Origin of the sequence: Saccharothrix sp. S26, assembly GCF_021390395.1 — a bacterium.
GTDB lineage: Bacteria > Actinomycetota > Actinomycetes > Mycobacteriales > Pseudonocardiaceae > Actinosynnema.
Window position 1 is genome coordinate 1 of the sequence record NZ_JAJUWT010000026.1, and the last position, 111,279, is coordinate 111,279.

Sequence of the window (111,279 nt, forward strand, 5' to 3'; positions counted from 1 at the left end):
AGCGGTTGGGGAACACCCGGTCCCATTCCGAACCCGGTAGTTAAGCCTTCCAGCGCCGATGGTACTGCACTCGTGAGGGTGTGGGAGAGTAGGACGCCGCCGAACATATTTTCGCCTTCAGGGGCACCCGACATATCGGGTGCCCCTGAAGGCTTTTTCGCGTTCGACGCACGTTTCCACCCGACCGCGAACCGTCACTTTCCGACGGCCGCCACGGCTGTTCGGGCGACGTCCACGGCGCGACCGGGTGACGCGCCATAGACGACCTTGATGCGTCCATAGCGTTGCCGGCGTGAGCAGCCGTGGTCGTGCGAGGGAGGCGTCGGTGCCGTGGCGCGTGCGCAGGCAGAACAGACGAAGAGGCAGGCACTCCCGAGCCCGCCCCCCGTCGTCGGAGACACCGATCTGGGCCTCGGTCGTCTTAGCCGTGGTCGTCTTCGTCTCCTTGATCTTGCTGTTGTTGACTTACGTCTAGCGGCTTCAGGTCACCGGTCGGGAAACGGCGCTCGTTGCGCTCGATCTTGGCGAACGCGGCCTCGATGAGGTCCACGTCCAGCTTGTCGGCCAACCGCACGAGGTAGTGCATGACGTCGGCCAGCTCGTCCCGCACGTTCCACGCCAGCTCGGGGTCGTCCATCGCGTGCGCGGCCTGCTCGGGCGTGAGCCACTGGAACAGGTCGGTCAGCTCACCGACCTCCCCGGACAACGCCATCACGAGGTTCTTCGGGGTGTGGTACTCGTCCCAATCCCGTGCCGCGGCGAACCGGCGCAACGCGTCTCGCAGGTGTACCAAGCTTCGTTCCGACGGTGAGTTCATGGCCGCACAGCTACCACATGCCACGTAGACGATCGAACATGCATCCGCGACGGTCAGCCATGTCCCTTCCACCACGATCTTGATTGCCTGGTGGCATGACGATCCTGGTTCTCGGAGCCACCGGCAAGACCGGTCGCCGCGTCACCTCCGCCCTCGACGCCCTCGATGTCGACCACCGTCCCGCGTCCCGCCGCACGGACCTCCGCTTCGACTGGCACGACCAGTCCACCTGGGCTCCCGCCCTGAACGGTGCCACCGCCGTCTACCTCGTCCCGCCCGCGATGAACCTCGACGACGCCGAGGTGGCCGCGTTCGTGCCGCGTGCCGTCGAGGCGGGTGTGCGGCGGTTCGTCCTGCTGTCGGCGCGCGGCATCGCGTCCGACGACGGCCGTGAGCGCGCGGTGCGGGAGTCGGATGTGGACTGGACGATCCTGCGCCCGACGTGGTTCTCGCAGAACTTCAGCGAGGACTACTTCCTGCCGGAGATCCTGTCCGGCGAGGTCACCCTCCCGATCGACGGCGCCAGTGCCGGCGCTGACGGCGCACACCCGTTCATCGACGCGCAGGACATCGCCGACGTGGCGGTGGCGGCGCTGACCCAGGACGGCCACGCGGGCGTCGTGTACGAGCTCTCCGGCCCGGAAGCGGTGACGTTCGGCGAGGCGCTGGCACGCATCGGCGACGTGTCGGGCCGCCCGATCCGCATCAACGACGTGCCCGCCGCCGACTACACCACGATGCTCGTGCGGGCCGGCATCGCGGAGCCCTACGCGCACGTGCTCACCATGTCGTTGACCGCGATCCGCGCCGGCCACGACGCCGCGCTCTCCGACGGTGTGCCGACCGTGCTCGGCCACGACGGCCGGCTGTTCGACGACTACACCAAGCAAGCCGCCCGCGCCTGGGCCTGAACCCCTATGCCTGCGCCAGCACGAGCAGGTGCTCCTCGTCGGGCTGGCCCTCCCGGTCGGGGGAGAAGGCGGTGCTGCGGGTGTCCAGCACCGTCAGGCCGGCCTGTTCGACCCGGTTGATCAGGTCGGGCGTGGCGAAGCTGGTCAGCCGCACGGTGTGGCCGAGGAACGGCACGACCAGGTCCTCCACGTCCATCGGCACGGTGACCAGCGCCAGCACCCCGCCCGGCGTCAACCAACGGGCGATCTTGGCCAGCACGGCGACGACCTCGTCCCGGGTCATCTGCAGGAACGGGAAGAACGCGCACACCGCGTCCCAACTCGCGTCCTGCGACTCCCACTCGCGGATGTCGGCGTGCACGAACCGGGCCCGCGGCACCTGCCCGCGGGCGATCTCGACCATGGCGGCCGACACGTCGACCCCGAGCACGTCGTGCCCGGCCGCCGCGAGGTCCTCCGCCACCGGCCTGCCCGTGCCGCTGCCGATGTCGAGGATCTTGGCGTGCGGCGGCACGCGGTCGAGCACCAGCCGCACGCCCTCGTCCACGGCCGGTGGCCGGCCGAACGCCTCCTCGTAGTCCTGCCCGACGGCGTCGAACAGCTCAGCGGCGGTGACGGGCTGGTGGTCCACGGTTACCTCCGGACGAGGGTCAGGTTCGGTCGGGCGGGCGGCCCGGGATCACCGCCACCAGGCGGGCCGGGCTCACCGCCGGGCACGGCGGTGAGCACCAACCCGAACACCAGCCCGTTCAGCTCCTCCACGTCCAGCAGGAGCTCCCGGGCGATGTCGTGCGGCGTGGTGCCCTGCGCACGCAGGGCGCGGAAGACCTTGGTGAGCAACTGGGACGTCTCCCGGCGGGCCAAGCCGTCCTCACCCGCGGCACGACGGGCCAACTGGGCGCACACGGTCGCGTGCTGCGTGCGGCTGAGCAGCCCCAGGTCGCGCAAGCGGTGCGCCAACCGCGCCGGCGAGACGTGCCACGTGGCGCTGTGCGCGACCACGTGCTCGGTGAGCGGACCTCGCGGCACACCGGCCAGCAGTCCCGCGCGCGGCAGCAGGAACGCCGTCGCGAACGCGTGCGGGTCGGCCACGCCGGTCAGCCGCCCCAGCTCGCGGGCCGCGTCGAAGCGGGCCTGGTCGGGTGACGCGGTCGGGTCGAGGAAGACGTACGGCGTGCCGGCGTGGCGGCACGAGAACGGGCCCGCGCCCGCGCAGTCCGGCGGCAGCGAGAAGACCCGGACGCCGTGCGCCTCCAGCAGGTGGACCAGGTTCGGCGCGGGCCGGTGCGGGATGCCCCAGCGGGCGCGCACCACCTCCGCCGCGGTCTCCGGGTCGTCGTGCTCCCACGTCGGCACGTCCGGCTCCGGGAAGGTGAACGCGCTGGTCAGCCAGCCGTCGAAACCGATGGCCAACCGGGCCGCCCCGACCGCGGCGTCACGCTGCCGGCGGGCCGCCTGCCGGGTGAACGCCACCTCGACCTCGGGGACGTCGTCGGCTTCGAGGAAGCCCGGCGGGAAGCCCAGGGCCTCGGTGAGCCTGGCGGTGGTGGCCGGACCCGGTCGGCGGCGGCCGTGCTCGTAGTCGCCGATGCTCGCCGGGCTCGTGCCCGCCTTGCGCGCCAGCTCCACCGCGGTGAGGCCGCGACGGGTCCGGGCGAGGACGAGGCGGGAAGGCGTGAGCATGATCGCGCCATTCTCGCACCCGCCTACCGGCGTGGCGTGACGGTGACGTCGACGTCCTCCGGGCCGTGCTCGCGCGGGGCCGGCAGAGGTCCGAACACCAGCGGCGGCAGCGTGATCCGGTGCGCCCACCGGTCCACCACCTGGCCCTGCGGTGTGGGCTCCGGCTGCGCGACCTCACGCAGCACGACCAGCCGTTCGCCTTCTTGTCGCGGGTAGGTGACCAGGAACCACAGCTTCCACTCGTGCGCGTGCAGCGAGTCGAAGAGGGTGAACTGGTCGCGGTCGTTGCCTCGCATCATCGCCGCGATGGCCGGGCCCTTGGCGTAGTCGCTGCGCAGCGGAGCGCCAGGCGTGCCGGTGTGGCGGTTGCCCTGCAACGTGCCCAGCACGACGGGTCTGGTGGGGTGCTGGACGAGGCCCGCGTTCCACTTGTCGACCCGGGTCCAGCCCTCGGCGACGAGGACCTCGCGGAGCCTGCCGACCCGGTGGATCCAGTCCAGCAGCCCGGCCCCGTTGGTCGGCCCGAGCGGCGGCGCGGAGGCCCGCGCGTCCACCCCGGCCCAGATCGCCTCGTCCAGGTGGTCGACGCGCAGGCCCAGCTCGGCCAGCTGCGCGTGGTGCTCGGCGGTCAGCTCGGTGGCGTTCGACATCCTCATGCCCGGCACGGTAGCCGTGACCACCGACAATCCCGCTCATCCGACGAGGCCGGGCAGAAGTGACACGATGGTGGACGTGGATGTGCGGACCAGGAACAACGTGGTCGTGACCGGGAACCCCGACGGGCCGGTCGTGATGCTCGCGCACGGCTTCGGGTGCGACCAGGCGATGTGGCGGCTGGTCGTGCCGGTGCTCGAGCCGACGTGCCGGGTCGTGCTGTTCGACTACGTGGGCGCGGGCCGGTCCGACCTGTCCGCGTGGACCGAGCAGCGTTATTCGACGCTCGACGGGTACACGCGGGACGTGCTGGAGATCTGCGACGAGCTGGACCTGCGCGACGTGGTGTTCGTGGGCCACTCCGTCTCGGCCATGGTCGGGGTGCTGGCCGTCGCCGCGCGTCCGGCCGTGTTCGCCAAATTGGTGCTGGTCACGCCGTCGCCGCGCTACCTCGACGACGGCGACTACCGGGGTGGGTTCAGCGCCGCCGACATCGACGAGCTGCTGGACTCGCTGGAGAGCAACTACCTGGGCTGGTCGGCGCAGATGGCGCCGGTGATCATGGGCAACCCCGACCGGCCGGAGCTGGGCGCGGAGCTGACCAACAGCTTCTGCCGCACGGACCCCGAGGTGGCGCGCGTGTTCGCTCGCACGACGTTCCTGTCCGACAACCGGGCGGACCTGGAGAAGGTGTCCGTGCCGGCGCTGGTGCTGGAGTGCCGGCACGACGCGATCGCGCCGCCCGAGGTCGGCGCGTACGTCCACGCCCGCATCCCCGGCAGCACGCGCGTCACGCTCGACGCCACGGGCCACTGCCCGCAGCTCAGCGCGCCGGACCAGACCGCCGCCGCGATTGCCCGGTTCGTGACGGGCGCACCGTGAAGGTTCACCGCGAGGAGTTCTCGTCGTTGCTCGAGGACAGCGCCGAGGACCTCTACGAGAACGCGCCGTGCGGCTACCTGTCCACCACGCTGGACGGGCGGATCGCCAAGGTGAACGCGACGCTGCTGCGGTGGCTGGGGTACGAGCGCGAGCAGGTGGTGGGCCGGCTGCGGTTCGCGGACCTGCTCAGCGTCGGCGGCAAGCTGTACCACGAGACGCACTTCGCGCCGTTGCTGCGGATGCAGGGCGAGATTGGCGGGGTGGCGCTGGAGATGGTCGCGGTCGACGGCCGGCGCCTGCCGGTGCTGGTGAACTCCGCGGTGAAGACCAACGGTGACGGCGAGCCGCTGCTGATCCGCACCACCGTGTTCGACGCGCACGACCGCCGTGCCTACGAGCAGGAGCTGTTGCGCTCCCGGCGGGAGGCGGAACGGGAGCGCGACGAGATCCGGCGGCTCGCCACCACGTTGCAGCGCACCCTGCTGCCGCCCGTGCTGCCCGCCGTGCCGGGCCTGGAGACCGCGACGCACTACCACCACGCCTCGCCGTTCGAGGTGGGCGGCGACTTCTACGACCTGTTCCCGCTCGCGGACGGCCGGTGGGGGTTGTTCCTCGGCGACGTGTGCGGCAAGGGCCCGGGTGCGGCGGCCGTGACGTCCCTGACCCGGTACACGCTGCGTTCGGCGGCCGTGTACGACCCCGACCCGGTCGCCGTGCTGACCAACCTCAACACCGTGCTCAACCAGGAGCCGGACACGGGGTTCTGCACGGTCGTGTTCGGGGTGCTGACCGTCGAACCGGGCCACTGCACGCTCGCCCTGGCCGCCGGCGGCCACCCGCCCGGCCTGCTGCTGCGCGCGGACGGCGACACGTCGTACGTGACGATCCCCGGCGGCCAGCTGATCGGGATCCTGCCGGACGCCCGCGTGACCACGACGACCGTCCACCTCGGTCCCGGCGACACGTTCGCGCTCTACACCGACGGCCTGATCGAGGCCCGGACCGGCGGCGACACCCGGTACAGCGAGGAGGACCTGCTGGACTTCGCCGCCACCCTGCCCCCGACCTCCGCCGCGGGCGTCGTGGAGGCGTTCGTCGGCCTGCTGGAACGCCTGGGCGACGGCGTCGAGGACGACACGGCGGTGCTGGCGATCGGCGTCCCGGCTCGTTAGGACCGCTCGTCGGGACCGCTCGTCAGGACCGCTCGTCAGGATCGCGGGCGGTCCGGCAGGGCGAGCAGCCGTCGGCCCGTGACCAGGGCGATGCTGGTCAGCACGAACGGGGTGGCCATCAGCAGCATGAGCGTCCACACGCCGGGCCAGGAGATGGTGCGGGCGTTCGAGCCGAGCGGCGCCAACGACGCCCCGAGCGAGAGGCCGCTGAAGGCCAACACGGTCAGCAGCAGCGAGGCCGCCCACGCCACGACGATCCCCGAGCGCAGCTTGCCGACCTCGTGGAGGTCGAGGTGCTCGGCGGACACGTGGCGCCGGGCGGCGAGGAGGAAGGCGCCGGTCAGGACCGCCATGACCACGCTCGTGCCGGTCAGCGCCCAGCTGAAGAAGCCGAGCGCCGGGTACACGGGCGGCAGGTGGCCGCCGAACAGGACGAGCAGCGGGACCAGCACCGGGCAGGCGGTGAGCAGCAGCACGGCGACCCGCCCGCAGCTCGTGCGGATCCGGTGCGCGTGCGGCGCCGGCACCCACACGTACCGGGGCGGCAGCGGTGGTGGCGGGTAGCTCACGGTTGTACTCCTCGCAACGGGCCCCAGGTTCTCGCGGAGCGTAGTCAACCAGGCTCTCCGCGTAGTGGCCGGTGAGGCGCGCCGCTAGGGCTCCCAGACCTGGATCGCGCGAACCACGAACGGGGCGTCCGGGACGTACGTGCCCTTGCCCGGGTAGGTGGTGAACTCCGACTCGGTCGAGCAGGTCTCCCGCTGGTACACCGACGTGTCCCTGGTCAGGTTGTTCACGAAGGACCGGGCCACGAAGCCGTTCGGCAGCGGGATGCACTCGCGCGGGTTCGCGGACTCCAGGTCCAGCCGATGGGAGTCACCGGTGTACTTGGTCCCCGACCACACGCAGAACTCGCCGCGGTCGCAGGACGGGTCGGGTTGGTGCGCCACCGCCGTGCCGCTCGACGCCAGGGCGCCGGCGGTGAGGGCCAGCGCGGTCACGAGGCCGCTGGTCGTCACTCGGATCACCTCCACCGCCCCAGGGTGCTGCGGTCGGCGGCGGTGCGGGGTCGTGGCGGCCGCCGTTCACCTGATTGTGTGGGCGGTTCGGGGTTTCGGCGCGGCGAGGCGGGCGGCGAGGCGGAGGGCGTCGTGCGGCGCGACCGCGTCGGTGTCGTTGTCGAAGTAGACGTACACGTCGTGGTCGGCGGACCACGCGCGGATCTTGGCCGACCACTCGTCCAGCTCGTCGTCGGTGTAGCTGCCGACGTAGAGGGCCTGGTTGCCGTGCAGCCGCACGTAGGCGAAGTCCGCCGTGACGTCTTCGAGGTACGGGAACCGGCCGGCGGAGTGGGAGACGACCAGCGCGATGCCGTGCGCCCGGAGCAGGTCGTGGAACTCCGGGACCAGGAACGTCGGGTGCCGGACCTCCAGCGCGTGCCGCAGGGGGCGGTCGGCGTCGGTGGTGGTCCAGGCGCGATCGGGCGACAGCCGCTCGTCGTGCCGTTCGGCGAGCTCGGCCGCGGCGGTCGTGGAGCGGGGGAGCAGGTCGAAGAACGTGGTCAGGCGCTCGGGGTCGAAGGCCGTCGTCGGGGGCAGCTGCCACAGCACCGGCCCGAGCTTGGGGCCGAGGGCGAGCACGCCGGAGGCGAAGAAGTTGGCCAACGGGATCTCGACGTCCCGCAACTGCTTGAGGTGCGTGATGAACCGGCCGCCCTTGACCGCGAACAGGAAGTCCTCCGGCGTCTGCTCGGCCCACGTCCGGTAGCTGGACGGGCGTTGCAGGGAGTAGAACGAGCCGTTCAGCTCCACCGAGGTGAGCAGCCCGGAGATGTGCTCCAGCTCCCGCCGCTGCACCAGGCCCTTCGGGTAGAACGCCCCGCGCCACGTCGGGTACACCCACCCCGACGTCCCGATCCGCACATCACCCGTCACCTCCCAGTGGTACCCGGATGATCGCCGACGTACCCCGTGCACCGGTGGGACCATGTCCACATGAGGTTCGCCGACCGCGTCCTCCGGGTGCTCGCCGAGCACCCGGAAGGGCTGTCCGATGGCGAGATCGCGGCAGCGCTGCACGTCAATCACGCGCAGGCGAACCTCTACTGCCGTCATCTGGCCCGGGAGGGGCGCATCGAGCGGGACGACCTTGCACGGCCGATCCGCAACCGCTTGCTCGAGCCTGACCGGCCCGTGCCCGCCGAACAGCACACGGGCACGTCCACGGAAGTCGATCGCCGGGAGAGGACGGTCCAGGACCGGGTCGTGGCGTGGTTGGTGGCGCAACGGTGGCGCATCGTGCGGGTCGCCGACACGGACTCGCGTGAGCGCGGGACCGACATCCGCGCCGAACGTGACGGCGTACTGCTGCACGTCGAGGTGAAGGGCTACCCGTCGACGTCCTACGCCGACCCTCGGCGGGCGGACGAGATCAAACCCACTCGACCGGCCACGCAGGCGCGGCAGTGGTTCGGGGGTGCGGTGGTGAAGGTGCTCCAGCTCAGGCAGGAGCACCCCGACGACGAGGTGGCGTTCGCGTTCCCGGACGTGCCGACCTACCGCGCGCTGATCAGCACGATCGAGACGACCGTGGCGACGATGCGCCTTGCGGTGTTCTTCGTGCGTGATGACGGCTTGGTCGACGCGCGGTGGGCCGGACCCGCTTGACCTCCACCGCACTCGAAGGTGCACCGTGGTGGGCATGGACGACCGCACACTCGACGCCTACCTGGCCCGCATCGGGGCGACGCGCGAGAGCACCCTGGTGGAGCTGCACGAGCTGCACGTCGCCTCGGTGCCGTTCGAGAACCTCAGCATCCACCTCGGCGAGGAGATCGTGCTCGACGAGGACCGGCTCGTGGACAAGATCGTCAACCGGGGGCGCGGCGGGTTCTGCTACGAGCTCAACGGCGCGTTCGCGGCGCTGCTGAAGGCGCTGGGGCACGACGTGCGGATGCTGTCCGCCAAGGTGTTCAACGACGGCGCGTACGGGCCGCCGTTCGACCACCTGGCGTTGCGCGTGGGCGAGGTGTTGGTCGACGTCGGCTTCGGGCGGTTCAGCCTGCGGCCGCTGGTCCTCGTCAGCCGGGAGGACCAGCACGACCCGGCCGGTGTGTTCCGGATGGTCGACACGCCCGAAGGGGACGTCGACGTGCTCTTCAACGGCGAGCCGCAGTACCGCGTCGAGCTGCGACCCCGTGCGCTGGACGAGTTCCGCGCCACGTGCTGGTACCAGCAGACGTGGCCGGGGTCGCCGTTCCGGCGCGGTGCGACGTGCTCGCTGCCCACACCGACCGGCCGGATCACCATCGCCGGGAACAAGCTGATCACCACCACCGGGGACGACAAGGTGGTCGAGGAGCTGGATGACGACGAGCTGCTCGATGCCTACGCCAAGCACTTCGGCGTCGTGCTGGACCGCGTGCCGCGGCTCGGGTGAGCCCGGTACCCGCTCAGTCCAGCCGGTCGGCGAGGGCGAGGGCGTCGAACGGCGCGGCCCCGCGCATCGTGTTGTCGAAGTAGACGTACACGTCCCGCTCGGCCGACCACTCCCGCACCCGGCCGGCCCAGCGGTCCAGGGCCGCGTCGGAGTACCCGCTGACGTACAGCTCCTGGTCGCCGTGCAGCCGGACGTAGGCGAAGTCCGCGGTCAGCTCGCGCGGTTCCGGGAAGCGGCCCGCCGACTCGGCGACGACGAGCGCGACGTTGTGCCGTGCCAACAGCTCCGCCAGTTCGGGCGTGTCCCAGCTCGGGTGCCGGACCTCGAGCGCGTGCCGGACCGGCGGGCCGGGTAACAGCTCCAGGAACGCGGCGACCCGCTCGGGGCGCCACGGCAGCGTCGGCGGCAGCTGCCACAGGACGGGCCCGAGCTTCAGCCCGAGGTCGAGCACGCCGGAGTCGAAGAACTCCGCCACGTCCCTGCCGACGTCACGCAACCGCTTCATATGGGTGATCTCGCGATGTCCCTTCACCGCGAACACGAAGTCCTCGGGTGTGCGCTCGAACCACGACTTGTAGTCGGTCGGCTTGCGCAGCCCGTAGAACGAGCCGTTGATCTCGACCGTGTCGAACCGCCGTGACAGGAACTGCAACTCCAACCGCTGCTGCAACCCGCGCGGGTAGAACTCACCACGCCACTCGGGATAGTGCCAGCCGGACGTCCCGATCCGTATTTCACCCACGGTGACGATGTTGCCCATGTCGGTGACCACCCAAACGTGCCGATCTAGAAGCCGGCCCCGTCCAGTGCCCCGCTGACCACGCGGTCCACCCTGGCCTGCTGCGGATCGCGGGCCAACGCCTCCGTGCACGGGCAGCCGGCCAAGTCGTTGCCGCACAGGTACACGCCGAGCACGCGCAGGCTGCGCGCCGTCTGCCGCAACCGCGCCGCACCCCGCAGCCGCACCTGCCCGTACACCGCCTTGGCCAACTGGTACGGCACACCGGGCCCGAGGTCGACGCACGCCTGGCTGTCCAACTCCTCCGCCACGTGCGCGATGGGCCGACACCCGTACGTCCGCGCCGACCGCACGAGCCTCTGGTCCAACCGCGCCACGAGCCGCTTCGCCACCTCGTCCCGCCAAGCCCGATCGGCGCGCAGGTAAGCGACCAACTCCTCCACCCGGACGGGATCGGGCCTCGGGCGGCGAGCGCGGGCTCTCCGTCGTTGCGACGTCATGACACTCAAGATCGTGCGTCCCCAACCGCCGTGAGCCCCCCTCACCCACCTGCGCGACCAGTGCACTCTCACGCACTAATACCTCGGCCACCGAGAGGTACGACCGCGCCGCGTCAGCGCGACATCTTCTCCAGGTACTCCTGGGTCTCCGGATCCGTCGAGCAGACGCACACCCCGCGCATCCCGCGGGTGAGCAGCACCCGGTACGTGTTCCTGATCAACTCGTGGAAGTTCGTGCCCTCGGCCTTCTTCACCGCCGGGTCACGCGAGTGCTCGGGACGCGCCACCCACCGGCCGTCCTGCCGGACGAAGTCGGGCCCGAAGACCACACCCGCCCAGTCGTACTCGAATCGACGGCCTGCTTCCACTGCGCCGGCAGCGTCACGGACAGCACGTCGGCGGAGTCGTCGACCGTCACGGTCACGACGCCGCCGGAAACCTGCCTCCCACCCGGCTGGTGGTCCTCTTCGTCCCCCTCTTCGAAGCCGAACCTGAATGTCTCGCTAACGTCGGCCTATTGCGATTCGTACTCAATCGGCTCCTGACTGTAGCGACGTGGCCAGTCCGCTGTCCGGTGACCGCACTACCTCGGTTCGACGGAGCCTCAGGTCGCGGCTCGGCGTTTGAACCCCCTGGGTCGTCGCTCAGCGGCCTTGCCAGGTCGGCTGCATGTACCGACGGCGCTCGTGCGGTGCTTCTTCTGCGGTGAAAACGTTGTCGGCGGAGCGGTATGCACAGTCGATGCCCAATCGGTGCATCAACTGGATGCCGTCCGTGTCGGGCGCTCCGGGAAAAGAGCCATCAATCGGGTGGCTGGCTCAGGGGTGCTCGCCGCGTAGTCGAGCAGTTGGGCTACCGCTTCACGAACCTTGCCGTGTGTGGTCAGGCTTTTCGCTTCCACCACAACGACATCGGAGTCGGTCGTGTAGTAGAGATCAGCCCGCTTGCCGCTTGCCGTCACGAAACTCGTCATGGCGATGTGCGGCTGAGATCTGCGGAACTGGGCTACCAGTTGGGCTTCCACCCGTTACTGTGCGTACTTGCGCGCGGCGATTTCTTGCCAAACGACGTCCACGTGGGCCCGCTCGACGGGGACGACGCGGGAAGGAGCGCCGACCAGTTCGGCAGTCGCGATCAACTTCGCGTCGAGTTCCGCTTCCACCGTGCTGGGGTTGAGTCGGAAGGCGCGTATGAGACGGTCGGCATTCTCAGGGTCGACCACGCGCTGGCCACAGACGTAGTCACCTTCTGTGAAGCCATCGATGCTCCACAGGTCGGTGATCGGATATTGGGTGATCTGCACGTTCAGCACGCTGTAGACGTTAACGAAGCTGTCGCTGTTGGCGTGCTGTCGCCACATCAGGTCGGCGAGTTCCTTGTTGCGGAACAGATGTCCGATCTCGCCGGTGGCTTTGATCTTCTTGTTTCCGGCGGAGATCACAACGGCGCCATCGCGAAGGCGCTCCATTGACTTGTCATGACGCGAGATGGGCCCCCAGAAGTGGGCCTTGCCGGATGGGTGGAGTGACATGAGCCGGTCGAAGTCGGCCGGTCGCAGAAGACTCCGGTGCCTGCTCTCGGTGAAGTCGACCGATCCTTCGATCGTGTGGTGGAAGCGCGCACGCGTCTCACGGTTGCCGTAGCAGGGCGCGAGCAGTGCAAGCGTCATTGGCCATGGATCGTGTCGGTGTTGACCATATGTCCTTGGGTAGTGTTGCGTCATCCTCCCGGGTAAGGGTGAGTGAGCGACCCAGGGGGCGTGCTGGGTGCTTTTCCAGGCGTCTCCACTGCTAGGGGTTTCTGAGGCGCAGGGTGATGGGTGTTCAGCCTGGTGCTGCCGGGTGGTGTTTGCGAGTCACCGGAGTGCGCGTCGCGCAGCGATCTCCGGCTTGCCCTGATGCCCCGAGGACATGACGGTGGCGGAACTCCTGACCACCAGGTCGATCAGGAGTCCGTCGAGTCCGATCAGCCGGTCAGGTGCAGCAACTCTGACACGGCGTGTACGAGCCGCTGGGGGTCGGCCGGGCTCAGTGTCGACCACTCCCGCCCGTCGGCGGACGGTCGGCGGGTGAACTGCCACCGCCCTTCCGGCGTGTCGTAGAAGGACACCGCGTACGGTCCGCGCTTCCTCGGCCCCGGCCGGCCGTGCGGGGTCGGGCGGACCGCCGCGCCGAACTGGCCCATCCGCTGCACGTTGCCGAGCACCGAGCCGATCTTCTGCGCGTCGGGCCGGGGCAGGCCCGTGTCCCGCAGCGCGGTCTCCAAGCGCGTGGCGGATTCACCGGCGGCCGCCGCCGCACGTTCCAGGTCAGCCGCGAGGAGGCTGATGGACCGTGACCGGGGCGTCGGGTGCGGGGGCAGGAGTGACACCATCGACGCGGCGAGCGAGTTCTCGTCGATCCGGCTCAGCGCCAGTACGTCCGCGGTCAGGACGGCCGACACCGCGTGCCCGCGCCGGGCCGCCGCGACCGCACGGACCCGTGGGCCGGAGTCCAGTCGCAGCCGGGCGTCCACCTCGCGTTCCGGGCGTGCCAGCAACTCCAACGAAGCGGCCAAGCGGGAGTCCAACTCGCCGCGGTCGGCCAGCCCGTTTGCCTCCAGCGAGCGCCACGCGTCGTTGAACAACGCGCGGCGCTCGTCCAGAGTCGCGCCGTGGGAGGGGATCGACAGGATCGTGGGGTACTCGCCCAGCTTCAAGTGATCCCAGCACAGCTCGAACTCAAGCCGGGACAGGGTGAACCTCACGGGCCGTCGTCCCCGATCACCGGTGGCGCGACCCGGGGCATGGAGTCCTCGCCCCACACGTCGTCCAGCTCTTCCAGGTAGGGCGCGGCCTTGTGCTCGATGTCGTCCTCACCCCGACCGCCCTGTGGCCCGCCGGCCATACCACCCACCATCGGGCTGCCCGCCGCGCCCCGCGCGCCCGCCGCACCGCTGCTGGCGCCTGCTCGGTTGGTGTGCTGGTCCCCGGCGATGCCGGAGGCCCGGCCGGGGCCGAAGGGCTGTCCGCCATGACCGGGCTGGCCCGGAACGCCGGGCAGGCTGCCGCCGAGCCTCGGCGTGCCACCCGGCGGGTTACCGCCGAATCCCTTGGGAATGCCCGGACCGGTGCCCTTGCCGGGAGGGGTGCCACCGGACGGGTTCCGCCGGTCGTAGAAGCCCAGGGCAGGGTTCGGCCTGATCATGCCTGGCGGGGGTACCGCCACAGGCGGTTGCGGCGGTCCCGGCGTGTAGGGCGGGGGAGTGATCGGCGTGGGTCCGGGGCGCGGCGTGACGTCCGGTGTGGTCCCGACCGCCGAGGTGTTGGTGTCGCCGCCGATTGGTGCGACGGACGGGGGAGTGCTCACCGGTTGCTGCGGCTGAGTGGTGGTGGTCCGGCTCGGGTCGGTGGAAGTGGGCGTGCTCCACCGACCGTCCGAGAACTGCTGGGAGTACCGGCTCTGCGCCTCGGACTGCTCGAACGTCGGCTCGACGACCTGCGTCGTCACCTGGGGTGGCGGCGTGAACGTGCCCAGGAGGCCCACCACCGAGGAAGCACCGTCGCGGTAGCCGTTCATCACGCGGACCGCCTCGCGCTTGGCTTCGTTCGCCTGCTGTTCCTGGACGTCCTGGTCGGTCTGGCCGCCGACCAGGTGCGTGAAACCGGCGGGGATGCCGAGGAAGTCGTCGTTCGCCGTGGAGGTGACCTCGACCGGCTCCGGCATTCGTGTCTTGGCACCGCTGTAGAAGGAGGTCTGGGCGGAGAATGCGTTGTGCGTCTCGACACCGGCGACGCGGGCGTCCTCGGCCCACTGCACCAGCGGAGCCGCGCTGCCGGTGAACCGCTCGCCCGCCGCACCGACCCAGATCGCCCCCGCGTCCCGGATCGCCGACTCCAGCTCGCTCTTGGCGTTGCCCATCACCGCGCGGAAGCTGTTCCAAGCGTCGTCCACGGTCTGGGCGGCGGAGTGACCCGGCCCGCCGTGGATCTTCTCGTAGAGCTGCTTGTGCGACTGCGCGTCGAAGTTGTGGTTGCCAATCCCGCCCATCGAGTGCTCCCCCTCACTTCAGCAAGTTCTGCATGGCCGCTTCCGCGAGTTGCCGCGCCCCGTCACACGGCTCAGGAAAGCGATCTTGAAAACCGAGGTCGACCGAAAAGGCCACCGCGAGGTACTGGTCGTCCGCAGTGTCGATCATCAGGTCACAGCGGTCGGGGCTGTTCGGGATCGGAACCGTAATGGCAGGGAAGCCAGCTACCGGATCGACTTCCCGAGGTTGTCCGGTGCGCTTGCCGTCGGTCCACGTTTCAATTCCCTCGTGGAGCACTGGGACCAATATGTTGGACGCGCCTGTCACGGTCCAAGTGCATCCGGTGGCCTTGAGCGCGCTGACTTCCAAAGGGCGGCCGACGCGGTCGATCTTCAAGGCTCCAAGCTGCTCTGGCGTGAGCAGACTGCACGGCTCTTTGTCGTCCAACGTGACAGGCTTGGGACGTGTGACGGCTGCCGCCGTCGTGGTGACCGGCGGACTGACCGTGGTCGTCGTCTGCGGGGTCGCGGTGCCTCCGGTGCTGCACGCGCCGGTCACGAGAAGTACGCAGGCCACCGCCAGCAGGGTTGTGCGCATTGCTTCAGATGCCCCCGGTCTGCTGGATATTGGTCTTGTTCGTGTCTTCCGCCAAACCGTAGGTGCGTGCGGCCTGGTCGAGTTGTTCGATGCTCCGATTCAGTTCACTGATAAAATGCCTGGCTACTTCGATAGCAGTGTCCGCGTTCTCGCGGAAGACCGAGGCAGCGTCCTTGGACACGTCGTCCTCGGCCAGCGGATTTCCGATGAGGTTGTACCCCTCCAGGTCCACGAAGTCCCGGATGGTGTCGCGGACGGCCTCGTAGCGGGCCTTGAGAGCCAGGATCTGGCCCGGCTCGACCTGCATGGTGACCGGCCCCGCCGGCGCCGGAGCACCGACTCCGCCACCACTCGCCATGAACGGCATGAGTCTCCCCTCCTCCTGCCTTGACCACTGTGCGCACGTGAGACGTCGCTGTGCGTGTCCAGGCTCCCACATGGCAAAGCTGCCGAGTGGTGGAACCGGACGACTCAACCCACGAGCGAGTGAAGTATCCCGGCCGGCGGCCACGGAGACCCGGCGATGATTAATTCTCCCGGCGTGTTCACCCTTATGAAGTAATCGTTTATGCGAGGAACCGTCGTCTCAGCACCGGTTGAGCGCCGCCCGAACACCCGGTTGTGTCAGTCGACGCTGATTACCGGAAAGATCAGGTGTTCGCCCTCCCACCGCTCGACCTCCGGCTGCGCGAGAGCCGCGATCGGACGGCTGTCGCCGCGCTCCCGGTCGAGCACCTTGCGCCACTCCGGCAGGGTGCCGGTGACCACGAACGGCCCGATCGGCACTTCGAGCAACTCGTCCTGGACCCGGACCGGGGTGCTCTCGCCGGCGATGACCAGGTCGCCGTCCACCCCGGCCTCGGCGGCGGCCACCATGTCCTCCAAGTCGACGGCGGACATCGTCCCCGACCACGTGCCGCTGTTCGTGCGTGCCCGTGCGAGCAGGACGTCGTCACCTGTCGCGTTGTCGAACCACTCGAATTCGAGGACAGCGCCGGACAGCGGGTCGGCGGACTCGGACGCCGGGGAGAGCCACGCCGGCCGGAACCTCTCCAGCAGGCCGGTCATCGCGTCGGCCAGCAGGCGCCGCCGCGCGCTCAGGAACAAGCGGTAGCGGTCCGCGTCCCGCAGGTCTTCGTCCACGGGGATGAGGTGGGCGGTCAGCTCCTGGTCGCCCAGCGTCGGGAAGTAGTCCCGGGGCGACCTGTGGCTGATCTTTCGGTTGGCCTTGCCGGAGATGAAGGCGAGGTTGGCCAGGTCGTTGATCTCGCCCTTGCTGTACTTCTCGGGGTGGTTCTTCAGTGTGGCCTGCGGGTGGATGTGGTGGTACTCCAGCGCCTGGCTGCCCTCGGCCGCCGCCGAGATGCCGATGCTGCCCCACCAGTCCTTGGCCCCCGCTTCCTTGGCGACCAGGAAGCTCAGGAAGAAGTACGGGCTGCCGACGGTCCGGCCCGCGAGGTCGTCCGGTCCGATCGACACGCCGCCGGTGACGCCCAGGTTGTCCAGCAGTCGACGCACCGGGTCCTCCGTGCGGGCCGCCGGGATGTCCTGCCCGAGCCGGGTGTCGGTCGACCCGCTGTACCGGTTGCGGATAGTGGCCGCCAGGAACCAGAAGAGGATGGCGTCGGCCGTGCCGCCGTCCAGTTGTTCGTCCTCCCGCTCACCGAGCAGGACGATCAACGGCAGCAGGACGACCATCGACGGCAGCAGCTTGCTGTGCGAGACACCGAGGTTGTTCTGCAGCAAGGGCACGAGGTGCTGGAGCCCGCGCCGCACCGTGGCCCAGCCGCGGTCGAGTTCGTCGTCGGTCGCCGCCACCAGGCGTGCGTGCGACCAGGCGGACAGTCCGCGTCCCAGCACCGCGCCGGTGAGGGCCCGGGTGAGGAACGTGACGTCGATGTCGCCGTAGCCGCGGTCGGCCCAGTGCTTGGCCTCCGCCTCCAACTTCTGGAGCACACCCGGCCACCGCGCCGACAGGGTGGCGAGTGCCAGGTCCGAGGTCTTCAGCGAGCGGCCCCCGCTGTTCACGCGCACGAAGATCTGCGTGACCTCGTCGTAGGGGAAGTCGCGCAGCACCTCCATGTGGAACTTGTGGCCGGGGATGGCGGCGAGCTTCTGCAGCCGCTTGCTGATCTCGTTCGGGGCAATTCCCGGATTGCGCTCGTGCAGTTCACCGACGAGCCGCCACTGGTCGGCCTCGGGCTTGAGGACGTCGTAGACCTTGATCCACCGGGGGTCCTTGGCCGTGGCCGCGCTCTGGTTCTGGAACTTCTCGCTCTCGACGTTGAAGACGATGGCCGCCTGCGGGTGATCGGTGAAGACCCGGTGCAGCGACGTGACGCGCTGTTGGCCGTCCAGGAGGTAGAGCGGCACGACAGCGGCCTTGCCCGCCGGACCGCTGATCGCGGCTTCCCTGGTTTGCGGCGCCTCGTCGGTCTGCCAGAAGAGCAGGGACCCGGACGGGTAACCGCGGTAGAGCGACTCGACCAGCTTGGCCACCTGGGTCGGCTTCCACACGTAGCCGCGTTGGATCTCCGGCAGCCTGATCTCACCTTGTTCGATCTGGCTGACGAGAGTCCTGACCTCGCGTTCGGTCTTGTCAACAGGCATCCAAGCGGCTCCCGCCGTACGCGTTCGAAGATGGACAGCTCATCGTTGGGCGCTGCCGCGCCGTTATCCGGGTGTAGGCAACAGCGCTCGTCCGACGTAAGTGAGAACGCCCGCCAGCGCCGCCGGTGCGGCCAACAGCAGCAGGTACGCCCATGTCCCACCGGTGAGCCCGACCGGCTTCTCGCCGCTTCGAGCGGTCATCACCAGCAGGAACCAGGACAGGGGGACGAACAGGCTCGAACTCACCCAGCTGCCCGTCAACGCGCGCCGGGCCTGCCACATCCGGAAGACGTCGAACTGCTCACCCCACGCGTACGAGCGGGCCATGCCGAGGCTGATCGAGGACAGGAACGGCCCGATCACCGAAGCAGCCCCCGCGCCCCACACCATGGTGTTGATCGGGTGGTAGGCCGTGGGCAGGGCCCGTCCGAACCCCACGATCGCCGCCGCGAGGACGAGGCAGGCGACCAGGCCCACCGACGCGAGGACTGCGCACCTGCCCTGGATCCAGCGGACACGGGCGGCGGGTATCCACATGTACCGCGACGGTGGGCCTGGTCGCGTCACGAGCCGGGCCGCCAGTCCGAGCCGTCGCCGTCGGTGGCGCTCGCATCGGCCATGTCCGCGGTGTTCGGCATCGTCCACGTCGAGCCGAGGTCCCGGAGCTTCTGCCGGATCGCGGCCTGCTCGACCTCGATCGTGTTGATGTGCGATTCGAGTGCCATGATCGCCGCGGCGATGAGGCCGAACGCGGCTGCGGCCGCGGTGAGGATGACACCGATCGCCGCCGGGATGCCCACCACGGTGAACGCGGCGACCACCGCCCCCGCGATGGCGACCGCGAACCCGACGAACGCCAGGCCCATCGCGATCCAGAACATGTCGATCGAGTTCGCGAGGCTGTTGAGCGACGAGCGCATCTGCCCGGCGATGTCCTTGATCGAGTTCAGCCCGGCGGCCTGGGGTGGCACGGTGGCCTGGTAGGCGCGGGCCGCGCGGCCCTCCCACTCGATCGTCGTGCGGAGCTTGTCCAGCCCGATCGTGCCCGCGATGTCGCCCAGCGCGTTGCCCACCTGCGACACCCATTGTTCTCCGACCTGCTTGAGCCGGTCGGAGTCGCCTCGCTGGTCCCACAACTGGTTGACCCGATCCTGGAACTCGCGCAGCCTCCCGTCGAGCAGCGCCAGGTTGCGGACGATCGGGTCCACGAGGTAGTCCAACGGCGCGGGCACCCAACTCATGACGCTGTTGACCTGCTCGAAGAACCTCCGGCTCTCCTCGTCGATCTTCCGGGTCTGCTGGTGCGCTTTCTGCACGAGCGGGTTCATCGACCACCGCCGTCGGTGTGGATGCTGTTCATGGCGTGCCGGTTGGTTTCCTCTTCGGCCTCGTAGGTGTTCGCCGCCGCGTGCAGGCTCTCGCTGAGGCTGCGGAACGCGTGGGTCGCCTGGGCGAGCATGTCCTCCAAGGTTGCCCGGGCGTCGTTGTAGGTGCGGTCCAGACCCCGGTCGGCCGCCCACATGGACACATCGGCGCCGGTCAGTGCCAGCCCGCCGAGCGCGGAGCGCGGGCCGTCGAGATCGTCGGCCGCGGTCGCCCAGGCGGTGGCGTCGGACCGCATGGCTTCGAGGGCGACGGAGACGTCGGTCATGGCAGCAACCCCACTCGGCGTAGCAGCGCGGTCGGATCGCTCACCAAGGCGGTGAGCTCGGTGATGGCGGGGCTCTGCGGGCCTCGGGCCAGATCGGCGGGGACGCCTTGGGCGCGGAGGGCCCGCAGCACTTCGAGGAACTCCTGCTGCATCTCGGTCACGCGGGCCGTGTGCGTCCAGGCGGGATCGGCCTCCAGGTCGAGGACTTGCCCGCGGTGGGCCGTGCCGCGCACGTGGCCGCCCCTGCTCTCGGTGGTCGTCGGTCGATCCGCCACCTCGGTCATGCGCTGCGTGTGCCGGGCGAGGTCGGCAGTGACCGCATCCATCAACCGCAACGCCTGCTCGGGCGTGATGCGCTCGGTCGACGGAGGCGGTGGCGGCGGTGCGGGCACGGGTTCCGCCGGTCGCTCGACCTGCTTCGCCAGCGCTCGCACGGTGGCCGCGTTCGCCGCCTGGGTCACCGCCGAGCCGAGGGCGCGCGGGTCGACCGACCGGCGCCACTGCCCGGCGATGGTGACGAACTGGATCTCCGCCAGGTCGTTCACCGCCACGGTGACCACACCGTCCGGATCGCGTCCGATCAGGACGTCTTGTTGTGGTTCCGCGTCGGGTGACGGCCGAGCGCGCTGGTCCTCCTCGCCACCCTCTTCGAAGCCGAATCGGAATTCGCCGCCCACGTCTCCCCCTGCGGTCGGTAACCAACCGAGTTCGCACCGTATCCGATGGCAGAAGCCACTCGCAGGCAGTTGACGTCCTCGGTGAGCGTCGGCTCAGGTGGACCAGTCGACTGCTCCTGGGTTTCACCCTTCCGCGCAGGCGGCGGAGTCGGGAGGACCGGTGGCTGCGGTCGCGGGGTGGCGAGGTGTCAGGGCAGGCGACGCCCACGCACTCGGTCACCCTGACGTTGTCGGTGACGTGCCCGTACCCCGCTGCCAGTGGCTCATGTTCGCCGGGCTCGCACCCACGTCCCGTGCCGGTTCTCCACCCGGCACCTCAGACTCTCGACTTCGACCCGGTGCAGGCCGCTCGGCGTGGCGACCGGCAGGTCCACCTCGCGGATGTGCCCGTGCGGAGAGGTGGACGTGCAGTCCGACCACGCCTCGTACGAGTGCCGGTCGGGCAGCAGCTCGCGCACCTGCCGCAGTGCCGCCCGCTCGTGCGTGAACGCGGACTGCGTGATCCCGTCGCCCGCTCTACTGCTCGTCCGCCCCGCACTTTCGACTCGACGCCCCTCCATCCCCGATCGTGCGATCCGGGGGGTACGCGTTACCCGCCGGACCGGCACGACCGAGCGAACGTCACGGCTTGATCGGCACCTTGGCCACGCGTGAGAGGTACTCGTTCACCTCGTCGGCGTCGAAGGCTGCCGGGTCGAAGTCGGCGGCGGAGTCCAGTTCCAGCCACTCCAGCCGTTCGGCGTGCTCGGGGTGCTCGGGGTCGGCCAGCACGTCGCACAGGTCCGCGTAGCCCCAGATGCCGCCGCTGTCCTCTGGCGGCGCGGCACGGCGACCGGTGAGGCAGCGGGGGTAGGCAACACCCGGTTCGGCTTGGACGACGTCCTCCACCAGGATGTCGTGGTCCCAGGCGTCCCCGAAGTCGTACAGGTAGCCGATGCGGTCCTTCGGACGCGACGCGACATCGGCCAGCGTCACGGTGGCGGCGTCACCGTGGCCCAGTTCCGGGTCGGGCATCCCGTACTCGCCCAGCGGCGTGTCGAAGACCCACAGGTGGTAGTCCTCCCAGGCGAACAAGTCCTGGATGGCCTGGTGCAGTCGCACCAGCGACGTGGAGGACGGCACCTCCACCCGGCGCCAGATCGGCGGTTTCGACCCGCGCAGGGTGACCTTCAGCCGGTGCACGCTGGTGTCGAGGGCGGTCCTCGGGGCCTCCGGGAGCAGTTCCAGCCGCTGCTCCAGCAGCGCCAGGTTCGTCGTCACGTCCTCCACCTGGTCCGGCTCGACCGGGCACGGCTCGCGTTCCAGCACGTCCGCCACGATCCTGCGCGCCTGTTCGGGCGTGTACTCCCGGAACGGGAAGCCCAGCTCCTCGGCCGCGTGGACGTACCCGGCCCGGATCTCCTTCGGCTGGTCGCTGACGAAGCAGTCCTTGAGGCCGCCGAGGTCGTGGTCGATCAACAGGACGAGGACGTGCGACTTGCGTCCGTACGAGAAGGTCAGCGCCAATCCCTCTTGTGCGCCGCGCGGGTCCGCGTAGCCGAAGCAAGCGCCGACGGTCGGCTTGCCCACCGTCCTCGCCCACTTCGGGTCGTGCAACCCGCTCGCGACGAGGCGGTCGGCGGCCTGGGCCGCGATCGGCCGCACCTCCGGCGGCGCGAGCACCGCGAACGACCTGGCCAGCGCGAGGGCTTCCGGCCTGCCCGTGGCCTCGGCATCGGCGATCAGGGCGGCCACCATGTCCGGGAAGTCCTGAGGGTCGGTGGTCTCGGCCATCGCGCCCAAAAACTCGGAAGCGGCCAATTCGGCGTCCAGTGGTCCGCAACCCGGCTCCAGCAGCGGTGAGAAGCCGTCGAGGAACGCCATCGCGAGCTCGGCCACCGGCTGGACGAAGCCTGCCGCGGTCAGGCGCTCCAACGCGTCGGGCACGTGCCGGGCGGCGTCGACCAGCCGCAACGCCTCTTCGGGGGCTCCTTGATCAGCCAGCATCGCGCGGAGGTCGGCCAGCGTGGGTTGGACATCGTTCAACACCCGCCCGATCGTGCCACCCGCGTCAGTGGCGTCGCACACGGCCTCTGGACCTGAACATTCCTCACCACGAATGGGGCGCGGGTGCCTTGCCGGGTGGTTCAGCCGGACTCGAAGGGACCGCTAGGACATCCGCCGGTCGTGTTCGTCAAGCGGCGGAGCTGGGCGGCCAGGTAGGGGCGGGCACGGCGTTGGCCGCCCCGGTCCGCGATGGCCCGGGACAGGGATTCGAGAAGGTCGGTCACGCGCGCCCGGTCCGGCTGCCAGCCGCGGCGGTCGCACTCGGCCAGCCAGTCGGCCGGGGAAGTGTGGCCGCGTTCGCGGTTGCAACGGCGGCAGGAGGCTACTTCGTTCTCCTGCCACGACGGGCCGCCCTTGAGCTTGGGCACCAGGTGGTCGGTCGTCGGGGTGACCTGACCGGTGAACGGGCGGCGGCACCACGTGCAGTCATCGCCGTCGCGGAGGAGCACGTCGGCCAGACGGGTCGGACGGTCGCGGGCGTCAGGCATCGCATCCAGGAAAGCACTGCGCCCCGGCCGTCGCACGACAGCCGGGGCGCAGGGTCTGGGGGTCTAGGCAGGCACGGAGGCGATGCCGGGTGCCAGGAAGCGCTTGCCCGTCACCTTCTCCGAGATGCCCGAACGGTCCAGGTAGGGGGTGATGCCGCCCAGCCAGAACGGCCAGCCGGCGCCCAGGATCATGCACAGGTCGATGTCCTGGGCCTCCGCGACCACGCCCTCGTCGAGCATGATCCGGATCTCCTCGGCGAGCGCCTCCAGCGCACGCGCGAAGACCTCGTCACCGGTCAGCGGCTGGTCGCCGAACGACCACAGCGCCTGCACCTCGGGGTCGACGCTCTGCTTGCCCGACGAGTCCCACTGGTACACGGCGGTCTTGCCGGCGGCCACGAACTTCTTCATGTTCTCCGACACGCCGAACCGGTCGGGGAAGGCGGCGTGCATGGTCTCCGCCACGTGCAGCGCGACGGCCGGGCCGACGAGCTGCAGCAGGATCAGCGGCGACATCGGCAGGCCCAGCGGTTCGGTGGCCTTGTCCGCCACCTCGAACGGGGTGCCCTCGTCGATCGACTTCACGACCTCGCCCATGAAGCGGGTCAGCAGCCGGTTCACCACGAACGCGGGCGCGTCCTTCACCAGCACGGACGACTTCTTCAACTGCTTGCCCACCGCGAACGCGGTCGCCAGCGTCGCGTCGTCGGTCTGCCCGGCGCGCACGATCTCCAGCAGCGGCATGATCGCGACCGGGTTGAAGAAGTGGAAGCCCACGACCCGCTCGGGGTGCTTGAGGCCCGACGCCATCTCGGTGATCGACAGCGACGACGTGTTCGTCGCCAGCACGGCCTCCGCCGAGACGAACTCCTCGACCTCGGCGAACACCTTCTGCTTCACGCCCAGATCCTCGAACACGGCCTCGATGACGAAGTCCGCGTCCGAGAACGCCGCCTTGTCCAGCGAACCGCTCACCAGCGCCTTGAGCCGGTTCGCCTTGTCCGCCGACACACGGCCCTTGCCGAGCAGCTTGTCGACCTCGGCGTGCACGTACCCGACGCCCTTGTCCACCCGTGCCTGGTCGATGTCGGTGAGCACCACCGGCACCTCCAGCCGCCGCGCGAACAGCAGCGCCATCTGCGACGCCATCAGGCCCGCGCCGACGATGCCGACCTTGGTGACCTTGCGCGCCAACGACTTGTCCGGCGCGCCCGCCGGCCGCTTGGCCCGCTTCTGCACCAGGTTGAACGAGTACAGCCCGGCCCGCAGCTCGTCGCTCATCACGACGTCCGCCAGCGCCTCGGTCTCGGCCGCGTACCCGGCGTCGAGGTCGTTGGCGCGGGCCAGCTCCAGCAGTTCGAGGGCCTTCAGCGCACCCGGCGCGGCACCCTTGGTCTTGCCCTCGACGATCGCGCGGGCCCGTGCCACCGCCGCGTCCCAGCCCGCGCCGCGGTCGATCTCGCGGCGGGCGGGCACGACGTCGCCGCGCACCACGGACGCCAGCCACAGCAGCGACTGCTCCAGGTAGTCCGCCGAGTCGAACAGCACGTCGGCGATGCCCAGGTCCAGCGCCTGCTTCGGGTTGAGCATCTTGTTCTGGTTCAGCGCGTTCTCGAAGATCACGGTGACCGCGTCGTTCGCGCCGATCAGGTTCGGCAGCAGCTGCGTGCCGCCCCAGCCCGGGAACAGGCCGAGGAACACCTCGGGCAGCGCGATGGCCGCCGCGTTGGACGCCAGGGTCCGGTAGTGGCACGACAGCGCCAGCTCCAGGCCGCCGCCCATCACCGCGCCGTTGACGAACGCGAATGTCGGCACGGAGGACTCGGTGAACTTGCGGAACACGTCGTGCCCGAGCTGCCCGATCGTCACGGCCTGCTCGCGCTTCGACGCGCCCTCGACGGCCGTCAGGTCCGCGCCCACGGCGAAGACGAACGGCTTGCCGGTGACCGCGATCGCCACCGGGGACGCCGCCGCGGCCTCGTCGAACGCCTCGCTCAGGCTCACCAGGGACTGCGGGCCGAACGTGGACGGCCGGGTGTGGTCGTGGCCGTTGTCGATGGTGATGAGGGCGACCTGGCCGTCCAGGCCGGGCACCGGGACGAGCTTGGTGCGGGCGCGGGTGACGACCTCGTCGGGGAACAGGGCCTTGGCCTCGTCAGCGGTCAACGTGGTCACTTGTTCTCCCCGTTCCAGTGCGGGTTCTCCCAGATAACGGTGCCGCCCATGCCGATGCCGATGCACATGGTGGTGATGCCGTAGCGCACGTCGGGCCGCTCGGCGAACTGCCGCGACAGCTGGGTCATCAGGCGCACGCCCGAGGACGCCAGCGGGTGGCCGGTGGCGATCGCGCCGCCCCACTGGTTGACCCGCGGGTCGTCGTCGGCGATGCCGAAGTGGTCGAGGAAGGCGAGCACCTGCACGGCGAACGCCTCGTTGATCTCGAACAGGCCGATGTCGTCGATGGTCAGGCCGGCGCGCTTGAGGGCCTTCTCGGTGGCCGGCACCGGGCCGACGCCCATGACCTCGGGCTCGACGCCCATGAACGAGTAGCCCACCAGGCGCATGCCGACCGGCAGGCCCAGCTCGCGGGCGGTCTCCTCCTCGGCCAGGATGCAGCCGGTCGCGCCGTCGTTCAGGCCGGCCGCGTTGCCCGCGGTGACCCGGCCGTGCGGGCGGAACGGCGTCTTGAGCTTGGCCAGGTCCTCGACCGTGGTGCCGGGGCGGGGCGGCTCGTCGACGGTGGCCAGGCCCCAGCCGTTCTCGGCGGACCGGGTCGCGACCGGCACGAGCTCCGGGCCGATCTTGCCGTTCTTCACCGCGTCGGCGTACTTGGCCTGCGACGCCGCCGCGTACGCGTCCGCGCGCTCCTTGGTGATGTGCGGGAACCGGTCGTGCAGGTTCTCCGCCGTCGAACCCATGACGAGCGCGGACGGGTCCACGATCTTGTCGGACAGGAACCGCGGGTTGGGGTCGACGCCCTCGCCCATCGGGTGGCGGCCCATGTGCTCCACGCCGCCCGCGATCACCACGTCGTACGCGCCGAACGCGATGCCGCTGGCCGACGTCGTCACGGCCGTCATGGCGCCCGCGCACATGCGGTCGATGGCGTAGCCGGGCACCGACTTCGGCAGGCCCGCGAGCAGCGCCGCGGTGCGGCCGATGGTCAGGCCCTGGTCGCCGATCTGCGTGGTGGCGGCGATGGCCACCTCGTCGACCCGCTCCGGCGGCAGTTCGGGGTGGCGGCGCAGCAGCTCGCGGATCACCTTGACGACCAGGTCGTCGGCACGGGTCTCCGCGAAGATTCCCTTGGGGCCGGCCTTGCCGAACGGCGTGCGCACGCCGTCCACGAAGACCACGTTACGAACGCGTGCCGGCGCTTCTGGTGCGGCCACGGCGTCTCCTCCGCTTGTGGTGACGATTCGCCCGAGCGGTCGGGCGCGACTCCTACCGATCGGTAACACAACTCTAGCCCCTGTTACTGACCGGTAACCACCGAGGTCGCCCTGTTCGCTCGGTCACAGGACGCCCGGACGGCCACAGGAACAGCCCGAACCCGAACGGGGACAGGACGATCGTGAGCACCAGCAGGGAGCACATGAGCAGCGGGTGCAGCCCCAAGCAGCGCCCCAGGCGGTGGACAGGAACTCCCTGGGCGTGTCCAGGTCCGGACTGCTCATCGTCGCCCACAACCGCAGCAGGTGCGCGGCGACCAGCGGGGAGGATGTGACGCGGGCCGTCACCGGCGAGGTTGGCGCGGAGATCATCAGGCCCCAGCACGGGGCGGCAAGCCGGAACGTGACCTGAACAGCAAGCCGGTCATGCTGGCACCACCTCCTGCACCACCTCCCGAGCTGACCAGCCTCAACCGGGCCAGGTACGCCGACGACCACCTGCACCGGCTGCGGCTCGTGCGGGCGATGGTGGAGCCGGGCGGGTTGTCGATTGCCGACGCCGCCCTGGCCCGCCGCGAACCCTCCGACCGCGCGAGTCCTACGTCCGGAACGCGTGTGTCCTACGTTCAGGACCCCCGAGTTGAACGCTCAGAACAAGATCAAGTGTTCTGAGCGTTCAACTCGGGGTGCGCGAACGTAGGACACACGCGTTCCGAACGTAGGACTCTCGCGTTCTGGAGGTAGGACACACGCGTTCCGGACGTAGGACACGCGCGGGTTTTAGGGGGTTAGGGCGGTGGAGAGGGGGGTGGCGGTCAGGGTGATCTGCCAGTTGCGGGCGCCGCCCTCGCGCAGGGTGGCGGCCACGCCCTCCGGCGAGGTGTCGGCGGGTGGCTGCCAGCACGTGCGCCGCACCAGGTCGGGCAGCAGCAGGTTCTCGACCGGCAGGTTGTTCGCCTCGGCCACGGCCGCCAGGGCGGTCCGCGCGGCGGCCAGGCGGGCCGCGGCGGCGGGGTCCTTGTCGGCCCAGCGGTTGGCGGGCGGCGGGCCGTCGTGCTGCTGCGACGGCTCCGGCAGCTCGGTGCGCGGCAGCGCGGCGGCGCGTTGCAACGCGCCCAGCCACACGCCGACCATGCGTCGTTGCGCCCGACCGCGGAACACCGGCAGCGCCGTCAGCGCGGCCTCGTCCGCCGGGTTGCGCACGGCGGCGTCGACCAGCGCGGAGTCCGGCAGGACCCGGCCCGGCGCGATGTCGCGTTCACGGGCCAGCGCGTCCCGCGCCTCCCACAACGCCCGCACCGCGGCCAACTGCCGCGGGCTGCGGATCCGGTGGATGCCCGACGTGCGGCGCCACGGCTCCGCGCGCGGGCGCGGCAGGGGAGCCGTGCGGGCCGCCTCGAACTCCTCGAGCGCCCACGCCAGCTTCCCCTGCCGCTCAAGCTCCTGTTCGAGCACGTCACGCAGCTCGATCAGCAGTTCGACGTCGAGCGCGGCGTAGTTCAGCCAGTCGGCGGGAAGGGGCCGGCGCGACCAGTCGGCCGCGCCGTGCCCTTTCTCCAACCGATAGCCCAACAACCGCTCGACGAGCGTGCCCAGCGCCACCCGCTCGAACCCGGCCAGCCTGCCCGCCAGCTCGGTGTCGAACAGCGCGCTCGGACGCAGGCCGAGTTCGGCGAGGCACGGCAGGTCTTGCGACGCCGCGTGCAACACCCACTCGGTCCCGTCCAGCGCCTCGACCAGCGGATCGAGCCGACCGCCCAGGGCGATCGGGTCGACCAGCACGGTCCCGGCGCCTGCCCGGCGCAGTTGCACCAGGTAAGCGCGTTGCGAGTAGCGGTATCCCGAGGCTCGCTCGGTGTCCACCGCAACCGGACCCGTCGCTCCGGCGAGCGCGTCAGCGGCACGCCGGAGCGACGGTGCGTCGGCGACGACAGGCGGAACGCCGTCAGCGGGTTCCACCAGCGGCACCGGATCAGCACCGGTTGGTTCGGTTGGCTCGTCGGAGGGTACGTCCACGGCGGAAGACCCTACGACGAACGCACCACTCGCGGGTGTGTTCGGCCGGTTCAGTGTGCCGACCTGCTCAGCGGATCACGCCGGCACGCATGGCCAGCGCCACCATCTGAGCCCGATCCCCGGTGCCCAGCTTGCGCCCGATCCGCGACAGGTGAGACTTCACCGTGAGCGCGGAAAGGCTGAGCGCTTCGCCGATCTCCTTGTTGCTCTGGCCATCGGCGACCAGCTGGAGGACCTCGACCTCACGCGCGGAGAGCTCCCGCGGCGTGTTGTCGGTGCCCGGCACCCTCGTGCCCGCGGCGAGCACGGGCGCGACGCTCGGGTCTGCGTAGACGCCCCCGTCGAGGACCCTGCGCACCCCGTCGGTGACCACCATCGGCGAGGCGGACTTCAGCAGGTACGCCTGAGCGCCTGCCTGGAAGGCCGACCTGACCGCGTAGGGGTCGTCGGAGGACGCGAGGACCACGATGCGGGGCCAGCCCTGGGCACGGAGTTCCGTGACCAGGTCGATGCCGGTGCCATCCGGCAGACCCAGATCGAGGATCGCGAGGTCGCACGGTCCGGTAGCGAGTGCCCGCGCCCGAGCCTCCGCGACCGAAGCCGCCTCATGCACTGTCCCGGCTCCCATCTGGGTGAGCCGAGCCGATATCGCCTCCCTCAGCAGTGGGTGGTCGTCGACCACCAGCACTGAAAAAAGCTCCTCCCGCGGGTGCGGGACCATGTTCGCCGGCAACGTGCCGGCTGGCGTGGTACGAACGGCCTGACCTAAGCCGACGGCAGCCACGTCACTACCTCCCTGGAGTCGGTCGTGCCCCCCGACCGGCACCGGGACTTTCGTCCAATCAGCCGCGCCACTGATCGACCGAAAGTGGTGTCGTCTGGGGCAGCGTAGCCGCCCAAGCGGGTCTACGGGACGATCAATCGGGTATCTATCCCGAATGAGTTGTCACTGATGGCCCCCGCTGTCACACGATCGGCTGACAACTCGATCGGGGGCGTAACGCGAGCGGTTCTCACGACGACATCAAGGAGTTGCGGGTGGCGAGCACCACAGGTCGAGGCCGGGCCGGGGAACTGCTGGCACGCGTGCCCCTCGTCGACGGGCACAACGACCTGCCGTGGGCACTGCGCGACCTCGCCGCCGCGGGGGAATTCGGTGAAAAGTCAACGGCGGGCGACCCGGTCTCGTCCGTCTCAACCGTCGACCTGACCGTGCGCCAGCCCGCCCTCCAGACGGACCTGCTCCGGGCCCGCGAGGGCCGCTTGGGGATGCAGTTCTGGTCCGTCTGGATCCCCTGCCGGCTGGCGGGCGACGCAGCCGTCACCGCCGTGCTGGAGCAGATCGACCTCGTGCACGACCTGGCCGCCCGCTACCCCGACCACCTGCGCATCGCGACCACCGCCGACGAGGCCGAACGGGCCTTCCGGGACGGGCGGATAGCCTCCCTGATCGGCGCGGAGGGCGGGCACAGCATCAACGGCTCGCTGGGCGTGCTGCGGGCGCTGCGGCGGCTGGGCGTGCGGTACATGACGCTCACCCACAACGAGAACACCCCGTGGGCGGACTCGGCGACCGACGAGGCCGTGCACGGCGGGTTGACCGACTTCGGGCGCGACGTGGTGCGCGAGATGAACCGCATCGGGATGCTGGTCGACCTCTCGCACGTGGCGCCGTCCACCATGCGCGACGCGCTGGAGGTCTCGACCAGGCCGGTCGTGTTCAGCCACTCGTCGTGCCGAGCGGTCGCCGACCACCCGCGCAACGTGCCCGACGACGTGCTGACGCGGTTGAGGGACAACGACGGGGTGTGCATGGTGACGTTCGTGCCGCACTTCCTGTCGCAGGCGTACGCGGAGTGGGACGCCCGCCTGAAGGTCGCGATGGACGCGGCGGGGGACAACCACAACGACCTCGACGCCCGCCACCGGTTCGTCGACTCCTGGACCGACGGCGGCCCCCCGCCCCGCGTCACGATGGACGACGTCGTCGCGCACCTGGAGCACGCCCGCGAGGTGGCCGGGATCGACCACATCGGCCTCGGCGGCGACTACGACGGGACGCGCGCCCTGCCGGAGGGCATGGAGGACGTCTCCTGCTACCCGGACCTGGTCGGCACCCTGCTGGACCGCGGGTGGAGCGAGGACGACTGCGCCAAGCTGGCCGGCCTCAACGCCCTGCGCGTGCTGCGCGCCAACGACTGACCGGCGTCAGCGCAGGGTGCTCACGCCCACCGGGGGCAGGCCCACGGCGGTGGCCATGACGTCGAAGAACGCGGTGCCGTGGGTGGCCAGGTCGGCGGTCCGCGCGGTCCACGAGGCGCGCAGTTCCAGGTCGTCGGTGCGGGCGGGGCCGGCGATGTCGCCGAACCTCGCCGACGACGTCTGGGTCACCGTGCCGCCCAGCGCCAGGAACTCGGCACCGGACACCTCCAGCGCCTCCACCAGCCACGACCAGCCGACCTCGGGCAGCAGCGGGTCCGCGGCCAGTTCCGCGTCCAGCTCCACCCGCACGTACGCGACCAGCCGGAACACGCCCGACCACGCCTCGACCCCGTCCGGGTCGTGCAGCAGCACCAGCCGTCCGGTGGACAGCTCGTCGGCGGGCCCGGTCGCCTCCGCGGTCAGCGCGAAGGACCAAGGCGCCAGCCGCTGCGGCGGGCGCACCTCGGTCAACTCCAGTTCGGGCCGGGTGCGCACCGACCGGAGCGTCGCCACCGCCCGCTGGAACAGTTCGGGCTCCGTCACACCACGGACTGTAGGCCCCGCCACGTCGGAACGTGAGCGCGGCACGCCGGGCCCGCGGACGCCGCCCGAAGACGCCCTCCGCCCAGCCCGTGGGACGATGGACGGCGAGATGAACGACATCACCGAAGCCCCGTTGCTCGTCGCCGCACGCGGCGGCACGCCGTCGCGCACCCCGGTCTGGTTCATGCGCCAGGCGGGCCGCTCCCTGCCGGAGTACCGCAAGCTGCGCGAAGGCACCGCGATGCTGGACGCCTGCCTGGACCCGGAGATGGTCTGCGAGATCACCTTGCAGCCCGTGCGCCGCCACGACGTGGACGGCGCGATCCTGTTCTCCGACATCGTCGTGCCGCTCAAGGCCGCGGGCGTCGACCTGGACATCGTGCCCGGCACCGGGCCGGTGGTGGCCAAGCCGATCGCGACCGAGGCCGACGTCAAGGCCATCCCCGAGCTGCACGAGGAGCAGGTGCGGCCGGTGGTCGACGCGATCGGCCTGCTCAACGCCGAGCTGGGGGACGTGCCGCTGATCGGCTTCGCCGGCGCGCCGTTCACGCTGGCCTCGTACCTGGTCGAGGGCGGCCCGAGCAAGCACCACGAGCGCACCAAGGCGCTCATGCACGGCGACCCCGACCTGTGGCACGCCCTGCTGGACCGGCTGGCGGGCATCACCGCAGAGTTCCTCCGCGTGCAGGTGCGCGCGGGCGTGAAGGCGGTCCAGCTGTTCGACTCGTGGGCGGGCGCGCTGTCCGAGCGCGACTACCGCGAGTTCGTGCTCCCGCACTCGACCAGGGTCCTGCAGAGCGTCCGCGGCGTGCCGCGCATCCACTTCGGCGTCGGCACGGGCGAGCTGCTGCCCGCGATGCGCGAGGCGGGCGCGGACGTGGTCGGCGTCGACTGGCGCACCCCGCTGGACGTGGCGGTCAGGCGGCTGGAACAGGCCGCGCCGCACCTGCCCAAGCCGGTGGTCCAGGGCAACCTCGACCCGGCGCTGCTGTTCGCGGGCCTGCCCGCGCTGGAGCGCGAGATCGAGCGGATCAAGCGCGAGGGCCGCGCCGCCGCCGGGCACATCTTCAACCTCGGCCACGGCGTGCTGCCCGACACCGACCCGGACGTGATCACCCGGGCCGTCGAGCTGGTGCACCGGGCCGCATGAGGGCGCCGCGCGTGGCGGTGGTCGGGGGCGGGATCTCCGGCCTCGCCGCCGCGCACCGGCTGCGCCACCTGCTTGGGCCGCGGGCCGAGGTCACCGTGGTCGAGCAGTCGAACCGGCTGGGCGGCAAGCTGCGCACGGTCGAGGTCGGCGGGCGGGCCTACGACGTGGGCGCGGAGGCGTTCCTGCACCGCCGCCCCGAGGCCGCCGAGCTGGTCGCCGAACTCGGCCTGGCCGACCGGGTGGTGCACCCGACGAGGGCCGCGGCGAGCATCCACGCCGCCGGTGGCACCCGGCCGATCCCCGCGCACACCCTGATGGGTGTCCCCGCGTCGGTGGACGCCGTGCGCCAGGTGTTGTCGCCGGAAGGGCTGCGCCGGGTCGCCGCCGAACCCGGGCTGCCGCCGATCCGGCTGGACGGCGCCGACGTGGCCGTGGGCGCGCTGCTGCGCGAGCGGTTCGGCCCCGAGGTGGGCGACCGCCTGGTCGGGCCCCTGCTGGGCGGCGTCTACGCGGGCCGCACGGACCAGCTCGGGCTGCGCGCGACCATGCCGCAGCTCGCCTCGGCGCTGGACGCCGGCCTCGGTTCGCTGCTGGACGCCGCCGCGACCACCGTCCCCGCTCCGCCCCAGCCGGGCGTCACCCGTCCGCCGGTCTTCGGCACGCTGCGCGACGGCCTGTCAACGGTGGTCGACCGGCTGGCGGAGGCGGCCGCGATCCGGCTCGGCCTGCCGGTGCGCGCCCTGCTGCGCCGCGAGCACGGCTGGCGGCTGGAGATCGGCTCCGCCGCCGCGCCCGAGCACCTGGACGTGGACGGCGTGGTGCTCGCCGTGCCCGCTCCCGCCGCGCGCAAGCTGCTCGCCGACGTCGCGCCCGCCGCGTCCCGCCGGTACGCCGAGGTCGAGGTGGCGTCCATGGCGGTGGTGGCGCTGGCCCTGCCGCCGGGCACCGAGCTGCCCGAGCGGTCGGGCGTGCTGCTGGCCGAGGGGGAGCGGGCGGCCGACGGCGTGCCGTTCACCGCGAAGGCGTTCACCTTCTCCAGCCGCAAGTGGGCGCACCTGGCCGGTGAGCCGGTGCTGGTGCGCGGCAGCGTCGGCCGGCACGGCGAGGCGCACCTGTTGCAGCGCGACGACGACGAGCTGGTCGCCGCCGTCCGGCACGACCTGCGGGAGCTGACCGGCGTCACGGCCGAGCCGATCGACACCCTGGTCACCCGCTGGGGCGGCGGCCTGCCGCAGTACGGGGTCGGCCACCTGGACGTGGTGCGGGGCATCGAGGACGCCGTGGGCGAGGTGCCCGGCCTGGCCGTGGCGGGGGCGACGCTGCACGGCGTCGGCATCCCCGCGTGCATCGCCACCGGCCACGCCGCCGCGGCTCGTGTCGCCGCTCACGTCCTCGGCCCCGATCCCTCGGACGAGCGCAGTGAGAGGATGGGGTCATGGCCCGCCTGAACTACAACGAGCTCAACGACACCATCCGCTACACCATGTGGTCGGTCTTCCGGGTGGAGCCCGGTCGCCTGCCCGACGACCGCGGCCCCGCCGCCTCCGAGGCGCAGGAGTACCTGGACGGCCTGGAGGCCAAGGGCGTCGTGGTGCGCGGCGTGTACGACGTGGCGGGCCTGCGCGCGGACGCCGACTACATGATCTGGTGGCACGCCGAGGAGATCGAGCAGGTCCAGCAGGCCTACACCGGGTTCCGCCGCACCGCCGTGGGCCGGGTGTCCACCCCGGTGTGGAGCCAGGTCGCGCTGCACCGGCCCGCCGAGTTCAACCGCAGCCACATCCCGGCGTTCCTGGCGGGCGAGGAAGCGCGCAAGTACGTGTGCGTGTACCCGTTCGTGCGGTCCTACGAGTGGTACCTGCTGCCGGACGAGGACCGCCGCCGCATGCTCGCCGACCACGGCAAGGAGGCGCGGGACTACCCGGACGTGCGGGCGAACACGGTCGCGTCGTTCGCGCTCGGCGACTACGAGTGGATGCTGGCGTTCGAGGCCGACGAGCTGCACCGCATCGTGGACCTCATGCGGCACCTGCGCGGCACGGAGGCGCGTCGCCACGTGCGCGAGGAGGTCCCGTTCTACACCGGCACCCGCGTCCCGGCCGCCGAGCTGGTCGCGAACCTGCCGTGAGCGGACGCGGTGGAGGGACGCCCGACCTCGGACGCCCCTCCCCGCCGGCCGTTACGCGGTGAGCCGGTAGGCCCGGAGCACCGTGTGCTCGAACGTGTTGCCCTTGCTGTCCGCGCCCTTGGCGCGCAACGACGCGAAGCCCGCGTGCGCGGCGTTGCGGACGAGCGCCGCGCCGCCGACGACCGGGACCGCGGACCACGTCTTGCCGTCGTCGAACGACACGTCGACCTCGACCGCGCGGACGCGGCCGTTGTCGGCGCCTTGCTGCTGCTGCACGGTCAACGGGATGCGCAGCAGGCGTCCGGCGGGCGTGCCGCCGGTGGCGTCGAGCCGGGGCGCGAACCGCACCACCGAGATCGGCAGCTTGCGCACCTCGCCCTCGGGCGTGGTGTCGGAGCGGAACGTCCACGCGCCGGTGACCCGCGTGCTCAGCTCCGAGACGCCCGGGGCCCGCACGACGTCGACCTCCGCCCGGTAGCGCGCCGCGCCCGCCGGCACGGTGAACGAGCCGCCCGGGTCCGCGACCTCGCCGATCTTCTGCCCCTCCCGGTACAGCGCGGTGCGCGCGGACTCGTAGGCCGATCCGCCCCAGTTGTTCGCGGCGTCGTTGAGCATCGGCACCTGCACGAACAGCTGGTCGCCGACCCGGCCGAGGGGTTCGAAGCGGGATGCGGGCAGGCCCGGCCCGTGCACGGGGAAGTTGAAGCTCTCCGCGCCGCGCTCACCGGGGCGGTAGGCGCGTCGGGGTGACGCGTACTCCGCGACGATGTCGAACTCTCCCTTGACCTGGATCATGCGCCACGTCCACTGGACGTCGGCGGTGGTCACGTAGTCGACCGCCGAGCCGCCCGGTCGGACCGGGAACAGCACCGCCCAGCCACCGCCGCCCGACGGGCCGCTCGCGTTGCCGCCGTGCGCGAACTCGTCGCCGGCCGGGCCGGGGCCGAACCTCGTGCGCACCTCGGCCAGGTCGCGCTTGGCGGGCGCGCGGACGAAACCGGTGGGCACCCGGCCGCGCTCGATCCACGCGAACCGGTAGCTCACCCGTGCGTCGCCTGCCGGTCGGCCCTCGAACTGCGAACCGATGGTGACCTCGAGGTTGTCGGCGGGCAGCTCGGGACCGGTGTGGCCGAGCGACAGGTGCTCCGGCAGGCCCTCGAAGAACGCCACGCCGAACCCGGCGCGCCGGTCGCCGGTCGAGCGGTCGAGGTTGATGTCGCCGATGTAGGACACCGCCTCCGGGTCCGGCGCCGTCACGCGCACCGGCTTGGCGGTGCGGGCGTCGAACGTGACCGAGGTGTCCCCGGTGATCGACAGCGAGGGCCGCGGCAGCACGGCGACGCGGCCGCCCGCCTCGTCACCGGTGAGGATGGTGGTGTGCACCATGTACTCGCCCTTGGGCAGGCGGATGGTGGGGGTGTTGTCCGCGGACTGGAGGAACGTGAACGTGTTGTTGTCCACGCCCATCACCGCGCTCGCGTAGCTGCTCGGCGCACCGCCCTCGGCATCGAGGAACGTCGCCTTGACGTCGTAGCTCTCGACCTCGCGGTCGATGCCCACCGGGGTGCGCAGCACGTCGCCCGCGACCACCGCGCCGGAGTACGCGCCGTCGACCGCGCCGACCCTGGTGTCGGCGGTGACGGTCACCTTCGCCGCACCGCCGGCGGGCACGGTGACCGTGCCGGGCGTGACGGTGAACATGCCGTCGGGCGCGGGCTTGCCGTCCGGGCCCTTGGCGTCGACCGACACCGGGAACGTGACCGGCTCGGTGCCGCTGTTGCGGTAGGTCAGGTCCCGGGTGACCGGCGTGTCGTCGTTGTGCGGCCATTGCCGGATGCCCATCGACAGGCTCGCGGGGTCGGTGGTGACGGTGGTGGTGATGGCCTTGGCCAGGTCGACCCGGCCCGCGCCCTGGTCGAACGCGGTGAGCGCCGGGTTGGCCTTCGCCGAGGCCATGAGCGCGGCCTTGAGCTGAGCGCCGTTCCAGTCGGGGTGCTGCTGGGCGAGCAACGCCGCCGCGCCCGCGACGTGCGGGGTGGCCATCGACGTGCCGGACAGCGCCACGTGCCGGTCGTCCACGGGCGTGCCGATGGTGCCGGAGGCGGCCTTCGCCGCGACGATGTCCACGCCCGGCGCGGTGATGTCGGGCTTGACCCCGCCGTCGCCGATGCGCGGGCCGCGGCTGGAGAAGTACGCGATGTCGTCGTCCCGGTCGACCGCGCCCACGGTCAGCGCGGCGTCGGCGCTGCCCGGCGAACCGACCGTGCCGGGCCCGCCCGAGTTGCCCGCGGCGATCACGAACAGCGTGCCGCTCTGCGCGGACAACGTGTTCACGGCCTCCTCCAGCGGGTCGACCTCCGGCGAGTCGTTGCCGCCCAGGCTCAGGTTGACCACGTCCGCGCCCTGGTCGACGGCCCACTGCATGCCGCCGAGGATCCACGACTCGGCGCAGCCGTAGCGGGCGCACACCTTGCCGTCGAGGATCCGCGCGTCGGGCGCGACACCTCGGTACTTGGCCCCGGAGCTGGCGATGGTCGAGGCGACGTGCGTGCCGTGGCCGTCGGCGTCGGTGGCGTCGGGCTCGTCGGTGAAGTTGTGCTCCGCGACCTCCTTGCCCTCCAGGTCGGGGTGCGTCTGGTCCACGCCGCCGTCGAGGACGGCGACCTTCACGCCCTTGCCGGTGTACCCGGCCTGCCACGCGGTCGGCGCGCCGATCTGGGCGGTGGAGCGGTCGAGGTCGGGGTGGCGCAGGCCGTCGAGCCAGACCTTCTTCACGCCCGGGTCGCGCACGAGGGCCTGGAACGTCGTAGCGGCCTCGGACTTGGCCGTGGTCGCGGCGACCGAGCCGACGGCGGGCAGCGCCCGGGTGACCTGGACGGCGGCGGAGCGCGGCTGGTCGCCGGTGACGATCAGCGGCAGGCTGTCGCGCCGGCTGTCGTCGTAGCCCGCCTCGACCAGCCCGGTCACGTCGAACAGGCGCAGGTCGAGCTTGCCCGCGGCGACCGCGGCCACGGCGTCGCCGGGCACGACGTGCAGGTTGCCGTCGCGGTGGAACGTGTGGAACGTGACGCGTTCCCGGCCGGGGCCGGGTCGCAGCGAGCCGGACGTGGGCCTGTTGAGCACGACCTTGTCGCCCGTGATGAGGGTGACCGCCGGGCCGGTGTGCCCGGCCGCGGGGTCGGACCGCCGGGGCGTCGCGGCGGCAACCCCCGTTGCCGTGCCTGCCGCGAGGCCGGTCGCGAGGGCGGCGGCCGCCCACCGCGCCCCGCGCCTTCGTGATCTCGACGTCAACACAGATACCTCCCGAATCTGGTTGTCGCGCTGGGAAAAACGCGCAGTCGGAAGGCGCCGCTGACCTGCGGCGGCAGCGGTGTGCCAGAACAGTCGAAGCCCCCCAACGACTTCGACGCTATCCACCCTTAAAGGTGGGGTCAGCGTCTCTTGGTGGGGACTTCGCCACCCGGTCGGCCCAGCGAACGGTTACCTGACGTCGACTTCGTGGGCGAGGGGGCATCCGCCCGAGCGAATGCCCCCTCGCGTCACGTGATCCCGCTCAGCCGACCCGGTAAGCCCGGATCACGGTCTGCTCGAACGTGTTGCCCGCGCTGTCGGAACCCTTGACGCGCAACGAGGCGTGCCCGGCGGCGGCGGGGTTGCGCACGAACGCGGTGCGCCCGAGCACCGGCGCGGGCGACCACGTCCGGCCGTCGTCGAAGGACACCTCGACCGCGAGCCGGTGGACCCGGCCGTTGGCCGCACCCTCCTGCTGCTCGACCACGAGCGGCACCCTCAGCACCCGACCCGCGGGCGCGGCGCCGTGCGCGTCCAACTCGGGCGTGAACCGCACCACGGACAACGGCAGCGGCACGTTCCCGTCACCGGGCGCGGTGCCCGAGCGGAACGTCCACGCGCCGCTGACCCGCGTGGCGAACTCCGAGACGCCCGGCGCGCGCACGCCCTCGGTCTCCAGCCGGAACGCCGCCGCGCCGGGCGGCACGGGGAACTGGCCGCGGCCCGCGTCGCCCGTCTCGCCGACCACGGATCCGTCGCGGCGCAACGTCGTGCGCGCCGACGAGGTCACCGACTGGCCGAGGTTGCCGTCCCCGTCGCCGAACAGCGGCAGGGAGAAGGTGATCACGTCACCGGACCTGGCCAGGTACGGGAACGGGCTCGCGGGCGCGCCCGGCCCGAACACCGGGCGGTTGAACCGCTCCTGGTAGGTGCGCCCCGGTTTGTGCACGCGCAGCGGTGTGTCGAGCTGCGCCTCGATCGCCTCGCCCTGGAACTGCGCGAACGACCACGCCCACCGCACGCCCGGCTCGGTGGTGGCGTAGTCGAGGGACCGACCCGGCGCGGTCACCGCGGTGTCCGCGGCGAAACCGGCCATGCCGTTGGGCAGCACCGGGAAGCCCGCGAAGGCGTGGCGCTTGCCCGCGAGGCCGGGCGTGAAGTGCGACCGCACCTCGGCGAGGTCCCGCTTGGCCGGCGCGCGGACGAGCCCGGTGGGCGCCTTGCCGTGCTCGGCCCACGCGAACCGGTACGTCACCGGGGTCGTGCCGACGGGCGTGCCCGCGGTCTGCGTGCTCACCATGACGGTGAAGTCCTCGGCGGGCAGCTCGGGGCCGAGGTGCCCGATCGACACGGTGCCGAAGCCGCCCGAGTAGAACCCGCCGAGCCCGACCAGCGGCCTGCCGCCACGGCCGCGGCTGAGCAGGATGTCCCCGGCCGGCGGATCGGCCGGGGGTTCGGGGAACGTGATCGAGATCGGCTTCGCCTTCCGGGCGTCCGCCACGACCGGCGGGGTGTCGCGGGCGACGCGCAGGCTCGGTTGCGGCAGCACGGCGGTCTTCGTGCCGTCGGTCAGCACCTCGGTCAGCACCAGGTACTCGCCGACGGGCAGCCGGGCGGTGGCCTTGCCGACGCCACCGCCGGGGAACGCGAACTTGTCGTTGTCCAGGCCGATGACCAGCGCGAAGTAGTCGGCCGCCGGTCGGCCCGCCGCGTCCACGAACTCGAACGCGACGTCGTAGCTCTCGACCTCGCGGCTCACGCCCACCGGCACGCGCAGCTCGACACCGCCGCCGGAGGCGACGACCGTGCCGCTGTACGCGCCGTCCGCGGTCGCGGCCCCGGTGTCGGCGGTGACGGTGGCCTTGGCCTCGCCGCCCGCGGGCACGGTGATCGTGGCGGGGCTGACGGTGAACACGCCGGCCGGCGCGGGCGTGCCACCGGGGCCCTTGGCGTCGACGGCGAGGTCGAGCGTGACCGGCTGCGGGCCGGCGTTGCGGACGGCGAACTCCTTGCTGGTCGGGGTGTCGTCGTCGTGCGGCCACTCCCGCAGGCCCAGCGCGAGCGACGGCGGGTCGGCGGTGACCGCGGTGGTGATGGCCTTGGTCAGGTCGACGCGGCCGGTGCCCTGGTCGAACGCGGTGAGCGCCGGGTTGTGCTTGGCCGAGGCCATGAGCGCGGCCTTGAGCTGAGCGCCGTTCCAGTCGGGGTGCTGCTGGGCGAGCAAGGCCGCCGCGCCCGCGACGTGCGGGGTGGCCATCGACGTGCCGGAGATCGCCACGTGCCGGTCGCCCACGGGCGTGCCGATGCGGCCGGTGCTCGACTTGGCCGCGACGATGTCCACGCCGGGCGCCGTGACGTCCGGCCTGGGCGCGCCGTCGCCGACCCGCGGACCGCGGCTGGAGAAGTCGGCGATGCTGTCGTCGCGGTTCACCGCGCCCACGGCGAGCGCCGCGTCCGCGCTGGCGGGGGAGCTGAGCGTCTCGGGCGCGCCGGAGTTGCCCGCCGCGACCACGAACAGCGTGCCGGTCTGCGCCGACAACGTCTCGATCGCCTGCTCCAGCGGGTCCACGTCCGGGGTGTCCGTGCCGCCGAGGCTCATGTTGATCACGTCCGCGCCCTGCTCGGCGGCCCACCGCATGCCGTCGACGATCCAGGACTCGGCGCACGACAAGGAGCACACCTTGCCGTCGAGGATCTGCGCGTCGGGCGCGACGCCCCGGTACTTCTCGCCGGCGCTGGCGACCGTGGCGGCGACGTGCGTGCCGTGGCCGACGAGGTCGCTGTTGTCCGGGTCCTCGGTGAAGTTGCGCTCGGCGACCTCCCGGCCGGCCAGGTCGGGGTGCGTCTGGTCCACGCCGCTGTCGAGCACGGCGACCTTCACGCCCTTGCCGGTGTACCCGGCCTGCCACGCGGTCGGCGCGCCGATCTGCGCCACGGACCGGTCGAGGACGGGCTCGCGGATGCCGTCCAGCCAGACCTTCTTCACGCCGGGGTCGGCCACGAGCGCTTCGAAAGCGTTTGCGGTGTCGGATTTCGCGGTGCGCGCGGCCACCGAGCCGATCACCGGCAGCGCGCGCGTGACCTCGACGTCGGCCGAACGCGGCTGGTCGCCGGTGATGATGAGCGGCACGGTGTCGCGCTTCGCGTCGTCGTAGCCCGCGTCCACGAGCCCGGTGACGTCGAACAGGCGCGGGTCCAGCTTGCCGTCGGCGAGCGGTTTCGCCGCATCACGTGGGATGACGTGCAGCCGGCCGTCGCGCACGAACCGGTAGAACGCGGTGCCGTCACGGCCCGGACCGGCCGTGACGTTGAGCAGCCGGTCGCCGGAGACGACGACCCGGTCGCCGGTGACCAGGGTGACCGTGTGCCGCTCGGCGTTGGTGTGGCTCGGTGGTGGCGGCGCGGGTGACGCGGTCGCCGTCGCCGTGCCGGCGGCCAACCCCACCGCCAGCACCGCGGCCCCCCAAGCGGTCCCGCGCTTTCGTGATCTCGGAGTCAACGCAGATACCTCCCGAATCTGGTTGAGCGCGCTGTGGAACGCGCTGGCGGGAGGCGAAACAACTGTGGCGTGCACCGAAACGTGAAGTCGCCCCCCGACGGTTCGACGCTATCGACGCGGGGGAACGGATTCAGCGGCCCAACGCGGTACCGGCGGGCGGCCGGGCAGCCCAACGGGCGTTGCTCGCCGAGGGCCGACCAGCGGACCCGAGGGGCAGGTGCCGCGGTCACCTACCGCGCGCTGACCGAGCCGTCGGCACCGACCGAGATGCGTGCCTGCGGTCCACCGGCCGGGCAGTTCGGACCGTTGGGGTGGGCCGGCTCGGGGTTCAGCGCGAGATCGCGGTCCACCAGGGGGGAACCCGCCTGGTCCAGCACGCGCAGGGTCGCCGTGACCGGCTTCGCGGGCAGCCGGGGGAGCGAGGCGAACCCGTGCTTGCCTCCCGTCGGCTCGGACCGCGCGCTGCACGAGTCGTCCGGCGACGTGCCGGTGCAGGTCGTCTCCACGGCCCTGCTCGACGGGTGCAGCTCCAGCGCGGGGGTCGCGCAGGAGCCGTCCCAGCACACCTCGATCGTCGCGGCGACCGCGTCGGGGTGCTCGACGTCCACGCTCACGCCGACGGGCGTGCCGATCGCGGTGCAGGCCATGTCGTCGCCCGCGTCGACCACGCCGCACGCGGTGGCCAGCAACAGCACGCCCAGGGGCCAGGTCCGTCTCCACATGCCCGGGGGACGGAACGCGGCCGTGCTCAGGTTGCCCGCCGCCACCAACGCTTCTTCTTCGGCGGCTGGAGCTCGCCTCGTGCGATCGCCCACTCGGCGAAGCGGGCGGCGTCCTCGCGGAAGCGCGTGCCGACCTCCTTGGGGTGGGCGGCGGCGTAGCCGTCGAACAGCGGGCGGAACCGGTCGCCCAGCTCGGCGGCGACGTCGGGTCGCAGCACCGCCACGATCCCGCGGCGCTTGGCGAGCAGCGCGCGCTTCTCGACGCGCACCCGTTCCGGGTCGAACCCCGGCGGCACGGCCCCGTCGGCCAGCAGCGCGCGCAGCAGCTCGGCCTGGGCGGCGGCCAGGCGCTCGCGCTGCGGCCCGGTCACCCCAGCACCGCCCGGATCGCGGCCAGCTCGGCGGCCAGCTCGGCGTCGGCGGGGTAGTCGTCGTCGCGTTCCAGCAGCACGCCGGGCGGGTCGACGCGGGCACGCAGTTGCGCGAGCACGTCCAGCACCTCGGGGAGCACGGCGTGGGCGTGCGTGTCGTGGTAGACGCCCCGGTTCTCCTCGCCGCCCGCCACGTGCACGTAGGCGAGGCGTTCCAGCGGGATCTCGTCGAGGAAGCGGGCGACGTCGGTGCCGAGGTTGCGGGCGTTGGCGTAGAGGTTCGCCACGTCCACCAGCAGGTGGCAGTCGGTGCGCTCGACCAGCTCGGCGAGGAACTGGCCCTCGGTCAGCTCGCCGTCGGGCCAGTCGAGCAGCGCGGCGACGTTCTCCAGCGCCAGGGGCACGGGGAGGTCCTGCTGGGCCGCCTTGACGTTGGCGACGAGGACGTCCAGCGCGTCGCGGGTGCGCGGCAGCGGCATCAGGTGGCCCGAGTCCAGGCCGCCCGCGCGCACGAAGCAGACGTGGTCGCTGACCAGCGGCGCGTCGAGGGCTTCGGCCAGCGCGCCCAGGTGCGCGACGCGGTGGGCGTCCACGGGTTCGGCGCCGCCCAGCGAGAGGGACACCGCGTGCGGCAGCACGGGCACGCCCCGTTCCCGCAGCAGGAGCACCGACTCGGGCAGGTGCCCGACGTGCAGGTTCTCCGCGACGACCTCCACGAAGTCGACGCCGGGCAGGCGTTCGACGGTCAGGTCGATCTCCGGCCGCCAGCCGATGCCGACACCGAGCTTCTCCACGTGCCACCAACCCTTCCGCTCGCCCTCGGTGGACCTAGTCGCCGCCGCCACCGCCGCACCCGCCACCGCCGCACGACGAACCGCCGCACGACGAGCCACCGCTGTCGGAGCCGCTGCCGCCGCAACTGCTGCTGGAGCAGCTTCCGCACCCGCCGCCGCACGACGCGCCGCCGTTCGACCCGCCGCGGTTCGACCGCCGGCGCAGCGTCGTCGCCGCCGCGGGCCCGATGCCGAGCACCTCCCACACGTGGTGCCGCTCGACCTTGCCCAGCAACCCGTAGTAGGCGACGAGCGCGATCCGGTTCGGCGACACGGCCAGCGGCTTGAGCCGCTTCACCACGTCCCGTCCGCGCGCGGTCAGCGGACGTCCCGCCCGACCGAGCACGATCGCGCCCACGACCCCGACCGGCACCGCGCCCAGGGCGAGCCAGAACGGCAGCTCCAGCACGATCGTCGCGACCACGGTCGCCACCGCGGCGGCGATCAGCAGGCGGCGTGCCGTGCGCATCCCCTGTCGCCGTCCCGGCGGCGTGACCAGGCCGGAGCCCACCAGGTACTGCCGCAGCGACTGCGCCTCGGCGCTCGACGCCGTCGCGATGATCACGTCACCCAGCGACATCGGCAGCCTGCGCAGCACGGCCGATCCCAGCGGGCTCGTGCCGGCACGCGGCCGTCCCACCGCGCTGACCAGGCCCCCGCGCGAGATCCGCGCCGCGCTGGCCTCGACCAGCGAGACCACCGCGACCTCGGCCGCCCGGCCCGGACCACCCACCAGGAAACCCTGCTCCTCCAAGCCGGGCTCAGGCGTCGAACCCGCCGAACCCGCCGAAGTCGGCGTCCACTGAGTCGCCACCGTCATCGCCCTCCAACCACTGCGCGGCCAACCACCCGCCCGCGAACCACCCGCCTGCCACCAGCCAGCCGTTGCGCCGTTGCCACCGCTGCGGTTCGACCACCACGGCACGCCTGCGCCGCGGGAGCGGTGCCTGGGACGTTTCCGCAGGTGCGATCGGTTCCACCCGTTCGCCGTCGAACACCGCCGTCGCCGACCGCACCGACCCCTCACGCGGCACGGGCGGGACGGCGGTGCGTGACGGTGCGCGCACCAGCCCGTAACGGGCGGTCACCTCGGCCGGGTCGACCGGGGCGAGGCCCGCCGTGGCCTCCTCGTACGCCCGCGCGCCCCTCCTGGTCAGGACGGGCGGCGGACCCAGCAGCAGCAGCACACCGAGCAGGCCCGTGAGCGACAGCGCGGTGACCGTCACCCACCCTCCCGGACCGGCGAAGACCGCCACCACCGCGAGCGCCGCCACCGGCAGGACCGCCAGCACCGCCCGCGCCAAGCGCCGCCGCGGTGACACCAGCAGACCGCCCGTGACCAGGCGTTGCCCGATCTGCCGAGCCGGTCCGCTGGTGGCCGCGCCGACCACGAGCTCGTCCAGGTCGCGCGGCTGCGCGAGCCGGGCGAGCACGACCGCCTGCAACGCGGTGGCCGGCTGCTCCTCACCGGGCACCGCCGAGGCCGCCGAACCGGACACCCTGGCCCGGTTCTCGGCCACCAGCCCCGCCAGCGCCACCTCGACCGCCCGCACCGGGCCGCCGCCGAGGTAGCCGATCTCCTCGAACGTCAACGGCCGATCGGGCACGGCGCCGGCGACCCGCTTGCACCGCAGGCCCACCACCACCGCGGCGACGAGCGCCGGGCCGTACCACCACAGGAACGTCATGGCCGCCACCCTAGGAGCCGTCGGGCCGGGCCCGGCCCGACGTCACAGAAGCGAAAGGACTCCGTCAGCCACCGCCGCCACCGCCGCAGCCCCCACCGCCGCCACAACTGCTGCCGCTGCTGCTGGAACAACTGCTCGCGCCGCCGCACGAGCTGACGTTCGTCGCGCCGTAGGAGGTGGCCGCGTACCCGGCCGACGACGTCCGCGCCTTGGGCCGGGAGCGGGGCCGGGAGGGCGGGCGCGCCGCGGCGCGCAGGACGATGTCCGGGTGGCCGTCGAAGCCGTTGAGAGCGACCAGCTCGGCGGCGTTCGCCGAGCCGGTCGTTCCCCACCCCCCGGTGAACTCGCCCGCGCGAGCCTTCGCCACCGCCTCACGCCCCTTCGCGGTGCGCGTGGACGGGGCCGCCTTGAGCAGCAGCCAGATCAGCACGCCGGTCAGCGCCAGCTGCAACGTCAGCCACCCCACGGGCGCACTGATCAGCAGCCCGTTGACCCAGCGCACGACGCCGACGGCGAGCAGCACGGCCATCGGCAGGACACCGGTGCGCAACCGCCGCTTCACCAGGTGCGGGTCGACCAGGTAGTCCATTTCGGACAGCCGGCGGCCGATCGCGCGCGGCGCGTCCTGCTCGGCCACCGAGGTGATGAGCAGGGTCAACGTCCGGTAGCGGTAGCGCTTGGCGTCGGCGAGCACGGCCTGGTCGACCGGGTGGTGCGCCACCGGCGTGCCGACCAGCCGAACGGAGCCGTTGCGGGCGGGCACCAACGCGCCCGAGTCGATGAGGCCGGCGACGGACGCCTCGACCACCCGTCGAGGCCCGCCGGTCAGGTAAGCGATGTCCAGCAAGCCGAGCGCACCCGCGGGGACGCCTCCCCGCGACCCCCGCGGGCGCACTCGGACGAAGATCGCGAAGGCCAGCGACACGGCCAACCCGATCCAGTACAACTCGAGGAACTCCGGGCCCGAAAGCCCCCACGGTCGCTCCACGGTCCACCCCCTGTGGGCCTCGGTGGAACCAGGTCCACCAACCAGGAGGCAATCGTGTGTGCCAGGACACACCCCAGCAAGGGGGCTTTAGCAAGCCTTAGGGTTCCAAGCGGGTGACGTGCCCGCGCCTCTCAGGAGGACGACGCGCCGTCCACGCCGCCGGAGCCCTCACCGTCAGTGCCCTTGAAGATCCGCATGGTTCCTCCCTGGTGTCGATCGGACTGGCGCCCTCAGTCTGCTGGACCGCCGGTGCTCTCGACCAGACGCAAGCTCACCGAGTTGATGCAGTAGCGCTGGTCGGTCGGGGTGTCGTACCCCTCGCCCTCGAACACGTGCCCGAGGTGGCTGTGGCACGTGGCGCACAGCACCTCCGTGCGGACCATGCCGTGCCCGCGGTCCTCGCGCAGGATCACCGCGTCACCGGCCAGCGGGGAGAAGAACGACGGCCAGCCGCAGTGGGAGTCGAACTTGGTCTCGCTGCGGAACAGCTCCGCCCCGCACGCGCGGCACTCGTAGACGCCCTCGGTCTTGGTGTCGGTGTACTCCCCGACCCACGCGGGTTCGGTGCCGGCGTCGCGCAGCACCGCGTACTCCTTGGGGGTCAGGATCTCCCGCCACTCGGACTCGGAGCGGACCACCTTCGGGGTGGCGCCGACGACAGGTTCCATGCCCACCACGTTAGACGAAGCCGCGGCGGCCGTGACGTCCGCGCGGGGCGGGCCCGGGTCAGGAGAAGAACACCCAGACGAGGGTGCCCAGGTAGTACCAGACGCTGACCAGCACGCCCAGCAGGATCAGGCCCACCACCACGACCGCGGTGAGCCGGCGCAGGCCGCCCGCGCGGTTGGCCGAGTCCGCGAACTGCCCGACGCCCGCGACCGTGCCCTCGATGGTGAAGCTGGGCGGCTGCTGCTGCATCCGGCCGAGGTGCTCGGCGAACGCCCTGGTCTCGGGGTCGTCGGGGTCGAGGCCGATCAGCTCGTCCTCGATGCCGCCCTGCGGGCGGTCGTCGGGCGCGTCGGCGGCTCTGGCGCTGGCCATGCGGCCCAGCGTATCGGGCATTTCAAGCCGCTGGGCGGCTCAGCTCACCAGGGCGGGTGACGGCCGGACCGCGCCGACGGGACGGCCGTGGCCGAGCACGGGGACGGTGGCGAGCTCCTCCGGTGCGACCACGCCCAGCTTGCGCAGCGCGGCCACCACGACCACCGCCCGAGCCCGGCTGGAGCCGTCCGCGATCTTGCACGCCACGGCCTCGCCGGTCGGCAGGCCGATCGCGTAGACGCCCTCCGCGCCGTCCTTGGCGACTGCGCCGGGGATCGCCCGCATGAGCTTGGTGACGTCGCGGTCCGTGCCGCCGACCCACTCCGGGTGGCGGCTCATCGCCCGCGCGATCCGCTGCTCCGGCCCGTCCTGCGCGCCGGCCAGCGTGCGGAACGCCCTGGCCAGGCCGGTGAGGCTGATGCCGAACAGCGGCGCGCCGCAGCCGTCCACGCCCTCCGCGCCGATGCGCTCGCCGGCGAGCTCTTCGAGGGTGTCGCGGATGGCGAGCTGGAGCGGGTGCGCGGGGTCGAGGTAGTCGCGGGTCGACCAGCCGTTGACCACGCAGGTCGCGAGCATGGCGGCGTGCTTGCCCGAGCAGTTCATGTACCGGGGCGCCTTGGGGCGGCCGGCGGCGAGGTGGGCCTTGAGGGCGTGCTCACCGATCGGCAGGTCGGGGGTGCACTGGAGGGCGTCCTCGGTCAGGCCGTGCGCCGCGAGGATGCGGTGGACGCCGTCGACGTGGAAGTCCTCGCCGGAGTGGCTGGCGCAGGCCAGCGCGAGCAGCTCGTCGGCCAGGTCGAGGCCGTGGCGCAGCATGGCCAGCGCCTGGATCGGCTTGTTGGACGAGCGCGGGTACGTGGTGTCGTGCGGGCGGCCGACGGCGAGCGCTTCGCGGCCCGCGCGGTCCAGGGCGATCACCGAGCCGTGGTGCACGGACTCCAGGAACTCGCCCCGCCACACCTCGGCGACCAGTTCGTGCGCCATTCGTCCCTCCACCGCTGCTCTGTCGACTGTCGACAGTTAACATCGCGGGTGACTTCTCGCGCTAGGAGACGTTCGTGACACCTCCCCTGCACCTGAGCTTGGCCGGCCAGGCCGTGGACGTGCTCCGCGAACTGGTGCTGACCGGCGACATCCCACCCGGGACGCGGGTCAACGAGGTCGAGCTGGCCCAGCGGCTGGGCATCTCGCGCGGGCCGCTGCGCGAGGCGATCCGGCACCTGGCGTCGGAGGGCCTGCTGGTGCTCGCGCCGCACCGGGGCGCTTCGGTGCCGACGTCGGACGCGGCGGACGTGCAGGCGTTGTTCGAGCTGCGCACGGCGCTGGAGTGCGCGGCGGCGGAGCTGGCCGCGTCCCGGCGCACCGAGGCCGACGTGGTGCGGCTGCGCGCGGTGTGCGAGGAGTCGCGCCGGGCCTACTCGGCGGGCGAGCGCTTCCCGTACCGGCTGGACCTCGCGTTCCACCAGGCGTTGCTGGACGCGGCGCGCAGCCCCCGGATCGCCGAGCAGGTGCGGCTGGTGCAGCAGCGGGTCGTGTTGCTGCGCAGCGGCCTGCGCGACGACCCGCCGCACCAGCACGCCTCGCTGGACGACCACGACGCCCTGGTCACCGCCATCGCCGCCGCCGACCCGACCCGTGCCTCGGACGTGATGCGCAAGCACCTGGCCCGCGTCTGCGCCCAGATGCTCACCGGCCTCGCCTGAGCTGCTCTCCTCACGCGCCGTGCCCGTCGTGGTGCGGCAACGCCGCCAGGGCCCGCCGGGCGGTGGCCGTGGCGGGGTGGTCGGGACCGTGGGCGGCTTCCAGGACGGTGACCGCGCGTTCGAGGAACAACCGCGCCCGGTCGAGGAGGTCGCGGCGGCGGAGGACGTCACCGAGTTCGGCCAGGACGGCGCCGACCACGGGGCTGTCCCGGCCGAGGGCGGCCTCGGCGTGCATCAGCGCCGTGGACCGGGCACGGGTCGCGTCCTCCAGGAGACCCGAGGAGACCAAGGTCGTCCCGAGCGCCCGCCGCAGCAGCGCCGTGCGGATGTCGGGCGGTCGGCCGTCGGTGATCGCCAGGGCGCGCGTGGGCACCGAGCGGGCCTGCTCGTGCGCGCCAAGGTCTTGGAGTGCCCTGCCTTGGAGGGTGAGGACGGCGAGCGACTCGTCGTCGTTCCCCGCTCGCGCGAGCGGGGAACGAGCAGGGGCCGTGTCCCGGCCGGCCGGTGGTCGAGGACGAGGCTTTCGGCGTACAGGATCAGGAGCGGCACGAAGCCCGGCGCGCGCAGCTTGTGGCCGAAGCCGGCCAGCGCCCGCAGCTGGTGGCGCCACTCGATCCCGCACTCCGGCACGCCGTGCGGCCGGTGGCGGGACCGGCCGCACGGCGTCGAACGTGCCCGCCGGCGTCGTGATGCGCCGGCGCGTCAGGTCGGATTCGAAGAGCGCCGGTCGTGATCGCATGCACTCACCGTGCCGGCGGGATCGCGCGCAGTCCCCGGGGCGCGCTCCCGAAGCCCCGGTGGGGCCCTACCGCTGTCGGGTCGCCTGGCGGAGCCGGCCGCACGACCCCGCCAGGGGCCCGGTCAGCCGAGCGTGCCGGTCACCTTCGCGTGGCCCTTGAGCAGGTTGCGGGCGATCGTGCGGCGCTGGATCTCGTCGGTGCCCTCGTAGATGCGCAGCAGCCGCAGCTCCCGGTACCAGCGCTCGATCGGCAGCTCACGGGTGTAGCCCATGCCGCCGTGGATCTGCAGCACCCGGTCCACGATCTCGTTGGCCTTGATGCCGCCGTACAGCTTCGCCATCGACTGCGCCTGCCTCGAGTCCGCGCCCTGGTCGACCAGCCACGCGGCGTGCAGCACGAGCCAGCGCAGCGCCTCGATCTCCACCGCCGAGTCCGCGATCATCCACTGGATGGCCTGGTACTCCGCGATCGGCTGACCGAACGTGACGCGGGTCTTGGCCTGCTCGATGGCCATCTCCACCAGCCGCTCGCACGAGCCCAGCGCCCGCGCCGGCAGCAGGTAGCGGCCCTGGCCGATCCACTGCATGGCCAGGTGGAAGCCCTTGCCCACCTCGCCGAGCACGTTCTCCTCGGGCACGCGGACGTTGTCGAACACCAGCGCGGCCGGACCCCACTGGCCCATGGTCGGGATCGGCTCGGACTTCCAGCCCATGTCCCGGTCGACCAGGAAGCACGTGACGCCGCCGTCCGCGCCCTTCTCCCGGTCGGTCACCGCGAACACCATCACGAAGTCCGCTTCGTTGCCCTGCGTGATGAACGTCTTCTCGCCGTTGATCACCCACTCGTTGCCCTCCTTGCGGGCGGACGTGCGGATGGCCTTGGCGTCCGAGCCCGCGCCCGGCTCGGTGATCGCGAAGCACGACACGCGCTCGCCGGAGATCGTGGGCAGCAGGTAGCGCTGCTTCTGCTCCTCGTTGCCGTGGAACAGGATGTTGTCGGCGTACCCGCCGAACCGGAACGGCACGAACGTGCGGCCCAGCTCCGCCTCCAGCAGCGCCGTCATCAGCGCGCCCAGGCCCATGCCGCCGTACTCCTGCGGCGTGAGCACGCCGAAGAAGCCCGCCGCCTTGGCCTTGTCCTGGAGCTCCTTCAGCTCGTCCCGGGTCAGGCCGGGCTGCCCCAGGCGTTCGCGGCGCAGCACCTCCGGCTCCAGCGGCGCCACCTCCTTGCGCACGAAGGTCCGCACCCAGTCGCGGATCTCCTTCTGCTCCTCGTCAAGCGTGAAGTCCATGCCGTCCTCCCTCTACGCGAACGCGTTGACGCCGGTCAGCGCCCGGCCGATGAGCAATTTCTGGATCTGGCTGGTGCCCTCGTAGAGGGTCGTGACGCGGGTGTCCCGCAAGTACTTGCCGACCGGGTACTCGTCGATGTAGCCGTAGCCGCCGAAGACCTGGATGGCGTTGTTCGCCGCGCGCACGGCGGCCTCGCTGGCGTACAGCTTCGCCATGGACGCCTCCGTGCCGAACGGCTCGCCGCGGTCGGCGAGGTCGGCGCACCGCCACGTGAGCAGGCGTGCCGCGTCGGTCTCCACCGCCATGTCGGCCAGCAGCTCCTGCACGAGCTGGAAGCCGGCGATGGGTTTGCCGAACTGCTCGCGCTCCTTGGCGTACCTGACGGCGGCCTCCAGCGCACCGCGCGCCGCACCCACGCACCCGGCGGCCACGGACATCCGGCCGCGGTCGAGGGCGGCCATCGCCAGCTTGAACCCCGCGCCCTCGTCGCCGAGGCGGTGCTCGTCGGGCACCCGGACGCCGTCGAGGGTCAGCTCGGCGGTGGCCTGGCCGCGCATCCCGAGCTTGCCGCGGATCTCGGTGGCGGTGAAGCCGGGGGAGTCGGTCGGCACGAGGAACGCGGTGATCCCCTTCGGTCCAGGACCACCCGTTCGAGCGAAAATCAAGGCGACGTCGGCCCACGTGCCGTTCGTGATGAACACCTTCCGGCCGGTGATCAGCCAGTCGTCACCGTCGCGGACGGCCCTGGTGGCCAGCGACGCGGCGTCGGATCCCGTGCCCGGTTCGGTCAGGCCGAAGCAGCCCAGCTCCCGGCCCGAGCACAGGCCCGGCAGCCACCGCTGCTTCTGCGCCCGCGTACCGTGCTTGGCCAGCGTCTTGGCGACCAGGCCGAGCGAGACCGAGATGATGCCGCGCACCGCCGAGTCGCCGCGCGCGACCTCCTCCAGGACCAGGCAGTACGCCAGGTGGTCGCCACCGGAGCCGCCGTCGGACTCGTCGACGCCCAGGCCCAGGAACCCCACCTCGCCCAGGGCCGGCACCAGGTCGCGGTCGATGGCCTCGTCCCGGTCCCAGCGCGCGGCGTGCGGGACGATCCGCTCCTCGGTGAACCGGTGGGCCAGCTCCTGGAGCTGCCGGTGTTCGTCGGAGATGCGCAGATCCACCGGGGTGACCTCCTAACCGAACGGTGTTAGGTTATCTAACCTAGGCGCGGAATCCACCACAGGCAAGGGGAGCGCACATGCCGAGGAGCCCGATCCTGAGTGCCTCGCGCATCCGGACCGCCGCACTGCACATCATCGACCGGGACGGGCTCGACGGCCTGTCGATGCGCAAACTCGCCGCTGAGCTGGGCGTTCAGGCCGCGTCGCTGTACGGGCACGTGAGCACGAAGGACGACCTGCTGCACGACGTGGCCGCCTGGGTGCTGGAGCAGGTCGACGTCTCCGGGTTCGAGGGCGGCGACTGGCGGCACGGCCTGCGCAGCTGCGCCCGTTCCTACCGGGCGGCGCTGGCCGCGCACCCCAACATCGTGCCGTTCCTGGCGTACGGGCCGGCGCACCGCGAGGCGTCGTTGCGCCGGCTGGACGTGGTGCACGGCGGGCTCGTCGCGGCCGGCTGGTCGCGGCGGGAGGCGACGATGATCGCGGCGGCGCTGATGTACCTGGTGTTCGGGGCGGCGCTGAGCTCGTTCTCCAGCGGGTTCTCCGAGGACCAGACGTTCTACCGGGACCGGTACCCGAACCTCGACAAGGCCCACCTCCTGCCGTCCGTGGCGCGGGAGCTGGACCACGACAGCTTCGAGCTGGCGCTGGAGGCGCTCGTCACGGGGTTGGCCGCGCGGGCGCGCGACTGAGTCGCGGAGGTTCCGCGGCACGGGGTGCGCGGGCCTCTTCGTTGTTACCCTCACCCGTATGGCCCAGGCTGTGGAACTGACCGTCGGCGAGCGCGTGGTGCGGGTGTCCAACCCGGGCAAGGTCTACTTCCCCGAGCGTGGGATCACCAAGATCCAGGTGGTCGAGTACTACCTGGCCGTCGCCGAGCCGCTGCTGCGCGTGCTGCGGGACCGGCCGACGACGTTGAAGCGGTACGTCGACGGGGTGACGGGCGAGGCGTTCTACCAGAAGCGGCTGCCGAAGGGCGCGCCGGAGTGGGTCGAGACCGCGCGGATCAAGTTCCCGTCCGGCCGGCCCGCCGACGAGGTGTGCCCGACCGAACCCGCGGTCCTGGCGTGGGCGGCCAACCTGGGTACGTTCGACTTCCACCCCTGGCCCGTGCGCCGGTCCGACACCGACCGGCCGGACGAGCTGCGCGTCGACCTCGACCCGCAGCCGGGCACCGACTTCCGTGACGCCGTCGAGGTCGCCCTGGTGCTGCGGGACGTGCTGGCCGAACTGGGGTTCACGGGCTACCCGAAGACCTCCGGCGGCCGCGGCGTCCACGTGGCCGTGCGCATCCGGCCGGAGTGGGACTTCGTGGACGTGCGGCACGCCGTGATCGCGCTGGCGCGTGAAGTGGAACGCCGCGTCCCGGACAAGGCCACCACGTCGTGGTGGAAGGAAGAACGCGGCGAGAAGGTCTTCCTGGACTTCAACCAAGCCGCCCGCGACCGCACCATCGCCTCCGCCTGGTCCGTCCGCGGCACCCCGCGCGCCACCGTCTCGACCCCGGTCACCTGGGACCAACTGTCCACTGTGGACCCTGACGACTTCGACGTCCTCACGGTGCCGGGCCACCTGGCCGAGCACGGCGACCCGCACGCGTCCCTGGACGACGAGGCGTTCGGCATCGAGCAACTGCTGGACTGGTACGCCAACGACGACCGGGGCGACCTGCCCTACCCGCCGGACTACCCGAAGATGCCCGGCGAACCACCGCGTGTCCAGCCGTCGCGGAAGCGTAGCTAGAGCTGGGAAAACAGGCCGTTCTCACGTACTGCGGGCTCTGGCATGGCGTTCACTCGCCGGATAACCCATGGCTCTGCCCGAGCTACTTGCCGATCTTGCTGCGTCGTTCCGGCGCGAGCTGCGTGCCGCTGGGAAGGCGGAGTGGACTATCGTCCTGTATGGACAGTCTATCCGGTTCTTCTCCGATTGGTTCACCGAGCAGGGGCGGCGTCCGGACACCGACGCGCTGACGAGGCATGCGATCGTCGGATGGCTTGAGGCACTGCACGACAAGCAGGACCCTCGGACCGTTCTCACCCGGTTCCAAGGGCTCCACCGCTTCGTCCGGTGGGCGGCGACCGAGGGCGAGATGTGGACCGCCGGCTGGCCGAGGAATGCGAGCAGGACCCGGGGCACACCGCGTCCGTGTGGAGCCGAGAGCTGAGCTAGGTCGTCACCGGAGTCATTTCGAAGGCGTTCGGCAGGTGCAGCCAGGCGGTTGACTCGGCGTCCCAACCGGTCAGTACCGCGGTGCCCTGCGATGTCGTGACCGGGACGTGTTGTGCCGTGAGGAGGCCGGGCACGGTCAGGTGCACGGCGTCGAGGTCGTCGGCGGCGCGGGTCCAGCACACCTGTGCGCGTCCGTTCGACGAGCGCGGGTACCGGTTCACCAGTTGCCCGTAGTCGGAGGGCGAGTCGATGGTGAACAGCCGGATGTCTGCCTGGTCGAACGTGACGGTGAACAGCGGTCGGTCCGGACCGGATTCCGCCAGCTCGCCCCACTGCCACATGCTGGTCCCCTCAGGTAGGAAGGACGAGGTCCACAACGCCCCGACTGGTTTGTCGGGGGCTGTGGCACCTGTGGGTCCATCGGTCACCTGGACCGTGCGTGGTGTCGCGTCCGTGGCGTGTCGCGCCTGGGGCGACCGCAGCGAGGTGTCGCCGAGGGAGCCGGTTGCCAGCCGGTGCAGGACGGCGGCGGCGATGTGGTCGAGTTCCGGCGTGGGCCGGGCGGTGAAGTCGCGGCCGGAGTGCTGGAGGGACGCCGCGAAGGTGATGTGCCGGTAGAGGATGTCGTCGGTCAGGTCGTCGAGTCGGGCACCGAGGTCGAGATCGCCGAGGAAGTCGCGCAGGAGCAGGCACAGTTCGACGAACACGGGGCTCCTGGGCTGGTCGACGGAGCGATCGGCCATGAGTGGACCTCGTATTCGCGCAGGGTGACCGGCCTCCTGGACTGTAGTGCCGTCTGGTCCGAGCACTCTCGGTGCCCGGACCAGACTGGTCTACGAGCAGTTGACCTGGATTTCCGGGGTCTTGTGGGTGCGCTCGTGCCGGGCGTCGTTGCCCTCCACCATCAGGAACTCCGCCTTGGCGTAGTAGCGGGCGGAGACGCAGCCCAGAGCTGCCGCTGCGTTGACGTAGGATCCGTTCCCGGAGTTGTTCACAGCCGAATTCTGGGCCACCAGTTTGAAGTAACCGGGGTTGCTGCTCTCGCGGTACAGGTAGGTCTCCACTCCCAGGTACTTCTTCTTGCTGTTGCAGTTGATCACGCCGTTGCTGGTCACGTTGCCGGCCACGTGGCCTGAGTTGTGCGGCCAGTCGAGGTTGAACTTGCAGTCGGAGACATCCTCCAACGGCTGGATTTCCCCGACGTCGAGCAGTTCGGACTCCGGGATCAGGTCGGATGTAGCAGTCGTCACGGCCGGTCGTGCCGAGTCGACGCTGGCCTGCGCAGTAGCGACCGTGGCTCCGGCGAGCATCAGGGACGCGACTGCGCCCAGGGTCACGGCATAGTTGACAAAACGCATTCTTCTCCTCATTGCAAGGCGTGAAAGCGTGGAAATAAATCCAGCTCAACGATCAAAGCATCGAGTTGATAGTTACTGTTACCGCCGATTGACGGTGATCCGACATGCTTGAATCATTCGGATGCTATGTATCTCACTGTGTGTAAGGGGCGATGCTGGTGTCGCGCTGCGGCTCAACGGCCTCGGTGGGCTCGTCAAGGCCGCGCTGTGGGTGTATGGCCGAGCGTGTGCTGCGTGCGACGGCGGCGGCCGGTCAACACCGACGTGCCCCCCAAGCGGGGCTCGACGCGGCGGCACAGAAGCTGGCGTAGCGCTCCATGTCGTCCGCCCGAGCCTGCCCGGCTGCCCGCCGCAGGGGATCCGCGGTGACCCGCCCCGCATTCCGCGGCCTGCCCCATCGCCCCCGTGGTGCGCGTGCCTGAGCGCTGCGGCGCGTGCAAGCGCATCGTGATAGGCCGGGGATCGAGTGCACGCGGATCGCCGCCGGAAGCCCCGAGGGTTCGGAGGCGTCAGGTGATGGACGGTGACAGGGAGTTCACCGACCGCGAGAAGGCCGACTACGAACCCGGCCCGTGTTAGAAGGGGCACGAGCGTCGAAAGAGGGACGTCGTCTGGACGGAGGGTCCGCCGGACTGCAAGCGGGCACACCGCGCGTGGCTGATCGAGCGAGTGGACTGTCCGGTGTCGCAGTCGGCCACCGGTCGAGGAGGGCGACGAGTGGCGCGACGAGATCGAATGACCCGCTACGTGGATGGCCTGCGACTCCTCGTGCCCTGTGGTGCGCGAGTGATGGGGCGTATGGCGTGCCGTTTAGTGCGCAGGTAACGGGTCTTTCGATCTTCGCGATGTGCGGGGTGCGCCAGCTCGCGATGTGCTGAACGCGAGTTGATCAAGGGGTGTGAGCGCATGAACGCGGCCGCCTCGGTGGCGACCCACAGCAGCACCGGGCCGACCGCGTGCAGCGCCACCCGACACGTCGCCCTTCAGGGCGCTGGGCGCGATGTTCAGGCCCAGGAACACCAGGCCGGTGACGGCACGCAGCGTGACGCCTCACCCGGTGGAGCGGCCGTGCTGGGCCAGCACCCGGTCACCGACCAGCGCCAGCACCAGGGCCGCGTCCACGGCCGGCGGCAGCATCCACGCGGAGAAGGCGGGGATGCCCTGCGAGATCAGCGACGGCGTCACCGTGAACACGCCATAGACCATGACGACGCCCGCGATCACCCACGTGGCCCCGGCGATCGCCTTGCCCGTGCGCTCCAGGCGCGGTGCGTCCGTGTTCACCGGCCACCGCCGATCCGGGCGGCCAGCTCGGCGGCCCTGGTGAGCAGCGCGGCCAGCTCGGCGGCGCGCTGGGAGGACATGAGACCGGGTTCGTGGCCGGTGCCGGGGCCGCCGGGCAGCCGCTCGACCCGGCCCACCTCGGCCACGTGCGCCAGGCGCTCGCCGTCCTTGACCGTGGCCGACGCCCACTCTGGGGTGTCGGGGCGCTTGGCGGGAGGGGTGAGGTGCGCTGCGCGCTTCGGCTCGCTCACCGGGCACCTCCATTGCGGGCCGGCGCGCAGCGCGGGCACGGCGTCGACCGCGTGCGGTCCTTGTCCAGTCACAGCACACGGGCACTGATCGGGTCGCCGGGCCGGGCGTCGCAACCGCCGCGCTCCGCCGGGACCGCCGAGCGCCCCGCCGGGGGCGCGCTCGGCGCGAAACGGTTCTTTGAACGGTTGAAGGACGGTTCGGAGGCAGACACTGCCCCCGTGGCGTCGCTGTATGCCCCCCGCGAGGCTGCGTTTGCCCCTCGTGCTGGTCAGCGGGCGGCAGTGTCTGCCTCTCGCGGCCGGGGTTGTCCACAGCCTCGACCCGCTCTACTGCAAGGTCGTAGCCGTTGGGCCGCCGGTGGGTGCGCTTGATGTACGCGGCGACAATGTCCGGGTCGCTGGGGCGGATCAGTTCCAGCTCCTCCAGCGCCCGCAGCGCGTACTGAACCGACCGCTCCGGCAGCCTCGTGCAGCGGACGAGGGTGGAGACGGCGGGGAAAGCGTTGCGGCCGAACGGATCGGCGTGGTTCCGCCAAGCCCAACAGGACGACGGCCGGCGATGAGGCGTCGCGACGGTCGCGGGGGATCGGGGCGCGGTTCAGCGCCCACGTGGTGGCTTCGAGGCTCATGCGCCCACCGCCGAGCGGTGTGCGTGCCGTGCGTCGAACCTGGTTGACGTGATGGAAAGATCCGTCACGGGTCTCGTCCTCCTGCGCGAGGTCGAGATCAAGGTCCGTCGTGGTGTCCTACCACCTCGGCGGGTCGCCTGATCTCACCGGACAACCTGGCGCAGTACGTTTCGAGACGACCTGGGTTTTCCCTGCTCAGCGCAGCGCTCTCGCGTCGGGCACCCCGAAGATGCCCGGCGAACCACCGCGCGCCCAGCCGTCGCGGAAGCGGACTTGGGGTTCTACTTCGACAGCTCGGCCCACCACGCGGCGACGGTGTGGTGCATGCGATACATCATTTCGGCTTTGCCGCCCGTGGGTGGGGTGGCGCCCTGCCAGTTCTCGATCGGCCAGCGCTTCTCGCCGAACAGGTCGGCGGCGACCCGGCTCATGCGGGCGTGCTCGTTGCGTTGTTGCTGCTCGGGGAGGCCGGAGCGGGCGATCAGGGCGGTGAAGGTCACGGGCTGGTCGGGGTGTTCGCTCGTGATCTCGAACAGGGCGCGCACGCCTTTGAGGTGGCGCACGTTCTCCCACAGGGCCGCCAGCATCTCGGGCGTCCACCGGCCCTGTCTGCCGAGGTGGACCGCGTCGACCGACTGATCCAGGTCGGTCAGCAGGTCGTGCAGGCGGGTGCGGATCCGCTCCACGTCCTCAAGGGCGGCGGTGACGGAGGTGCGCAGGGCTTCGATGTCCATATCCATCCTTCTCGTAGACGAGACACATGTATATCAGTCGTCCACGAGAGCTGTACACCCCAGGTTCACCCGGCGGTGGTCTCGTGTGGCCATTGGCCCACGGGCAGGGTTGGTGGCATGACAGTTCGACGCCTTGAGGTGCTGTTGCCCGCCGACGTGCCGGCTCGTGACTACGCGGCCGTCGCCCACGCCATCTGGGCGGTGCTGGACGCGGCCGGCTTGGACGCGGACGGGGCGGTCCGGACCGACGACGAGGCCGTCGGGGGCGAGGCGGGAGGGCAGGGCCTGCGCGACTGACGACCGCTTCGGCCGACCGGCTGTTTCCGACAGCGGTTCAGCCGCGATCCGACTCGTCCTCTCGTACCATGGAGGCCAACGCCGAAGAGAGGGAGGCAAGCCGATGAACGAGGCGTACGTGGTGCGGTTCGTCGGCGGGCCGTTGGACGGTCGGGTCGACTCGCACGCCAAGCCGCCGGAGTTCCCGAGGCAGACCGTCACCCACGTCCACCTGCACGGTGGCCCCAAGATCGTGCACCACTACGACCTCCAGTACGCCGTGGAATACGGCTGCGAGTACCACCTCCGCGTCGAGGACTAGCACCGGCTCTTGACGGGGTTCAGCAGCGGTCGCCCGTAGACACACGCCTCATCTGCGGTTTACCGTTTGCGTGAGAGCGCTCTCACAGAGTTGTGAGTCCCTGCTGGAGGTCCCTGTGCGTTCAATCCGCCCCCACCTGGCGGCCTTCGCGGCCGCTGTGGCCGCGGCTGCCGCGATCCCGCTCGCCCTGCCCGGGACGGCCGACGCCGTCACGGTCGGCGCGGGCAGCTACGCCACCACCCGCCCGGCCGGCGCGGTCGGCCCGTCCGACGCCAACGGCTCACCCCTGACGCCCAAGGTCACCGCCCGGATGGCGGGTCGGCCCGTCCCGACCAACGACTGGTGGTCGTCGCTGGCCTTCCAGCGCTACCCCGGCAACCCCTACTCCGAGAACATGTACGCCCACCCGCTGACGTTCCACGCGGCGGCGCAGGGCCTGGGCGTCGGCTACCCGACCAGCCCGAACATCACCCCGGACGGCCGGTTCTACGAGTTCATGCACCAGGACGACCTGTTCGTCGGCGTGAGCGGCCTCAACGCGCCGCGCACCCAGGTCGACGGCTGGTCCGACTGGACCGTCTCTCCACTGTGGACCGACGGGACGCGCACCCTGCGCACCACCATCGGCCACGGCTCGCCGTACGTGTACGCCGAGGCCAGCGGCGGCACCGCGCGGGTCGGCTTCAACGGCGCCACCACCATCTGGAGCAACACCGGCACCACCCTCGGCGTCACGATCAACGGCCGCGACTACGCGCTGTTCTCGCCGAGCAACTGGACCGTCGTCGGCACCGCCGAGGCCACCTCGTCGGCCGCGTTCTTCTCCGTGGCGGTGCTGCCGAGCCGCGACGCGCTCTCGCTGTTCGGGCGCTACGCGTTCTCCTTCGTCACCGACACGAAGGTCAACTGGTCGTACAACTCGGCGAACGCCCAGCTCACGGCCACCTACACGGCCACGACCGCAGCACGGCAGGGCACCCAGACCGGCACCTTGCAAGCCCTCTACCGCCACCAGTGGCTCAACTCCACCGACACCGTCACCGCCTACCGCTACACCTCGCCGCGCGGTGAGATGAGGGTGCGCGAGGGCGCGTCGTTCACCACCCGCAGCACGTTCAACGGGGTCCTGCCCGCGCTGCCGCTGTCCTCCGCGGCCGACCAGAACCGCCTGCGCAACGAGATCGACCAGGAGCTCAACGCGGCCGACCCGTGGAAGGGCGCGGGCGACACCTACTGGACCGGCAAGGCGTTGTGGCGCCTGGCGGCGCTGGCCCGCGTGGCCAACCAGATCGGCTACACGGCGGGCCGCGACCGGCTGCTGGGCCTGGTCCGCGACCGGCTCACCGACTGGCTCACCGCGACGCCCGGCGAGACCGGCAACCACTTCGCCTACGACGCCACGTGGGGCACGCTGATCGGCTACAAGGCGTCCTACGGCACCGACGCCGAGCTGAACGACCACCACTTCCACTACGGCTACTACGTGCTGGCCGCCGCGATCCTGGCGCAGCACGACCCGACGTGGGCGTCCGACTCCCGCTACGGCGGCATGGTCAAGCTGCTGGTCAAGGACGCCAACAACTACGACCGCGGCGAGACGCGCTTCCCGTTCCTGCGCAACTTCGACGCCTACGCGGGCCACGGCTGGGCGTCCGGCCACGCCGGTTTCGCGCACGGCAACAACGAGGAGTCCTCGTCCGAGGCGATGATGTTCGCCACCGCCGCGGTGCTGTTCGGCCAGGCCACCGGCGACACCGCGTTGCGCGACGCGGGCATCTACCTGCACACCACGCAGGAGAGCACGATCGCCCAGTACTGGTTCGACAAGGACGACGTGGTGTTCCCGGCGGCGTTCCAGCACGGCACCGTCGGCATGGTGTGGGGCGCGGGCGCGAGCTACAGCACGTGGTGGACGGCGAACCCGGAGGAGATCCACGGCATCAACATGCTGCCGATCACCGGCGGCTCCCTCTACCACGCCGACTACAAGGCCGACATCCTGCAGAACATCGCCGAGCTGCGCGCCAACAACGGCGGCACCGAGGTCGAGTGGAAGGACGTCATCACCCAGTTCCTGGCGATCGCCGACCCGGCGCAGGCGCTGGCCAACTACGGGTCCGGCCTCACCCCCGAGGACGGCGACTCGCGGGCGCACGCCTACCACTGGATCACGTCGCTGAACACCTACGGCACGCCCGACACGTCCGTCACCGCGAACGTGCCGACGCACGCCGTGCTGAGCAAGAACGGCGCGCGCACGTACGTGGCCTACAACCCGGGCACGACGACGGCCACGGTGACGTTCTCCGACGGGCAGACGCTGTCCGTGCCGGCGTCGTCCACCGCGTGGCGCGGGCCGACGGGCAGCGGCGTGGACTCCGGGTCCGGCGGCGTGAACCCGACTACTACGACGACCACCACTACTACTACGACGACTACGACCACCACGACGACGACCGCTCCGCCGGTCAGCCGTGACGCGTTCGCCACGATCGAGGCCGAGTCCTACGACCAGCAGCAAGGCGTGTTCAAGGAGACGACCACCGACACCGGCGGCGGCCAGAACATCGCCGGCATCGCCAACGGCGAGTGGGTCCTCTTCCGCGGCGTCGACTTCGGCTCCCGCACCGGCAGGCAGTTCACCGCCCGGGTCGCGAGCGGCGCGGCGGGCGGTGTCAGCGGCCTGGTAGAGGTCCGCGTCGGCAGCCCCACGGCCACGCCGCTGGGCAGCTTCGCCATCGCCAACACCGGCGGCTGGCAGAGCTGGCGCACCGTGCCCGCCAACATCACCGGCCTGACCGGCAAGCAGGACGTCTACGTCACCTTCACCAGCGGCCAGCCGGCCGACTTCGTCAACGTCAACTGGATCACGTTCGGCTCCTAGACCTGCCGCCGCATCCCGCTCCACACCGAGGGAGATCGGATGAACGCGAGAATGAGAGGTGCCATCGGCGCCGCGTCCGTCGCGCTGGCACTGGCCCTGATCGGGTCGGTGGTCGCCTACCAGCCGGCGGGCGCGGGCCCCGCGAAGACCCACACCGTCGACCACGCCGCCCACCCGGGCGCACCGGACGCAGGCCAAGCCGCCGCCATCGAGCGGCAGGCCGGCATCCAGGCCGCGTCGGAGTTCCGCGCGAACTGCCGCGCGAGCCACCGGTCCGGCAACGACCCGATCCTCTACCCCAACCAGACCGGCGTGTCGCACGTGCACGAGTTCTTCGGCAACCGGTCGACCAACGCGTCGTCCACGTACACGTCGCTCAAGGCGGCGGGCACCACGTGCGACCCGGTGGTCGACCTGTCCGCCTACTGGGTGCCCACCCTGTACAAGAACGGGCAGCCGGTCGCGCCGGAGAGCGTCACCGTGTACTACCAGGGCATCCACGACATGCAACGCGCCGTCCCGTACCCGCCGAACCTGCGGTACGTCGTCGGCAACGCCCGGGCGACCAGCCCCGACCAGAACCCGTCCGCGCGGTGGTCGTGCACCACGCAGTCGCCGTCCAGCCGGGACTTCATGAACTGCCCGGCGGGCACCAAGCTGGAGACCTACCTCGACTTCCCGACCTGCTGGAACGGCCGGGACACCGACAGCGCCAACCACAAGGACCACATCGTGTTCTGGGCGGGCTCGTGCCCGTCCACGCACCCCGTGGTCCTGCCCAGGCTGGAGTTCCTGATCACCTACCCCGTCAACGGCGGCGGGCTGTCGCTGGGTGGCACGGTGAACGGGGTGAACGTGACCAACGCGCCGGGGTACACCTTCCACGGTGACTTCATCAACGCGTGGGACCAGCCGGAACTGGAACGGCGGGTGCGGGACTGCGTGAACGCGGGCCGCATCTGCGGCACCAACGGCAACCCGATCTAGGGCTGCGCGGGCGGCGGGGGATCACTCCCCGCCGCCCGTCCACTTCGGACCGGTGCACGACCGGGTTCCCGGGTGGCAGGATCTGCGGGATGGAGCCCAGGGGCCGCCTGCCGGTCACCCTCGCGGTACTGGTCGTGGTGGCGGTCGCCGTGTCGGCCATCCGGCCCAAGAGCTACGGCACGTGGCTGCTGGAGGTCGCGCCGATCCTGATCGCGCTGCCGCTGCTGGCGTGGACCCGCCGCCGGTTCCCGCTGACCCGGCTCGCGTACTGGCTGATCTTCGGCCACGCCCTGGTGCTCGCGCTCGGCGGCCACTACACCTACGCCGAGGTGCCGTTCGGCGACCTGTGGACCGACCGGAACCACTACGACCGGTTCGCCCACTTCGTGCAGGGCTTCGTGCCCGCGGTGCTGGTGCGGGAAGTCTTGTTGCGGCGGACACCGCTGCGGCCGGGGCGGTGGACGTTCTTCCTCGTGTCGGCCACGTGCCTGGCGATCAGCGCCGGCTACGAGTTCGTGGAGTGGGCGGGCGCGGTGGTCGGCGGCGAGTCGGCGACGGACTTCCTCGGCACGCAAGGCGACGTCTGGGACACGCACTGGGACATGCTGCTCGCGCTGGTGGGTTCGGTGGTCGCGCAGTGGGCGCTCGGGCAGGCGCACGACCGGCAGCTCGCGGAATTGTCGGTGCCGTAGGGCAAGCTGCACCCGACGGATCTTGTGCAAGTCGTGGAGGTAGGTAGGCGATGGCGAAGGCGAAGCAGAGCTCGTTGTCCCCGCAGGACATCGACCACCTGCGCGCGGAGTTGGCCGCGGGCCGCCCGCCCGCGGTCTGGTTCACCTCCGCCGCGGTGGGGGTGGAGGCCGGGCGGTCGGGGAAGGTGATGGCGTTCAGCGAGCCGGCGGAGGGTGACTTCATCCAGGTGCGGCCGACGGGGGAGAAGGACGACCTGTCGTTCTCGCCGGGCGAGCTGACCCTGGAGAAGCCCGCTCCGCGCAAACGGACGCCCGCGGCCGCTCCGGCGGCCAAGCCGGAGGCCCCGGCTCCCGTGGAGCACATCTACACGCCGGCCCCTGCGCCCGCGCCCCCGAAGCCGAAGCCCGCGCCGGCGCCGGCCGCACCCGCGGAACGCCGACCTGCCGCGCGCAAGCAGGCGAAGCCGGCGGAGGTGACCGTGACGCTGACGTCGACCGCGGACGGCGAGTGGACGGTCGACGTGCAGTGGGGGGCGAAGCGGACGCTGAAGGCCGCGCCGGTGCCCGCTTCGGCGGTGTCCCAAGCCGCCAAACTGCTGCCCGCGGAGGTCGACGAGGCGGTCGAGAGCGTCCTCAGCGCCGCCCGCGAACGCCACCTCGCCCGGGTGGAGCAACTGCGCGCGGAGCTGGAGGCGGCGCAGCGGGCGTTGGACGAGCTGACCGGCTGACCTGGCAAGAACACGTATTGCAACGAGTTGATGATTGCCGTTCCGCGATCGGGTGAGGGTACTTCCCCTGGCCGGCGGTAGGGGCGGACCGTGGGGTCGAAATACCTTCGGTCGCACGAAGTCCCTCGACGCCGCGGAGGCACAAGATGGTTGTTGAGATCACGACGGTCGAGCAGGCCCAACTCGGCAGCTGCGGCTGCTGCACCGGCTGCACGGGCCCGGGCTGCGGGTGTTGCTCGAGCTGCTAGCCGACCGCTCCACCTGACAACACCACACCGGCCCCGGCCGCCCCAGCGCGCCGGGGCCCGGAACCCACCACCCGGGCCCCAAAACACCGCCCCGAGCCGGGTTCCCACCCCACCTCACCTTCGCAATCCACCCGTTCGCGACACCGGCCCAGGCCACACAACAACTCGCCGCCCGATGCCGGCACCCACCGAGGGCCGCCAAGTGCACGCACACACGCAGACACGCGCGCGCATGCACACACCCCATCGCCGCTGCGGCCACTCATCCGCACCAATCCCCGCCACCGGACCGGCCCCACACCGTGCGCGTTGGCGCGCAAAGTCTTCGACCCCTGCTGGCACCCTCCGCTCTCTCGCGGCTCGGCCGAGCGCCGTGTCCCGGCCGCCAAGCGGCTTGGCGGCCGGACGATTCGCCGTAGCGGCCGGACGATTCGGCGTAGCGGCTTTGGCTCGCCTCTTCGCTCGGCGTAACGGCTCTGGCCCGCATCCTGGCTCGGCGCGGTGGCTTGGCGCAGCGGCTGGGTGTGGCGGTCGGGCTTGGTGGCTGGGTGCGGCGGTCGGGTGTGGCGTTTCGCTCGGCGGCTGGGTGCGGCGGTCGGGTGTGCCGGTTGGATCGGTGGCTGGATCGGTGGCTGGGCGTGGTGGCTCGGGCCCGCGGCGCAAGCCGGCCGATCTGGTGCCGCGTTCGCCTTGTGCGCCATGGCATTCCAGTGGGCTGGCCCGCATCCCGTTGGTCCGCGATCCCGGCCACCGGCTCACCTGTGGTCGATCGTGGTTGTGGTCGGTTGCGGTTGGCGGTCGGCGGTGGTTGCGGGGGGCTGCTCGTTTTAACCGAGTGGCCGTAACAGTGTTTCCGTACATTGTCGGGGCATGATCACCCGATCGTGTTCGAGGTTCGGCGGGCAGAGGTGGGCTGACCTGCGTGAACGGCGAACAGCGGTCACGGGGGGCAGACGGTGCCGCTGGACGGGACCTTGGCGTTCACCAAGAACTCCTCCGCCGCCTTCGTCGCGCACGCCGACTGGCCGAGAGCGCCGTGACCGCCCCCCTGCCACCCCACCACGACCCCGGCCGGCAGGACCTGGGCGGCACGTTCGCTGCCCTCCCGCGGCGTCACGGGGTCGGTGGCCGTGGTCAGGACGAGGATCGGGGGTGCGCCCACCAGCCTCGGCACCTTGACCTGCTGCGGCACGGGGAAGGGGCCGCAGGACAGCAGCTCGCGGGCGAAGTGGGCGCCGAACAGCGGTTGCTTGGTCCGCCAGTCCGCGGTCAGGCCGGCCACTCGTTCGGGTGGAACGCGGGTCGTCGTGTCGTTGCAGCCCGTGATGATCCTGGCGTCGATGCGCGGCGGGTCGTCGTCCTGCTCCAGCAGCAACGGCCCGACGAACGCGCTCAGCTTGGACCCGTCCCCGCCTTCCGCCGCCACGATCGCCTCCGCCAGCGCACCCCACCGCGACCGGTCCGCCAGGCCGGCCAGCACCGCCTGCGTGGCGGTCCCCGGCGTGAGGTCGAAGTCACCGCCCCGCAACGGCCGGTCGCGCAACGACTCCAGCAACGCCTTGAACCGATCCGTCGCACCGGCACCCAACGGGCACCCGCGGATCACGCAGTCCTTCTGGAACGCCGAGAACGTCTCCTCCGCCGCCACCGCCCGCGTCTGCGCCACCACCGTCGCGTCCAGCGTCGGGTCCGGCGCGCCGTCGAACACCATCCGCCCGATCCGGTCCGGGAACCGCGACGCGTACAGCGTCAGCACCCGCGACCCCTCGCCGTAGCCGATCGCGTTCAGGTGCGGCACGTGCAGCGCCTCGCGCAACTGCTCCAGGTCCGCCGACGCCCGCCACGAGTCCACCGCGGGCAGCCGGTTCTCCATGTCGAGCACGCACTCGCGGCTCGCCAGCGCGTACGCGTCGACCAGATCCTCGTGCGACTCCGCGCCCGGATCGGCCTCCACGATCCCCTGGCGCGCCGCGTCCGGCACGCACTGCACCGGGTCCGACCCACCGGTGCCCCGCCGGTCCACCCCGATCACGGTGAACGCGCTCAGCACCGAGGCGGGCAGGCTCGCCGCCAGCCGCGCCGCCTTCACCGTCCCCGGCTCGCCACCGGCCTCGCCGACCACCACCAGCGGGCTGCCGCCGGTGCCGACGCGCAGCAGCGACATGCCCAGGCTGCCCCGCCCGGGACGGCTCGGCATGTCCAGCCGCACGGTGAGCCGCGCGCACTCGTACTCCCACGTGCCCGCCGGGGCCGAGTCACCCATCCGCGCCCGCGTCGCGTCCGTGCACGGCGACCAGGCCAGCCCCGGGGCCTCGTAGTTCTCCAGCGGCGGGATCTCGCGCGGGCCGGGCGGGACGGCGGCGGTCGAGGGTTCGTCACCGTCACCGTGCACGGCGATCACCGGCCGGGTCGACGGACCCGCGCTGCACGCGGCCAGCGCGCTCAGGGCCACCAGCATCCAAGTGGCGTGACGCCGACGCGGCACAGCGGTCCCCTCGCTCTCTCCCACGGCGTCGGGTTGCCCGTGGGTCCGTGCAGAGCCTCACACAGTCCAGGTGAGACTTCGGTGAGCGGGCTGGGGGAGGATGTCGCCATGGTCACGGTGCACGTCGAAGGCCTCCCGGAGCGCAAGCTGCGCGGCTCCGGTCCGCTCACGCTCGCCGCCAGGGCGTTCGGCGCGATCCCGCCGCCCGCCCTGGTGCTGCTGGGCGTGGTCAGCGTCCAGATCGGCGCGGCGGTGGCCAAGCAGCTGTTCACCCTGGCGGGCGCGACGGGCACGGTCACGCTGCGGCTCGTGCTGGCCGCCGTGATCCTGCTGCTGGTGTGGCGCCCGTCGCTGCGGCTGGACCGGCGCACGTACGCGGTGATCGTCGGCTACGGCCTGGTGCTCGGCGCGATGAACCTGAGCTTCTACCAGGCGATCAAGCACATCCCGCTGGGCGCGGCGGTCACCATCGAGTTCCTGGGGCCGCTGGCGGTGGCCGTGGTGGGGTCGCGGCGCTGGCTGGACGGGGTGTGGGCGCTGCTCGCGGCGGCCGGCGTGCTGCTGCTGACCAGGGTCGACGGGGGCCTGTCGCTGACGGGCGTGCTGTTCGCGGCGGGCGCGGGCGCGTGCTGGGCCGGGTACATCCTGCTGACCGCGGCGCTGGGCAACCGCACGTCCGACGGCAAGGGCCTGGCGCTGGCGATGGCGGTGGGCGCGCTGCTGGCGCTGCCGTTCGGCGTCGCCGAGGCGGGCACGATGCTGCTCGACCCGGTGGTGCTCGTCGCGGGCGCGGCGGTGGCGCTGCTGTCGTCGGTGATCCCGTACTCGCTGGAGCTGGAGGCGTTGCGCAAGATCCCGCCGCGCGTGTTCGGCATCCTGATGAGCCTGGAGCCCGCGGTGGCGGCGCTGGCCGGGCTGGTGGTGCTGCACGAGGCGCTGCACCCGGCGCAGTGGCTGGCGGTGTTCTGCGTGGTGCTCGCGTCGGTCGGGGCGACCCGGACCGCGAGACCGGAGGTGTGAGCGGTCAGCCGCTCGGGTACGTGTCGCTCGCGTCGCAGAAGAACCACACCTCGCTCTACGTGCGGTTCCGGCGGCTCGACGACCTGCCGCTCGACGTGATCGGACGTGAAGTCGCACGTCAGGGCGTGGCCGAGTTCGTGGCGAAGGTCCGCGCCGCTCAGGCTTGAAGCCGGGCGGTCGGCTCGGGTGTCGGTTCCTCGACGCCGAGCCTGCCGTCGACGAGCGCGCCGCCGCGCTCCTCGAAGATCGTCGCGTAGGCCGCCGAGTACTTGCGGTACACGGCCAGCGCGTCGCCGTCCGCCGCGGCCACGTCGGCGCGGAACTCGTCGCGCAGCCGCCGCATGGTGTTGACGTCGCCGCGCCGCTTGATGCTGTGCAGGTAGGGCTTGAACGTCACGTTCAGGCCGCCGACCACGGCCGCGGCGAGCAGCAGCACCTTGCCCAGCGCCGTCTCCGACGAGGTGAAGCCCACCGCCAGCACGGCGGGCACCAGGATCAGCACGACGGTGTAGCACAGCCCGGTCGTCCGGTGCACGACCCGCCACGTCGACAACCGCCGGCAGTCGTGTTGCATCCGGTCGTCCAGTTCCCGGATGAGCGCGTCCACATCAGCCACGGGCCATGACGGTACTCACCCGAGCGGTCACGCGGGGCGCACTTCGCCGCGCAGCACCGATTCCACGTCGTACCGCGCGGGCTGGTCGAGCTGGTCGTAGCGGCACGACGCCGGGTCGCGGTCGGGCCGCCAGCGGCGGAACTGGCCGTTGTGCCGCAGCCGGGCCGGCGCCGCGCCCTCGGTCTGCGAGTACGCGATCTCCAGCACGCGCTCGGGCCGCAACGGCACCCAGTCGGCGTGCTTGCCGCGCCACCGGTTGATCTCGCCGGGCAGGCGGCGGCCGTCCGGCTCCACCAGCCACGGGTGCTCGCCGGTGGTGATCAGGTCCTTGAACTCCTCGGCCAACGCGCGCCGCTCGGCCGCCTTGAACGAGCCGACCACGCCGACGTGGTGCAGCACGCCCGCGTCGTCGTGCAGGCCCAGCAGCAGCGAGCCGACCGCCGTGCCCGGCTCGGTGTCCTTGTGCCAGCGCAGCCCGGCCACCACGCACTCGGCGGTGCGCGCGTGCTTGACCTTGATCATCGTGCGCTTGCCGGGCGTGTACTCACCGCCGGCGGGCTTGCCGATGACCCCGTCCAGGCCCGCGCCCTCGAACAGCTCGAACCACTGCGCGGCCAGGTCGCCGTCGGTGGTCGCGGGCGTGAGGTAGAGGCCGTCGCCGGGCGTGACCAGGCCCTCCAACGTGGACCGGCGTTCGGTGCACGGCCGGTCGAGCAGCAGGTCGTCACCCACGGCGAGCACGTCGAACGCCACGAAGCTGGCGGGCGTCTGCTCCGCCAGCAGCCGCACGCGGCTCTCCGCCGGGTGGATGCGCTCGGACAGCGCGTCGAAGTCCAGCTTGTCGTCCTTGGCCACGACCAGCTCGCCGTCGACCACGACCCGGGGCGGCAGGGTGCGCTTGAGCGCGGACTCGGCCTCCGGGAAGTACCGGTTGAGCGGCTTGCCGCTGCGCGACTGCAGGTACACCTCGTCGCCGTCGCGGAACACCAGGCAGCGGTAGCCGTCCCACTTCGGCTCGAACACCAGGTCCGCGCCGGTCGGGATCCGGTCCACCGAGTTGGCCAGCATCGGCTGCACGGGAGGGGTCAACGGGAGCGCCACCCGGCCATCCTGCCTGGTGAACCGGCCTAGCGCACGCGTTGGCGCTCCCTCTTGGCCAGATCGAGCCGCACGGCGGCGGGCAGCACGTCGACGCCGAGCGCGGCCCGTGCCCGGGACAGCACCCGGTCGTCCAACTGCCGCCACACGCCGGTCACGTCCGCGCCGTGGCGCAGGGTGAGCCGCAGCCGCAGCGCGGGCCTGCCCACCACCGCCACCTTGGCCCCCGCCACGCCGTCGACCTGCTCGGCGTCGGCCCGCACCGCCGCCGCGAGCGCCTTGGCGGTCACCACGACGTCGTCCAGCAGCACGTCCGGGTGCCGTTCGGGGCGGATCGCGCACCAGGCCCACCGCAGCCCGAGGACGACGGCCAGCACACCGAGCGCGATCAGCCCGATCCGGACCGGCAGCAGGTGCGCGCGGGCCCAGCCCAGCGCGACCGGGTCCAGCACCGGTCGGTCCACCTCGAAGCGGTGCAGCGCCACGGCGGCGCCGCCGACCAGCAGGGCGATCGCGCCCAGCACGGCGGCCATCACCCGTTCGGTGCGGTTCGGGCGGTTCACGGGCGGTCCTTGGGCGAGATGACGACGACCGACACCTTCGGCCGCACGGGCATCGGCAGGTCCGCCACCGCCGCCTCGGCCACCTCCAGCAGCCGGGGCCGCAACGTCGCCTCGTCGTGCAAGCGGCTGGTCGCCCGGACCCGCACCCGGCGCCGCGACGCGGTGACCGACGCGTCCAGCACGCCGTCCTCCGCGCGCACCCGGTGCCCAACCACGCGGGCCAGCGACGTCGGCGTGGTGACCACGCGGACGCCGTCGGCCGGGTCGTCCAACGGCACCTGCCGCGCCCCGGCCCGTGACGCCACGACCAGCAGGAACAGCCCGCCGACGGCCAGGCACGCGCCGACGAGGAGCACCGGCCGGTCGACCGAGGACCAGTCCGCCCGCACCGGCCACCCGCGCCCGGACCAGTGGCGGACGACCACGGCGGCCAGCAGCGCGCCGGCGGCGGCCAGCGCCACCCCGAGCACCGGCGACAACACCCGCAGCAGGATCCGCACCTACACCACCCGCGGCCGGGTCTCGGCGTGCAGGGCGGCGACCGTGACGGCGACCGACCGGACCCGGTAGCCGGTGATCCGCTCGACCTCCTCGGTGACGCGTCGCCGCACGTCCGCCGCGGCGGTGCGCACCGGCGACGGCCAGCGCAACGCCAACCTCACCGCGAGCTCCAGGTCACCGCCGTCCTCGCCGACCTTGACCGCCGCGCTCGGCTCCGCGCCGGGCACGAGGCGGACGGCCCGCGCGGCCACCTTCCGCACCACGTTCGGGTGAATCTCCAGCGAGCCCCCGGCATCGCCCGCGCCCGGGCGCGCCGCGACGGCCCCGTCCGCGCGCGTCACTTGTCGCGGCCCCGGCCGAGCAGGTCGCCCAGGTCGAGCTGTCCGTCGAGGACCCGGCCCACGACCAGCCCGATCACGCCGACGGCCAGCGTCACCAGGAACGCGGTGAACCCGCCGGTCGCCGCCAGGCCCAGGACCAGCCCGGCGAGCAGCCCGGTCTGCGTTGCGCTCATGTGCACTCCCACTCCACGTCGGCCACCACGACGTCCACCGGCGCCGGGCCGGCCACCCCGGCCACCCGCGCCCGCAGCTCCGGCACCACCTCGCCGATCGGCCGACCGGGGCGCAGCACCACCGCCACCTCCACCCGGTCGCCGACCCGGACGCCGTCCACGCGCCGCCCCGGCAGGTAGGAGGCGATCGCGCCGTCCAGCCGCGCCACGTCCGGGTGGGCGAGCAACGCCGCCTCGACGGCCTCCGACACGTCCGTCACTCGACCCGGGAGCCCGTGGTCGACTCGTGGTCGTCGTCGTCCTCGGGCAGGTGGATGTCGTTGACCGCGATGTTGACCTCGATGACCTCCAGCCCGGTCATCCGCTCCACCTGCCCGATCACGTTGCGCCGCACGGCCCGCGCCAGGTCGACGATGCTCGCGCCGTACTCGACGATGATGTCCAGGTCGACCGCGGCCTGCTTCTCGCCCACCTCGACGGCCACGCCCGCGGTGCTCGCGGTGCCCGCGCCCGGGATCCGCTCGCGCAGCGCGCCGAACGCCCGCGACACGCCGCCGCCCACGGCGTGCACGCCGGAGATCTCCCGTGCCGCGATGCCCGCGACCTTCTGCACGACCGACGACGCGATCGTGGTCCTGCCCTGCTCGGCGTCGTCGGCCGAACGCGCGGCGCCGGTCTCCGGCTTCACGGCGGTGCTCTGAGCCACGGCTGATCCCCTCCGAATCGGTGCGTGCCCGTTCGGGTGCGGACCGTATCGGGCTCAGGCCGGTGATGTGCCCGATGTCACCGGATCAGGCGTCACCTTCCGGTACCGCAGCAGGAGCGCGCTTTCGTGGTGCAGCACCGATTCCAGCTCCATCGACCGGGGTGACGGCGGCAGCGGCCCGACCGCGATCCGACCGGCGTCGCCGCCCGCCAGCAGCGGCGAGAACGTCACGCACAGCACGTCCACCAGGTCCGCGTCGATCAGCGCGCCGAGCACGTGCGGCCCGCCCTCGCAGTCGACCCGGCGCAGCCCGCGCTCGTCCAGCGCCCGCAGCGCCAGGTCCATGGACACGGTCTCCTCACCGGCCACGACCACGTCCGCGCCGGCGGCCGCCAGGGCGTCCCGCCGCTCCCGGGGCGCGGCCCGCGTGGTGAGGATGATCGGCGGTGCGGACGTGCTGGTCAGCAGCGTGGACGTGGGCAGGATCGAGCACCGCCCGGTCACCACGGCGATCGGCGGCACGGGCGCGAGGCCCAGCCTGGCCCGCCGCGACGCGCGCACCTCGCCCGCCTTGACCCCGTGGTAGCCCTCGACCAGGGCCGTGCCCGCGCCGACGAGCACCACGTCGCAGAGGTCGCGGCCGAGCATGAACACCCGGCGGTCGGCGTCGTTGCCCAGGCCCTCCGACCGCCCGGCCACCGACACCGCACCGTCCACGCTGGACACGAAGTTGACCTGCACCCACGGCCGGTCGAGCCCGTCGGGGTAGTCGTAGAGCCGCTCCAGCTCGTCGTCGGTGATCTCGCCGTCACGTGGTGGCCACAACATCCGCACCGCCACATCCCAGCACGCCGTTACGATCCGGTCATGTCCGCCCCGCCGCGCCTGTCCGACCGAACCCCGCACGTCGCCGCGGACGAGCTGGTGGACGCGATGGTCCCGCCGCCCCGCTTCGACGCCGTGCGGTTCGACACCTACCTGCCCAACCCGGACGAGCCCAGCCAGGCGGCGGCCGTGCGGGCGTGCCGTGAGTTCGCCGAACGCGTGTCCGAGGGCGGCGGCCGCGGCGTGCTGGGCCGGCTGTTCAAGCGCTCGTCCGACGAAGCCAAACCGGGCCTGTACCTCGACGGCGGGTTCGGCGTCGGCAAGACCCACCTGCTGGCCTCGCTGTGGCACGCGGTGCCCGGGCCCAAGTCCTACGGCACGTTCGTGGAGCTGACCAACCTGGTCGGCGCGCTGGGCTTCGGCGAGACGGTGCGCAGGCTGTCGTCGCACAAGCTGCTCGCGATCGACGAGTTCGAGCTGGACGACCCGGGCGACACGATGCTGGTCACCCGCCTGATCAAGGAGCTGACCGCGGCGGGCGTGTCGGTCGCGGCCACGTCGAACACGCTGCCGGACAAGCTGGGGGAGGGCCGGTTCGCCGCCGCCGACTTCCTGCGCGAGATCCAGTCGATGTCGGCGAAGTTCACCGTGGTCCGGGTCGACGGGCCCGACTACCGCCACCGCGGCCTGCCGGACGCGCCGCCGCCGATGACCAACGAGGACCTGGTGGCCAAGGCCCGCAGCACGCCCGGCAGCACGTTGGACGACTTCGCCGACCTGTGCGCCGCGCTGGCCCGGATGCACCCGTCGAGCTACGGCCGGCTCGTGGACGGCGTCACGGCGGTGCACCTGCGCGACGTGCGGCCCGCACCCGACCAGGCGGTGGCGTTGCGGCTGGTGGCGCTGGGCGACCGGCTCTACGACCGGGACATCCCGGTGGCGGTGTCCGGCGAGCCGCTCTCGGAGCTGTTCACCGCCGAGATGCTGCGCGGCGGCTACCGCAAGAAATACCTGCGGGCGGTATCGCGACTGGTGGCCCTCTCGCGCTGATCTTGCCTGCTCAGACCCCCGATCGGGGGTGGTTTTGGGGGTGGGGCGCCGGGTATCCCACGGCCGTGATGAGCGAAGCGGAACGCCGCACCCTCAGTGAGATCGAGAGCAGACTCGCGGACGAGGAGCCGGGCCTGGCCTCGGCGCTCGTCGCCGGGAAACCCCGGCACCCGGTGCTCAGCTACGCCCTCGTGGCCACGTTCGCCGGCCTGGGCGTGCTGCTGCTGTTCCTCGGCGCGTTCGGACCCGCCCTGGCGTCGCTGGGGTTCGGCGCGTTGCTGCTGCTGATGCGCGGCTCCACCTGGCGGTGAGCGGGCAGCGTCACGGCACCAGGCGCACGCTGGCCGTGCAGCTGCCCACGCACGCCATCGCGTCGTAGTTCTCCCACCGCACCACCCCTTCCGCGGGGTCCTGGACCAGCAACCCGGCGAAGCCCGCGCCCATCAGCCGCAACGAGCTCATCCGCGTGCACCCGGTGACGACCCGCGCGTGACCGGGCACGAAGCTGATGGACGGCCGCTCCTCACGCACCTCGGCCAGGTACTCGGTGAACGTCGGCGCGGTCGACACCCGCACGGACAGCGCCTTGCCGGTCAGCTCCCGCACGGCCGGCGCCACGTCGCCCCCCGTGCCGCGCACCGGCGCCTCCTCGGTGCCCAGCCCCAGCTCCGACGCCAGCCGCTCCTGGTCGTAGCGCTAGCGGTAGAAGTCCAGCAGCACCTGCACGCGGCCAGCGTCCACGCGTCGGTCTCCTGCCGCGGCGGCCGCACGCACGGCGGCAGCGTGCGGATGTCCACCCTGGGCCGCAGCACCTCCTCGACCAGCGCAGGTCGACCGAAACCATCGCCGAACCCTCCCCGTGAACCGCCTGTGCACGAGGGAGTCGCGTCACAGTTCGCAGATACGGCCAAATCCGCTGGCCATCCGCGGTGGCCATGGCCGACCATGCGCGGGTGGGATACCTGGACGCGAACGGCCTCGCCTTCCGCCTGCCCGACGGTCGCGAGCTGTTCCGCGACGTGTCGTTCAAGGTGGGCACGAACAGCGTGGTCGCCCTGGTCGGCGCGAACGGCGTCGGCAAGACGACGCTGCTGCGGATCCTGTCCGACGAGCTGACCCCGACCGCGGGCAGCGTCCGCGTGCAGGGCGGCCTGGGCGTGATGCCGCAGTTCGTCGGCTCGGTCCGCGACGAGAGCACCGTGCGCGACCTGCTGCTGGCCGCGTCACCGGCGCCGCTGCGGGCCGCGGCGAAGGCGTTGGACGAGGTCGAGCTCCAGCTCATGGAGAACGACGACGAGCCGACCCAGATGCGCTACGCCGACGCGATCACCGCGTGGGGCGAGGTCGGCGGGTACGACGCCGAGGTGCTGTGGGACACCGTCACGGTCGCCGCGCTGGGCGTGCCGTTCGACCGGGCCCGGTTCCGCGAGGTCCGCACGCTGTCCGGCGGCGAGCAGAAGCGGCTGGTGCTCGAAGCGCTGCTGCGCGGTCCCGAACAGGTGCTGCTGCTCGACGAGCCGGACAACTACCTCGACGTGCCGGGCAAGCGGTGGCTGGAGGAGCGGCTGCGCGAGACCGGCAAGGCCGTGCTGCTGGTCAGCCACGACCGGGAGCTGCTCGACGTGGCCGCGACGCACGTGGTCACGGTGGAGGCGCACTCGGCCTGGACGCACGCCGGCTCGTTCGGCACCTGGCACGCCGCCCGCGCGGCCCGGATCGAACGCCTGGCCGAGCTGCACCGCCGCTGGAACGAGGAGCACGACCACCTCAAGGAGCTGGTCCGCACGCTCCAGATCCAGGCCCGCGTCAGCGAGGTCATGGCCGCGAAGTACCGGGTCATGCGGGCCAAGCTGGAGCGGTTCGAGGAGGCGGGCCCGCCTCCGGAGCTGCCCACCGACGAGAAGGTGGCGCCGAGGCTGCGCGGTGGCCGCACCGGCGTCCGCGCGATCACCTGCGAGGACCTCGAGCTGACCGGGTTGATGAAGCCGTTCAGCGTGGAGGTCTTCTTCTCCGACCGGGTGGCGGTGCTGGGCTCGAACGGGTCCGGCAAGAGCCACTTCCTGCGGCTGCTCGGCGGCGGCGACGTCGCGCACACGGGCGTGTGCCGGCTCGGCGCCCGGGTCGTCCCCGGCCTGTTCGCGCAGACCCACCAGCACCCGGAGTGGATCGGCCGCACGCTGGTCGACGTGCTGTGGCACGGCGAAGGCGGCCGCAAGGGGCTCGACCGGGGCGCGGCGATGTCCGTGCTGAGCCGCTACGGCCTGGGCAAGCAGGGCGACCAGCGGTTCGAGACGCTGTCCGGCGGGCAGCAGGCGCGGTTCCAGGTGCTGCTGCTGGAGCTGTCCGGCGCGACGTTGTTGCTGCTCGACGAGCCGACCGACAACCTCGACCTGAACTCGGCCGAGGCGTTGCAGGACGCGCTGGAGGGGTTCACGGGCACGGTCGTCGCGGTCACGCACGACCGCTGGTTCGCCCGCGGCTTCGACCGGTTCCTGCTGTTCCGCTCCGACGGCGAGGTGGTCGAGGTGGACGAGCCGGTGTGGGACGAGACGCGGGTGAAGCGGGCCCGGTAGCGCGATCTACGCTGCCGGACGTGAACGCTGTGCGGCTCACCGTCCGACAGCCCGCGCACGCGGCGGCCGTCGCGGCGCTCGTGGCCAACGTGCTGATCGTGCTCACCGGCGCGCTCGTGCGCCTGACCGGCTCGGGGCTGGGGTGCCCGACCTGGCCCACGTGCACCGACGACTCGTTCGTCACCACGCCGGAGATGGGCGTGCACGGGGTGGTCGAGTTCGGCAACCGGGTGCTCGGCGTGGTCGTCGGGCTGATCACCCTGGCCTTGCTCGTCGCGGTGGCCCGGCACCGGCGACGCCCGCCGAAGGCGCTGCCGCTGGCCGTCGGCGTCCTGGTCGGCGTGGGCTTGCAGGGCCTGATCGGCGGGCTCAGCGTGCGGCACACGCTCGCGCCCGGGATCGTCGCGGTCCACTTCCTGGTCAGCATGGCGCTGGTGGCGGCGCTCGTCGTGCTGGTCGACCTGCTCGGCCGGCCCGACGCGGTGCGCCGCGCTCCAGCCGACGCCCGGCTCCGGATCGGGGCGGCGGCGATGCCCGTGGCGCTCGCCGCGGTGCTGGTGCTGGGCACGCTGGTCACGGGCAGCGGCCCGCACGCCGGTGACGAGGACGCGCTCCGGTTCGGCCTCGACCCCGCCGCGGTCGCGTCGCTGCACGCGTCGGCCGTCGTGGTGCTGGTCGGGCTCCAGCTCGGCGCGGCGATCGTGCTGCGCACCCCGGCCGCGTTCGCGGCGCTCGCGTTGTCGCTGGCCCAGGGCGTGATCGGCGCGGTGCAGGAGGCGTCGGCGTTGCCGGTGCCGCTGGTGGCGGCGCACGTCGTGACGGCCGCGTTGGTCGTCGCGGCCACCACCCACCTGGTCGTGCGGACGTTGCGCGTCTAGCGCGACCGCAGTTCCACCAGCACGCGCGGCACCTCGTCCAGCAGCTCGCGGGCCAGCATCCCGGTCAGCCCGGTGCGCGGCACCAGGCGCTGTCCGGCCATCGCGTGCACGTGCCCGGCCCAGCAGGTGGCGAGCGCCGGGTCGGACTCGCGGGCCAGCATCCCGCCGACCAGCCCGGCCAGCACGTCGCCGCTGCCCGAGGTGGACAGCCCGACGTGCCCGGTGCCGTCCTGCCAGACCCGGCCGTCGGGTGCGGCCACCACGCCCATCAGGTTCACCACCGTGTCGTACTTCCCGGCTATCGCCACCGCGGCCTCCACGTGGTCCTCGACCTCCGACCCCAGCAGGTACCCGCCCTCCACCACGTTCGGCGTGAGCACCACCCGACCGCGCACCGGGTCGCCCAGCGACGGGTGCAGGCCCAGCGCGCCCAGTGCGAACGCGTCGAGCACCACGGGCCCCCGCGTCGCGGGCAGCAACCGCTCCAGCAGGGCGGCCGTCTCGTCCGGGTCGACCAGGCCGGGTCCGATGACCACCGCCGAGGCGTCCGCCACCAGGTCGCCCAGCTCGTCCGCCGCCGCGCGCGACACCGCGCCCGACTCCGTCTCCGGCAGGCCGACCACCAGGGCTTCGGGCACCGCCAAGCCGAGGCCGGAGGCGTGCCGGTCCGCCACGGCCAGCTGCAGCGTCACCGCGCCGGTGCGCAGCGCCGCGATCCCGCTGAGCAGCACCGCGCCCGGCACGCGCCGTGACCCGCCCACGACCAGCACGGTGCCGCCGTCCTCGCGTCCTCGCGGCCACTCCCGCAACAGGGCCGACGTGATGGGCTCAGGCTGAACGGGTGGTGGCATCTTCGGTCTCCGTGGGCTCGGCGCCGTGCTCGATCAAGTGGTCGCTCTCGAACTCCCGCTCCAACAACCACACGCCGTCCTCGCGCCGCCACGACGTCAGCGAGCCGTTGGGCACGGTCGAGTTGTGCGCGTAGGCCAGCATGTCGCGCTCCGGCAGGCCCTCCAACAGGTAGCGCAGCAGGAACGGCGTGATCTCGTGGGCGAACAGGAGCACCCGCTGCCCGTCGAGGTCGCGCAGCAGCGACCGCAGCCGCAGCAGCACATCGGCCCACGACTCGCCGCCCGGCGGCCGGTAGTAGAACTTGCCGAGCCGGCGCTTGCGGACCAGCTCGTCCGGGTACCGGTTCGCCACGCCGTGCGTGGTCAACAGGTCGAGCACGCCCAGTTCGCGGTCGCGCAGCCGTTCGTCGACCAGCATCCGGGGGTGCCCCCGCAGTGCCAGCGCGGCGGTGTCGAGGGCCCGCCGGTACGGCGAGGCCACGACCAGGTCCGGCCACCGCTCGGGCGGCATCGAGGCGAACCACCGCCCCAGTGCCCGGCCCTGCTGCTCGCCGGCGGGGGACAGCCGCACGTCCGCGTCCCGCTCGGCGATGTCGATGACGTCGTCGCCGGCCGACTCGGCGGCTTCGCGCGCCACGTTGCCGTTGCTCTCGCCGTGCCTGATGACCCCTATCCACTCCACCCCAGCGAACTTAGTGGCACGGGGCCGCGGCGGCATTCCAGGGGACGTCCGCCGAGGTGGAAACTTCCGGTGGCCCGTCGGGTCATTCGCGTTCAGCGGGCAGTCGACCGGACTTGACCGCCGCGACCAGCTCCTCGTGGTCGGCGCACGTGCGGTCGGCGTAGTCCAGCGCGTACCGGGCGATCGCGGCGTCCAGCTCCTCACCGCCCGCGCAGTACCCGGCCAGCAGCCGGGGGTCCACCGAACGGCTGTGCGCGCGGGCCAGCAGCGCGCCCGCGAGCCTGCCGTAGTCGTCCAGGTCGTCCCGCTTCAACGTGGTCGCGTCGATCTCGCCCTTGCGGTTGCGGAACTGCCGGACGATGTAGTCGCGGCCCTCGATCGTGGTCCAGCCGAGCAGGATGTCGGTCTCGGCCTGCACGAGCCGCGCGCCGTGCACGATCCGCTTGCCCTCGTGCTTGACCGGCGGCGCGCCGAGGAACGGCGCGAGCGCCGACGGCCGTGCCTCCTTGGCCTGCAACACCAGGGCCTCGTCACCGTTGCCGTGCAACAGGACCAGGTAGTTGCGCCAGCCCACGCTGCCCGTGCCGACGACGCGGAACGCCACGTCCGACACGCTGTAGCGCATGATCAGGTTGTACCGCGACTCGCGCAAGGTGTCCACATAGGACGGCAGGGCGTCCACGACGGATCGCGCTTCCCCGTCCGGGATCCGGGACAGCACCGGCGGGTCCGGCACGAACCGGATGTGCTCGCCCTCGCGCCGCGTCCACTTCGCCGCCACCCGCGCGCTGGTGTTCTTGCGCGCCTTGGACGCGGCCTTGGTGAAGTCGTCCATCAGGTCGTCGGCCTTGGACTTGGACAACGCCGACTCGTCGCCCAGCGCGTTCCACGACTCCATGAACGGGATCTCGGCCAGGTGCCGTGCCGCGCCCCGGTAGGCGCGCACCGCGTCGGACGCCGCGTCGCGGCAGCCCTTCTCCGACACGCCGCCTTCCCGGCCCGCCAGCACCAGCGAGGTCGCCAGCCGCTTGAGGTCCCACTCCCACGGGCCGGGCAGCGTCTCGTCGAAGTCGTTGATGTCCATCACGATCCGCCCCTCGGGCGTGCCGTAGAGGCCGAAGTTGGCCGCGTGCGCGTCGCCGCACAACTGCGCGTCCAGCCCGCTGCGCGCGCCGACGGCCAGGTCGCCCGCCATCAGCCCGGCGCTGCCCCGGAAGAACGCGAACGGCGACCCGAGCATCCGGCCGACCCGCAGCGGCACGAGGTGCGGCAGGCGGCCCCGGTTCGACGCGTCCATGAACTCGACCACAGTGGGCCGGTCCGGCGCGAGCGACACCGCGCGGTGCGCCTCGTGGCCCACCGCCGCCCGCAGCTCGCGGCCGCGCGCCAGGACCTCTTCCGGCTCCACCCACCGTCCCAGCGCGACGGCCGCTTCAGCCCGCTTGCGTTCACCCATGCGGGTAAGGATGCGGTACCGGCCCACGGGATACGTGGGCCGCGACACGTCTGTGACCTGCGGTAACGGTCCGTGGTCGGCTGGTGTGGACCGGAAGCGGGTCAATCGGACACAGTGGTCAAAACCTGGCCGATCGCGTCGATGCCGAGGTCGAGCTCCTCGCGCGTGACCACGAGCGGCGGCGCGACCCGCAGGGTGGTGTCCTGGGTCTCCTTGCACAGCACGCCGAGCGCGGCCAGCGCCTCCGACGCCGCCCGGCCGCGCGGTCCGCCGGGCGCGATCTCGACGCCGGCCCACAGCCCGCGCCCGCGCACCTCGGCCACGCCGTGCCCGACCAGCTCGCCCAGCCGCGCGTGCAGGTGCGCGCCCAGCTCGCGGGACCGCTGCTGGAACTCCCCGGTCGCCAGCAGCCGCACCACGGCCCGCCCGACCGCGCACGCCAGCGGGTTCCCGCCGAACGTCGACCCGTGCTCGCCGGGCCGCAGCACGCCCAGCACCGCGCGGCTGCCGACCACCGCCGACACCGGCATGATCCCGCCGCCCAACGCCTTGCCCAGCGTGTACAGGTCGGCGCGCACGCCCTCGTGGTCCAGCGCCAGCAGGTCGCCCGTGCGGCCCAGGCCCGACTGGATCTCGTCCGCGATCAGCAGCACGTCGTGCTCGTCGCACAGCGCCCGCACCCCGGCGAGGTAGCCCGCGGGTGGCACGACCACGCCAGCCTCGCCCTGGATCGGCTCCAGCAGGACCGCCGCCGTCCGCTCGGTGATCGCGTCGCGCACCGCGTGCAGCGACCCGTACTCGACGACCTCGAAGCCCGGCGTGAACGGACCGAAGTCGTTGCGCGCGGTGTCGTCGGTGGAGAACGAGACGATCGTGGTGGTGCGGCCGTGGAAGTTGGACCCGGCGACCACGATCTCGGCCGTGCCGTCCGGCACGCCCTTCACCCGGTAGGCCCACTTGCGGGCGACCTTGATCGCGGACTCGACGGCTTCCGCGCCGGAGTTCATCGCGAGCACCATCTCGGTGCCGGTCAGCTCGGCCAGCTCGCGGCAGAACAGGCCGAACTGGTCGTGGTGGAAGGCGCGGCTGGTGAGCGTGACGCGGCCGAGCTGCTCGACCGCGGCGGCCACCAGGTCGGGGTGGCGGTGGCCGAAGTTCAGCGACGAGTAGCCGGACAGGAAGTCCAGGTAGCGGCGACCTTCGACGTCGGTGACCCACGCGCCCTCGCCGTGCGAGATCACGACCGGCAGCGGGTGGTAGTTGTGCGTGCTCCACTCCTCGTCGAGCGCGATGAAGTGCGAGGAGCTCAGGGCTGCGGCCGTGGTGGTCATGTCACCACAGTAAGGGGCCTGCGCCAGCGATTTCATCCGTCAGCCGTTGCGCGTTCATCATGTTCGTTGCGCAATCGAACGGTTTCGCGGTGATTCGTTGCGCAGGCGGTACGGCCAAGATCGGCGGGATACCCTCCGACGATGGCCGACAAGTCCACGCAGGTCCAGTCGATATCCGACACCTTCCGGGTGCGGCCCCAGGACTTCGACCTGGCCGAGGTCGACCCCGCCGCGCTGCCGGTCGGGCCGAAGTCCAAGGCCGCCGCCGCGGCCGACATGGCGGCGATCGGTCGGGAGCTCGACCGACTCCAGGAAGCGCTGTACGCCGAGGGCACGGGCGGCGGCAACCGGCGCGTGCTGCTCGTGCTCCAGGGCATGGACACCTCCGGCAAGGGCGGCACGATCCGGCACGTCGCGGGCCTGGTCAACCCGCAGGGCCTGCGGATCGCGTCGTTCAAGAAGCCCACCCGGGCCGAGCTGCGGCACGACTTCCTGTGGCGCATCCGCCGCCAGGTGCCGCAGCCCGGCTACATCGGCGTGTTCGACCGCTCCCACTACGAGGACGTGCTGGTCGCGCGGGTGGACAACCTCGTGCCGTCGACCGAGTGGCGGCGGCGGTACCGGCAGATCAACGCGTTCGAGGCCGAGCTGGCCGAGCAGGGCGTGACCACGGTCAAGTGCTTCCTGCACATCTCGCCGGAGCGGCAGCGGGAGCGGCTCATCGCCCGGCTGGAGGACCCGCTCAAGCACTGGAAGTACAACCCCGCCGACCTGGAGGTGCGGGCGAAGTTCTCCCGCTACCAGCTCGCGTACTCCGACGCGCTGGTGAAGTGCTCGACGCCGGTCGCGCCGTGGTTCGCCGTGCCGTCGGACCGCAAGTGGTACCGCAACTGGGTCGTGGCGCGGCTGCTGCTGGAGGCGCTGCGGGACCTCGCGCCCTCCTACCCCGAACCCTCGTACGATCCGGCCGTCGAGTTGGCACGGCTCCGGGAGGCCGACCCGTTGCGCTAGATGCAATCTTCGTTGCGCCTCTTGCTCAAGGGCAGTGGTCCAGGCCACTGTGGGATCGCCGCGGGCGGTCGAGCGGAGGTTCGGTGTGGTTGTGGACAGGCGGCGGTTCCTGGGGGCCGTTGGCGTGGGAGCGGGGTTGCTGATGACCGAGGGTGTCGCGCGAGCGGACGAGTCCGCGGTGGGCCACGGCCGGAAGGAGGTCCGCGCCTACCTGGGCACCTACACGTCCTGGGCGGGCGGCGGCACGGGCCTCGGGCTCGGCGCGTACGACCCGGCCACGGGCCGGTTGCGCGTCACGGGCGTGGTCCCGGACGTGCCCAACCCGTCGTTCGTGATCGACGCGGGGCGCTGGGTGTACGCGGTCAACGAGAAGTCCGACGGCGAGGTGACCGCGCTGGCGGTCGGCGCGGACGGCGTGCCCAAGGTGATCGGCAGCCGGAGCACCGGTGGCGCGGATCCGTGCCACCTGGCGCTGCACCAGGGCTTCCTGCTCTCGGCCAACTACAGCTCCGGCAGCGTGGCCGTGCACCCGGTGCTCGACGGCGGCGGGCTGGGCGAGCGCACCGACCTGGTCGTGCACTCCGGCGCGGGGCCGGACCCGGACCGGCAGGAAGGGCCGCACGCGCACCAGGTGCTGCCCGACCCGACCGGCGAGTTCGTGCTGGCGGTCGACCTGGGCACGGACTCCGTCTACAGCTACCGGCTCAGCGACGAGGGCAAGCTGGTCGCGGCCGGCTCGGCGCGCGTGCACCCCGGTGCGGGGCCGCGGCATTTGGCGTTCCACCCGTCGGGCAAGTTCGCCTACATCGCCAACGAGCTGGACTCGACGGTCGTCGTGGCGTCCTACGATCGCGGTGTGCTCACGCCCGGCCCGAAGGTGAGCACCCTGCCCGCCGGCGCGCCCACCACCCCGCGCAACTACCCGGCGGAGATCGTGGTGTCGGCCGACGGCCGGTTCGCCTACCTGTCCAACCGGGGTCACGACAGCGTGGCCGTGTTCGCGGTGGAACGCGGCGGCGCGGCGCTGCGGCTGGTCGAGGCCACCCCGGTGGGCGGGAAGTTCCCCCGGCACATCGTGCTCGACGCGGCGGGCCGGTTCCTGCTGGCGGCCAACCAGAACTCCGACACGATCACCGCGTTCGCGGTGGACCGGGCGACCGGGAAGCTGCGGAGCACGGCCACCACGGCGTCACCCATCCCGGTCTGCGTCGCCCTGACGAGGTAACTCCCGACGGGTTAACTTCGGCCGGCGGCACTGTCCACAGTGGTAGGCCAGGGGCATGAAGATGCTCGTGGTCGCACTGGTGATGGCACTGTCCCCCGCCCCGGTCGCGCCGGAGCTCGTCGCGTTGGGCGATTCCTACGCGGCGGGCCTCGGCGCGGGCGACGAGGCGTCCGACGACTGCCGGCGCAGCCCGCACGCGTACCCGCAGCTGTGGGCGCGGCGCAACAACGCGTCGCTGGTGTTCGCCGCGTGCGCCGGCGCCACGACCGACGAGGTGGTCGGCCAGGCGGAGCGGATCACGCCCAACGCCTCGCTGGTCAGCATCACCGCCGGCGGAAACGACGCCGGGTTCGGCGATGCGATGACGACGTGCACGTTGGGCGACGAGGAAGAGTGCGGGCGGCGGGTGGACGTGGCCGTGGCGTTCATCCGGGACGAGCTGCCGGGCCGGTTGGACGCGCTGTACGACGCGGTGCGCGACCGGACGTCGGCGAAGGTCGTGGTGCTGGGCTACCCGAGGCTGTTCTCCTTCCAGACGTGGTGCCTGATGAGCGGCCGCAAGCGGCAGGCGGTCAACCGGGCGGCCGACGCGCTGGCCGAGGTGACCGGCGACCGGGCGCGGGCGGCCGGCTTCACGTTCGCCGACGTGCGGCAGGCGTTCGAGGACCACGGCGTCTGCGCCACCGACGCCTGGATGAACGGCGTGGTCCTGGTCCCGGTCGACCGCTCCTACCACCCGAACCGGGCCGGCCAGGAGTCCGGCTACCTGCCGGCCCTGACCACCGCCGCGTCCGGTAACCGGTTGGCGGTGCCCGCCACCGATTGACCATGATGCCGGGCGTGAATGCCTCACCAGGGCTGCGCCAGGTCGCGGCCACCCGCTACGTCACGCCCTTCCGGGAGGGCGGCTCCCTGCCCGGGCTCGTCGAGGCCGACGACCTCGGCATGTACGTGCTCAAGTTCCGCGGCGCGGGCCAGGGCGTGAAGGCGCTGATCGCCGAGATCGTGGTCGGCGAGCTGGCCCGGCGCCTCGGCTTCCGGGTGCCCGAGATCGTGCTGGTCGAGCTGGACCCGGAGCTGGGCCGGGCCGAGCCCGACCAGGAGGTGCAGGAGCTGCTGAAGGCCAGCGGCGGGCTCAACCTCGGGCTGGACTACCTGCCCGGCTCGTTCGACTACAACCCCGTGGTGCGTGAGCCGTCGGCCGACACCGCCGCCCGGCTGCTGTGGCTGGACGCGCTCACGCTCAACGTCGACCGCAGCTGGCGCAACCCGAACACCCTGCTGTGGCACCGCGAGCTGTGGCTGATCGACCACGGCGCGTCGCTGTACTTCCACCACTCGTGGCGGCCGGAGAAGTTCCCCGCGGCCACCTACCGGTTCGACGCGGCCGACCACCTGATGCTGCCGTTCGCGGGCGACCTCGCCGGGGTCGACGCCGAGCTGACCGCCCGCGTCACGCCCGACCTCGTGCGCGAGGTGCTCGCGCTCGTGCCCGACGCGTGGCTCGCGCAGGACGAGGCGTTCGGCACGCCGCAGGCCGTGCGCGAGGCGTACGAGTCGTTCTTCACCGCCCGCCTGGCCGCGCCGCGGACCTGGGTCGACGCTCTGGAGGCCGCCCGTGCCGCACGTGTTTGAGTACGCGGTGCTGCGCGCCGTGCCCAGGCAGGAGCGCGGCGAGTTCGTCAACGTCGGCGTGCTGGTCTACTGCAAGGACCTGGACTTCCTGGGCGCGCGCGTGCACGTCGACGAACGCCGGGTGCTGGCGCTGGACCCGTTCCTGGACGTGGAGGTGCTGCGGGCCACGCTGGAGCACCTGGGGCTGTCGTGCGACGGGGTGCCGAAGGCGGGCCCGGTGTCGCGCACGTCGGCCGGTCAGCGGTTCCGCTGGCTGACCGCGCCGCGCAGCACCATCGTGCAGACCTCGCCCGCGCACACCGGCCTCACCGACGACCCGGAGGCCGAGCTGGACCGCCTGCTGGCCGCGCTGGTGCTGCCGCCCGACCACTAGGGTGGCAACCTCTTGCCGCGCACCGCGTCTTTAGGTGCGAGCAGTGACCGACACACGGACGGGGTCGCGTGATGAGCGCCGGATACCAGCAGGGCGGGTATCAGCAAGGCGGGTACCGACAGGGCGGGCAGCCGCACCGGCGCGGGCCCCAAGGCCCGCGGCAGGGCCACGGGCCGGGCGGGTACCCGCGGCAGCCCTCCTACCAGCAGGCCGCACGTCCCGCGCCGCGCCGCCGCAAGCCGAGGATCGGTCGGATCATCGGGGTGGTCCTGGTGCTGCTGCTGGTGCTCGGCGTGGGCATGTGGTTCTACGTCGACGGGTCGTTGCGCCGGATCGACGCGCTGGCCGACTACGAGGGCAGGCCCGCGGACACCCCGGGCACCAACTGGTTGCTGGTCGGGTCGGACGCGCGCGACGACCTGACCGAGGAGCAGAAGCAGGACCTGTCCACCGGTGACGCGGGCGGGCGGCGCACGGACACCATCATGCTGCTGCACATCCCGGAGGGCTCCGGGAAGTCCACTTTGGTCAGTGTGCCGCGCGACTCCTACGTGCCGATCCCCGGCAACGGCCAGAACAAGATCAACGCGGCGTTCGCGTTCGGCGGGCCGTCGTTGCTCGTGCAGACCGTCGAAGGGGCCACGGGCATCCACATCGACCACTACATGGAGGTCGGCTTCGGCGGGTTCGCGGGCATCGTGGACGCGGTCGGCGGCGTGGACATGTGCATCGAGGAGCCGATGAAGGACCCGTTGGCGGGGCTGGACCTCCAGCCGGGCTGCCAGGAGCTCGACGGCGCGCAGGCATTGGGCTTCGTCCGCTCGCGGGCGTTCGCCACGGCCGACCTGCAACGGGTGGAGAACCAGCGCAAGTTCCTCGCCGCGCTGACGGAGAAGGCGACGAGCTTCGGCACGCTGGCCAACCCGTTCCGGGCGTTCCCGCTGCTGTTCGCGGGCACGGACTCGATCTCGGTGAACTCCGACGACCACCTGCACCACCTCGCGGGCATGGCGTTCGCGATGGGCGGGGGAGTGGACACGGTGACCGTGCCGGTGGGCGGCACGCCGACCGTGCCGGGCGCGGGCTCGGTCGTGCAGTGGGACCGGGAGAACGCGCTGCGCCTGTTCGGCGCGCTGGAGAAGGACGAGCCGGTGCCCGCCGACCTCCTGCCGCAGCCGAAGTAGCGCCACCCACCAAACCGACGGGCCGCCGGGGCACACCCGGCGGCCCGTCCGCGTTTCGTCCTACGCCTTGACCGCCGGGATGTCGGGCACGCCGAGCCGCCGCACCGCGCGCGGCACGACCACCGCGCCCGCCAGGATCATCGCGGCGGCCACCACGCACGCCACCCACCAGTGCGCCCCGTCGTACAGCACGCCCGCGACCAGGCTGCCGATCAACGCCCCGACCAGGCACGCCGCCTCGTACACGCCCATCGCGCGGCCCACCCGGCCGTCGGCCGCCTCGGCGATCACGGCCTGCTGCACCGGCATCACCGCCGCCCACGCCAACCCGCTGAGCACCCACAGCCCCGCGATCACGTACGGGTTGGGCGCCCAGGCCAGGCCGATCGCGAACGCGCCGCTGGCCAGCGACGCGCCGGTCAGCACCACCCGCCTGCCGAACCGCAGCACGTACCGGTGCAGGTGCTCGGCGGCGGCGCTCATCGCGATCGCGCCGGGCAGGAACACGTACGCCACCTCCCGCAGCTCCAGGCCGAACCCGCGTTGCAGGTGCAGGAGCAGCAGCAACCCGACGGCCGCCTCCGCCGCCATGGTCATCACGACCGCGAACAGCATCGGCCGCAACCGCCTGCCCACCGCGCCCAGCCCGGCCGCCGCCACCCCTCGGCCGCCGCGTTCGCGCCGGCGCGGTGCGGCGAGCAGGAACACCGCCGCCGCGGCGCACGCCGCCGAGCACGCCCAGAACAGCCCGGCATACCCGAACGCGCCCACCAGCGCCAGCCCGGTCACGAACGCCACCCACGTCCCCGTCTCCTGCGCCGACAGCAGGCGCGGGAACACCGCCGTGTCCTCGTCGAGCCGTTCGCTGACGATCGCCCGCACGGCCACCCACAGCAGCGCGCCACCGGCACCGCCCACCGCCGCCGCGCCGTACGCGAGCGCCGCGCTCTGGGCCACCGCGTACCCCGCGCACGACAGGGCGTAGAGCAGCGCGCCCGCGGCGGCGGTGTGCCGTCGTTCCCACCGGTCGGCCAGCACGCCCGCGAGCGGCCGCACGACCACCGACACCGCCAGCTCCACCGCCATCAGCACGCCCACCTCGGTCGCGCTCAACCCGATGGCCGCGCCCGCCCACAGCGGCAGCACGAAGTCGACCAGCTCGGTCGGGCCGTTGGCCAGCGTCGCCGCCGTCAGCGTCCGCCGTTCCCTTCGCAACCCCCGGTCCACGTCCGTCCCCCAAACTCCGAACACCGTTCGTACAACTCCGAACGGTATACTGAGTTTCACCATGACCGCAAAGGACGACGCCCAGCGGCGCGTGCTCGAACTGCTGTGGAAGGACGCCCGCCGCCCGGCCCGCGGCCCTCGGCGCGGCCTCACGACGGAGCGGATCGTGGCCGCCGCGATCCAGGTCGCGGAGACCGAGGGGCCGGCCGCGCTGTCCATGCGCCGGGTGGCGGAGGAGCTGGGCGTCGGCACGGCGTCGCTCTACACCTACCTGCCGGGCAAGGCGGAGCTGGAAGCCCTGATGGTCGACGCGATCGGGGCCGAGGACACGTTGCCCGACGACCGGCCGGGCGACTGGCGGGCCAAGGTCGAGGCGTGGGCCCGCGCCGACCACCAGCTCTTCCGCGAGCACCCGTGGGTGCTGCACCTGGTGGCGACGGTGGCCGCGCCCGGCCCGAACCTGCTGCGCTGGATGGACTCGGCGCTGCGGGTGCTCGCGGGCACCGGGTTGACCGAGGCGGAGAAGATGGCCGTGGTCGAGTCGGTCGACGCCTACGTGCGCGGTCAGGCTCGGCTGAGCCTCGACACGCGCGAGCCCAGCGCCGAGGAGGTGCGCGAACGCGACGCCCTGCTCGGCGAGCTGGTCGACTTCTCGCCCTACCCGGCGCTGGTCGAGGCCGTGCGGGCGGGCGTGTCGCCGTACACGGGGGACAAGTTCGAGTTCGGGCTGCGGCTGCTGTTGGACGGCGTCGAAGCCCTCATCTCCTCGCGGAGGGCTTCGACGCCCTGAAAGACCTGGTCAGCCCTCGTCCGGGGTCGGCGGCTGGTCGGTCTGCCCACCAGCCTGCTCGTCGGCCTGCTCCGAGGTCGGTGCGGCGGTCTGGACCGCTTCGGCGGCCTCGCTGACGCGGATGATGCCCTCGAACTCGCGCAGCAGGTCGTCGTAGATCGGCGTGAGTGACACTTCGTAACCCCCAAAACCTCGTACGTCCCCCGAACGGGCCAAAGCAGCGTACCTACGGTCGTACCGTCACTTCACCCGGTATTGGGCAATCCGATCAGTACCCGGCTAACTGTCGGCTAAACACATGGGTCGACCACACGTTGTGGGGCTTGGTCACATGGGCGACCAACCGCAGGTCACCTAGCGTTTCGGGCCATGACGAGTGTCCCCGGTCACAGCGACGACCTGTCCGGTCGCACCGCCCTGGTCACCGGCGCCGGCAGCGGCATCGGGCGGGCGTGCGCCCTCGCCCTCGCCCGCGCCGGCGCGAAGGTGCACCTGGTCGACCGCGACCGCGACTCGGTCACCGAGGCGGCCCGCGAGACCGGCGGCGCGGAGCACGTGGTCGACCTCGCCGCCGACGACCCCGTCCGGGACCTGCCGACCGAGGTCGACATCCTGGTCAACAACGCGGGCCTGCAACACGTCGCCCCGGTCCACGAGTTCCCGCCCGAGCGGTTCGAGCTGCTCCAGCGGGTCATGGTCACCGCGCCGTTCCTGCTCGCCCGGCACGTCCTGCCGCACATGTACCAGCGCGGCTGGGGCCGGGTGGTGAACATCTCCAGCGTGCACGGCACGCGCGCCAGCGCGTTCAAGGCCGCCTACGTCGCCGCCAAGCACGGCCTGGAAGGGCTGAGCAAGGTCGTCGCGCTGGAAGGCGCGCCGCACGGCGTGACCAGCAACTGCGTCAGCCCCGGTTACGTGCGCACCCCGCTGGTGGAGAACCAGGTCGCCGACCAGGCCCGCGCGCACGGCATCGGGCCCGAGCAGGTGCTGGCCGACGTGATGCTCACCCGGCACGCCATCAAGCAGCTCATCGAACCGGCCGAGGTGGCCTCCGTCGTGCTGTGGCTGTGCGGCGCGCACTCCGGTCACGTCACCGGCTCGTCGTTCACGATCGACGGCGGCTGGACCGCCCAGTAACCCCCTCGTTCCCCCAACCCCAACGAAGTGGTGACCGACATGACCAACGCCGCCCCACCGCAGCCGAAGAAATCCTTCACCAAGGTCGTCATAGCCAGCCTGATCGGAACCACGATCGAGTGGTACGACTTCTTCCTGTACGGATCCGCCGCCGCCCTGGTGTTCAACAAGCTGTTCTTCCCCACCGCGGACCCGCTCAACGGCACCCTGCTCGCGTTCACCACCTACGCGATCGGCTTCCTGGCCCGCCCGCTGGGCGGCCTGGTGTTCGGCCACTTCGGCGACAAGCTCGGCCGCAAGAAGCTGCTCGTGCTGAGCCTGGTGCTGATGGGCGGCGCGACGTTCGCCATGGGCCTGCTGCCCACCTACGCGGCGATCGGCGTGGCCGCGCCGTTGCTGCTGACGCTGCTGCGGTTGATCCAGGGCTTCGCGCTGGGCGGCGAGTGGGGCGGCGCGGTCCTCATCGTGTCCGAGCACGGCAGCGCGGAGCGGCGCGGGTTCTGGGCGTCGTGGCCGCAGGCGGGCGTACCGATGGGCAACCTGCTCGCCACCGCCGTGCTCGCGGTGCTGGCAGCCGTGCAGAGCGACGAGGCGTTCCTGTCGTGGGGTTGGCGGGTGCCGTTCCTGCTGTCCGGCGTGCTCGTCCTCATCGGACTGTGGATCCGGCTCAGCGTCTCGGAGTCGCCGGTCTTCCTGGAGGCCCAGTCCAAGATCGAGGCGGGCAAGCTCAAGGAGAAGCCGCCGATCGTGGCGGTCGTGCGCGACCACTGGCGCGAGGTGCTGATCGCGATGGGCGCCCGCATGGCCGAGAACGTGTCGTACTACGTGATCACCGCGTTCATCCTGGTCTACATCACCTCGGAGCTGGGGATGCCGCGGTCGGCGGGGTTGAACGCGGTGCTGATCGCCTCGTTCGTGCACCTGGTCACGATCCCGTTGTGGGGCGCGCTGTCGGACCGCATCGGCCGCCGCACCACGTACCTGATCGGCACGGTCGGCATCGGGGTGTGGATGTTCGCGTTCTTCGCGCTGCTGGACACGAAGTCGTTCGTCCCGATGACGCTCGCGGTCACCATCGGCCTGTTCCTGCACGGCGCGATGTACGGCCCGCAGGCCGCGTTCTTCTCCGAGCTGTTCGGCACGAAGGTGCGCTACTCGGGTGCGTCGATCGGCTACCAGTTGGCGTCGATCGCGGCGGGCGCGGTGGCGCCGCTCATCGCCACGGCGCTGCTGGCGAGCTACGACAGCTCGTTCCCGATCGTGCTGTACGTGCTCGGGATGTGCGTGCTGACCGTGATCGCCGTGGTGGTGGCGAAGGAGACGAAGGGCACTTCCCTGAACCGGGCCGACGCCGACCAGGCCGCGGTGCGAGCATGAGGGCATGAGCGAGGCGGACGCGGTGGAGCACCTGTTGGAGCTGCTCGACCTGCTCGCGGCGGACGCGGGCAGTGAGCGGCTGGCGGCGGTGCTCCCCGCGGCCCGCGCGGCGGGCGTGCCGGACCACGAGCTGGACCGCATCGCCCGCGCCACGGAGTGGGCGTTGCGCATCCGCCGCACGCTCACCGCGCACCGCCGCCGTGAAGCCGAGCTGGAGGCGTTGTTCGACACCGCGAACGACCTGGCGGGCGTGCGCGACCCGGACGCCGTGCTGCGGTCCATCGTGCGGCGCGCCCGGCTGCTGCTCGGCGCGGACATCGCCTACCTGAGCATGAACGAGCCCGGCGAGCGCGGCACGTACATGAGGGTCACCGACGGCTCGATCTCCGCGCTGTTCCAACAGGTCCGGCTCGGCATGGGCGAGGGCCTGGGCGGCCTGGTGGCGCAGACCGCCCAGCCGTACGTGACCGCCGACTACTTCGCCGACGACCGGTTCAACCACACCGGCCCGATCGACGCGGCCGTGCGCGACGAGGGGCTGGTCGCGATCCTGGGCGTGCCGCTCAAGCTCGACCGCCGGGTCATCGGCGTGCTCTACGCGGCCAACCGCTCGCCGCGCCAGTTCCCGCCCGACGAGGTGGCGCTGCTGTCGTCGCTGGCCGACCACGCCGCGATCGCGCTGGACACCGCGCACCTGCTGGAGGAGACCCGCGCGGCCGGCGAGACGATCCGCGCGCACAACGAGGCCATGCGCCGCGCCGAGGACGCCCACGACCGGCTCACCGACCTGGTGCTGCGCGGCGCGGACGTGCCGGAGGTGGCCGCCGCCGTGGCCAAGGTGCTCGACGGCGGGATAGTGGTGCACGACAGCGACGGCGCGGAGCTGGCCCGCATCGGCACGACCCGCGCGCTCGCACCACGGGCCGCGGTCAACGCCTCCCGCGCCAGCGGCCGCGCCATCCCGCAGGACGGCACGTGGGTGTGCGCCGTGCTGGCGGGCCGCGAGCTGCTGGGCAGCATCACGCTCACCGACCGCCCGGACCTCGGCGACGCCGACCGCAGGCTGTTCGAGCGCGCGGGCGTCGTCACGGCCCTGCTGCTCCTGCTGCGCCGCACGGTCGCCGAAGCCGAGAACAAGGTGCGCGGCGAGCTGATCACCGACCTGCTGACCGCCGCGGTGGACTCGGTGGCCCTGCGCGCCCGCGCCCGCCGGGTCGGCGTCGAACTGGCGGCCGACCACGTGGTGCTGGTCGCGGACGGCCCGCGGGACCGGCTGCCGGCCGCCGCCGCGCACCACGCGTCGGCGTGCCGGGGCCTCGCGGGCGTCCACGGCGAGCACGTGGTGCTGGTGCTGCCCGGCGCGGACCTGGCGTGCGCGGCGCGGGACGCGGCCCGGGTGCTGGGCAAGGCGGTGGGCCTGCCGGTGACCGTCGGCTCGGGCGGCCCGGCACACGGCCCGGAAGGCGTCGCCGCCGCGCACGCCGAGGCCGTGCGCTGCCTGAAGGCGTTGCTGCAACTGGGGCGCAAAGGCACTGGGGGCACGCTCGCGGACCTCGGGTTCGTCGGCGTCCTGCTGGGCGACCGGGCGGACGTCGCCGGGTACGTCCGGTCCACCCTGGGCCCCCTGCTGGACTACGACGCCAGCCGCGGCACCGAACTGGTCCGCACGGTCACGGCGTACTTCGCGTGCGGCGCCAACCTCAGCCGCGCCAAGGACGAGCTGCACGTCCACGTGAACACGGTGGTGCAGCGCCTGGACCGGGTGGCGAGCCTGCTGGGCGAGGACTGGCAGTCGCCGGAACGGGTGCTCGAAGTCCAGCTCGCGCTCAAGCTGATGAAGGTGCTGGGCGACTGACGGCACCCACTACCGGGCACCCGGATCGGACTCCCGCAGGGGGAACGCTCCGTCGTCGCCCGGCGCACCGACCTCCGCCTCGAAGCCGCGACCGTCGCCCAACCGGACCTCGCAGGGCCCGCCCAGCTCGAAGAGCGTCCGGTCGTCGTCGGTCGCCGGGGCGACGTGCCCCGACCAACCGTGCCCGGTGACCGAGGACGTGCCGTGCCCGGTCGCCGTCAGGTCGAGCGCCGAGTTCATCGTCCAGACCAGCTCGACCCTGCCTCGATAGGACTCCACGACCGCCACCGTGCCTCATGCCGGCTGCTCATCACACGGTCGGCTGGGACAGACCGGTGAGCACGACGTCGATGGCGCGGTCGAGGGTGTCGGGGCTCGTCGGGGTGGTGGCGGAGGCCTGGGCCAGGCCGCGGATGAGCAGGTAGACCTCCTCGACCGTGACGGGTGCGCGTACCGCGCCGACGTCCTGCGCCCGGCGGAGCACGTCGCTCACGGCGGCCTTCAACCGGGTCGCCGCGGCGGCGGCGCTGTCCGGGAAGCCCCTGCCGTCGGTCAGGACCGAGATCAGGGCGAGTTTCGTGGCCCCGCTCTCGATCATGGCGCGGACGAGGACGCGCCACGCCACGGCGGGGTCGGCCTCGGCGGCGAGCGCGTGGGCCCGTGCGGTGAGGTGGTCGAAGTGCCGCAGCAGCGCGGCCTCGATCAACCCGCCCTTGGTCGGGAAGTGGCGGAAGACCGTGCCGATCCCGACGCCGGCCCGCCGCGCCACCTCCTCGGTCGACCCGGTGACGCCGTGCGCGCCGAAGACCTCCTCCGCCGCGGCCAGGATCCGTTCCCGGTTCTCCCGCGCGTCCTGCCGCATCCAGACCTCCTGCCGAGCCGGCCGTGGGAGGACTTTATCCGGAGTTGCGACTCCGGTACATTAACCGGAGTCGGGACTCCGATTCTGTGGGGGAAGTCATGCCGTCACCAGCCGAGGTCGTCCGCGCCGTCGCCGTCGGCGTCAGCCGCCTGATCGCGGGCGACCCCACCGGGTCCGAGCGCGAGGCGCTGCTCGACCACCTGGCCGGCCTGTACGCCGAGCGCACCGACGTCCGGCACCCGTTCTCGCCGCTGGGCGACCCACCGCTGCGCACCCGCGCCGAGCTGCGCCGGCACTTCGCCGAGGGACCGGGCCGGGCCCGCGGAGCCGACCGGTTCGAGGCCGTGGGCGTCGTCCGCGAGACCGGGGACCCCGAGCTCGTGGTGTTCGAGTTCGACTACGTCGGCTCGGTGAACGGCTCGCCCTTCGCGGTGCCGTGCGTCTTCGTGACCAGGGTGCGCGACGGCGTCATCGTCGAATCGCGGGACTACGTCGATCACCTGGGCATGGCCCGCGCCTTCGGCCGCTTGGGCGACCTGGCCGCCGCACTCACCACCGCGGCACGCTGAGGCCCGCCGCTCGGCCGCCTCGCAAGCAGCCGAGCGGCGGGAGGTCACGCCAGCGCGCACTCCGTCGCGTTCACGACCGCGGGACGCGGCACGGTCGCCGAGGCGGGCGGTTGCGTGCCGGTCAGCCAGCCCTCCAGGGCCGCGAACGCGGTGCGGTGGCACGGGGTCAGTGGCCGCAGCCGGTCCGGGAACGCGTCGAACAGCGAGTCCACGTGCGTGCCGCCCTCGATCCGGTAGTAGCGGAACAGCGCGCCGCGACCGGCCTGGCGGACCATGTCCGCGTAGACGTCGGAGTCGCGGGAGATGGGCAGCAGCACGTCCAGCGTGCCGTGCAGGGTGAGCAGCGGTTTGCCGATCCGGCCGGTGAGCGCGATGCGCTCGACCGCCCGCTGCGCCCCAGGCCGTGAGGCGTAGTCGTAGTCCGCGTCGCACCGCGGCGTGCCGGGAGCGCAGAACGGCGTGCCCGCCTCGACGTCACCGTCCCACGCCGGGTCCAGCTCCTCGCGGTAGATGCGCTGGGTCAGGTCCCAGTAGTACTGGTGGTGGAACGGCCACAGGAACTCCGACTCGGCCGGGAACCCGGCCGCCACGACCGCCGCCTTGTCCCCGGTGGCGTAGCCCTTCAGCGCGGGCGGCAGGAACGTCAGCAGGTTCGGGCCCTGGGCGGTCCACAAGGTGCCCTCCCAGTCCACGCCGCCGTCGTACAGCTCGGGGTGGTTCTCCAACTGCCAGCGCACGAGGTAGCCGCCGTTCGAGATGCCGGTGGCCAGGGTCCGCGACGGCGGTCGGCAGTACCGCTGCGCCACCACGGCCCGCGCGGCCCGGGTCAGCTGCGTGACCCGGTGGTTCCACTCGGCGATCGCGTCACCCGGCCGCCTGCCGTCGCGGTGGAACGCCACGCCGGTGTTGCCCTTGTCGGTCGACGCGAACGCGTAGCCGCGGGCCAGCGCGAAGTCGCTGATCGCGCGGTCGTTGGCGTACTGCTCGCGCACGCCGGGCGAGCCGGTCACGACCAGGCCGCCGTTCCAGCGCTGCGGCAGCCGGATCACGAACTGCGAGTCGTGCGCCCAGCCGTGGTTGGTGTTGCCGGTGGAGGAGTCGGGGAAGTAGCCGTCCACCTGGGTGCCCGCCACCGGCGTCGGAGCGGGCAGGCCGGCCGGGGTCAGCCCGGCCCAGTCGGCGGGATCGGTGCGGCCCCCGGCGGTGGACAGGTCGGCGAGGTGGGTCAGTTCCTGGTGCTCGGCACCCGGAACGCGCAGGGGCCCGCATCCGTGGGCGGACGCGGGAACGGCCTGCGCCGTCGTCGCGAGGAGCGCTGCGATCAGCGGAACGGCGATGTTCACCCGAGGCACGGTAAAACCGCCCGCGGCGCGGCGGAATGGGGCCGGACGCCATGGCCGGCGGGGCGGATGTGGTGCGCGAAACCACCGGCATAACGCCTCCGAGTGACCCTCACACCCGTGGTCGTATCGACGGACCGTCACGAACGGCCCGGACCGCGGAGTTCACTGCCACAGGTGACGTCGATCGGTGCATGACCGAGCCGTGATCGGGCGCCACGACCGCTCGAACGGCCCTGTTCTGCCGGTCCCCGCGTGCACGGCGTTGCCTCTAGCTCGGCGGTGGAACCTTGAGTACCACGATCGGTGCGTTTTCGGCGCCTGGGCAGGGGTAGCTGAGTTGACCCAGCGAAGTTCGCACTGCCAGGTGATTTACGTTCACCCGGCGTGAGGTGTCTGCTTCCGGGGTGACTGAGCAACGGCGCTCTACGCGCACTGACCAGGAGTGGGACCTGATCCGGCGCATCCAGAACCTGGCCCACCGGGCCGAACGCACCGCGTTCGACCACTCGAACCTCGTCGGTCCGCCACCGTCCCAGCAGCACCTGGACATCCTGGCGGAGATCCGTGCGCTCACCGAGCAGGCGGTGGCGCAGCGGATGCCGAGACCGGCCGCGCTGCCGCGGCAGGCGCAGCCCGTCGCCGACGAGAAGGTCTCCGCGCCCGTCCGGTGACCTCCGCGCGCGGGGCCGGGCCTGACTCCCGGCCCGCGCGCGGGACGCCTCAGCGGCGTCGGACCAGCTTCACCAGACCCTTGAACGTCTCCTCGAGACCGGAGGAGAACGGGTTGTCGTTGACCAGGTAGGTCCAGGTGGTGTTCGGGCGCTGCACGCCCGCCTCGGCCAGGTGCGCGCCGTCGGCGTCGATCACCACCTTGGCGAAGGTCTCCTCCGCCTCGTCCCACGCGTCCGGGATGATCTTGTGGTAGGCCGGGATGGCCTCGCGGTGGAACTCGTCGAGCGGGTTCTGCCGCGCCAGCGCCCGCAGGTGGATGCCCTCCCGCAGGTCGGTCAGGAACGTCAGGTGGTCGCTCCACCGCTGGTCGAGGTGGTGCAGCGCGATCAGCCGGGCCGCGGAGACCTTGACGTCGGAGTCCAGGTCCTTGATCTCGTGGGCCTTGTCCGGCTTGCGCTCCGACAGCTCCTCCCACGCCAGGTCCGTGCGCAGCAGCTTGTCGCGGTACTCCAGCAGCAGTTGGCGCTGGTGCTCGATCAGCTTGTTGTACCGCCAGGTGTTGCGGTGGATCTCCAGGTGCACGCCCTCGGCCACGCGCTGCGCGTGCTCCACGGTGTGCAGCGTGCCCGCGTCGGTGATCCGGCCCTCGTCGTCCACCTCGGCCGGCTCGTCGTGGTCGGGCACGTACTGCGTGACCAGGTCGTCCTGCAAGGAGGAGAAGAACACCGACCCGCCGGGGTCGCCCTGCCGGCCCGCGCGGCCGCGCAGCTGGTCGTCCAGCCGGCTGCTGGAGTGGCGGCCGGTGCCGATCACGTACAGGCCGCCCAGCTCGGCGATGCGCTCCCGGTCGGTCGAGTCGTGCCCGCCGAGCCGGATGTCCGTGCCGCGGCCCGCCATCTGGGTCGACACGGTGACCCGCTCGAACGAGCCCGCGTCGGCGATGATCGCGGCTTCCTCGGCGTCGTTCTTGGCGTTGAGGACCACGCACTCCAGGCCCGCGTCGGCGAGCTTGCGCGACAGGCGCTCGGACTCGGCCACGTCCAGCGTGCCGACCAGGATCGGTCGGCCGGTCTCGTGCACCTTCTTGATCTCGGCGACGATCGCGGCTTCCTTCTGCTCCAGCGTCGCGTACAGCCGGGGCGCCTCGTCCTCGCGGATCGTCTCCACGTTCGGCGGGATGACCAGCACTTCCAGCTGGTAGAAGTCGCGCAGCTGCTCGGCGACCGCCACCGCGGTGCCGGTCATGCCGCACACCGTCGGGTAGCGGCTGAGCAACGCCTGGACCGTGATGGAGTCCAGCACCTCGCCCGCGTCCGTGGTGGCCACGTTCTCCTTGGCCTCGACCGCGGCCTGCAGGCCGTCGGGCCAGCGCTGGAGCTTCGCGATCCGGCCGCGCGTGTCGTTGATCAGGTGCACCTTGCCGTCGCGGACGATGTAGTCCACGTCCCGGTGCAGCAGCACCTGCGCGTGCAGGGCCACGTTGACCTTGCTCAGCGTGGTCGACACGTGCTCGTCGGAGTACAGGTCGATGCCGCCGAGCGCGCGTTCGACCAGCTCGCTGCCCGCGCCGGTGAGGTAGACGTTGCGCTCTTCGTCGTCGATCTCGAAGTGCAGGTCGCGGCGCAGCCGCTTGACCAGGTCGGCCAGCGCCGGGTCGACCGCCGGGCCCGCCGTGGAGCCCGCCAGGACCAGCGGCACGCGAGCCTCGTCCACCAGCACCGAGTCCGCCTCGTCCACCAGGGCGACGCGCGGCTTGGGCACGATGAGGTCGTCCACGTCGGTGGCCAGCCGGTCGCGCAGCACGTCGAAGCCGATCTCCGAGACCGAGGCGTACATGACCTCGGCCTGGTAGGCGGCGCGACGCTCCTCGGGCTTGGAGCTCTGGTTGATCCAGCCGACGCTGACGCCCATCAGCTCGTAGAGCGGGCCCATCCACTCGGCGTCGCGTTGGGCCAGGTAGTCGTTGACCGAGACCACGTGCACCTGGTCGCCGCGCAGCGCGAAGCCCGCCGCGGCGATGGCGCCGGAGAGCGTCTTGCCCTCACCGGTGGCCATCTCGACCACGTGGCCCTCCAGGAGGCCGAGCGCACCGAGGATCTGCACGTCGAACGGGCGCAGGCCGAGCGCGCGGTCGGCGGCCTCGCGGCCGAGCGCGCAGACCTCCACCAGCTCGGGGCGGCCGAAGTCCGTTTTGTCGCGCAGTGCGGCCGCCGCGGCGGTCAGTTCCTCGTCGCTGAGCTTCTTCACGCGCTCGGCCTGCTCGTTGACCTCTTCGAGCAGCTTCCGGTAGGGCGTGAGGTCGGCGGAGCCGGGCTTCTGCGCGAACCGACGCAGCCGCTGCTTGAACCGTCCCAGGAGAGTGGTCACGGCACGGCAACGTACGGCAAGTCCACAACGTTCCGCACGTCACCCGGTTGACAGTTCACTCGTCGGGTGCGTCGACGGCAGTCGACCCAGCGCCCGTCACGGTCCGTAGAAGTGCGGGCGTGCCCGCCTCCGAGCGGGCTAACTCGTCCGATTCCGGGCAGCGGGGTCGTTCGAGTGCTCCCGATCGTGACTACTCGCCGCTAACGTCCGATTCCCAGGCGTGACCGCCTCTTGTTGGGGGGCGACGTGCTGAAGCGATTCGTCGAGTGGCTGGACGAGCTCTTGGCCGACGAGGGCTCGGCGGCGGTCGTGAGGGCAGTGGTCGGCCTCATGTCGTTCGCCGTGCTCTTGGGCGCGGTTCTCGGGAACACGGTGGCCAAGGCGGGTGCGCTGGTGGCCGCCATTTTCTCGGTGCTCTCGTCCGGGTTGCTGCTGCTGGCCGACCGGTGCAATCTCGTGCGGCAGGTCGAGATGCACAAAGAGCTGGTTCCGCGCTACTCCAAGATCGTCGCCGACGACCGCCACCCCTCCTACGCCGTCATGACGTGGGAGGAGTACGCCGCCATCGAGCCGAACGGCGATGCGCGCAAACAGGTCACCATCCGGGCGAAGGTCCTCAACGACCTGCGCGTGCTGCGCCTGGTGCAGGGCTGCGGCTGGGCGCAACCGGCCAGGTACCGCCGCAAGGTGCGCGTCCAGGTGCGCAAGCTGCTGGTGGGCGACCTGCCCGGGGCGAGCCTAACCACGACGGTGGCATGGCTCAGGAACGGGCAACTGGTCCTGATGGTGCATCTGCCCGAACCGCCGAAGGTCGGCAGCGAGCTGACCATCGCGGTGGAGTTCACGTGGCCGGGCATGTGCGCCCCGCTGATGCGCGACCGGCGTCCCGACAGATTCCAGTTGAGATTCGCCACGCCGGTCACCTACGCGCGATACAGCGTGGTGCTGCCGCGTGGTTATAACGCCTGCGTCGAACCGGTGGGTTTCAAGGAGCACCAGAATGGCTACTCATGCGGACCGGTGAGCAATGAGGACGGTCGGCCCATGTTCCTCTTCGAGGGGTTCGACCTGCCGGTGCACGAGCCGGTGGGAATGCGGCTTGACGCACAACCCGGAAGCGGAGTCGGGAGCATCGCTCAGCGCGCGTCGGCTGTGTTGAGGCTGGTGATCTGCCGAATGGAGTACGGCCTGACCGCTCTTCGCTTGCTGTTCGCCCGCCGGCCGGCGTGAGCAGAGGGGCCCGCGGGTGCGGGTCCCTCTCCCTCGACCGCCGACGTCAGACTTTGTGGGTTTCCCGCAGCCCGAGCACCGATGCCAGCGTCACCACGCCCATGACCAGCAGGAACGCCGACACCGACAGCGACGTGCCGGTCGCCACCAGCAATGCCGTCATGATGAACGGGGTGCCGCCGCTGACCAGGATCGACGCCAACTGGTAGGCCAGCGACGCGCCCGAGTACCGCACCTGCGGTTCGAACAGTTCCGCCAGGTAGGCCGCCACCGGGCCGTAGACGAGGCTCGACCCGACCCCCGACACGGCCAGCGCGACGAAGATCAGGCCCAAAGACGCGGTGTCGATCAGCCAGAAGTACGGGAACGCCCACACGATCATCGCCACCGCGCCCGCCACGATCAGCGGACGCCTGCCGTGCCGGTCCGACCAACGGCCAGCCAGCAGGATGACCGGCACGCTGACCAGCGACGACAGCAGCGTCACCACCAGCACCGAGTTGCGCGCCAACCCCAGCTCACGGGTCGCGTAGTCGAGCACGCCGGCGATGCTGACGTAGAACACGGCGTTCGACGCGAACATCAGCCCCGCGCCCAGCAGCACCGGCCGCCGGTGCGTCCGCAGCACCTCCTTCAACGGCGCGGGTGGCGGCCCGGACGGGCGCCGGTCCTTGATCTCCCGGAACACCGGGCTGTCCTCCACCTTCAGCTGGATGAACAGCACCACCGGGAACAGCAGCGCGCTCGCCAGGAACGGCACCCGCCACCCCCACGTGGCGAACGACGCGGCCGGCACCGCCGCGCCCACCACCAGGAACGCCACGTTGCCCAGGATCACCCCGAGCGGCACGCCCGCCTGCCCGAACGTGCCCGCGAACCCGCGCCGCCCCGGCCCGGCGGTCTCGGTCAGCAGCAGCACGACACCACCCCACTGCCCGCCCACCGCGATGCCCTGGAGGAACCGCAGCAGCACCAGCAGCACGGGAGCCATCACGCCCAGCGTGGCGCTGGTCGGCAGCAACCCGATCAGGAACGTCGCCGCGGCCATCAGCGCCAGGCACGTCACCAGCGCGGGCTTGCGGCCGAACTTGTCGCCCACGTGCCCGAACACCAGCCCACCGACCGGCCGGGCGATGAACCCGGCCCAGAACGTGCTGAACGACAGCAGCAGCCCGATCAGCGGCGACGCCTCGGGGAAGAACAACTTCGGGAACACCAGCGCCGCGGCGGTCGCGTAGATGAAGAAGTCGTACCACTCGAGCGACGAGCCGACGAGCCCGGCCGCCATGAGTTTGCGCAACGTGCGCCGCTCGGGGGGAGCGGTCGTGACCATGTGCTGTTCCCTTTCACCAGGTGTCCACGAACGGGCGTTTCTTGCCGGTCCTGACCTGGACGGGGTCGGGGCCGGTGAGCAGGGTGGTGATCCAGCGGCGCGTGTCGGCCGGGTCGATCACGTCGTCGATCTCGTAGGCGGAGGCCACGTTGAGCGCCTTGCCGTGCTCGTAGGCGGCGGAGACCATCGCCTCGAACATCTCCTCGCGCTGCGCGGGGTCGTCGATCGCGTCCAGCTCGCGCCGGTACCCCAGCCGCACCGCGCCTTCCAGCCCCATCGGGCCGAACTCGCCGCTGGGCCACGACACCGCGAACAGCGGCACCTTCAAGCTGCCCGCCGCCATGGCCTGCGCGCCGAGCCCGTAGGCCTTGCGCAGCGCCACGAACCCGAACGGCACGTCGAGGTTCGCGCCGGCCACGAGCATCCGGGTCAGGTGCCGCACGGTCGCGGTGCGCTCGGCGTCCGGTCCGACCATGAACCCCGGCGTGTCGCACAGCGACACCACGGGCAGGTCGAACGCGTCGCACAGCCGCAGGAACCGCGCGGCCTTGTCGGCGGAGTCGGCGTCGATCGCGCCGCCGAGGTGGCCGGGGTCGTTGGCGATCAGCCCGAGCGGCTTGCCCTCGACCCGGATCAGCGCGGTGACGATGCCGCGCCCGAACTCGGGTCGCAGCTCCAGCACCGAGCCGGTGTCGGCGACGGTCCCCACCACCGACCGCACGTCGTAGGCGCGGACCCGGTTCTCCGGCACGAGGTGGCGCAGCAGCCGCTGGTCGGCGCACTCCCAGGTGTCCACCGGGCCCTGGAAGTACGACAAGTACTTCTTGGCCACCGCGACGGCCTCGGCCTCGTCGGCCACGAGCACGTCGATCACGCCGTTGGGCACCTGCACGTCGACCGGCCCGACCTCCTCCGGCCGGAACACGCCGAGCCCGCCGCCCTCGATCATGGCCGGGCCGCCCATGCCGATGGTGGCGTCACGGGTCGCGATCACCACGTCGCACGTGCCCAGCAGCACGGCGTTGCCCGCGAAGCACCGGCCGGACGCGATGCCGACCAGCGGCACCAGCCCGGACAGCTTGGCGAACAGGTGGAACGCCATGCAGTCCAGCCAGCTCACGCCACCGTGGTCGGTGTCGCCGGGCCGTCCGCCGCCCCCCTCGGCGAACAGCACCACGGGCAGCCGCTTCTGCTCGGCCAGCGTGAACATCCGGTCCTTCTTGGCGTGGTTGCGGATGCCCTGGGTGCCGGCCAGCACCGTGTAGTCGTAGGACATCGCGACGACCTGGCCGCCGTTGACCCGGCCGACGCCCGCCACCAGCCCGTCGGCGGGCGTGCGCTCGACCAGCTCGTCCAACGACCGGCGGCGGCGTTGCGCGGCGATGGCCAGCCCGCCGTACTCGACGAAGTCCTCGCACAGGTCGGCGATGTTCTCCCGGACCGTGCGCCGGCCGGCCGCGTGCCGCTTCGCCTCCGCCTCGGGCCGGGAGAAGTCGTGCCGCGCCAGCGTTTCCGCGAGGTCGGGACGCACGTCGTCCAGGTCGACCTCGACGGCCTTCTCCTCGACGGCGACGTCCACCCCCTCGGCGAGCAGCGCGCCTTCCGCGACCGTGTCGCCGACCTCGACCAGCACCCGCGCGTCGCCGATCGGCACGACGTGCTGCATCTTCATCGCTTCCACGACGACCGTGCCGTCCTCGATCGCGACGACGGTCCCCTGCACGGGAGTACGCGCTCCGGTGTCCTCGCGGGGCAACGAGTCGACCAGGCCCGTGTGGGCCTTCAGGACGTCCGGGTGGTCCAGGAGCCCGCGCAGGAAGCCGATGTTGGTCCGCGCGCCGTCCACGGTGAACTCGTCCAGGGCGCGGCGGGCGCGGCGCAGGGCGGTGTCCAGGTCGTCGGCGTGCACCACGACCTTGGCCAGCAGCGGGTCGAAGCCGAGGCCCGCCCGGTAGCCGACGGACGCGTGCGTGTCGACGCGCACGCCCGGCCCGGTCGGGGGAACGAACGCCGACAACCGTCCCGTGGACGTCAGGCTCACGCGCAGTTGCAGCGCGCTGCCGCGGGGCGTGTGGGTCAGGTCCGGCTCGACCTCGGTCGCGAGCAGCAGTTGGGCCCGCACCAGGTCCAGCCCGGTGACCTGCTCGGTGACGGTGTGCTCGACCTGGAGCCTCGGGTTGGCCTCCAGGAACGCGAACCGGCCGTCCGGCGCGACCAGGAACTCGACCGTGCCCAGCCCGGTGTAGCGGACGGCGCGCGCGATCGTGGCCGCCGCCTCGTGCAGCGCGGACCGCAGGCCGGGGGAGAGGTCCGGTGCGGGCGCGATCTCGACCAGCTTCTGGTGCCGGGCCTGCAACGAGCAGTCCCGGTCGCCGAGCACCGTCGTGCCGACGAGCTGCACCTCCACGTGCCGCGCGGGTTCCAGCAGCTCCTCCACGAACACGGTGCCGTCGCCGAACGCGGCCAGCGCCTCGGCCCGGCACCGCTCGACCGCGGCGGCGAGGTCGGCCAGTCGCCGCACCACCCGCACGCCCTTGCCGCCACCGCCCGCGACGGCCTTCACGACCACCGCGCCGTGCGCGCGGAAGAAGTCCTCGAACCCGTGGTCGGCACCCGCGAGCACGGGTACGCCCACCTCGGCGGCCAGCGCGCGGGCCCGGCCCTTGTCGCCGAGCAGCTCCAGCACCTCCGGCGGTGGTCCGACGAACGTCAGCCCGGCCTCGGCGCAGCGGCGGGCGAACCCGGCGTTCTCGGCCAGGAACCCGTAGCCGGGGTGCACCAGGTCGCACCCCTCGGCGGCGGCGAGCACGGCGTCCACGTCGAGGTAGGAGCCGCGCAGCCGGACCGCGCGGTCGGCGTACCGACCGTGCGCGTCATCGGAGTCGGTGACCAGGGCGACGGTCCGCCAGCCGAGGTCGGCGGCGGCGCGCAGCACCCGGACGGCGATCTCTCCCCGGTTGGCGACGAGCAGCGTGGGCACTGGAACCTCCTGAGCGACCGCTTAGTATGTGACCGCGGTCGCATAGTGGCACCCGCGCTTAGCGTTCGTCCAGAGGGAACCGATGCACCCATCAAGGCGTCCTTGGAGAAACCCGAGGTCAAGGGCGTGACACACAGCAGGCCAGGAGGCACTCACCGTGGTTTTCAAGAGGATGTTGCGCGCGTTCGGAGTCGGCGGTCCCTCGGTGGACACGGTCCTGGCCAACCCCAACGCGCGACCCGGTGAGCTGCTCACCGGCGAGGTGCGCATCGCGGGCGGCGACCACGCCGCCGACATCGACCACGTCAAGCTGTCGCTGGTCACCCGGGTCGAGGTGGAGAGCGGCGACAACGAGTACAACCGCGACGTCGAGTTCGCCCAGGTGGTGGTCGGGCAGCGGATCACCGTCGCGCCGGGGCAGCACCTGGTGCTGCCGTTCCAGTTCCCCGTGCCGCTGGAGACGCCGCTGACCGTCGTGCACGGCCGGCACCTGCACGGCATGACGATGGGCCTGCGCACCGAGCTGGAGGTGCGCGGCGCGATCGACCCCGGCGACCTCGACCCGGTGGCCGTGCACCCGACCCGGTCGCAGGAGCACGTGCTCAACGCGTTCGGGGCCCTCGGCTTCCGCTTCCAGCGTGCCGACAACGAGTCCGGGCGCATCCACGGCGTGCCGCAGCGGCTGCCGTTCTACCAGGAGATCGAGTTCCTGCCGCCGGGGCAGTTCCTGGCCAAGATCAGCCAGTTGGAGCTGACCTTCGTGACCGACCAGCACCACCTGTACGTGGTGCTGGAGGCCGACCGGCGCGGCGGGCTGTTCCGGGCGGGCGGCGACACGTTCGGGCACTTCGCCATGTCGCACGATGAGGTGATCCGCACGGACTGGGCGGCGCTGCTGCACCAGTGGATGGACCAGGTGGCCGGGCGGCGATCTTCCCACGGTTTCGGCCACTAGGGCGGCCGTCGCGCGGGCCGTCGCGGCGGGGGACCGCGGCCGCCAGGCGTGTGGTTGGGGCTGCGGACGGCGTCCCGGGTGGGGATGATGAGCGGTGAGGCCCTCGGCGAGGTCGGGGACTTCTTCGAAGGCGACTAACCCGCAGGAGGCATCGTGGGCATCGGCGGTGTGATCAGCGCTCTGATCGTGGGTCTCATCCTCGGTTTGCTGGGCAAGCTCGTGGCGCCGGGCAAGCAGGCCATCCCCATCTGGCTGACGATCATCGTCGGCATCGTGGCGGCGTTCATCGGCACGTTCATCGCCCGGGCGCTCGGCGTCGAGGACACGCCCGGCATCGACTGGATCGAGGTCATCGTGCAGGTGATCATCGCCGCCATCGGCGTCAGCCTCGTGGCGGGGTTCTACGGCAAGAAATCCGTTCGCTAGACCACGCACGCCGGACCGCCGACCGACCGACAGCCCTGCCCGGAGGGGTTTGCGCAGGGGTCCTCGCCACGAGGACCCCTGCCGTTCGTTCACCCGGTGGTCAGTGCACGTGACGCATGATCGTCCCCCTTCCCGTCGCCGCCGGGCGTGATCGCCGGCGGCATTGTCATCCCGTCGCCACGACGAGCCGTTCGAGGCCGCGCAACGTGGCGTTGCGGCGGAACACCGGCTCCGCCACGAGCCGCAGCCCCGGGTGGTCGCGGGCCGCGGCGGTCAGCACCGCCCGCGCCAGCACCAGGGCGAGCGTCGAGCCGGGGCAGGCGTGCGGCCCCCGGCCGAAACCCAGGTGCGGGTTGGGCACGCGGTCGAAGCGCACCGCGCCCGGCTCGGCGAACACGTCCGGATCGCGGTTGGCCGCGCCGAGCAGCACGGTGACGGTCTCGCCCGCGCGGATCGGCCGCCCGGCCAGCTCCGCGTCCGCCACGCAGCCGCGGGCCTCCGCCTGCACCGGCCCCGCGAGCCGCACGAGCTCCTGGAGCGCCGCGTCGGGCACGCCGTCCGCGAACCGCTCCAGCGTCCCCGGTTCGTCCAGGCACGCGAGCAGCGCGTTGCCGAGCAGGCGGCTCGCCGACTCGTAGCCGGAGTGCAGGACGACCCGCAGCGAGTTGCGCAGCACGCCCTCGTCGACCGAGTCGTCGCGGTGCGCGGCCAGGAAGGCGATCATCCCGTCGCGGGTCGGGTGCGCGAGCCAGCCGCCGGTCAGTTCCGCCAGCTCGGCCCGCGCCCGCCGGCCCGGCGTCGCGGTCTCGGGGCGCAGCGCGTAGTCCATGGAGTCCACGATCGCCGAGGACAGCCCGGCGAACGACGCGGTGTCGGGCGGGTCCGCGCCGAGCACGTCGGTGACCGCCTCCAGCGCGAGCGGCACCGCGAAGTCGGCCATGAAGTCGAACGACGGCCGACGCGCCAGCGCGTCGAGCCGGGCGCGGACGCGGTCGTCCACCCGGCGGGCGAAGCCCTCCCAGTCCCGCGCCCGGAACGCGGCCACGAGCAGCTTCCGCGCCGCCGTGTGCTCCGGCGGGTCGAGGGTCTGCACCGACAGCGCCGAGGGCGGCACGTCGTCGCCGATGCGGCGCCAGTCCGAGCAGAAGCGCCCAACGTCCAGCAGCACGGCGGCGCACGTCGCGTGGTCGGCCACCACCCAGGAATCCAGGACCTCGCTGCGCCAGACCCGGTCGCGGCGGCGCACCGCCGACCACACCGATTCCGGATCCCGCAGGCCGCGCGGCGTGAGCAGGTCGGGCAGGGGGTCGTTCCCCACCGGCGTGCCGATGACCACGACGACCTCCCAGCGCCCGGAAGCGGCGACGATGCGGCTCTCCCCTCCCAGGGTGCACGCCCGCCCGTCGCGAACGGGTGACGGACGACCGCCATCACCCGATCCAACGACACCCGATCCAGTGACACCGGGACGTGCCCGGTCCCCGGGTCAGGCCGCGCCCACCATCCGCAGCACCAGGTCGGCGTAGAGGTCGCCGATCTCGGCCGGCGTGCGGTGGCCCGTCGGCCGGTACCAGCGGGCCACGTCGATGCACAGCGACAGCACCGCGAGGGTCGCGCCACGCACGTCCGGCACGTCGAACGCGCCCGCCGCGACGCCGTCGGAGATCATGTCCCGCACCGCGGCCTCGATCCGCCGCCGCAGCTCCACCACCTCGGTCAGGTGCTCCGGCGTCAACGCGCTCAGCTCGTACTGCACGACCCGCGCCGTCGTGTGGTACTCCGCGTGCCACGACGCGAACGCCCGCACCGCCGCCGCCAACCGTCCCGCCGGGTCCACCTCGGACACACCGGTCAGCACCGCCAACGACGTCGCGTGCCCGATCCGCGAGATCTGGAACAGCAGTTCCTCTTTGGACCGGTAGTGGATGTAGACCGCCGCGGGTGACATGCCGGCCTGCGCCGCGATGTCACGGGTCGTCGTCGCGTGGTACCCGCGCACCGAGAACGCGGCGGCGGCGGCGATCAGCATCCGCCGGGCCGCCGGCGGCGTCACCGAGGACCACGTCTCGTCCAGGAGTGCGAACTCACCACTGGTCGTCGTCACAGCCGGCCCTCCTTGACACGAACCCGAACGATACCGCACGCTAAGCACACGCTTAGACCTAAGCAACCGCTTAGTATGGAGGATCCGAGAGTGCGCCGCACGTTGTTCGAACCCGACCACGAAGCGTTCCGCGAGACCGCGCAGGCGTTCTGCGACCGCACCCTCAGGCCGAACTACGAGCGGTTCGTCGAGCAGCGCGCCATCGACCGCGACGTGTGGCTGGAGGCGGGCAAGCAGGGCCTGCTCGGCCTGGAGGTCCCCGAGCAGTACGGCGGCAGCGGCGCGAACGACTACCGGTTCAACGCCGTGCTGGGCGAGGAGCTGTCCAAGGTCAGCGCCGGCATGTCGTCCTGCCTGGGCATCCACGGCGACGTCGTCGCGCCCTACCTGGTCGACCTGTGCACCGAGGAGCAGAAGCAGCGCTGGCTGCCGAGGTTCTGCTCGGGCGAGATGACGACCGCCATCGGCATGACCGAGCCCTCCGGCGGCTCCGACCTGGCCGCGCTCAAGAGCGCCGCCGTCCGCGACGGCGACGACTGGATCCTCAACGGCTCCAAGACCTTCATCACCAACGGCTTCTCCGCCGACCTGGTCGTCGTCGCCGCGCGCACCAGCCCGGAGAAGAAGGCCAAGGGCATCACGCTGTTCGCGGTCGAGACCGGCATGAAGGGCTTCGAGCGCGGGCGCAAGCTCGACAAGGTCGGCCAGCCCGAGTCCGACACCGCCGAGCTGTTCTTCGAGGACGTCCGCGTGCCGGCCGAGAACGTGATCGGCGAGGTGGACCGGGGCTTCATCTACATGATGGAACGCCTGCCGCAGGAACGCCTCGGCGGTGCGATCTCCAACCTGGCCCACGCCAAGCAGATCCTGCTGGAGACGATCGGGTACGCCAAGGAGCGCAAGGCGTTCGGCCAGGCCATCGGCTCGTTCCAGCACAACAAGTTCACCCTCGCCGAGCTGGTCACCAAGATCGACGTGACGCAGGCGTTCCTGGACCAGTGCACCGACGCGCACACCCGGCGCGAGCTGACCGCGGTGGACGCGGCCAAGGCCAAGTGGTGGAGCGCCGACGTGCAGAACGCCGTCATCGACGCGTGCGTGCAGCTGCACGGCGGCTACGGCTACATGACCGAGTACCGCGTGGCCCGCGCCTGGATGGACGCCCGCGTGACCCGGATCTGGGCCGGCTCCAACGAGATCATGAAGGAACTCATCGGCCGCGACCTCGGCCTCTAGCCACCAGGAGCACCGCCATGCCCGAGGCTGTCATCGTCGCCACCTCGCGTTCGCCGATCGGCCGGGCGCGCAAGGGGTCGCTGGTCGACCTGCGCCCGGACGACCTGGCCGCGCAGGTCGTCGCCGCCGCGCTGGACCAAGTGCCGGAACTGGACCGCGCCGAGATCACCGACCTGCACCTGGGGTGCGCCGAGCCGCAGGACGAGCACGGCCAGAACGTGGCCCGCCGCATCGCCGTCCAGCTCGGCCTGGACACCCTGCCCGGCACCACGGTCAACCGGTTCTGCGCGTCGTCGGTGCAGACCGCGCGGATGGCCTTCCACGCCATCAAGGCGGGCGAGGGCCACGCGTTCATCAGCGCCGGCGTGGAGTGCGTCTCGCGCTACCGGCACGGCGACCCGCACTTCAACCCGCTGTTCGACGCCGCACGCGACCGCACGCAGCGCACCGCCGAGACCAACGAGCCGTGGCACGACCCGCGCGAGGACGGTGAGCTGCCCGACTACTACATCGCGATGGGCCAGACCGCCGAGAACGTCGCGACCCTGCTCGGCATCGGCCGCCGCGACCAGGACGAGTTCGGCGTCCGCTCGCACAACCTCGCCGAGAAGGCCATCGCGGACGGCTTCTTCGCCCGCGAGATCACCCCGGTCACCCTCCCGGACGGCACGGTGGTCTCCACCGACGACGGACCGCGCCAGGGCGTCACCTACGAGGCCGTGTCGGCGCTCAACCCGTCGTTCCGCCCGCAGGGCACCGTCACGCCCGGCAACTGCTGCCCGCTCAACGACGGCGCGGCGGCCGTGGTCGTCATGAGCGACGTGAGGGCCAAGGAACTGGGGCTGACGCCGTTGGCGCGCATCGTGTCCACCGGCGTGTCCGGCCTCTCCCCGGAGATCATGGGCCTCGGCCCGGTCGACGCCACCAAGCAGGCCCTCGCGCACGCGAACCTGACCATCGACGACATCGACCTGGTCGAGATCAACGAGGCGTTCGCGGTGCAGGTGCTGGGCAGCCAGCGCGCGCTCGGCATCGACATGGACAAGCTGAACGTGCACGGCGGCGCGATCGCGCTGGGCCACCCGTTCGGCTCCACCGGCGCCCGCATCATGACCACCCTGATCAACGGGATGCGCGCGCGTGACGCCCAGTTCGGGCTGGAGACGATGTGCGTCGGCGGCGGTCAGGGCATGGCGATCATCCTGGAGAGGTTGAGCTGAATGGGAATCCTGGACAAGTTCCGGCTGGACGGCCAGGTCGCGATCGTCACCGGCGCGTCCTCCGGCCTGGGCGTGGCGTTCGCCAAGGGCCTCGCGGAGGCGGGCGCGGACGTGGTGCTCGCCGCGCGGCGGGTGGACCGGCTCAAGGACACCGCGAAGCTGGTCGAGGACGCGGGCCGGCGCGCGCTGATCGTGCAGGCGGACGTGGCCCAGCCCGACGACTGCCGCGAGGTGGCCCGTGCCGCGGCGGAGTTCGGCCCCGTGCGGGTGCTGGTGAACAACGCCGGTGTGGCGTCGGCCGTGCCCGCGTCCCGGGAGACGCCCGAGCAGTTCCTCGGCGTCATGGACGTCAACCTCAACGGCGCGTACTGGATGGCGCAGGCGGCGGCGGCCGTGATGACCGAGGGCGGCTCGATCGTCAACGTCTCCAGCGTGCTCGGCCTGGTCTCCGGCGGCCTGCCGCAGGCCGCTTACTCGGCGTCGAAGGCGGGTCTGCTCGGCCTGACCCGCGACCTGGCGCAGCAGTGGACCGGGCGCAAGGGCATCCGGGTCAACGCGCTCGCGCCGGGTTACTTCGCCTCCGAGATGACCGACCAGTACCCCGAGGGCTACCTCGAATCGCACATCTCGCGCCTGCCGATGGGCCGGGTGGGCGACCCGGAGGAACTGGCCGCGGCCGTCGTGTTCCTGGCCTCGCCGGCCAGCGGCTACACCACCGGCGCGACCTTCGTAGTGGACGGCGGCGTCACGCTCGGCGGCTGACTTGTAACCCATCCCGGCGGCACGGCGATCTAGCCTGGTAGGCAGGGGAGATCGCCG

General features: G+C 71.9%; 117 protein-coding genes and 1 rRNA gene. 45 read left to right on the forward strand and 73 right to left on the reverse strand.

Features of this window, described 5'->3' with window-relative positions; translation table 11 throughout:
- Positions 1-105 (forward strand): 5S ribosomal RNA (gene rrf, locus LZG04_RS34135); the annotation flags it as partial.
- Positions 106-421: 316 nt separating this feature from the next.
- Here rrf and LZG04_RS34140 read toward each other — a convergent pair.
- The gene (locus LZG04_RS34140; RefSeq protein ID WP_233824983.1) at positions 422-817 is read right to left on the reverse strand and encodes a nucleotide pyrophosphohydrolase; all 396 of its coding nucleotides are present in this window, start codon (positions 815-817) and stop codon (positions 422-424) included.
- A 95-nt stretch (positions 818-912) separates the two neighbouring features.
- Between LZG04_RS34140 and LZG04_RS34145 the strand changes: the two genes are divergently transcribed.
- Positions 913-1,728, forward strand: coding sequence for an NAD(P)H-binding protein (locus LZG04_RS34145; RefSeq protein WP_233824985.1), 816 nt, complete (start codon positions 913-915; stop codon positions 1,726-1,728).
- 4 nt (positions 1,729-1,732) lie between these two features.
- Here the strand turns inward: LZG04_RS34145 and LZG04_RS34150 are convergent, their stop codons facing one another.
- From LZG04_RS34150 to LZG04_RS34160, 3 genes are read right to left on the reverse strand one after another with little or no spacing between them, the layout of a single operon-like run.
- Positions 1,733-2,359, reverse strand: a complete 627-nt coding sequence (locus LZG04_RS34150) for a class I SAM-dependent methyltransferase (RefSeq protein WP_233824987.1) — start codon at positions 2,357-2,359, stop codon at positions 1,733-1,735.
- Between the two features lie 2 nt (positions 2,360-2,361).
- Positions 2,362-3,411, reverse strand: a complete 1,050-nt coding sequence (locus tag LZG04_RS34155; protein ID WP_233824989.1) for a helix-turn-helix domain-containing protein — start codon at positions 3,409-3,411, stop codon at positions 2,362-2,364.
- A 23-nt stretch (positions 3,412-3,434) separates the two neighbouring features.
- On the reverse strand, positions 3,435-4,067 hold the full coding sequence (locus tag LZG04_RS34160) for a hypothetical protein (RefSeq protein WP_233824991.1): 633 nt from the start codon (positions 4,065-4,067) through the stop codon (positions 3,435-3,437).
- Between the two features lie 67 nt (positions 4,068-4,134).
- Between LZG04_RS34160 and LZG04_RS34165 the strand changes: the two genes are divergently transcribed.
- Both LZG04_RS34165 and LZG04_RS34170 read left to right on the forward strand, forming a co-directional pair.
- Positions 4,135-4,947 carry an alpha/beta fold hydrolase gene (locus tag LZG04_RS34165; protein ID WP_233824993.1) on the forward strand — a complete coding sequence of 271 codons (813 nt, stop codon included), beginning with the start codon at positions 4,135-4,137 and terminating at the stop codon, positions 4,945-4,947.
- Positions 4,944-6,119, forward strand: a complete 1,176-nt coding sequence (locus tag LZG04_RS34170; protein ID WP_233824995.1) for a SpoIIE family protein phosphatase — start codon at positions 4,944-4,946, stop codon at positions 6,117-6,119. Before LZG04_RS34165 ends, LZG04_RS34170 begins: the two co-directional genes overlap by 4 nt.
- Positions 6,120-6,154: 35 nt before the next feature.
- On the opposite strand, the gene LZG04_RS34175 is transcribed toward LZG04_RS34170, so the two are convergent.
- From LZG04_RS34175 to LZG04_RS34185, 3 genes are all read right to left on the reverse strand, one after another.
- A complete protein-coding gene (locus tag LZG04_RS34175; protein ID WP_233824997.1) occupies positions 6,155-6,688 on the reverse strand; it encodes a hypothetical protein in 534 nt (177 codons plus the stop codon).
- An 84-nt stretch (positions 6,689-6,772) separates the two neighbouring features.
- The gene (locus LZG04_RS34180) at positions 6,773-7,153 is read right to left on the reverse strand and encodes a peptidase inhibitor family I36 protein (protein WP_233825000.1); all 381 of its coding nucleotides are present in this window, start codon (positions 7,151-7,153) and stop codon (positions 6,773-6,775) included.
- Positions 7,154-7,204: 51 nt separating this feature from the next.
- Complete coding sequence (locus LZG04_RS34185) at positions 7,205-8,053, reverse strand: DUF72 domain-containing protein (protein ID WP_233825002.1); 849 nt, start codon at positions 8,051-8,053, stop codon at positions 7,205-7,207.
- Positions 8,054-8,113: 60 nt separating this feature from the next.
- On the opposite strand from LZG04_RS34185, the gene LZG04_RS34190 reads away from it, so the two are divergent.
- Both LZG04_RS34190 and LZG04_RS34195 read left to right on the forward strand, forming a co-directional pair.
- Positions 8,114-8,785: a helix-turn-helix domain-containing protein gene (locus LZG04_RS34190; protein ID WP_233825004.1), complete on the forward strand. Its 672-nt coding sequence runs from the start codon at positions 8,114-8,116 to the stop codon at positions 8,783-8,785.
- 34 nt (positions 8,786-8,819) lie between these two features.
- Positions 8,820-9,557, forward strand: coding sequence for an arylamine N-acetyltransferase (locus tag LZG04_RS34195; protein WP_233825006.1), 738 nt, complete (start codon positions 8,820-8,822; stop codon positions 9,555-9,557).
- Between the two features lie 13 nt (positions 9,558-9,570).
- On the opposite strand, the gene LZG04_RS34200 is transcribed toward LZG04_RS34195, so the two are convergent.
- From LZG04_RS34200 to LZG04_RS34290, 19 genes are all read right to left on the reverse strand, one after another.
- On the reverse strand, positions 9,571-10,317 hold the full coding sequence (locus LZG04_RS34200) for a DUF72 domain-containing protein (protein ID WP_267938639.1): 747 nt from the start codon (positions 10,315-10,317) through the stop codon (positions 9,571-9,573).
- 26 nt (positions 10,318-10,343) lie between these two features.
- Positions 10,344-10,739, reverse strand: coding sequence for a hypothetical protein (locus tag LZG04_RS34205; protein ID WP_233825008.1), 396 nt, complete (start codon positions 10,737-10,739; stop codon positions 10,344-10,346).
- A gap of 170 nt (positions 10,740-10,909) precedes the next feature.
- Positions 10,910-11,164 carry a DNA/RNA helicase domain-containing protein gene (locus LZG04_RS34210; RefSeq protein WP_308199626.1) on the reverse strand — a complete coding sequence of 85 codons (255 nt, stop codon included), beginning with the start codon at positions 11,162-11,164 and terminating at the stop codon, positions 10,910-10,912.
- A 389-nt stretch (positions 11,165-11,553) separates the two neighbouring features.
- The gene (locus LZG04_RS34215) at positions 11,554-11,820 is read right to left on the reverse strand and encodes a hypothetical protein (RefSeq protein WP_233825010.1); all 267 of its coding nucleotides are present in this window, start codon (positions 11,818-11,820) and stop codon (positions 11,554-11,556) included.
- 3 nt (positions 11,821-11,823) lie between these two features.
- Positions 11,824-12,465, reverse strand: a complete 642-nt coding sequence (locus LZG04_RS34220; protein WP_233825012.1) for a hypothetical protein — start codon at positions 12,463-12,465, stop codon at positions 11,824-11,826.
- A gap of 296 nt (positions 12,466-12,761) precedes the next feature.
- The gene (locus tag LZG04_RS34225) at positions 12,762-13,541 is read right to left on the reverse strand and encodes an ESX secretion-associated protein EspG (protein WP_233825015.1); all 780 of its coding nucleotides are present in this window, start codon (positions 13,539-13,541) and stop codon (positions 12,762-12,764) included.
- Positions 13,538-14,824, reverse strand: a complete 1,287-nt coding sequence (locus LZG04_RS34230) for a PPE family protein (protein WP_233825017.1) — start codon at positions 14,822-14,824, stop codon at positions 13,538-13,540. The genes LZG04_RS34225 and LZG04_RS34230 overlap by 4 nt, the downstream gene beginning before the upstream one ends.
- A 13-nt stretch (positions 14,825-14,837) precedes the next feature.
- Complete coding sequence (locus LZG04_RS34235; protein WP_233825019.1) at positions 14,838-15,401, reverse strand: DUF3558 domain-containing protein; 564 nt, start codon at positions 15,399-15,401, stop codon at positions 14,838-14,840.
- A gap of 4 nt (positions 15,402-15,405) precedes the next feature.
- On the reverse strand, positions 15,406-15,768 hold the full coding sequence (locus tag LZG04_RS34240) for a PE domain-containing protein (RefSeq protein ID WP_233825021.1): 363 nt from the start codon (positions 15,766-15,768) through the stop codon (positions 15,406-15,408).
- A gap of 257 nt (positions 15,769-16,025) precedes the next feature.
- The gene (locus LZG04_RS34245; protein ID WP_233825023.1) at positions 16,026-18,011 is read right to left on the reverse strand and encodes a DUF262 domain-containing protein; all 1,986 of its coding nucleotides are present in this window, start codon (positions 18,009-18,011) and stop codon (positions 16,026-16,028) included.
- Positions 18,012-18,074: 63 nt separating this feature from the next.
- On the reverse strand, positions 18,075-18,548 hold the full coding sequence (locus tag LZG04_RS34250; protein WP_233825025.1) for a hypothetical protein: 474 nt from the start codon (positions 18,546-18,548) through the stop codon (positions 18,075-18,077).
- Between the two features lie 26 nt (positions 18,549-18,574).
- Positions 18,575-19,339: a hypothetical protein gene (locus LZG04_RS34255; protein ID WP_233825027.1), complete on the reverse strand. Its 765-nt coding sequence runs from the start codon at positions 19,337-19,339 to the stop codon at positions 18,575-18,577.
- Positions 19,336-19,662, reverse strand: a complete 327-nt coding sequence (locus LZG04_RS34260) for a hypothetical protein (RefSeq protein ID WP_233825029.1) — start codon at positions 19,660-19,662, stop codon at positions 19,336-19,338. Before LZG04_RS34260 ends, LZG04_RS34255 begins: the two co-directional genes overlap by 4 nt.
- Positions 19,659-20,213, reverse strand: a complete 555-nt coding sequence (locus LZG04_RS34265; RefSeq protein ID WP_233825031.1) for a hypothetical protein — start codon at positions 20,211-20,213, stop codon at positions 19,659-19,661. Before LZG04_RS34265 ends, LZG04_RS34260 begins: the two co-directional genes overlap by 4 nt.
- A gap of 389 nt (positions 20,214-20,602) precedes the next feature.
- Complete coding sequence (locus LZG04_RS34270; protein ID WP_233825033.1) at positions 20,603-20,899, reverse strand: NERD domain-containing protein; 297 nt, start codon at positions 20,897-20,899, stop codon at positions 20,603-20,605.
- 61 nt (positions 20,900-20,960) lie between these two features.
- Positions 20,961-22,367 (reverse strand): plasmid pRiA4b ORF-3 family protein, encoded by a 1,407-nt coding sequence (locus tag LZG04_RS34275; protein ID WP_233825035.1) that lies wholly within the window; start codon positions 22,365-22,367, stop codon positions 20,961-20,963.
- Positions 22,368-22,465: 98 nt separating this feature from the next.
- On the reverse strand, positions 22,466-22,873 hold the full coding sequence (locus tag LZG04_RS34280) for an HNH endonuclease (RefSeq protein ID WP_233825037.1): 408 nt from the start codon (positions 22,871-22,873) through the stop codon (positions 22,466-22,468).
- Positions 22,874-22,936: 63 nt separating this feature from the next.
- Entirely contained in the window at positions 22,937-25,048 is a 2,112-nt protein-coding gene (locus tag LZG04_RS34285; RefSeq protein ID WP_233825039.1) for a 3-hydroxyacyl-CoA dehydrogenase NAD-binding domain-containing protein, read from the reverse strand.
- Positions 25,045-26,265, reverse strand: a complete 1,221-nt coding sequence (locus tag LZG04_RS34290) for an acetyl-CoA C-acyltransferase (protein ID WP_233825041.1) — start codon at positions 26,263-26,265, stop codon at positions 25,045-25,047. The genes LZG04_RS34285 and LZG04_RS34290 overlap by 4 nt, the downstream gene beginning before the upstream one ends.
- Positions 26,266-26,691: 426 nt before the next feature.
- Here LZG04_RS34290 and LZG04_RS42770 point away from each other — a divergent pair, with 426 nt between their 5' ends.
- Entirely contained in the window at positions 26,692-26,937 is a 246-nt protein-coding gene (locus LZG04_RS42770) for a MerR family transcriptional regulator (RefSeq protein ID WP_308199627.1), read from the forward strand.
- 108 nt (positions 26,938-27,045) lie between these two features.
- Here the strand turns inward: LZG04_RS42770 and LZG04_RS34300 are convergent, their stop codons facing one another.
- Positions 27,046-28,281, reverse strand: a complete 1,236-nt coding sequence (locus tag LZG04_RS34300; RefSeq protein ID WP_233825043.1) for a ribonuclease D — start codon at positions 28,279-28,281, stop codon at positions 27,046-27,048.
- A gap of 67 nt (positions 28,282-28,348) precedes the next feature.
- Positions 28,349-29,002: a response regulator transcription factor gene (locus LZG04_RS34305; protein WP_181320591.1), complete on the reverse strand. Its 654-nt coding sequence runs from the start codon at positions 29,000-29,002 to the stop codon at positions 28,349-28,351.
- Positions 29,003-29,319: 317 nt separating this feature from the next.
- Here LZG04_RS34305 and LZG04_RS34310 point away from each other — a divergent pair, with 317 nt between their 5' ends.
- On the forward strand, positions 29,320-30,483 hold the full coding sequence (locus LZG04_RS34310) for a dipeptidase (RefSeq protein ID WP_233825045.1): 1,164 nt from the start codon (positions 29,320-29,322) through the stop codon (positions 30,481-30,483).
- 6 nt (positions 30,484-30,489) lie between these two features.
- Here the strand turns inward: LZG04_RS34310 and LZG04_RS34315 are convergent, their stop codons facing one another.
- Complete coding sequence (locus tag LZG04_RS34315; RefSeq protein WP_233825047.1) at positions 30,490-31,026, reverse strand: DUF3000 domain-containing protein; 537 nt, start codon at positions 31,024-31,026, stop codon at positions 30,490-30,492.
- A 97-nt stretch (positions 31,027-31,123) separates the two neighbouring features.
- On the opposite strand from LZG04_RS34315, the gene hemE reads away from it, so the two are divergent.
- The 3 genes from hemE to hemQ are packed head-to-tail and all read left to right on the forward strand — an operon-like array spanning position 31,124 to position 34,304.
- Complete coding sequence (hemE, locus tag LZG04_RS34320) at positions 31,124-32,176, forward strand: uroporphyrinogen decarboxylase (RefSeq protein WP_233825049.1); 1,053 nt, start codon at positions 31,124-31,126, stop codon at positions 32,174-32,176.
- Positions 32,173-33,624 (forward strand): protoporphyrinogen oxidase, encoded by a 1,452-nt coding sequence (gene hemG / locus LZG04_RS34325; RefSeq protein WP_233825051.1) that lies wholly within the window; start codon positions 32,173-32,175, stop codon positions 33,622-33,624. Before hemE ends, hemG begins: the two co-directional genes overlap by 4 nt.
- Positions 33,612-34,304, forward strand: a complete 693-nt coding sequence (gene hemQ / locus LZG04_RS34330) for a hydrogen peroxide-dependent heme synthase (protein WP_233825053.1) — start codon at positions 33,612-33,614, stop codon at positions 34,302-34,304. Before hemG ends, hemQ begins: the two co-directional genes overlap by 13 nt.
- 51 nt (positions 34,305-34,355) lie before the next feature.
- On the opposite strand, the gene LZG04_RS34335 is transcribed toward hemQ, so the two are convergent.
- From LZG04_RS34335 to LZG04_RS34385, 11 genes are all read right to left on the reverse strand, one after another.
- Positions 34,356-37,595 carry a S8 family serine peptidase gene (locus LZG04_RS34335; protein ID WP_233825055.1) on the reverse strand — a complete coding sequence of 1,080 codons (3,240 nt, stop codon included), beginning with the start codon at positions 37,593-37,595 and terminating at the stop codon, positions 34,356-34,358.
- A 262-nt stretch (positions 37,596-37,857) separates the two neighbouring features.
- Positions 37,858-41,040, reverse strand: a complete 3,183-nt coding sequence (locus LZG04_RS34340; protein ID WP_233825057.1) for a S8 family serine peptidase — start codon at positions 41,038-41,040, stop codon at positions 37,858-37,860.
- Positions 41,041-41,324: 284 nt separating this feature from the next.
- Positions 41,325-41,816 (reverse strand): hypothetical protein, encoded by a 492-nt coding sequence (locus LZG04_RS34345; protein WP_233825059.1) that lies wholly within the window; start codon positions 41,814-41,816, stop codon positions 41,325-41,327.
- A 26-nt stretch (positions 41,817-41,842) separates the two neighbouring features.
- On the reverse strand, positions 41,843-42,187 hold the full coding sequence (locus LZG04_RS34350; RefSeq protein WP_233825061.1) for a hypothetical protein: 345 nt from the start codon (positions 42,185-42,187) through the stop codon (positions 41,843-41,845).
- Positions 42,184-42,981 carry a DUF692 domain-containing protein gene (locus LZG04_RS34355; protein ID WP_233825063.1) on the reverse strand — a complete coding sequence of 266 codons (798 nt, stop codon included), beginning with the start codon at positions 42,979-42,981 and terminating at the stop codon, positions 42,184-42,186. Before LZG04_RS34355 ends, LZG04_RS34350 begins: the two co-directional genes overlap by 4 nt.
- A 34-nt stretch (positions 42,982-43,015) precedes the next feature.
- Positions 43,016-43,840, reverse strand: a complete 825-nt coding sequence (locus LZG04_RS34360; protein WP_233825065.1) for a TIGR04222 domain-containing membrane protein — start codon at positions 43,838-43,840, stop codon at positions 43,016-43,018.
- On the reverse strand, positions 43,782-44,708 hold the full coding sequence (locus LZG04_RS34365) for a TIGR04222 domain-containing membrane protein (RefSeq protein WP_233825067.1): 927 nt from the start codon (positions 44,706-44,708) through the stop codon (positions 43,782-43,784). Before LZG04_RS34365 ends, LZG04_RS34360 begins: the two co-directional genes overlap by 59 nt.
- A gap of 64 nt (positions 44,709-44,772) precedes the next feature.
- Positions 44,773-45,696 (reverse strand): TIGR04222 domain-containing membrane protein, encoded by a 924-nt coding sequence (locus LZG04_RS34370; protein ID WP_233825069.1) that lies wholly within the window; start codon positions 45,694-45,696, stop codon positions 44,773-44,775.
- Between the two features lie 230 nt (positions 45,697-45,926).
- Complete coding sequence (gene msrB, locus LZG04_RS34375; RefSeq protein WP_233825071.1) at positions 45,927-46,364, reverse strand: peptide-methionine (R)-S-oxide reductase MsrB; 438 nt, start codon at positions 46,362-46,364, stop codon at positions 45,927-45,929.
- Positions 46,365-46,422: 58 nt separating this feature from the next.
- A complete protein-coding gene (locus tag LZG04_RS34380; RefSeq protein ID WP_233825073.1) occupies positions 46,423-46,737 on the reverse strand; it encodes a hypothetical protein in 315 nt (104 codons plus the stop codon).
- 39 nt (positions 46,738-46,776) lie between these two features.
- A complete protein-coding gene (locus LZG04_RS34385; protein ID WP_233825075.1) occupies positions 46,777-47,721 on the reverse strand; it encodes an asparaginase in 945 nt (314 codons plus the stop codon).
- A 74-nt stretch (positions 47,722-47,795) separates the two neighbouring features.
- Here LZG04_RS34385 and LZG04_RS34390 point away from each other — a divergent pair, with 74 nt between their 5' ends.
- Positions 47,796-48,440 carry a GntR family transcriptional regulator gene (locus tag LZG04_RS34390; RefSeq protein ID WP_233825077.1) on the forward strand — a complete coding sequence of 215 codons (645 nt, stop codon included), beginning with the start codon at positions 47,796-47,798 and terminating at the stop codon, positions 48,438-48,440.
- 10 nt (positions 48,441-48,450) lie between these two features.
- Here the strand turns inward: LZG04_RS34390 and LZG04_RS34395 are convergent, their stop codons facing one another.
- The 3 genes from LZG04_RS34395 to LZG04_RS34405 form a co-directional block, all read right to left on the reverse strand.
- The gene (locus LZG04_RS34395; protein WP_233825079.1) at positions 48,451-49,179 is read right to left on the reverse strand and encodes a tetratricopeptide repeat protein; all 729 of its coding nucleotides are present in this window, start codon (positions 49,177-49,179) and stop codon (positions 48,451-48,453) included.
- 122 nt (positions 49,180-49,301) lie between these two features.
- Positions 49,302-50,471: an acyl-CoA dehydrogenase family protein gene (locus LZG04_RS34400; RefSeq protein ID WP_233825081.1), complete on the reverse strand. Its 1,170-nt coding sequence runs from the start codon at positions 50,469-50,471 to the stop codon at positions 49,302-49,304.
- A 12-nt stretch (positions 50,472-50,483) separates the two neighbouring features.
- Entirely contained in the window at positions 50,484-51,635 is a 1,152-nt protein-coding gene (locus LZG04_RS34405) for an acyl-CoA dehydrogenase family protein (protein WP_233825083.1), read from the reverse strand.
- Between the two features lie 77 nt (positions 51,636-51,712).
- On the opposite strand from LZG04_RS34405, the gene LZG04_RS34410 reads away from it, so the two are divergent.
- From LZG04_RS34410 to LZG04_RS43185, 3 genes are all read left to right on the forward strand, one after another.
- Positions 51,713-52,327 (forward strand): TetR/AcrR family transcriptional regulator, encoded by a 615-nt coding sequence (locus tag LZG04_RS34410; protein WP_233825085.1) that lies wholly within the window; start codon positions 51,713-51,715, stop codon positions 52,325-52,327.
- Between the two features lie 58 nt (positions 52,328-52,385).
- Positions 52,386-53,378: a non-homologous end-joining DNA ligase gene (ligD, locus tag LZG04_RS34415; RefSeq protein ID WP_233825087.1), complete on the forward strand. Its 993-nt coding sequence runs from the start codon at positions 52,386-52,388 to the stop codon at positions 53,376-53,378.
- A 67-nt stretch (positions 53,379-53,445) separates the two neighbouring features.
- Positions 53,446-53,802: a site-specific integrase gene (locus LZG04_RS43185; protein WP_374202950.1), complete on the forward strand. Its 357-nt coding sequence runs from the start codon at positions 53,446-53,448 to the stop codon at positions 53,800-53,802.
- 1 nt (position 53,803) lies between these two features.
- Here LZG04_RS43185 and LZG04_RS34420 read toward each other — a convergent pair whose 3' ends face one another.
- From LZG04_RS34420 to LZG04_RS34440, 5 genes are all read right to left on the reverse strand, one after another.
- Positions 53,804-54,550 carry a hypothetical protein gene (locus LZG04_RS34420; RefSeq protein WP_233825089.1) on the reverse strand — a complete coding sequence of 249 codons (747 nt, stop codon included), beginning with the start codon at positions 54,548-54,550 and terminating at the stop codon, positions 53,804-53,806.
- Between the two features lie 90 nt (positions 54,551-54,640).
- Positions 54,641-55,165: a hypothetical protein gene (locus LZG04_RS34425; RefSeq protein WP_233825091.1), complete on the reverse strand. Its 525-nt coding sequence runs from the start codon at positions 55,163-55,165 to the stop codon at positions 54,641-54,643.
- Between the two features lie 1,050 nt (positions 55,166-56,215).
- Positions 56,216-56,449 carry a hypothetical protein gene (locus tag LZG04_RS34430; protein WP_233825093.1) on the reverse strand — a complete coding sequence of 78 codons (234 nt, stop codon included), beginning with the start codon at positions 56,447-56,449 and terminating at the stop codon, positions 56,216-56,218.
- On the reverse strand, positions 56,446-56,700 hold the full coding sequence (locus tag LZG04_RS34435; protein ID WP_233825096.1) for a hypothetical protein: 255 nt from the start codon (positions 56,698-56,700) through the stop codon (positions 56,446-56,448). Before LZG04_RS34435 ends, LZG04_RS34430 begins: the two co-directional genes overlap by 4 nt.
- A 910-nt stretch (positions 56,701-57,610) precedes the next feature.
- On the reverse strand, positions 57,611-58,063 hold the full coding sequence (locus LZG04_RS34440; protein WP_233825098.1) for a hypothetical protein: 453 nt from the start codon (positions 58,061-58,063) through the stop codon (positions 57,611-57,613).
- A gap of 117 nt (positions 58,064-58,180) precedes the next feature.
- Here LZG04_RS34440 and LZG04_RS34445 point away from each other — a divergent pair, with 117 nt between their 5' ends.
- The 6 genes from LZG04_RS34445 (at position 58,181) to LZG04_RS34470 (ending at position 63,952) form a co-directional block, all read left to right on the forward strand.
- The gene (locus tag LZG04_RS34445; RefSeq protein ID WP_233825100.1) at positions 58,181-58,360 is read left to right on the forward strand and encodes a hypothetical protein; all 180 of its coding nucleotides are present in this window, start codon (positions 58,181-58,183) and stop codon (positions 58,358-58,360) included.
- Positions 58,361-58,463: 103 nt separating this feature from the next.
- Positions 58,464-58,661 carry a hypothetical protein gene (locus LZG04_RS34450; protein ID WP_233825102.1) on the forward strand — a complete coding sequence of 66 codons (198 nt, stop codon included), beginning with the start codon at positions 58,464-58,466 and terminating at the stop codon, positions 58,659-58,661.
- 115 nt (positions 58,662-58,776) lie between these two features.
- On the forward strand, positions 58,777-61,545 hold the full coding sequence (locus LZG04_RS34455; protein ID WP_233825104.1) for a glycosyl hydrolase: 2,769 nt from the start codon (positions 58,777-58,779) through the stop codon (positions 61,543-61,545).
- Positions 61,546-61,596: 51 nt separating this feature from the next.
- Positions 61,597-62,532, forward strand: coding sequence for a DUF1996 domain-containing protein (locus LZG04_RS34460; RefSeq protein WP_233825106.1), 936 nt, complete (start codon positions 61,597-61,599; stop codon positions 62,530-62,532).
- A gap of 89 nt (positions 62,533-62,621) precedes the next feature.
- Positions 62,622-63,224 (forward strand): DUF2238 domain-containing protein, encoded by a 603-nt coding sequence (locus tag LZG04_RS34465; RefSeq protein WP_233825109.1) that lies wholly within the window; start codon positions 62,622-62,624, stop codon positions 63,222-63,224.
- Between the two features lie 50 nt (positions 63,225-63,274).
- On the forward strand, positions 63,275-63,952 hold the full coding sequence (locus LZG04_RS34470; RefSeq protein ID WP_233825111.1) for a DUF6319 family protein: 678 nt from the start codon (positions 63,275-63,277) through the stop codon (positions 63,950-63,952).
- Between the two features lie 1,188 nt (positions 63,953-65,140).
- Here the strand turns inward: LZG04_RS34470 and LZG04_RS34475 are convergent.
- Positions 65,141-66,658: an alpha/beta fold hydrolase gene (locus LZG04_RS34475; protein WP_233825113.1), complete on the reverse strand. Its 1,518-nt coding sequence runs from the start codon at positions 66,656-66,658 to the stop codon at positions 65,141-65,143.
- Positions 66,659-66,793: 135 nt separating this feature from the next.
- Between LZG04_RS34475 and LZG04_RS34480 the strand changes: the two genes are divergently transcribed.
- Together LZG04_RS34480 and LZG04_RS34485 are read left to right on the forward strand one after the other, a co-directional pair.
- Positions 66,794-67,705, forward strand: coding sequence for a DMT family transporter (locus LZG04_RS34480; protein ID WP_233825115.1), 912 nt, complete (start codon positions 66,794-66,796; stop codon positions 67,703-67,705).
- Positions 67,702-67,872, forward strand: coding sequence for a hypothetical protein (locus LZG04_RS34485; RefSeq protein WP_233825117.1), 171 nt, complete (start codon positions 67,702-67,704; stop codon positions 67,870-67,872). Before LZG04_RS34480 ends, LZG04_RS34485 begins: the two co-directional genes overlap by 4 nt.
- On the opposite strand, the gene LZG04_RS34490 is transcribed toward LZG04_RS34485, so the two are convergent.
- From LZG04_RS34490 to LZG04_RS34530, 9 genes are all read right to left on the reverse strand, one after another.
- A complete protein-coding gene (locus tag LZG04_RS34490; RefSeq protein WP_233825119.1) occupies positions 67,863-68,321 on the reverse strand; it encodes a hypothetical protein in 459 nt (152 codons plus the stop codon). The genes LZG04_RS34485 and LZG04_RS34490 overlap by 10 nt on opposite strands.
- A gap of 27 nt (positions 68,322-68,348) precedes the next feature.
- The gene (locus LZG04_RS34495; protein ID WP_233825121.1) at positions 68,349-69,422 is read right to left on the reverse strand and encodes an ATP-dependent DNA ligase; all 1,074 of its coding nucleotides are present in this window, start codon (positions 69,420-69,422) and stop codon (positions 68,349-68,351) included.
- 26 nt (positions 69,423-69,448) lie between these two features.
- A complete protein-coding gene (locus LZG04_RS34500) occupies positions 69,449-69,982 on the reverse strand; it encodes an alkaline shock response membrane anchor protein AmaP (RefSeq protein ID WP_233825123.1) in 534 nt (177 codons plus the stop codon).
- On the reverse strand, positions 69,979-70,482 hold the full coding sequence (locus LZG04_RS34505) for a DUF6286 domain-containing protein (protein ID WP_233825125.1): 504 nt from the start codon (positions 70,480-70,482) through the stop codon (positions 69,979-69,981). The genes LZG04_RS34500 and LZG04_RS34505 overlap by 4 nt, the downstream gene beginning before the upstream one ends.
- Entirely contained in the window at positions 70,483-70,734 is a 252-nt protein-coding gene (locus tag LZG04_RS34510; protein ID WP_233825127.1) for an Asp23/Gls24 family envelope stress response protein, read from the reverse strand.
- 86 nt (positions 70,735-70,820) lie between these two features.
- The gene (locus LZG04_RS34515; RefSeq protein WP_233825129.1) at positions 70,821-70,997 is read right to left on the reverse strand and encodes a hypothetical protein; all 177 of its coding nucleotides are present in this window, start codon (positions 70,995-70,997) and stop codon (positions 70,821-70,823) included.
- The gene (locus tag LZG04_RS34520) at positions 70,994-71,248 is read right to left on the reverse strand and encodes a hypothetical protein (protein WP_233825131.1); all 255 of its coding nucleotides are present in this window, start codon (positions 71,246-71,248) and stop codon (positions 70,994-70,996) included. The genes LZG04_RS34515 and LZG04_RS34520 overlap by 4 nt, the downstream gene beginning before the upstream one ends.
- A gap of 5 nt (positions 71,249-71,253) precedes the next feature.
- Positions 71,254-71,703, reverse strand: coding sequence for an Asp23/Gls24 family envelope stress response protein (locus LZG04_RS34525; RefSeq protein WP_233825133.1), 450 nt, complete (start codon positions 71,701-71,703; stop codon positions 71,254-71,256).
- 54 nt (positions 71,704-71,757) lie between these two features.
- Positions 71,758-72,531 (reverse strand): pyrimidine reductase family protein, encoded by a 774-nt coding sequence (locus LZG04_RS34530; RefSeq protein WP_233825320.1) that lies wholly within the window; start codon positions 72,529-72,531, stop codon positions 71,758-71,760.
- A 39-nt stretch (positions 72,532-72,570) separates the two neighbouring features.
- Between LZG04_RS34530 and zapE the strand changes: the two genes are divergently transcribed.
- Both zapE and LZG04_RS34540 read left to right on the forward strand, forming a co-directional pair.
- Entirely contained in the window at positions 72,571-73,578 is a 1,008-nt protein-coding gene (gene zapE / locus LZG04_RS34535; RefSeq protein ID WP_233825135.1) for a cell division protein ZapE, read from the forward strand.
- Positions 73,579-73,646: 68 nt separating this feature from the next.
- The gene (locus LZG04_RS34540; RefSeq protein WP_233825137.1) at positions 73,647-73,889 is read left to right on the forward strand and encodes a DUF3040 domain-containing protein; all 243 of its coding nucleotides are present in this window, start codon (positions 73,647-73,649) and stop codon (positions 73,887-73,889) included.
- A 10-nt stretch (positions 73,890-73,899) separates the two neighbouring features.
- Here LZG04_RS34540 and LZG04_RS34545 read toward each other — a convergent pair whose 3' ends face one another.
- Positions 73,900-74,217 (reverse strand): hypothetical protein, encoded by a 318-nt coding sequence (locus tag LZG04_RS34545; protein ID WP_233825139.1) that lies wholly within the window; start codon positions 74,215-74,217, stop codon positions 73,900-73,902.
- A 296-nt stretch (positions 74,218-74,513) separates the two neighbouring features.
- On the opposite strand from LZG04_RS34545, the gene LZG04_RS34550 reads away from it, so the two are divergent.
- Both LZG04_RS34550 and LZG04_RS34555 read left to right on the forward strand, forming a co-directional pair.
- On the forward strand, positions 74,514-76,151 hold the full coding sequence (locus LZG04_RS34550) for an ABC-F family ATP-binding cassette domain-containing protein (RefSeq protein WP_233825141.1): 1,638 nt from the start codon (positions 74,514-74,516) through the stop codon (positions 76,149-76,151).
- A gap of 20 nt (positions 76,152-76,171) precedes the next feature.
- On the forward strand, positions 76,172-77,029 hold the full coding sequence (locus LZG04_RS34555) for a heme A synthase (RefSeq protein WP_233825144.1): 858 nt from the start codon (positions 76,172-76,174) through the stop codon (positions 77,027-77,029).
- On the opposite strand, the gene LZG04_RS34560 is transcribed toward LZG04_RS34555, so the two are convergent.
- The 4 genes from LZG04_RS34560 to rocD form a co-directional block, all read right to left on the reverse strand.
- Positions 77,026-77,880: an NAD(P)H-hydrate dehydratase gene (locus LZG04_RS34560; protein ID WP_233825146.1), complete on the reverse strand. Its 855-nt coding sequence runs from the start codon at positions 77,878-77,880 to the stop codon at positions 77,026-77,028. The genes LZG04_RS34555 and LZG04_RS34560 overlap by 4 nt on opposite strands.
- Positions 77,858-78,562 (reverse strand): histidine phosphatase family protein, encoded by a 705-nt coding sequence (locus LZG04_RS34565; RefSeq protein WP_233825148.1) that lies wholly within the window; start codon positions 78,560-78,562, stop codon positions 77,858-77,860. Before LZG04_RS34565 ends, LZG04_RS34560 begins: the two co-directional genes overlap by 23 nt.
- An 82-nt stretch (positions 78,563-78,644) precedes the next feature.
- Positions 78,645-80,018, reverse strand: a complete 1,374-nt coding sequence (locus tag LZG04_RS34570) for a DUF2252 domain-containing protein (protein WP_233825150.1) — start codon at positions 80,016-80,018, stop codon at positions 78,645-78,647.
- Between the two features lie 101 nt (positions 80,019-80,119).
- The gene (rocD, locus tag LZG04_RS34575) at positions 80,120-81,349 is read right to left on the reverse strand and encodes an ornithine--oxo-acid transaminase (RefSeq protein WP_233825152.1); all 1,230 of its coding nucleotides are present in this window, start codon (positions 81,347-81,349) and stop codon (positions 80,120-80,122) included.
- 141 nt (positions 81,350-81,490) lie between these two features.
- Between rocD and LZG04_RS34580 the strand changes: the two genes are divergently transcribed.
- The 6 genes from LZG04_RS34580 to LZG04_RS34605 all read left to right on the forward strand — a co-directional run bounded on the left by LZG04_RS34580 (position 81,491) and on the right by LZG04_RS34605 (position 86,777).
- Entirely contained in the window at positions 81,491-82,360 is an 870-nt protein-coding gene (locus LZG04_RS34580) for a PPK2 family polyphosphate kinase (RefSeq protein WP_233825154.1), read from the forward strand.
- 142 nt (positions 82,361-82,502) lie between these two features.
- Positions 82,503-83,585: a lactonase family protein gene (locus LZG04_RS34585; RefSeq protein ID WP_233825156.1), complete on the forward strand. Its 1,083-nt coding sequence runs from the start codon at positions 82,503-82,505 to the stop codon at positions 83,583-83,585.
- A gap of 55 nt (positions 83,586-83,640) precedes the next feature.
- Entirely contained in the window at positions 83,641-84,411 is a 771-nt protein-coding gene (locus LZG04_RS34590) for an SGNH/GDSL hydrolase family protein (RefSeq protein ID WP_233825158.1), read from the forward strand.
- 5 nt (positions 84,412-84,416) lie between these two features.
- On the forward strand, positions 84,417-85,220 hold the full coding sequence (locus LZG04_RS34595; RefSeq protein ID WP_233825322.1) for a HipA family kinase: 804 nt from the start codon (positions 84,417-84,419) through the stop codon (positions 85,218-85,220).
- On the forward strand, positions 85,204-85,593 hold the full coding sequence (locus LZG04_RS34600; RefSeq protein WP_233825161.1) for a DUF3037 domain-containing protein: 390 nt from the start codon (positions 85,204-85,206) through the stop codon (positions 85,591-85,593). The genes LZG04_RS34595 and LZG04_RS34600 overlap by 17 nt, the downstream gene beginning before the upstream one ends.
- Before the next feature lie 71 nt (positions 85,594-85,664).
- Complete coding sequence (locus LZG04_RS34605; RefSeq protein WP_233825163.1) at positions 85,665-86,777, forward strand: LCP family protein; 1,113 nt, start codon at positions 85,665-85,667, stop codon at positions 86,775-86,777.
- 60 nt (positions 86,778-86,837) lie between these two features.
- Here LZG04_RS34605 and LZG04_RS34610 read toward each other — a convergent pair whose 3' ends face one another.
- The gene (locus LZG04_RS34610) at positions 86,838-87,992 is read right to left on the reverse strand and encodes an MFS transporter (protein WP_233825165.1); all 1,155 of its coding nucleotides are present in this window, start codon (positions 87,990-87,992) and stop codon (positions 86,838-86,840) included.
- Positions 87,993-88,065: 73 nt separating this feature from the next.
- Between LZG04_RS34610 and LZG04_RS34615 the strand changes: the two genes are divergently transcribed.
- The gene (locus LZG04_RS34615; protein WP_233825167.1) at positions 88,066-88,794 is read left to right on the forward strand and encodes a TetR/AcrR family transcriptional regulator; all 729 of its coding nucleotides are present in this window, start codon (positions 88,066-88,068) and stop codon (positions 88,792-88,794) included.
- 9 nt (positions 88,795-88,803) lie between these two features.
- On the opposite strand, the gene LZG04_RS34620 is transcribed toward LZG04_RS34615, so the two are convergent.
- Entirely contained in the window at positions 88,804-88,968 is a 165-nt protein-coding gene (locus tag LZG04_RS34620) for a hypothetical protein (protein WP_233825169.1), read from the reverse strand.
- Between the two features lie 195 nt (positions 88,969-89,163).
- Between LZG04_RS34620 and LZG04_RS34625 the strand changes: the two genes are divergently transcribed.
- From LZG04_RS34625 to LZG04_RS34635, 3 genes are read left to right on the forward strand one after another with little or no spacing between them, the layout of a single operon-like run.
- Complete coding sequence (locus tag LZG04_RS34625; protein ID WP_233825171.1) at positions 89,164-89,931, forward strand: 3-hydroxybutyrate dehydrogenase; 768 nt, start codon at positions 89,164-89,166, stop codon at positions 89,929-89,931.
- Positions 89,932-89,970: 39 nt separating this feature from the next.
- Positions 89,971-91,308 carry an MFS transporter gene (locus tag LZG04_RS34630; RefSeq protein WP_233825173.1) on the forward strand — a complete coding sequence of 446 codons (1,338 nt, stop codon included), beginning with the start codon at positions 89,971-89,973 and terminating at the stop codon, positions 91,306-91,308.
- Between the two features lie 4 nt (positions 91,309-91,312).
- Positions 91,313-93,163, forward strand: coding sequence for a GAF domain-containing protein (locus tag LZG04_RS34635; RefSeq protein WP_233825175.1), 1,851 nt, complete (start codon positions 91,313-91,315; stop codon positions 93,161-93,163).
- A gap of 9 nt (positions 93,164-93,172) precedes the next feature.
- On the opposite strand, the gene LZG04_RS34640 is transcribed toward LZG04_RS34635, so the two are convergent.
- Together LZG04_RS34640 and LZG04_RS34645 are read right to left on the reverse strand one after the other, a co-directional pair.
- Positions 93,173-93,442 (reverse strand): hypothetical protein, encoded by a 270-nt coding sequence (locus tag LZG04_RS34640; RefSeq protein WP_233825177.1) that lies wholly within the window; start codon positions 93,440-93,442, stop codon positions 93,173-93,175.
- Positions 93,443-93,473: 31 nt separating this feature from the next.
- Positions 93,474-94,025, reverse strand: coding sequence for a TetR/AcrR family transcriptional regulator (locus LZG04_RS34645; protein ID WP_233825179.1), 552 nt, complete (start codon positions 94,023-94,025; stop codon positions 93,474-93,476).
- A gap of 98 nt (positions 94,026-94,123) precedes the next feature.
- On the opposite strand from LZG04_RS34645, the gene LZG04_RS34650 reads away from it, so the two are divergent.
- The gene (locus tag LZG04_RS34650; protein ID WP_233825181.1) at positions 94,124-94,594 is read left to right on the forward strand and encodes a nuclear transport factor 2 family protein; all 471 of its coding nucleotides are present in this window, start codon (positions 94,124-94,126) and stop codon (positions 94,592-94,594) included.
- Positions 94,595-94,638: 44 nt separating this feature from the next.
- Here the strand turns inward: LZG04_RS34650 and LZG04_RS34655 are convergent, their stop codons facing one another.
- Positions 94,639-95,937: a tannase/feruloyl esterase family alpha/beta hydrolase gene (locus tag LZG04_RS34655; RefSeq protein ID WP_374202951.1), complete on the reverse strand. Its 1,299-nt coding sequence runs from the start codon at positions 95,935-95,937 to the stop codon at positions 94,639-94,641.
- Positions 95,938-96,341: 404 nt separating this feature from the next.
- Between LZG04_RS34655 and LZG04_RS34660 the strand changes: the two genes are divergently transcribed.
- Positions 96,342-96,608 (forward strand): hypothetical protein, encoded by a 267-nt coding sequence (locus LZG04_RS34660; protein WP_233825183.1) that lies wholly within the window; start codon positions 96,342-96,344, stop codon positions 96,606-96,608.
- A gap of 49 nt (positions 96,609-96,657) precedes the next feature.
- On the opposite strand, the gene secA2 is transcribed toward LZG04_RS34660, so the two are convergent.
- Positions 96,658-98,976 carry an accessory Sec system translocase SecA2 gene (secA2, locus tag LZG04_RS34665; RefSeq protein ID WP_233825185.1) on the reverse strand — a complete coding sequence of 773 codons (2,319 nt, stop codon included), beginning with the start codon at positions 98,974-98,976 and terminating at the stop codon, positions 96,658-96,660.
- Between the two features lie 246 nt (positions 98,977-99,222).
- Between secA2 and LZG04_RS34670 the strand changes: the two genes are divergently transcribed.
- Positions 99,223-100,206 carry a hypothetical protein gene (locus LZG04_RS34670; protein ID WP_233825187.1) on the forward strand — a complete coding sequence of 328 codons (984 nt, stop codon included), beginning with the start codon at positions 99,223-99,225 and terminating at the stop codon, positions 100,204-100,206.
- Positions 100,207-100,252: 46 nt separating this feature from the next.
- Here LZG04_RS34670 and LZG04_RS34675 read toward each other — a convergent pair whose 3' ends face one another.
- Entirely contained in the window at positions 100,253-101,539 is a 1,287-nt protein-coding gene (locus LZG04_RS34675; protein WP_233825189.1) for an MFS transporter, read from the reverse strand.
- 13 nt (positions 101,540-101,552) lie between these two features.
- The gene (locus LZG04_RS34680) at positions 101,553-104,519 is read right to left on the reverse strand and encodes a carboxyl transferase domain-containing protein (RefSeq protein ID WP_233825191.1); all 2,967 of its coding nucleotides are present in this window, start codon (positions 104,517-104,519) and stop codon (positions 101,553-101,555) included.
- Between the two features lie 157 nt (positions 104,520-104,676).
- Here LZG04_RS34680 and LZG04_RS34685 point away from each other — a divergent pair, with 157 nt between their 5' ends.
- Positions 104,677-105,474 carry a sporulation protein gene (locus LZG04_RS34685; RefSeq protein ID WP_233825193.1) on the forward strand — a complete coding sequence of 266 codons (798 nt, stop codon included), beginning with the start codon at positions 104,677-104,679 and terminating at the stop codon, positions 105,472-105,474.
- A 153-nt stretch (positions 105,475-105,627) separates the two neighbouring features.
- Positions 105,628-105,900, forward strand: a complete 273-nt coding sequence (locus LZG04_RS34690; RefSeq protein WP_233825195.1) for a GlsB/YeaQ/YmgE family stress response membrane protein — start codon at positions 105,628-105,630, stop codon at positions 105,898-105,900.
- 166 nt (positions 105,901-106,066) lie between these two features.
- Here LZG04_RS34690 and LZG04_RS42775 read toward each other — a convergent pair whose 3' ends face one another.
- The gene (locus tag LZG04_RS42775) at positions 106,067-107,236 is read right to left on the reverse strand and encodes a cytochrome P450 (RefSeq protein WP_233825197.1); all 1,170 of its coding nucleotides are present in this window, start codon (positions 107,234-107,236) and stop codon (positions 106,067-106,069) included.
- Positions 107,237-107,386: 150 nt separating this feature from the next.
- Entirely contained in the window at positions 107,387-108,004 is a 618-nt protein-coding gene (locus tag LZG04_RS34700) for a TetR/AcrR family transcriptional regulator (RefSeq protein WP_233825198.1), read from the reverse strand.
- 90 nt (positions 108,005-108,094) lie between these two features.
- Between LZG04_RS34700 and LZG04_RS34705 the strand changes: the two genes are divergently transcribed.
- The 3 genes from LZG04_RS34705 to LZG04_RS34715 are packed head-to-tail and all read left to right on the forward strand — an operon-like array spanning position 108,095 to position 111,222.
- Positions 108,095-109,240 carry an acyl-CoA dehydrogenase family protein gene (locus tag LZG04_RS34705; protein ID WP_233825199.1) on the forward strand — a complete coding sequence of 382 codons (1,146 nt, stop codon included), beginning with the start codon at positions 108,095-108,097 and terminating at the stop codon, positions 109,238-109,240.
- Positions 109,241-109,257: 17 nt separating this feature from the next.
- Complete coding sequence (locus LZG04_RS34710; protein ID WP_233825201.1) at positions 109,258-110,460, forward strand: acetyl-CoA C-acetyltransferase; 1,203 nt, start codon at positions 109,258-109,260, stop codon at positions 110,458-110,460.
- Positions 110,461-111,222 carry an SDR family NAD(P)-dependent oxidoreductase gene (locus LZG04_RS34715; protein ID WP_233825203.1) on the forward strand — a complete coding sequence of 254 codons (762 nt, stop codon included), beginning with the start codon at positions 110,461-110,463 and terminating at the stop codon, positions 111,220-111,222.
- Positions 111,223-111,279 lie beyond the last annotated feature (57 nt).

Bases quoted from the DNA above. Each gene is read 5' to 3' on its own strand.
- LZG04_RS34475 (WP_233825113.1), bottom strand. From the start codon at position 66,658: ATGCTGGTGGCCCTGAGCGCGCTGGCCGCGTGCAGCGCGGGTCCGTCG.
- hemG (WP_233825051.1), top strand. From the start codon at position 32,173: ATGAGGGCGCCGCGCGTGGCGGTGGTCGGGGGCGGGATCTCCGGCCTC.
- LZG04_RS34155 (WP_233824989.1), bottom strand. From the start codon at position 3,411: ATGCTCACGCCTTCCCGCCTCGTCCTCGCCCGGACCCGTCGCGGCCTC.
- LZG04_RS34515 (WP_233825129.1), bottom strand. From the start codon at position 70,997: ATGAGCGCAACGCAGACCGGGCTGCTCGCCGGGCTGGTCCTGGGCCTG.
- LZG04_RS34585 (WP_233825156.1), top strand. From the start codon at position 82,503: ATGACCGAGGGTGTCGCGCGAGCGGACGAGTCCGCGGTGGGCCACGGC.
- LZG04_RS34400 (WP_233825081.1), bottom strand. From the start codon at position 50,471: ATGGACTTCACGCTTGACGAGGAGCAGAAGGAGATCCGCGACTGGGTG.
- LZG04_RS34195 (WP_233825006.1), top strand. From the start codon at position 8,820: ATGGACGACCGCACACTCGACGCCTACCTGGCCCGCATCGGGGCGACG.
- LZG04_RS34635 (WP_233825175.1), top strand. From the start codon at position 91,313: ATGAGCGAGGCGGACGCGGTGGAGCACCTGTTGGAGCTGCTCGACCTG.
- LZG04_RS34625 (WP_233825171.1), top strand. From the start codon at position 89,164: ATGACGAGTGTCCCCGGTCACAGCGACGACCTGTCCGGTCGCACCGCC.
- hemE (WP_233825049.1), top strand. From the start codon at position 31,124: ATGGACGGCGAGATGAACGACATCACCGAAGCCCCGTTGCTCGTCGCC.
- LZG04_RS42770 (WP_308199627.1), top strand. From the start codon at position 26,692: ATGCTGGCACCACCTCCTGCACCACCTCCCGAGCTGACCAGCCTCAAC.
- LZG04_RS34440 (WP_233825098.1), bottom strand. From the start codon at position 58,063: ATGGACATCGAAGCCCTGCGCACCTCCGTCACCGCCGCCCTTGAGGAC.
- LZG04_RS34280 (WP_233825037.1), bottom strand. From the start codon at position 22,873: ATGCCTGACGCCCGCGACCGTCCGACCCGTCTGGCCGACGTGCTCCTC.
- LZG04_RS34240 (WP_233825021.1), bottom strand. From the start codon at position 15,768: ATGCCGTTCATGGCGAGTGGTGGCGGAGTCGGTGCTCCGGCGCCGGCG.
- LZG04_RS34345 (WP_233825059.1), bottom strand. From the start codon at position 41,816: ATGTGGAGACGGACCTGGCCCCTGGGCGTGCTGTTGCTGGCCACCGCG.
- LZG04_RS34615 (WP_233825167.1), top strand. From the start codon at position 88,066: ATGACCGCAAAGGACGACGCCCAGCGGCGCGTGCTCGAACTGCTGTGG.
- LZG04_RS34595 (WP_233825322.1), top strand. From the start codon at position 84,417: ATGCCGGGCGTGAATGCCTCACCAGGGCTGCGCCAGGTCGCGGCCACC.
- LZG04_RS34645 (WP_233825179.1), bottom strand. From the start codon at position 94,025: ATGCGGCAGGACGCGCGGGAGAACCGGGAACGGATCCTGGCCGCGGCG.
- LZG04_RS34235 (WP_233825019.1), bottom strand. From the start codon at position 15,401: ATGCGCACAACCCTGCTGGCGGTGGCCTGCGTACTTCTCGTGACCGGC.
- LZG04_RS34605 (WP_233825163.1), top strand. From the start codon at position 85,665: ATGAGCGCCGGATACCAGCAGGGCGGGTATCAGCAAGGCGGGTACCGA.
- LZG04_RS34450 (WP_233825102.1), top strand. From the start codon at position 58,464: ATGAACGAGGCGTACGTGGTGCGGTTCGTCGGCGGGCCGTTGGACGGT.
- LZG04_RS34530 (WP_233825320.1), bottom strand. From the start codon at position 72,531: ATGTTGTGGCCACCACGTGACGGCGAGATCACCGACGACGAGCTGGAG.
- LZG04_RS34580 (WP_233825154.1), top strand. From the start codon at position 81,491: ATGGCCGACAAGTCCACGCAGGTCCAGTCGATATCCGACACCTTCCGG.
- LZG04_RS34165 (WP_233824993.1), top strand. From the start codon at position 4,135: ATGGTGGACGTGGATGTGCGGACCAGGAACAACGTGGTCGTGACCGGG.
- LZG04_RS34380 (WP_233825073.1), bottom strand. From the start codon at position 46,737: ATGGCCAGCGCCAGAGCCGCCGACGCGCCCGACGACCGCCCGCAGGGC.
- LZG04_RS34630 (WP_233825173.1), top strand. From the start codon at position 89,971: ATGACCAACGCCGCCCCACCGCAGCCGAAGAAATCCTTCACCAAGGTC.
- LZG04_RS34245 (WP_233825023.1), bottom strand. From the start codon at position 18,011: ATGCCTGTTGACAAGACCGAACGCGAGGTCAGGACTCTCGTCAGCCAG.
- LZG04_RS43185 (WP_374202950.1), top strand. From the start codon at position 53,446: ATGGCTCTGCCCGAGCTACTTGCCGATCTTGCTGCGTCGTTCCGGCGC.
- LZG04_RS34675 (WP_233825189.1), bottom strand. From the start codon at position 101,539: ATGGTCACGACCGCTCCCCCCGAGCGGCGCACGTTGCGCAAACTCATG.
- LZG04_RS34570 (WP_233825150.1), bottom strand. From the start codon at position 80,018: ATGGGTGAACGCAAGCGGGCTGAAGCGGCCGTCGCGCTGGGACGGTGG.
- msrB (WP_233825071.1), bottom strand. From the start codon at position 46,364: ATGGAACCTGTCGTCGGCGCCACCCCGAAGGTGGTCCGCTCCGAGTCC.
- LZG04_RS34445 (WP_233825100.1), top strand. From the start codon at position 58,181: ATGACAGTTCGACGCCTTGAGGTGCTGTTGCCCGCCGACGTGCCGGCT.
- LZG04_RS34360 (WP_233825065.1), bottom strand. From the start codon at position 43,840: ATGACGGTGGCGACTCAGTGGACGCCGACTTCGGCGGGTTCGGCGGGT.
- LZG04_RS34200 (WP_267938639.1), bottom strand. From the start codon at position 10,317: ATGGGCAACATCGTCACCGTGGGTGAAATACGGATCGGGACGTCCGGC.
- LZG04_RS34410 (WP_233825085.1), top strand. From the start codon at position 51,713: ATGCCGAGGAGCCCGATCCTGAGTGCCTCGCGCATCCGGACCGCCGCA.
- LZG04_RS34145 (WP_233824985.1), top strand. From the start codon at position 913: ATGACGATCCTGGTTCTCGGAGCCACCGGCAAGACCGGTCGCCGCGTC.
- zapE (WP_233825135.1), top strand. From the start codon at position 72,571: ATGTCCGCCCCGCCGCGCCTGTCCGACCGAACCCCGCACGTCGCCGCG.
- LZG04_RS34140 (WP_233824983.1), bottom strand. From the start codon at position 817: ATGAACTCACCGTCGGAACGAAGCTTGGTACACCTGCGAGACGCGTTG.
- LZG04_RS34650 (WP_233825181.1), top strand. From the start codon at position 94,124: ATGCCGTCACCAGCCGAGGTCGTCCGCGCCGTCGCCGTCGGCGTCAGC.
- LZG04_RS34220 (WP_233825012.1), bottom strand. From the start codon at position 12,465: ATGACGCTTGCACTGCTCGCGCCCTGCTACGGCAACCGTGAGACGCGT.
- LZG04_RS34470 (WP_233825111.1), top strand. From the start codon at position 63,275: ATGGCGAAGGCGAAGCAGAGCTCGTTGTCCCCGCAGGACATCGACCAC.
- LZG04_RS34255 (WP_233825027.1), bottom strand. From the start codon at position 19,339: ATGAACCCGCTCGTGCAGAAAGCGCACCAGCAGACCCGGAAGATCGAC.
- LZG04_RS34230 (WP_233825017.1), bottom strand. From the start codon at position 14,824: ATGGGCGGGATTGGCAACCACAACTTCGACGCGCAGTCGCACAAGCAG.
- LZG04_RS34190 (WP_233825004.1), top strand. From the start codon at position 8,114: ATGAGGTTCGCCGACCGCGTCCTCCGGGTGCTCGCCGAGCACCCGGAA.
- LZG04_RS34305 (WP_181320591.1), bottom strand. From the start codon at position 29,002: ATGGTCCCGCACCCGCGGGAGGAGCTTTTTTCAGTGCTGGTGGTCGAC.
- LZG04_RS34465 (WP_233825109.1), top strand. From the start codon at position 62,622: ATGGAGCCCAGGGGCCGCCTGCCGGTCACCCTCGCGGTACTGGTCGTG.
- LZG04_RS34710 (WP_233825201.1), top strand. From the start codon at position 109,258: ATGCCCGAGGCTGTCATCGTCGCCACCTCGCGTTCGCCGATCGGCCGG.
- ligD (WP_233825087.1), top strand. From the start codon at position 52,386: ATGGCCCAGGCTGTGGAACTGACCGTCGGCGAGCGCGTGGTGCGGGTG.
- hemQ (WP_233825053.1), top strand. From the start codon at position 33,612: ATGGCCCGCCTGAACTACAACGAGCTCAACGACACCATCCGCTACACC.
- LZG04_RS34460 (WP_233825106.1), top strand. From the start codon at position 61,597: ATGAGAGGTGCCATCGGCGCCGCGTCCGTCGCGCTGGCACTGGCCCTG.
- LZG04_RS34590 (WP_233825158.1), top strand. From the start codon at position 83,641: ATGAAGATGCTCGTGGTCGCACTGGTGATGGCACTGTCCCCCGCCCCG.
- LZG04_RS34425 (WP_233825091.1), bottom strand. From the start codon at position 55,165: ATGCGTTTTGTCAACTATGCCGTGACCCTGGGCGCAGTCGCGTCCCTG.
- LZG04_RS34365 (WP_233825067.1), bottom strand. From the start codon at position 44,708: ATGACGTTCCTGTGGTGGTACGGCCCGGCGCTCGTCGCCGCGGTGGTG.
- LZG04_RS34395 (WP_233825079.1), bottom strand. From the start codon at position 49,179: ATGCGATCACGACCGGCGCTCTTCGAATCCGACCTGACGCGCCGGCGC.
- LZG04_RS34270 (WP_233825033.1), bottom strand. From the start codon at position 20,899: ATGGAGGGGCGTCGAGTCGAAAGTGCGGGGCGGACGAGCAGTAGAGCG.
- LZG04_RS34715 (WP_233825203.1), top strand. From the start codon at position 110,461: ATGGGAATCCTGGACAAGTTCCGGCTGGACGGCCAGGTCGCGATCGTC.
- LZG04_RS34420 (WP_233825089.1), bottom strand. From the start codon at position 54,550: ATGGCCGATCGCTCCGTCGACCAGCCCAGGAGCCCCGTGTTCGTCGAA.
- LZG04_RS34250 (WP_233825025.1), bottom strand. From the start codon at position 18,548: ATGTGGATACCCGCCGCCCGTGTCCGCTGGATCCAGGGCAGGTGCGCA.
- LZG04_RS34480 (WP_233825115.1), top strand. From the start codon at position 66,794: ATGGTCACGGTGCACGTCGAAGGCCTCCCGGAGCGCAAGCTGCGCGGC.
- LZG04_RS34560 (WP_233825146.1), bottom strand. From the start codon at position 77,880: ATGCCACCACCCGTTCAGCCTGAGCCCATCACGTCGGCCCTGTTGCGG.
- LZG04_RS34550 (WP_233825141.1), top strand. From the start codon at position 74,514: ATGGCCGACCATGCGCGGGTGGGATACCTGGACGCGAACGGCCTCGCC.
- LZG04_RS34260 (WP_233825029.1), bottom strand. From the start codon at position 19,662: ATGACCGACGTCTCCGTCGCCCTCGAAGCCATGCGGTCCGACGCCACC.
- rocD (WP_233825152.1), bottom strand. From the start codon at position 81,349: ATGACCACCACGGCCGCAGCCCTGAGCTCCTCGCACTTCATCGCGCTC.
- LZG04_RS34160 (WP_233824991.1), bottom strand. From the start codon at position 4,067: ATGAGGATGTCGAACGCCACCGAGCTGACCGCCGAGCACCACGCGCAG.
- LZG04_RS34385 (WP_233825075.1), bottom strand. From the start codon at position 47,721: ATGGCGCACGAACTGGTCGCCGAGGTGTGGCGGGGCGAGTTCCTGGAG.
- LZG04_RS34540 (WP_233825137.1), top strand. From the start codon at position 73,647: ATGAGCGAAGCGGAACGCCGCACCCTCAGTGAGATCGAGAGCAGACTC.